Source organism: Demequina lignilytica, assembly GCF_030418375.1.
Taxonomy (GTDB): Bacteria; Actinomycetota; Actinomycetes; order Actinomycetales; family Demequinaceae; genus Demequina; species Demequina lignilytica.
The window spans coordinates 110,604-217,065 of record NZ_JAUHPZ010000004.1 but is presented as its reverse complement, the minus strand read 5'-3'; the positions used below and the strand labels follow the sequence as shown (position 1 = coordinate 217,065).

Genomic DNA, 106,462 nt, shown 5'->3' with positions numbered 1-106,462 from the left:
GGGAGCCGCGCAGGGCCCGCGGGGGCCCGCGCCGCGGGCCCGGACGGCACGGAGGCCCGGCCACCTCGCGGTGACCGGGCCTCCGGATGCTCAGGGAGCGATCAGACCGTCACGGGCTCGACGCCGGTGCCGGGCTCGCCGGCCTCGACGGGCGCGCCCTCGGCGGCAAGGTTAGCCCGCAGCTTCGCACCCAGGTCGGCGTCGACGTTGGTCCAGTACTGGATCGCGCGCTCGCGGATCTCGTCCGACTTCACCGCACCGACGTGGCCGGTGATCTGCTCGAGGATGTGGGCCTTGCCCGCGTCGTCGAACACCTCGCGGTACATGGTGCCGGCCTGACCGAAGTCGTCGTCCTCGGCGTGCAGGGTGGCGGCGGCGCGGACCAGCTCGCCGTCCGACTCCCAGTTCCCCGCGTCACCCGCACGCTCGGCGTCGGCGTGCGCGCCGCCCACCGAGTTGGGGGCGTAGACCGGGGTCGAGGCCGAGGCGAACGAGTAGCGCATCGCGCCGTCCTTCGCGTACGAGTGACCGTTGGCGTCCGCGGCGTGCGGCGAGTTCACGGGCAGGTCGGCGTGGTTGGTGCCCACGCGGTAGCGGTGCGCGTCGGCGTAGGAGAAGATGCGCGCCATCAGCATCTTGTCGGGCGAGGCGCCGATGCCGGGGACGAAGTTCGACGGGGCGAACGTCGCCTGCTCGATCTGCGCGAAGTAGTTCTCGGGGTTCTTGTTGAGCTCCATCACGCCCACCGGGATCAGCGGGTAGTCGCCGTGCGGCCACACCTTGGTGAGGTCGAACGGGTTGAAGCGGTAGGTCTTCGCGTCCTCGTAGGGCATGATCTGCACGAACAGGTCCCAGCGCGGGAAGTCGCCGGCCTCGATGTGCTCGTAGAGGTCGCGGATGTGGTGGTCGCCGTCCGAGCCCGCGAGCTGGCCGGCCTCCTCGATGGTGAGGCCGTGCACGCCCTGCTGGCTCTTGAAGTGGTACTTCACCCAGAAGCGCTCGCCCTCGGCGTTGATCCACTGGTAGGTGTGCGAGCCGTAGCCCTGCATCTCGCGCCACGAGCGGGGCAGGCCGCGCTCGCCCATGAGCCAGGTCACCTGGTGCGCCGACTCGGGCTGGAGCGTCCAGAAGTCCCACTGCATGTCGTTGTCGCGCATGTGCGAGCCCGGCAGGCGCTTCTGCGAGCGGATGAAGTCGGGGAACTTGATGCCGTCGCGGATGAAGAACACGGGGGTGTTGTTGCCCACGAGGTCGTAGTTGCCCTCGGTCGTGTAGAACTTCAGCGCGAAGCCGCGGGGGTCGCGCCAGGTGTCGGGCGATCCGTGCTCGCCGGCCACCGAGGAGAAGCGTGCGAGCATCTCGGTCTGCACGCCGTCCTGGAACAGCGCCGCGCGGGTGTACTTCGCGATCTCCGGGTTGGTGGTGGTGAACGTGCCGAAGGCGCCGCCGCCCTTGGCGTGGACCACGCGCTCCGGGACGCGCTCACGGTTGAACTGCGCGAGCTTCTCGACCAGATAGTGGTCGGTCAGCGCGGTGACGCCGTTGTTGCCGACGGTCAGCGAGTGCTGGTCCGAGGCGACCGGTGCCCCGGAGTTGGTGGTGGTGAACTTCTCCGACATGGGAGCGCTCCTTAGCTTGCGGTAGGTGGCGGGGGACGTTCAGATGGCGGGCGACGGCTCGGGGGTGGCCTCACGTGCACGGGTGCACGCCTGGCACAGGCCCCAGAAGACGACCTCCGCCTCGACCACGGCGAAGCCGTGATCGACGCTGGGGGTGAGGCAGGGCGCGTGACCGACGACGCAGTCGACGTCGGCGATCACGCCGCAGCCGCGGCACACCACGTGGTGGTGGTTGTCGCCCACGCGCAGCTCGTAGCGCGCGGGGTGGTCGCCGGGCTCGATGCGGCGGGCGAGGCCGTGGTCCGCGAGGTCGTGGAGCACGTTGTAGACGGCCTGCTTCGAGGTGGTGGGCAGGACCCGCGCGACGGCGGAGTAGAGCTCGTCGGCCGAGCCGTGCGGGTGGCCCTCGAGCGCCTCGACCACGGCGACGCGGGGCTCGGTGACGCGCAGGGACGCCTCCCTGAGGAGGGCGCGCGCGTCGGTGGAGGACATGGGTGGAAGCCTAGCCCCTTCTTTTGATTGATTCAAATGATGGCGTCCGGTCGCGGGACGATGCCCGGCGCACCAGGATGGAAGGCGAGGCGCCGGGCACCCGCCCGCCGCCGCATCGTCCCTGCAGATCGGTACCTGTCCAACGAACGGCGATAGCGGGTTGAACGTGACCTTGGACCCGCGCCGGGAGATACCCCGGGGGATATCGTCGTGCTCAGATCCCATACCCCAGGAGGCATCATGAAGCTGGTCGTCGTCGGCGGTGTCGCCGCCGGAGCATCCACCGCGGCACGGGCGCGTCGTCTCGACGAGTCCGCCGAGATCGTCGTCTTCGAGCGCGGCCACCACGTGTCGTTCGCGAACTGCGGCCTGCCGTACCACGTGGGAGAGGTCATCTCGGAGCGGTCGCGCCTGCTGCTGCAGACGCCCGAGAGCCTGCGCGAGTCGCTCAACATCGACGTGCGCATCGCCACCGAGGTGGTCGCGATCGACCGCAAGAAGAAGACGGTGACCGTCCGCGAGGTCGACTCCGGCAAGGAGTACACCGAGACCTACGACAAGCTCGCGCTGTGCATGGGCGCGGAGGCCGTCCGCCCGCCGCTGCCCGGCATCGACCACCCCGCGGTCGAGGTGCTGCGCCGGATCGGCGACATGGACCGCATCAAGCACCGCCTCGACACCGCGGTCGCCGCCCAGAAGAACGGCAAGCGCGGCACCGTGACCGCGGTCGTGGTGGGCGCCGGCTACATCGGCCTCGAGATGGCGGAGAACCTCCACCACCGCGGCGTGCGCGTCGAGGTGGTCGAGCTCTCCGACCAGATCCTGCCGCCCGTCGACCACGAGATCGCGACCCCCGTCGAGCAGCACCTGCGCATGCGGGGCATCGGACTGCACCTCTCGACCGCAGCGGCGGCCTTCCAGCCGCTGTCGGACAAGGACGGCGACGAGCGGGTCAGCGTCGAGCTCAACTCCGGCACCGTCCTCAAGGCCGACCTGGTGATCCTCGCCGCGGGCGTGAAGCCCGCCGTGGAGCTGGTCAAGGCGGCCGGCCTGGAGCTGGGCGACCGCGGCGGTATCAAGGTCGACCTGCACATGCAGACCTCCGACCCCGACATCTACGCCGCGGGCGACGCCGTCGAGACCCCCCACCCGGTGCTCCCCGGCGCGTACCTCGCGCCGCTCGCCGGCCCGGCCAACCGTCAGGCCCGCGTCGCCGCCGAGAACATCTGCGGCCGCGAGACCGAGTACAAGAGCACCCAGGGCACCAGCATCGTCAAGGTGTTCGACATGGTCGCCGGCGGCACCGGCGCGACCAAGCGCCAGCTGGACGCCGCGGGCGTCGAGCACCGCGTGGTCCACGTGCACCCCTCGGGCCACGCCGGCTACTACCCCGGCACCGCGATGATGCACATCAAGGTGCTGTTCTCCCCGACCGACGGCACCATCTACGGCGCCCAGGCCTGCGGCTTCGACGGCGTCGACAAGCGCCTCGACCTGTTCGCCATGGCGATCCGCGCCGGCATGACCGTGTTCGACCTCGAGGAGCAGGAGCTCGCCTACGCGCCGCCGTTCGGCTCCGCGAAGGACCCGGTCAACATGGCCGGCTTCGTGGCCTCGAACACCATCCGCGGCGACTTCACCCTCTGGTACCCGGAGGAGTGGCCGCTCGCCGACGGCGCCCGCCTGGTCGACGTCCGCACCCCCGAGGAGTACGGCATCCACCACCTCCCCGGCGCGGAGAACGTCCCGCTGGCCACGTTCCGCGAGGCGGTGAAGGGCTGGGAGGACAAGGACCAGCCGATCCGCCTGTACTGCGCCGTGGGCTTCCGCTCCTACCTCGCCCACCGGATCCTGGTGCAGAACGGGTTCACCGACGTCGCGACGCTGTCGGGCGGCTCGACCACGTTCGGCCACGTCCACGACAACCCGGCCGACCAGTACACCGCGCAGCCCCCGATGGAGAACTACGCGGAGAAGGTCTCGGTCGCCTCGGCGGTCGCGGCGGCCACCGGCCAGGTCCAGGACCTCGACTGCACCGGCCTGGCGTGCCCCGGCCCGATCATGCGCCTCGCGAACGCGATGAAGGAGGCGAACGCGGGCGACGAGATCCGCGTGACCGTCTCCGACCCGGGCTTCGCGCTCGACGGTCCCGCCTGGGCCTCGAAGAACGGCCACACCCTGGTGGCGCTCGAGCCGAAGGGCCCGGGCTTCGTCGGAACCTTCCGCAAGGGCGGCGTCGAGCCGGTCCGCACCGGCGCGACGTCCTCGGGAGCGAACAAGACCTCGATGGTCGTCTTCAGCGGCGACCTCGACAAGGTGCTCGCGGCGTTCATCATCGCCAACGGCGCGGTCGCGATGGGCGACGAGGTCTCGATGTTCTTCACCTTCTGGGGCCTCAACGCGCTGCGCAAGACGGACCCGCCCAAGCGCGAGAAGAAGATGATGGACAAGATGTTCGGCGCCATGATGCCGCGCGGCGCCGAGAAGCTGACCCTGTCGCAGATGCACATGGCCGGCGCGGGCACCGCGATGATCAAGAACGTCATGAAGCAGAACGACGTCCCGTCGCTGCCCGAGCTGATCAAGTCGGCCCAGGACGGGGGCGCCCGCCTGCTCGGCTGCACCATGACCATGGATCTGCTGGGGATGTCGCAGTCCGACCTGCTCGACGGCGTCGAGCTCGCGGGCGTCGCGACCTTCCTGGGCGAGGCGAACGAGAGCGGCACGACGCTGTTCATCTGACGCCGCACGGATCTCGAACCGTCACGCCGCATCGTCCCTCCCCGGGACGGTGCGGCGTCGGCGCGTCGCCCGCAGATCCGTGCGGAGCAGTTCGGGGGTGGCGAGCGGGTCAGGCGTCGACGCGCGCGCCCTTGTCCGCCGGGGTGCGCACGAACATCAGCAGCACCATGCCCGCCGCGACCACCGCGATCACGCCGAGCGTTCCCCAGATGGTGCCGCCGAGCAGCGCGATGGTGCCGGCCCACATCGCGGGCGCCATGAACGATGCGGCGCGGCCGGTGGTGGCGTAGAGGCCGAAGACCTCGGCCTCGCGGCCGGACGGGGCCACGCGCGCGAGCAGCGAGCGCGACGCCGCCTGCGCGGGGCCGACGCAGGCGCTGAGGAGGAGCCCGAAGAGCCAGAACACCCACGCGCCGGTCGTGTGGAGGATCACGATGACGATGCCGGAGACCACGATGGTGCCGAGCGCGGCGAGGATGACGATGCGGGGGCCGAGGCGGTCGTCGAAGCGCCCGGCGACGATGGTGGACAGGCCGGCGATCAGGTTGGCCGCGATGCCGAAGATGATCACCTCCTGGTCCGAGAAGTCGAACGCGACGGCCGCGATGACCGCGCCGAAGGTGAAGACGCCCGCGAGGCCGTCCCGGTACACCGCGCTCGAGAGCAGGAACCACAGCGTCCCGCGCGCGTCGCGCCACAGCTCGCGCAGGTCGGACCACAGCACCGCGTAGCCCTGGATCAGGCCCACCCGGGGACGCTCCGACGCCTTCGCCTCCGGGACGTGCACGAACAGCGGCCACGCGAACGCGACCGTCCACACCGCGCACCCGACCGCGATCAGGCGGTAGGCCATCCCGTTCGAGGTGTCCATGCCGAACCAGTCGAACAGGTCGAGCACCACCACGATCACGAGCGCGACGATCCCGCCCATGTATCCGAGGCCCCAGCCCAGGCCGGAGACGCGGCCCATGGTGGACGGCGTGGAGACCTCGACGATCATCGCGTTGTAGTTCACGCCGGCGACCTCGCCGACGATCGCTCCGAACGCGATGAGGCCTACGCCGAGCCAGAAGAAGTCGGGCGACGCCTCGACGAAGTAGAGGCCGAGCATCGCGCCGACGAGCAGCAGGGTCATCCACCCCAGCCACGCCTTGCGGCGACCCGTCGCGTCGGCGCGCTGGCCGAGCACCGGCGCCAGCACCGCGATGAGGATGCCGCCCGCGGTGAGGCCCCATCCCAGGCCGGAGGTGAGCTGGTCGATCGCGGCGTCGTACTCGGGAGCGCCCTTGCCCAGGGCCGCGATCTCCGGGTCGATGAAGCTGTCCTTGGTCAGGTACAGCGCCGTGAACACGAACGTGATGATGACGGTGTTGAACGGCTGGGTGGCCCAGTCCCACAGCGCCCAGGCCCACACCCGCTTCCGCGGGATGGGCGCGACGCCCTCGGCATCGGCGATCGACGGCAGTGTCGGCTGGTCGCTCATGGGGTCAGTGTGGCGCACCCGGGTGAACGGCGGGTGTCGAATCGCTGGGGCACGAATCTCTTCATGGGGCGGCTGAGCGACCCTACATCGACACGAATCGCTTCATGAGCGCGCCGAACCCGGGGCGAATGCCGACGCCGCACCGTCCCGGGAGGGACGATGCGGCGTCGGGTTCGAGACGTTGCGACGGCTACTCGCCGGCCTGGGCCTCCGGCTCCGGCCCCGCCTCGCCCTCGAGGGGCTCGTCGCCGTCGAGGTTGCGCTCGACGTTGCGCGCGATGCCGATGATGCGGTCGCCCTTGCCGGGCTTGGCGAAGATCACGCCCATGGTGTCGCGGCCCTTGGCCGGCACCTCACCCACGGACGAGCGCATGACCTTGCCGCCCTCCATGATCACGAGCACCTCGTCGTTGTCCTCGACCAGCAGCGCGCCGACCAGGTCGCCGCGCTCCTCCGCGAGCTTCGCGACCTTGATGCCCAGGCCGCCGCGGCCCTGGACCCGGTACTCGTCGACGGCGGTGCGCTTGGCGTACCCGCCCTCGGTGACCACGAACGAGTAGGAGCCCTCGGTGACCACGTCGAGCGCGAGCAGCTCGTCGTCGTCGCGGAAGCTCATGCCCTTGACGCCGGAGGTCGCGCGGCCCATGGGGCGTAGCGCATCGTCCGACGCCTCGAAGGTGAGCGACTGGCCCTTGCGCGAGACCAGCATGAGCCGGTCCTCGGGTGCGACCAGGCGCGCCGAGACCAGCTCGTCGGGCCGGGCCTCGCCGTCCTCGCCCTCGACCTCGCGCAGGTTGATCGCGATGAGGCCGCCGGAGCGGTTGGAGTCGTAGGAGCTCAGCTCCGTCTTCTTCACCAGGCCGCGCTTGGTCGCGAGCACCAGGTAGGGCTTGTCGTCGTAGGTGCGCAGGTCGAGGACCTGGGCGATCTCCTCGCCCGGCTGGAACGCGAGCAGGTTCGCGACGTGCTGGCCCTTGGAGTCGCGGCCGCCCTCGGGCAGCTCGTACGCCTTCGCGCGGTAGACGCGACCCAGGTTGGTGAAGAACAGCAGCCAGTGGTGGGTGGTGGTGACGAAGAAGTGCTCGACCGCGTCGTCGCTGCGCAGGGTCGCGCCGCGCACGCCCTTGCCGCCGCGCTTCTGGGCGCGGTATTGGTCCGAGCGGGTGCGCTTGACGTAGCCGCCGCGGGTGATGGTGACCACCACCTCCTCCTCGGCGATGAGGTCCTCCATCGAGACATCGCCCTCGAAGGGGCTGATCTCCGTGCGGCGGTCGTCGCCGTACCGGCGGACGATCTCGGCGAGCTCGTCGGAGATGATCGTGCGCTGGCGCGCATCCTTGGCGAGGATGTCCTTGAGGTCCGCGATCTCCGTCATGAGCGCGTTGTAGTCGTCGGTGATCTTCTGGCGCTCCAGGGCCGCGAGCCGGCGCAGCTGGAGGTTCAGGATCGCGGTCGCCTGGACCTCGTCGACGTCGAGCAGCTCCATCAGTCCCGCGCGGGCCTCGTCCACGGTGGGCGAGCGGCGGATCAGGGCGATGACCTCGTCGAGCGCGTCGAGCGCCTTGAGGTAGCCCTGCAGGATGTGCGCCTCGCGCTCGGCCTCGCGCAGGCGGTACGCGGTGCGCCGCTGGATGACCTCGAGCTGGTGCGCGGTCCAGTAGCGGATGAAGCCGTCGAGCGACAGGGTGCGCGGCACGCCGTCGACGATCGCGAGCATGTTCGCCCCGAACGTCTCCTGCAGCTGCGTGTGTTTGTAGAGGTTGTTCAGCACCACCTTCGCGACGGCGTCGCGCTTGAGCACCACCTCGAGGCGCTGGCCGGTGCGGCCGGAGGTCTGGTCGCGGATGTCGGCGATGCCGGAGACCTTGCCGTCCTTGACCAGGTCGGCGATCTTGATCGCGAGGTTGTCCGGGTTGACCTGGTACGGCAGCTCGGTGATCACCAGGCACATGCGGCCCTGGATCTCCTCGATGTTCACCACCGCGCGCATGGTGATGAGGCCGCGACCGGTGCGGTAGGCGTCCTCGATGCCCTTGCGGCCCAGGATGGTCGCGCCCGTGGGGAAGTCCGGACCCGGGATGCGCTCGATGAGCGCCTCGAGCAGCTCCTCGCGGCTCGCGTCCGGGTGGTCGAGGTGCCACTGGACACCCTCGGCGACCTCGCGCAGGTTGTGCGGAGGGATGTTGGTCGCCATGCCGACCGCGATCCCCGCGGAGCCGTTGACCAGCAGGTTCGGGAAGCGCGACGGCAGGATCGTGGGCTCCTGCTCGCGGCCGTCGTAGTTGTCCTCGAAGTCGACGGTGTCCTTGTCGATGTCCCGCACCATCTCCATGGCGAGCGGGGCCATCTTGCACTCGGTGTACCGCGAGGCCGCGGCGCCGTCGTTGCCGGCGGAGCCGAAGTTCCCCTGGCCGGTGATCAGCGGGTAGCGCAGCGACCACGGCTGCACCATGCGGACGATCGTGTCGTAGATCGCGCTGTCGCCGTGCGGGTGGTACTTGCCCATGACGTCGCCGACGACGCGCGAGCACTTCGAGAAGGCGCGGTCCGGGCGGTAGCCGCCGTCGAACATCGCGTACAGGACGCGACGATGCACGGGCTTGAGGCCGTCGCGGACCTCCGGCAGGGCACGGCCGACGATGACCGACATCGCGTAGTCCAGGTAGGACCGCTGCATCTCGGTGTTGAGGTCGACCGCCTCGATCCGACCGTGCTCCACGGTGTCGCCAGTCTCAGATGTCAAGGAACCTCACGTCCTTCGCGTTGCGCTGGATGAAGCTGCGGCGGGACTCGACGTCCTCGCCCATCAGCACGGAGAAGATCTCGTCGGCCTGGGCCGCGTCGTCCATGGAGACCTGGAGAAGGGTGCGCGTCGCCGGGTCCATCGTGGTGACGCGGAGCTCCTCGTGGTCCATCTCGCCCAGACCCTTGTAGCGCTGGACGCCGTTCTCCTTGGGGATCTTCTTGCCGTTCGCGAGCCCGTCCGCCATCAGGGCGTCGCGCTCACGGTCCGTGTACACGTACTCGTGCGGGGAGTTCGACCACTTGATCTTGTACAGCGGCGGCTGCGCGAGGTACACGTAGCCGGCCTCGATCAGCGGGCGCATGTAGCGGAACAGCAGGGTGAGCAGCAGCGTGCGGATGTGCTGGCCGTCGACGTCGGCATCGGCCATCAGCACGATCTTGTGATAGCGCGCCTTCGAGATGTCGAAGTCCTCGCCCATGCCCGCGCCGAACGCGGTGATGAGGCCCTGGACCTCCTGGTTCGACAGGGCACGGTCGAGCCGCACGCGCTCGACGTTCAGGATCTTGCCGCGGATGGGCATGATCGCCTGGTTGTACGGCTCGCGACCCTGCTTCGCGGAGCCTCCGGCGGAGTCTCCCTCGACGATGAAGATCTCGCACTCGGAGGGGTTGCGGCTCTGGCAGTCGCTCAGCTTGCCGGGCATGCCGCCCGACTCGAGCAGGCCCTTGCGTCGGGTGGCCTCGCGCGCCTTGCGGGCGGCGATGCGGGCCTGCGAGGCCTGGATCGCCTTGCGGATGATCTCCTTCGCCTCGTTCGGGTGCGCGTCGAACCAGTCGGTGAGCTGCTCCGAGACCACGCGCTGCACGAAGGTCTTGGCCTCGGTGTTGCCCAGCTTGGTCTTGGTCTGGCCCTCGAACTGCGGCTCGCCCAGCTTGACCGAGATCACGGCGGTCAGGCCCTCGCGGACGTCGTCGCCGGTGAGGTTGTCGTCCTTGTCCTTGAGGATCGACTTCTCGCGCGCGTACTTGTTCACCAGCGTGGTGAGCGCCGCACGGAAGCCCTCCTCGTGGGTGCCGCCCTCGGTCGTGGAGATGGTGTTCGCGTAGGTGAACACGGACTCCGAGTAGGCGTTCGTCCACTGCATGGCCATCTCGAGCGAGATCTTCTTCTCGGTGTCCTCGGACTCGAGGGAGATGACCTCGGCGTGGACCAGCTCCGCCTTCTTGGCCGAGTTGAGGTGGCCCACGTAGTCGACCAGGCCGCCGTCGTACCGGTAGGTCACGGTCCGCGACGTGGGGTGGTCCCCATCGTCCGCCGCATCGTCCTCGGGCGCGATGTGCTCAGGACGCTCGTCGGTGAGCGTGATTGAGAGGCCCTTGTTGAGGAACGCCATCTGCTGGAAGCGGGCGCGCAGCGTCTCGTAGTCGTAGTCGGTGGTCTCGAAGATCAGCGGGTCGGCCCAGAAGGTCTGCTGCGTCCCGGTCTCCTCGGTCGCCTCGCCCTTGACCAGCGTGCCCTGCGGCTTGCCGCCCTCAGCGAAGGCCTGGCGCCACACGTGGCCCTGGCGCTTGACCTCGGTCTCGACCTTGTAGGACAGCGCGTTGACCACCGAGATGCCCACGCCGTGAAGACCGCCGGAGACGGCGTAGCCGCCGCCTCCGAACTTGCCTCCCGCGTGGAGGATGGTCATGACCACCTCGACCGTCGGCTTGCCCTCGGTCGGGTGCATGTCGACGGGGATGCCGCGGCCGTTGTCCGTGACCTTGACGCCGCCGTCCTCCTGGAGCGTGACGGTGATCGTGTCGCAGTACCCGGCGAGGGCCTCGTCGACGGAGTTGTCGACAACCTCGTAGACCAGGTGGTGGAGACCGCGCTCACCCGTCGACCCGATGTACATGCCGGGGCGCTTGCGGACGGCCTCGAGGCCCTCCAGGACGGTGATGTTCTCGGCGCCGTAGGCGGGCTCGTTCGCCCGCTCCTCGCTATTCGCCACAGATTCGCCTTTCAAGCCGCTGACGCGCCCCGAGAGGGGTCGCGTCCTGTCTCAGGCCATTCTAGTGGCTCTGAGGGCCGATTCGCGGCGTTGCACAGGCATTTCTGCCCGCAGGGGACCACCCAGGCGCAAACGCTCTCAGCGAAGGCGCCGAGGAGCGGGCTCCCGCGACGCTCTCAGAGCGCGGTGAAGGCGAGCTCGGCGCCGTCGCCGGTCGACAGCTCGACCACCCAGGCGCCGGCCCCGCGTGCGTCGTCGGGGATGGCGAACAGCACGTTGCCTGTCGCGGTCTCGCCCGGCGCCAGCTCCGCGATCTCGTCGAGGTCGGCCGGGACCACCTGCCGCTCCGGGCTGAACGTGCGGCCGTCCTCGGCGCGGTAGGTCACGGACACGACCGCCCGCGGCACCACCGCGTCCCCGTCCCCGTTGCTCACGGTCACGGGCACCATCACGTAGCTCGTGCCGGCCGGCGCGGCCGAGTTGAACATGTTCTCCTGCGCGACCGCGTCGTCCGCCGCCCAGTCGGCCTGCCCCACCTCCACGGCGACGCCCGGCGCACCGCCGGCGAGGCTCAGCATCGCGGCGCCGATCCCGGTCGCGATCTGCCGGCGTCGGCGTCCGCCGTCGGGGGACGATGCGGTGGCCGGCTCGTTCCACGAGAGTCCGGCGACAAGGGTGTGCAGCTCGCTCATGGCGCTCTCCTCTCGACGCGTCGGTGCGCTGGTGAGACAACGATCGGGCACTGGGAGCGTTCCCGACGGCGATCGTGCACGATCTGTCGATCTGAGCTGACGAGCTGTCGCAACGCGACGGAGCCGTGACACCCTGAGGGATGTCACGGCTCCGTTGAGTGGACTCGCGCGCGGTCGGCTCGACTAGAGCCCCGTCACCAGGTAGACGGCGTCCGAACCGAAGAACGTCTCGACCGTCACAATCTCCGGCACCACGCCGGCGGGAAGCCCGACTGTGGTGTACCAGTTCATAGTCGTGCCGGCGGTCGCCTCGAGGTCCACGGTGGAGCGAAAGTCCGCACCGAGGAAGTCCGTGTCGGCGAAATCGTAGGTGTCGTCCACCGCTGCACCATCAGCCATCAGTCCGATCATGGGGAACGTCGCCCAGTTCGAGGTGGGGCCGTCCGAGATCGCGGTCGGGGTGGCCGTTCCGCTGATCACGGCGACCTTCTGGCCGTCGTCACCGGTGATCGCGTCGACGATGTCGATGCTGTCGAACGTGATCTCCCAGGAGTCCTCACCCTGCGCGACAGTCCACACGGTCGCGTCACCGAGCACGCCAGGGTTGTCCCAAGTGCCCACCGCGTCTGCAGCGGGCTCCTCGTCCACGTTCGACGTCGCCTCATCACCAGACGCGTCGTCCGTCTCACTGTCGACCACCCCGATGGTGCTCTGGTCGTCGAGCTCGTCCAGAGCATCATCAACGGCTGCGACGGTCGCAGCGTTCACGACGATCGCGATCACGATCGAAAGCGCCGAGAGGCTCGTGCCAACGATCGCCATGACCTTGCCAGCAGCCTTTCCCTTCACCGCCTGCACTATCGCGATGACGCCCAGGACCACGCCAACGAGCGCGATGACGATCGAGCCGATGTTCAGGATCGGGATCCATGCGCCGACGATGGCGACGATGCCGAGCACAAGCGCGGCAACCGCCAGCCCCTTCTTGGGCGGCAAGGTGGCTCCAGGTGCGGCGGGCGCGGGCGCGGTAGGTACGGGTGTCTGCTCTGACATGGTCTGCTCCTCAGCTGCCGCGCCCTCAGGAGCGACGTTTGTTCGTGTGATGCGCACGGAGGTAGGCGTGCGACAACGAACGGCGCGGATGCAGGCCCCCCATGCATTCCCCGTTGGCCCCGACACTTGGTCGCGATGCCTCAGGAGTCTTCTCGAGCCTATCGACGTCAGGTGGATAGAGGCGCCTCCGCCAACGTGCGATTCGTCACATCACCCCTGTTATATGGTCGTTATTGGCGAATCGTCACCCGTAGGTGTCGCGGGGTCCGCGCCCCTTCACCGACCGCGGGCCCTTGGTCCACGACCGCGCGGTCGGACCCAGCACCCGCAGCTCCGTCACGATCTCGCGGCCGAACTCCTCATTGATGCGGTGGCGGATCTGCCCGTTCATCAGCTGGAGCTGGGTCGCCCACGCCGTGGAGCTCGCCTTCACGGTGAGCACGCCGTCGTCGAAGCCGAGCGGCTCGCAGTGATCGGCGATGCGGTCGCCGATCACCTCGCGCCACCGGGCCGTCACGGAGGTCACCTCGATCTGCTCCGTCCAGCCCATGCGTCGCAGCAGGGACTCGACCGCGCCGCTCATCGGCTGGGGATCGCGGCCCGAGCCGTAGGGCTCCGTCGCCTCGCGCTTGGCGTGCTTGTCGCGTCGGGCCCGTCCCGCGCCCCGACGGGTCGCACCGCGCGCCCGGGCGGAGGCTCGGGCCCGCTCCATGGCGTCGCGCGCGAGCGTGGACGGGTCGGACGATGCGTCGGGTGCCTCGGGCGGATCGGCGTCGGGCTGGTCGTCGGTCATGCGTCGGCCCCGTCGAGGTGAGCGGGCTCCTCGCCCACGTGTCCCTTGGTCACCGGGATCACCGCGCCGGCGAGCGCCGCCGGCACGTCGTCGGCGACGGCCGCCGTGATGAGCACCTGGCTCGCCCGCTCGAGACGGGACGCGAGCGCGGAGCGCCGCGTCGAGTCGAGCTCGGCGAACACGTCGTCGAGGATCAGCACGGGCTCGCCGTCGTCCTCGGAGTCGGGACCCGTCTCCGACGTGAGCAGGTCGTACGTGCCGATGCGCAGGGCGAGCGCGCACGACCACGACTCGCCGTGGCTCGCATAGCCCTTCGCGGGCATCTCGCCCAGGCGGATCTCCAGGTCGTCGCGATGGGGACCCGCCAGGTTCACGCCGCGCTCGAGCTCCTTGGGACGCAGCTCTCTCAGCTGGTCGAGCAGCGCGCCGGCGAGCGCCGCGGAGTCGGGCTCGAGATCCGTGCCCAGGGACGTCGCGTAGGAGATGCGGCAGTCACCGCCGTCAGGGGCCACGTCGAGGTAAGCCGCCCACACGTGCGGCGCGAGCGCGGCGACCGCCCGGAGGCGCGCGGCGACGATCCGACCTCCGAGGTCGGCGAGCTTCTCGTCCCAGATGTCGAGCATGGTGAGATCGCCGCGCGCGTTCCTCGAGGTCTTCAGCATCGACCCGCGCTGACGCAGCACCCGGTCGTAGTCGGCGAGGTCGCCCGCAAGCGTGGGCTGCATTGCGACGCAGAGCTCGTCCATGAACTGGCGTCGGCCTCCGGGATCGCCCTTGACCAGGGAGAGATCCTCGGGAGCGAACAGCACGGTCCTCAGGATGCCGATGAGCTCGCGTGGCCTGACCTGCGCGCGTCCCAGCCGGGCCTGGTTCGCCCTGCCGCCCACGAGCGTGACCTCGAGCGCGAGGGAGCGCCCCGACTTCTCGACCTTGGCGCGCACCACCGCGCGCTCGGCGCCGAACCGGATCAGGGGTGCGTCCGACGCGACCCGGTGCGAGCCGAGCACCGACAGGTACCGGAGCGCCTCCACCAGGTTGGTCTTGCCCTGGCCGTTGCGACCGACGAACGTGGTGACGCCCGCGCCCAGCTCGACCTCGGCCTCGGCGTAGGAGCGGAAGTCGGCGAGCTGGAGGTGGGTGACGCGCACTACGAGGCGATACGGATGGGCACCAGCAGGTAGCGGAACTCGGCCGCCACGTCGCCGCCCGGCTCCGAGAGCCCGACGAACTCGACCGGCTTGGTCTCCTGCGTGAAGCCCAGCTGCACGTACTCGCTGCCGAGAGCGCTCAGCCCGTCGAGCAGGTACTGCGGGTTGAAGGCGACGGTGATGGGGTCGCCGTCGAGGGTGGCGGTGAGCGCCTCCGACGCCTGGGCGTCGTCGCTCTGACCCGCGTCCAGCGTCACCTCGCCCTCGGCGAAGGCGAGGCGGACCGACGAGTTGCGCTCGGCCACCAGGGCGACGCGACGCGTCGCCTCGATGAGCTCGGAGGTCTTGACCACGGCCTTGATGGGGCTCGAGTCCGGGAACAGGCGCCGCACCGCGGGGTAGTCGCCGTCCATCAGCAGGGAGGTGGTGACCAGGCCGCCGGCCTCGAACCCGATGAGGTCCATGCCCTGGCCGGAGCTCAGCGCGACGGTCACGTCGCCGGCGCCGAGCGCCTTCGCGGTGTCGGCCAGGGTCTTCGCACGGACGAGCGCGACGGTGCTGATGTCGGACTTCGACGGCTTCCACTCGAGCTCGCGGAGGGCGAGACGGTAGCGGTCGGTCGCGAGCAGCGAGATGTGCGAGCCCTCGATCTCGACGCGGACGCCCGTGAGGATCGGCAGCGTCTCATCGCGCGACGCCGCCGCGGTCACCTGGGCGACGGCCTGCTGGAGCGCGGTGCCGTCGATGGTGCCGGAGTGCTCGGGGAGCTCGGGGAGCGTGGGGTACTGGTCCACCGGCATGGTCGCGAGCGTGAAGCGCGAGGCGCCGCAGGTCACGGACACCTTGGTGCCCTCGAGCGACAGCTCGACCGGCTTGTGCGGAAGCGCGTTGGAGATCTCGCGCAGGAGGCGCCCCGAGACGAGCACCTCGCCGGCCGTCTCGACGGACGCGGGGAACTCTCCGCGGGCGGAGACCTCGTAGTCGAAGCTCGCAAGCCGCACCAGCCCGTCCTCCGTCGCGGTGATGTGCACGCCGGCCAGCACGGGGACGGGCGGGCGCGCCGGAACGGCGCGCGAGATCCACGCGACGGCGTCAGCCAGGACGTCGCGCTCGACGGAAAACTTCATGGGTCTCTCCTCGGGTCTGAGCACAGACTATGCCACGCCTCCGACGCTGAGTGGAGGCGGGCCGGGCCGGCCGGGAGCGGCGCAGATGAAGGTCCATGGGGAAAACAGGTAGAGAGAAGATGAGTAGTCGTTGTAGGCATCGTGGAATCTGTGGAATTCCATCGTCTGCGCTGGAAATGACAAGAATCGGGATGTGCGCGACCTGCGGATGAGACCGGTGGATGGACCCGGGTGGCCGGTGGAGGCGCGGATCACGACCACAGGATTCCTGTCATTCTTCACAACGCCTCCCAAGGGCGCTCAGCACGTCATCCACGGGCGTCCACAGACTTATCCACAATTGTGAGAAGCACGACTCAGTCGGAATCCGACACCGGGACGCCGGGGGAGCACCCGTTCCGGGCGCTCGAGGGGGCTGTCAGGCCCGCGACTGCTTGATGCGCGCGTGGATCTCGTTGACCTGGTTGTACATCTGGCGCCGCTGCGCGATCTGGTCCTCGACCTTCTTGACCGCATACATGACGGTGGTGTGGTCCTTGCCGCCGAAGTGCTCGCCGATCTTGGGCAGCGACAGGTCGGTCAGCTGCCGGCACAGGTACATGGCGATCTGTCGCGCCGTGACGTAGACGCGCGAGCGCGACGTCCCCGTCAGCTCCTCCAGCGTGATCCCGAAGTACTCGGCGGTCTTGCCGATGATCATCGACGCGGTGATCTCCGAGTCGTCGTCGGAGATGAGGTCCTTGAGGACCACCTGGGCCAGGCTGAGGTCGACCGGCTGCCGGTTCAGCGCGGCGAACGCCGTGACCCGGATGAGCGCGCCCTCGAGCTCGCGGATGTTGCTGGTGATGTTGGACGCGATGTACTCCAGGACGTCCGACGGCGCCTGCACCGCGTCCGCGGCCGCCTTCTTCCTCAGGATCGCGATGCGGGTCTCGAGGTCGGGCGGCTGGACGTCCGTCATGAGGCCCCACTCGAACCGGGTGCGCATGCGCTCCTCGATGCCGTCCAGGTTGCGGGGGCTGACGTCGGACGTGATGACGACGTGCTTGCCGGCGTTGTGCAGCGCGTTGAACGTGTGGAAGAACTCCTCGAGCGTCTGCTCCTTGCCCTGCAGGAACTGGATGTCGTCGATCAGCAGCACGTCGACCTCGCGGTACTGGCGCTTGAAGCTGAGCGAGCGGTCGTCACGGATCGAGTTGATGAAGTCGTTGGTGAACTCCTCCGAGTTCACGTACCTCACTCGGGTCTGGGGCTTGAGGTGCCTCGTGTAGTGGCCGATCGCGTGGAGCAGATGGGTCTTGCCCAGGCCCGAGCCGCCGTAGATGAACAGCGGGTTGTAGGTCTTGCCCGGCGACTCGGCCACGGCGAGCGCGGCCGCGTGGGCGAAGCGGTTGGACGAGCCGATGACGAAGGTGTCGAACGTGTAGCGCGGGTTGAGGTGCGGGTCCTCGATGACGGTCGAGGGCACGGGCTCCGGCCGTCGCATCTGGGGCGGCGGCGCATCGTCCGTCTCGGGAGAGGACGATGCGGATGGACGCACGGAGGCGTCGACGGTGACCGCGATCCGGATGTCCCGGCCGATGACCTCGCTCAGCGCCTCCGTCACGGGTCCGCGGAGCGTGGTCTCGACGTAGTTCTTGGTGTAGTCCTCCGCGACGGCCAGGAAGACGTTGTCCTCCACCACCGCGAGGGGCTTGACCAGGCGCAGGAAGCTCATCCCCTGCTGGCCGACCGTACGGTCCTCGGCGACGGCGTCGACCGCGCGCCTCCAGATCCCGTCGATCGACTCCGACGCAGGCTCCACCGCCACTCGCCTTCACCCCCAGGCAGACTCTCCACAGACTTCTTCACAACCGGTGCATGGCTCGTCATGTGCTCGTTACCCGACTATGGGCGTGTCGTTCACATGATGCCGACCCGTGATGGTGGAGCCTATCCTGTTCGGGTAGGACGCCCAAGGTCAGACCTGTGATTTGACCACCTGGGTTCCAGCGCGTAACGTTAGTGCGCTGATTTGACCATCCCCTGAAACGTCGTGGAGTTACCCGTGAGCAAGCGGACTTTCCAGCCGAACAACCGCAAGCGTGCCAAGACGCACGGCTTCCGTCTGCGTATGCGGACCCGTGCCGGCCGCTCGATCCTGGCTGCCCGCCGCCGCAAGGGCCGCGGCGCCCTGTCGGCCTAAGGCTTGCTGCCCGCCCGATCCCGGTTGCGCGCATCCGCGGACTTCCAGTCCGCCATGCGCCGCGGGACGCGGGCAGGCCGCCGCACCCTCGTGGTGCACATCGCGCTGACCGGCGATGCGGAACGCATGGCCGGTTTCGCTGTATCTAAGGCCGTAGGAGGTGCCGTGGTTCGCAACCGTGTGAAGCGGCGCCTTCGCGCGCTCATGGCGGACCGCATCGACCACCTGCCTGCGGGCTCCCGCGTCGTGGTGCGGGCCCTGCCGGACGCCGCGGACGCCGAGTTCTCGACGCTGGCGCGCGAGCTCGACGATGCGCTGGGCTCCGCGGTGCGCAAGGCGTCGCGATGAACGTGGCGCAGCGTGCGATCAGCGGCCTCATCCGCGTCTACCAGCTGACCGTCTCGCCGCTCACGGGCCCGACGTGCAAGTTCCACCCCACCTGCTCGCACTACGGCATGGAGGCCGTACGCGTGCACGGTGCCGTCCTCGGCTCGCTGATGGCGGGCTGGCGTGTGCTGCGCTGCAACCCCTGGAGCCACGGTGGCGTCGACGATGTCCCGGCTCGCGGCGAGCGCCTATTTCGCCTCACGAGGAATAATGCCGCGATGGCGGCCGACCAGACCTCCGCTCACCCGATTTAAGGATCCGCGTCTTCATGATCGACACCATCCTGTACCCGCTCGAGTGGGTCGTCGCCAACGTCATGGTGATCTGGCACAAGTTCTTCTCGCTGGTGGGTCTCGACCCGGATGCGGGCATCACCTGGGCCCTCGCCATCGTCGGCCTCGTGGTCACCATCCGCGCGGCTCTGATCCCGCTGTTCGTCAAGCAGATCAAGGCGTCCCGCGCGATGCAGATGATCGCGCCCGACCTGCGCAAGATCCAGGACAAGTACAAGGGCAAGAAGGATCAGGCGTCTCGCGAGGCCATGAGCCGCGAGACCATGGAGCTCTACTCCAAGCACAAGACGAACCCCTTCTCGTCGTGCCTCCCGATGCTGGTCCAGGCGCCGATCTTCTTCGCCCTCTTCCGCGTGCTCAACGGGCTCGAGGGGTCCGGCAGCATCAGCGCGGCGTCGGGTGAGATCGGCCTGCTGGACGATGCGCTCCGGGAGTCGGCTCAGCAGGCGACGCTGTTCGGTGCGTCGCTGTCCGACACGTTCTTCCGCTCCGAGGGCGCCTCGGCGAAGATCCTCTCCGTGGTGCTGATCGTCGCCATGGTGGCGACCACCTTCACCACGCAGCGTCAGCTGACGATGAAGAACATGCCGGCGAGCGCGCTCGAGGGCCCGATGGCCCAGCAGCAGAAGATCCTCATGTACGCGCTGCCGTTCATCTTCGTCATCACCGGACCCAACTTCCCGATCGGTGTCCTCATCTACTGGACCACCACGAACCTCTGGACCATGGGCCAGCAGTTCTACGTCATCCGGAACAACCCGACGCCGGGCTCCGAGGCCGCCAAGCAGCTCGAGGCCCGCAAGGAGGCGAAGCGCCGGAAGAAGGCGATCGGACGCGGCGAGGACCCGGATGTCGTGGTCATCGACCAGGACGCCCTGCCGGAGATCGAGGAGAAGAAGTCGGGGCAGCGTCAGCAGCCCAAGCGCAAGAATCGGGGTGGCAGCAAGCCCACCGTGGTGGAGCACGGCGCCACCCCCGCGGACGATCCCGACGACTCTGAGGACAAGGACAAGTCATGAGCGACAACATCAAGAAGCTCGAGGCCGAGGGCGACGTCGCCGCGGACTTCCTCGAGGAGCTGCTGGATATCCTGGACATGGACGGCGACATCGACATCTCGGTCGAGGCGGGTCGCGCGAAGGTCGCGGTCGTGTCGGAAGGGCCGAGCCAGGACCTGAAGAGGCTCGTGGGTCCCGAGGGCGAGGTGCTCGAGGCGCTCCAGGACCTCACGCGTCTGGCGGTGCAGGCCGACACCGGCGAGGTCAGCCGTCTCATGCTCGACATCGCGGACTTCCGCGCGGGTCGCCGTGAGCGTCTCGCAGAGCTCGCTCGCGAGGCGATCGCTCAGGTGCGCGAGAGCGGCGACCGCGTGGCCCTGTCGCCGATGAACGCCTTCGAGCGCAAGGTCGTGCACGACGTGGTCCTCGAGGCCGGGCTCCAGTCGGAGTCGGAGGGTGAGGACCCGCAGCGTCACGTCGTCGTGCTCCCCGCCTGACGTTTCACGTGAAACAGCGATGACCGAGCAGCAGGCGACCCTCGCCGATGACCCGCTCCACGGGTCATCGGCGGTGCGCGAGTTCCTCGGTGACACCTATCCCCGGGTGCTCGCCTTCGCCGAGCTGCTCGCGGAGCAGGGTCCGGAGAAGGGGCTCATCGGACCCCGGGAGCCGGCGCGGCTCTGGGAACGGCACATCCTCAACTCCGCCGCGGTGATGCCCTTCCTGCCCGATGGGGTGGTCGCCGACGTGGGTTCCGGTGCGGGCTTGCCGGGCATGGTCCTGGCTGCGATGGACCCCTCGCGGGACTACGTCCTCATCGAACCCATGGAACGTCGGGTGCAGTGGTTGTTCGAGTCCTCGCGGCACTGCGGGATCGACAACGTGCGCATCCTGCGGGGCAGGGCGGAGGAGGTCGCGGAGTCGGTCGAGGCCGACGCCATCACCGCGCGTGCGGTGGCGGCCGTCGACAAGCTGGTGAAGTGGTGCAGCCCGCTGCTGTCGCCCACGGGTTCGATGGTGCTCCTCAAGGGTCGCAGCGCCCAGGACGAGATCGACCGTGCGAAGTACACGCTGCGCAAGCATCGGCTCGTGGGGGAGGTCCACGAGGCGGGAACCATCGAGGGCGTGGAGCCGACCACCGTCGTGACCCTCACACGCGTCTGAGCTTCTCCCCAACGCTCTCCACAGCGCTCCGTGCGTGAAATCGCGCCGGAGGTCGACGTTGTCCACAGGAGCGCGGTGTCCGGATGGCCCACGCCGATGCGGGCTGAGGTAGAGTCGTGGACCTGCGTGGGCGCCTCCGGACGCGGTGGCGCGCGGGCCGTTTCACGTGAAACAACGCGATGCCCCCGAGGGCGCGCGTTCGACTGGGAAGGGACGTGAGTGGAACTCCACGAACAAGATTCGAGTCAGGGGCAGACACCGCTCGATGCACCCGGATACGGTGTTTCACGTGAAACAGGAGACGCTTTCGCCAACCTCGAGCTCGAGGGCAGCCCGCTGGCCGCGCAGATGATCGCGACGGAGCGCCAGCGCCAGGAGCTGGAGGCGAGCCCCTTCCCCCGTCCCCGTCAGACCCGGGTCTTCGCCGTGTCCAACCAGAAGGGCGGCGTGGGCAAGACCACCACGTCCGTCAACGTCGCCGCCGCCCTGGCGAAGCGCGGCGCGAACGTGCTCGTCATCGACACCGACCCCCAGGGCAATGCGTCGACCGCGCTCGGGGTCGAGCACCGTTCGGGCACGCCGTCGATCTATGACGTGCTGCTCGACGAGGTGCCGCTGCACTCCGTCGCGCAGAAGTGTCCTGACCTCGACTCACTGTGGTGCGTCCCCGCCACCATCGACCTGGCCGGCGCGGACATCGAGCTCGTCTCGGTGGTCCGACGTGAGTTCCGTCTCCATGACGCCCTCAGGGAGCTGCTCGATGGCCCCGGCAAGGGCCTCGACTACATCTTCATCGACTGCCCGCCCAGCCTCGGTCTCCTGACGCTGAACGCCATGGTGGTCGCCACCGAGGTGCTCATCCCGATCCAGTGCGAGTACTACGCGCTGGAGGGGCTGACGCAGCTCATGAAGACCGTCGAGATGGTCAAGAAGCACCTCAATCCGGTTCTGGACGTGTCGACGATCGTGCTGACCATGTACGACGGCCGCACGAACCTGGCTCGCGAGGTCGCCGACGAGGTCCGGAGCCACTTCCCGACGCAGACCCTGGAGCAGACCGTGCCCCGATCCGTGAGGGTCTCGGAGGCACCCGGGTTCGGTCAGACCGTCATCACCCACGATCCCCACTCGTCAGGCGCCGTCGCCTACATGGCGATCGCACGAGACATCGCGGTGCGCGGCGCCGCGGGAGCGGAGAGCACCCAGTGAGCAAGCCCAAGCGCGGCCTCGGACGTGGCCTCGGTGCCCTGATCCCCACAGAGCCGAGCGAGGGTGCCGCCGAGCGTCCTCACGACATGTTCTTCTCCGACACCACCACGCAGGCGCTGCCCACCATCACGGAGATCAGCGAGGACGGCGAGCTGGTCCCCGTTCCTGGCGCCCGCTTCGCGCACATCGATCCGCACGCGGTGGTGCCGAACCCCCGCCAGCCGCGCACGGTGTTCGACGAGGACGCCCTGGCCGAGCTGGTCGGATCGATCAAGGAGATCGGCGTCCTCCAGCCGATCGTGGTCCGACCGAACCCCGCGGGGGAGGGCTACGAGCTCATCATGGGCGAGCGTCGCCTGCGCGCGTCCAAGGAGGCCGGCCTCGCCGAGATCCCCGCGATCGTGCGCGACACGGAAGACACGGACCTGCTGCGCGACGCGCTGGTCGAGAATCTCCACCGCAGCCAGCTCAACCCGCTCGAGGAGGCCGCCGCCTACCAGCAGCTGCTCGACGACTTCGGGATCACCCACGAGGAGCTGGCGACCCGGATCTCCCGCTCGCGCCCCCAGATCTCGAACACGCTCCGTCTTCTCCGCCTTCCGGCACCCGTCCAGCGTCGCGTCGCGGCGGGGGTCCTCAGCGCCGGCCACGCGCGTGCGCTGCTCGGTCTGGATTCGCCGGAGGCCATGGAGCATCTCGCCACCAGGATCGTCGCCGAGGGCCTGTCGGTGCGCGCGACGGAGGAGGCGGTCGCGCTCGGCGTGGACGCCCCGAAGCAGCGTCGGGCGGCGGTCCGCCAGGGGGGCAGGACGGAGGCGCTCGACCAGCTCGGGACCCGCCTGGGCGACCGCTTCGACACACGGGTCAAGGTGCGGCTCGGGCGCTCGAAGGGATCGCTGACCATCGAGTTCGGCTCGGTCGAGGACCTCAACCGCATCGTGTCGATGATCGATCCCGCCGACCCGGGCGTCCTCAAGGGCTAGCGGGCAGCGACCTTAACCATCATCTACCAGGGGTGATAGTCAGGTTGCAGTGACGGGACCCCTCGCGGCGGCGGTCTCCACCAGCTCCCGGTAGACGGTGGGCAGATCCAGGCCCGCCGCCTCGGCCGCCTGGGGCAGCAGCGACGTCTCGGTCATCCCCGGCGCGACGTTGATGTCGATGACCTGAGCGCGGCCCTCGGAGTCGAGGATCATGTCGACCCGCGACACGTCCCGCAGGTCCATGGTCCGATGCACCAGCAGGGCGGTCTCGGAGGCGATCCTGGACTGCTCGTCGGTGAGGCGGGCCGGCGCGAAGTACTCGCAGCGACCGGGGTTGTAGCGGGCGTCGTAGTCGTACTCGCCGTCGACCACCACCTCGACGCCGGGGAGCGCCCGCGCATCGTCCCCCGTCCCCAGCACGCTCATCGCGACCTCGATGCCCTCGACGGCCCGCTCGACCAGCGCCGTGTCGCCATAGGCGAAGCAGTGCACCATCGCGCGCGCCAGGTCCTCGCGCTTGTGCACGACGGAGATGCCCAGCGCCGAGCCGCCGCGCGCCGGCTTGACCACCACGGGGAGCTCGAAGCGGGCGACGATCAGGTCGAGCACGTGCTCGGCCCCCACCTCACGGAACAGGGACTGCGGAAGCGTGACGTAGTCGGGGGTGGAGATGCCGGAGCGCCCCAGCACCGCCTTCGCCACAGCCTTGTTCCAGGCGACACGTGCGGACTTCGAGGTGGTCCCCACGTAGGGGACGCCCACGAGCTCGAGCAGCGCCTGCAACGACCCGTCCTCGCCGGATGCGCCGTGGAGCAGGGGCCACACCACGTCGACGCCGCCGAACCGAAGCGAGGGGATGAGCTCGGTGTCGACGTCCTGGAGCGAGACCCGGTCGAGGGAGCCTCGCAGGGCATCGTGCACCCGGCGCCCCGAGCGGATGGAGACATCGCGCTCATGGGAGAGACCGCCGGCCAGGATCATCGCGTGCATGGGTTCCCCTTCCGTGGGAGCGGGTCAGAAGATGTCGGGTGCGGGGAAGTCGACGGTGCCCTCACGGGCGCCTCCGGGGTTGCCGAAGATGCGGACCGTCTCGAGCTCGGAGTCGACCACGGTCGCGAGCCGGCGTACCCCTTCGCGGATCCTGTCGGGGGTGGGGAAGCAGTAGGACAGGCGCATGTGATCCGTGCCGGAGCCGTCGATGTAGAACGCGCTGCCGGCGACGTAGGCGACCCGCGCGGTCACGGCGCGCGGCAGCATCGACTTCGCGTCCAGGCCCTCGGGCAGCTTCACCCACACGTAGAACCCGCCGTCGGGAACGTTCCAGGACGCCTCGGGGATGTGCTCACCGAGCGAGGAGATCATGGCGTCCCGGCGCTCGCGGTACTGCACCTGGAACTTCTTGATCTGGCCCTGCCAGTCGAAATGCTCCAGGTAGGTCGCGATCGCCATCTGCGAGGCGTTCGACGGCGACAGGATCGCGGCCTCGGACGCGAGCACCAGCTTCTCGCGCACCGCGTGCGGCGCGACCGCCCAGCCCACCCGATAGCCCGGAGCGAAGGTCTTGGAGAATGACCCCAGGTAGATGACGCCTTCGGGGCTCATCGACCGCATCGCGGGAAGGGGATCCCGGTCGAAGCCGAGCAGTCCGTAGGGGTTGTCCTCGAGCACGAGCACCCCGTAGGAGGCGCAGATCTCGAGGATCCGCGGGCGACGCTCGAGCGTCAGGGTCACGCCGCCGGGATTGTGGAAGTTCGGCACCGTGTACAGGAACTTCACCCGCTTGCCCGCGGCCTTCAAGCGCGCGAGCGTCTGCTCGAGCGCCTCGGGGATGAGCCCCTCCGCGTCCATGGGGACGTGGACCACGTCGGCCTCGTGAGCGCGGAACACCCCGAGCGCGCCCACGTACGAGGGAGCCTCGGCGACGATGACGTCACCGGGGTCGATGAAGACGGTCGTCACCAGGTCGAGCGCCTGCTGCGAGCCCGTGGTGACCACCACATCGTCCGGGTGCGCCTGGATGCCCTCGAGCGCCATGACGTCGAGGATCTTCTCCCGCAACGACTCGTCGCCCTGACCGGAGCCGTACTGGAGGGCCACCTCGCCCTGCTCGACGATGATCCTGCGGGTCATCTCGCCGAGCTCCTCGAGCGGGAGCCCCCCGATGAACGGCATGCCGCCTGCCAGCGACACCACCTCGGGCCGGCTGGCGACGGCGAACAGCGCACGGATCTCCGAGGCGCGCATCTGGTGCGCGCGCTGGGCGTAGGACCCGTACCAGGGGTCCAGGCGCGTGCCCTCGCGGGGAGTCGGCGTCGGTTCCGTCATGGCGCAAGTCTCGCATGACGGAAGGGGTCCGGTCGCAAGGCGACCGGACCCCTTCCGTGGCCGCGCGGTCCGCGGCGGGACGATGCGTCGGCTAGGACAGGACCTCGTCGAAGAGCTGGGTGAGGGCCGGCTTCGGACGCGCGCCCACGACGGACTTCACCACCTCGCCGCCCTTGAAGAAGTTCATGGTCGGGATCGAGGTGACGCCGTAGGCCATCGCGAGCTGCGGGTTCTCGTCGGTGTCGACCTTCACGACCTTGAGGCGGCCCTGGTACTCCTCGGCCAGCTCGTCGAGGATCGGCGCGACCGCACGGCACGGGCCGCACCAGGTGGCCCAGAAGTCCACGACGACGGGCACGTCGGAGCCGAGCACCTCGTTCTGGAAGGTGTCGACGGTGGCGGCGACGGGGGTCGAGGGCAGCTCCGCGGCGGCAGCCGGGGCGGGGGCGGACTCCTCGACGACCTCGGCCGGGGCCGCGTCCGCGAGACCGTCCAGGTAGTGCTGGGCGTCGAGGGCGGCGGCGCAGCCCGAGCCCGCGGCGGTGATGGCCTGGCGGTAGCGGGAGTCGACCAGGTCGCCGCACGCGAACACGCCGTCGACGTTGGTCGCGGTGGTCCGACCGATGACCTGGACGTAGTTCGCGTCGTCGGTGTCGATGACGCCCTTGACCAGCTCCGAGCGGGGCTCGTGACCGATCGCGACGAACAGACCCGTCGCGGCCAGCACCGACTCCTCGCCCGTGACGCGGTTGCGGACCTGGACGCCGGACAGCTTGACGTCGCCGTCCAGGCCGATGACCTCGGAGTTCCACACGAACTCGATCTTCGGGTCGGCCTTGGCACGGTCGGCCATGATCTTCGACGCCCGCAGCTCGTCACGACGGTGCACCAGGTACACCTTGGACGCGAACCGCGTCAGGAACGTGGCCTCCTCCACGGCGGAGTCCCCGCCGCCGACCACCACGACCGTCTGGTCACGGAAGAAGAACCCGTCGCAGGTGGCGCACCAGGACACGCCCTTGCCCGACAGGCGCTTCTCGTCCTCCAGGCCCAGCTCCCGGTACGCCGACCCGGTGGCGAGGATGACCGCCTTCGCGGTGAACTCCTTGCCCATCCCCGTGGTGACCTTCTTCACGGGCCCCGTCAGGTCCAGCGCCGTCACGTCGTCGAACAGCACCTCGGCGCCGAAGCGCTCGGCCTGGGCCTGCAGGGTCTCCATCAGCTCCGGACCCTGGATGCCCTCCACGAATCCGGGGAAGTTCTCCACCTCGGTGGTGTTCATCAGCGCACCACCGGCGGTGATCGAGCCCGCCACCACGAGCGGGGCGAACCCCGCACGCGCGGCATAGATGGCAGCCGTGTACCCGGCAGGACCGGATCCGACGATGATGAGGTTGCGGGTGTCGCTCACGTTCGTTCCTTGCGATTGGCTTGTGCGCACCTGTCCGCTCGAGCGCGGACGGGCTGACGTATGAACAGATGGTACGGGGCGTGTGTTCCCGCGGGAGAACCGGCCCTGTCAGGTGGGGATTCGTGCTCGGTCACCCGGCGGATGGGCTGGGGCTCGGGGATGCGGTGCCGACATCCCCGGCGGGGGTGAACGTCGGGTCGATCTCGATGCGGATGCTCGGGTCGAGCGGGGAGTCGAGCAGCGACCAGGCCACCATCACGGCTGCGACGACTCCGATCACGGCGAGCAGCATCACGATCTTGGAGCCGTCCAGGGGGCCACCTGAGTTCGCCCGCTCCTGGGCACGCTCGAGGCTCCGCGCGAGCGACCGGGACTGGGGCCAGCGCGTGGAGAGGCGCTCGAGCACGAGCTCCCACGTCGACTGGTCGCGCGTGACGTTCTGCGCCGCGACCATGATCTCGAGGGTGTCGAAGCCGGCCTCGTACTTGTCCGCCGCCCCGTCCGGTTGGACGTGGGCGCCGGGCGGCAGAGCGTCCTCCACCGGAGGCTCGGGCGCGACCTCCGGCTGCTCGCCGGTCTCGACGCGGTGCTCCTCGATCTGGCGCACCGTCTCCTGAAGCTCGGGGGAGGCGTGCTCGACCGCGACGGCGGCGACGGCGGCGGCCTCGGCGGCCGGCAGGGTGTCCTCGTCGAGCATCTCGCGGGTGGCGGCGAGCCGCTCCTGCCGTGCCGCCTCGGCGGCCGTGGCCGCACGCTCCTCGGACTCGAGCCGCTCGCGCTCCTTCTCGGGCGTCAGGTCGAGCACGGGCCACACGGAGCTGAAGCCGACCAGGGCACGCGAGTCGAAGGGCGACAGCGAGACGATCACCTGGTCCAGCGACCGCGGTCCGTCGCCCGCGAGGATCTGCGCCGCGAGCCGACGCGGCCGCGCGGCGAGCGCGTCGGGCAGGTCCGCCTCCGTCGCGGTGGCGACGTCGACCCCGGTGAGCGCGCGGATGAGGATCTCGCCGAGGACGCGCGCGTCGCCATGCTCGCTCGGGTCGGTGGGCAGGCCCGCGCGGGCCGCTGCGGCGGCCTCGATGCCCACGCCGGCGACGACGACGCGGCCGCGCTCGGTGACCGTGATGCAGCGCGGCCTCAGGATCCCGTGGTGCAGATCCTCCGCGCGGGCGGCGGCGAGGGCGCGGGCGGCGCCGCCGACGACGGCGACGGCGCGGCGGGGATCCAGCACCCGCTCCGCGAGCACGGTGTCGAGCCGCGAGCCCGGCACGTGCTCCGAGGCGATGTACGTCACCGAGGCACCGTCGAGCTCCTCCGCGCCGGTCGCGACCACGCGGGCCAGGCGCGGGTCCCGCAGGCGCGACGCGCGGGTCGCGACGTTGCGGACCGCCGCCGCCTCGGGGGAGTCGATCAGGTCGACGACCGTCGCGCGGTCGAGCCGCTCGTCATGCGCCAGGAACCTCTGGATACCAGGAATGTCGTGATCGAGCTCCTCCCGGAGCACGAAGCGTGCCCCGAGGACCTTCCCTACCAGCACCTGACCTGCACCCCCGGATCCTGACGACTGCGCCTATCGTATCCGGCGCCTCAGACGTCGGGTGAGCGGGGCGACCAACTGCGCGGCGTCCGGCACGCGCAGCAGCCGCAGCAGCGCCAGGTAGACGAGCCCCATGATCGGCACGATCACCACGAGCGCGCCGAACGCGATCAGCAGGCTCCGGCCGATGTCCAGGGGGTCGGGGGCGGGGATGAACCGGAGCAGGGACCAGCCCAGCCAGCCCGTCAGGCCCGCCGCCACCAGCGAGCGCGCCGCCATCCACAGGTAGGTCGGCATGTCCAGGCCGCCGAGCCTGACCCGCACGCCGTTGGCCCGCAGCGCCACCCCGATGACGTTCGACAGGCTCAGCGCGACCGCGACGCCCGCGGTCCACCAGCGGTTCGGGAGCGTGTTGTGGACCAGGAAGATGCCGCCGAGCCACGCGATGGTCACCGGGATCTGGATCAGGAACACCGCCCGCCCGTCCTCGAGCGCGAAGAACACCCGCTTGAAGACGAGCAGGAGCCCGAGGGGGACCGCCCCGAGGGCGAGGCCCATGAGGACCTGGGCGACGGCCCAGACCTCGTCCGCGCTCTGCACCGGCAACGCGATCCTCACGATCGCGGGGGCGAGCCCGATCAGCACGGCCGTCGACCACAGCGAGAAGACCGTGACGATGCGCATGCCGCGCACCGTGGTCTGGCGCAGCGCGACGGTGTCGCCGGCGGCCGCGTGCCTGGCCATGGGCGTCGCGAGCGCGGTGACCAGCGAGACCACTACCAGGGAGTGCGGCAGGAGGTAGAGCATCATCGCGTTGAAGTAGGCGGCGTTGCCCGCGATCGAGGATCCCGGGTCCTCGAGAGGCGCGGCGCCGGCGACGCGCGTCGCGTAGAGCACGCCGACCTGGTCGAGGAGCACGGCGCCAAGCGCCCAACCGGCGACCGAGGTGACCCCGCGGAGCTCTCCCTTGGGCCCGCCCCAGACGGGCGTCCAGCGGTAGCCGCCGCGCCTGAGGGGCCAGATCAGGATCAGCGCCTGCGCGGCGATGCCGAGGGTCGCCGTGCCGGCGAGCAGCGCGATGCGCGCCGGATCCCAGCCGGTGTCGGGGAGCTCGCCGATCGACAGGTCAGGGTCCACCGCGAGCCGGCCGTACCAGGCGAGATACGCCACCAGGCCCGCGATCGAGACGACGTTGTTGAGGACGGGAGCCCACATGTAGGGGCCGAACTGCTCGCGGGCGTTCAGGACCTGGCCGAGGATCGTGTAGAGGCTGTAGAAGAACAGCTGCGGGATGCACCAGAAGGCGAAGGCGACGGCGAGCTCGCGCTGCTCGGCTCCCCACCCATGGGTGTACATCAGCACGAGCACGGGCGCGGCCAGCGTCAGCAGCACCGTCAGCCCGAGCGAGCCGAACACGCCGAGCGTGACGATCCGGTCGACGGTGCGCTTGCCGTCCGGGCGGCGGAACGCGCGCACGATCTGCGGCACGAGCACCGCGTTGAGCACGCCCGCCGCGACCACCGCGTACAGCGCGTTGGGGATCTTGTTCGCGACGTCGTACGCGTCGGCCGCCATCCCGGTGACGCCGATCGCGGCGGCGAGCATCGCGTTGCGGACGAACCCGAGGACCCGGGACACCATGGTCCCCGACGCCATGATCGCCGTGTTCCTCCCGAGCGACCGTCGCCGCGGCTGCGGCGGCTCCTCGTCGCCCGGGGGGACGGGCTCGTTCTCGCTCATGTCACGCATCGTCCCCCGAGGTCGAGGTCCCGGCAGGCGCGGACGCGTCGCCGGCCTCGGGCTGCGGGCCGGTCCGGGTGTCCTTGCGCCCGCGGCGGATGGTGCGGATCACGCCCATGATGAGCAGCAGCACCAGGCCCGCGGTGAACACCGCCGTGACGGCGTTGCCCCAGTCCGCGCGCACCCTCACGCTCAGCGCGGTGCTGGGGCCCAGCGCGGTCCCGTCCGCGTTGCGCAGCACGATCGCGGCGTTCACGTCGGCCGTCGACACGGCCTCCACCTCGACCAGGACGGTCATCGAGGACGAGGCGGGCACGGTCACGGTCGGCGCGTCGCGGACCTGCAGGTTGGGAGAGAAGGACGTGACGTCGACGGTCACCTCCGCGGGCACCGTCAGCTCGTTGCGCACGTTCACCGGCACGGAGCCCTTGGCCGCGATCAGGTTGATGTCGGAGCCGGCGGGAACCGAGAGCGAGTCGAGCAGGTCCTCCGCGCGGGCCGTCGCGCCGGCGAGGGCGGCCTCCCGCCGCTCCGGCTCGTCGCGCAGCGACGTCGCCAGCGGCTCGAGCAGCGTGGTGCCGAGCGGGCCCAGCACGCTCTCGGGGTCCTCCACGGTGACCGCGAGGGCGTTGCCGCGCTCGAGCCGATGGACCTGTCCGACCACGGCGGACGTGGACACGTCCGCGTCGGTGAGCTGGTCGTCCGCAGGCACGGTCAGCGCGGGGGCCGCGGCGTCGGCGAGCAGCGAGGTGACGTCCACGGTGGTCACGAACGGCGCCTCCGCGATCGCCGTCAGGGCCGCGGGGTCCGCGCCCAGGGCGAGCCAGCCGGGATCCGGCGCGATCAGCACGGGCCCGCTCGCGTCGGCGGCGATCAGCGCGGCCGTGGCGACCGCGGTCGCGGGGGTCTCGAGCGCGGCCTCGGCGGCGACCACGGCCGACAGCGTCGGCTCGGGCGACAGGACGGCGAGCCCCGTCTCCGCCTCGCGCTCGATCGCTGCCTCACCCGCCGTCGCCGACCCATCCATCAGCAGCGCTGCGCTCGCGCCCCCGGAGGAGAGCAGCGCGACCGTCGCCGCATCGAGTCCGACCACCGGCGAGATCCAGGCGGAGTCGTGGGTGGCGGAGGTCGAGGTCCCGCGCGCACGCTCGACCGCGAACGCGAGGAGCGAGTCGTCGCCCGCGTGCGCGAGGGAGAGGACGTCGGGGACGTACGCGGGCATCCGCAGCACCGTGCGGCCCGACAGGGCGACGCCACCCGCATCGAGCCCGATCAGCTGGGTCCCGTCCGTGGCGATCGCGACGTCCTGCAGCCCGGGCGCGTCCGTCACCGTCGACATCGCCGCACCGGGGCCTGCGGCGGTGACGAGCATCGCCGCCTCCAGCTCGGGGATCCCGTCGCCGGCCCACGTGATGACGCCGGTGGAGATCGTGGTGCGCACGCCGCCCGCCACGAGGGTGACGGAGAGGCCGTAGACCCCCCACGCATCGTCCGGCAGGCCCAGATCCTCGCCCGCCGCGGCGACGGCGGCGAGGGTGCTGCCGCCCGCGGCGAGACGATGCACGGTGGCGGGCTCCGCGTCGGGGTCGGCGTCCGGGTCCGGGGCCGTGGGCACGGCGGCGCCGACGGGCGTCGTGCCGACCGTGGCGAGGCCCGACGGGGCCGACAGGAAGCGGTCGACCGCGGTGGTCGAGGTCAGCGGTGCGGTGGTCAGCGCGAGCTCGAGCACCGCATCGTCCAGCGCCTCCGACGTGCCGTTGGTGATGCGCGCGAGGGCGCGGATCGACCCGCCGGGCTCCGCGACGCTCGCCGGGTACATCACGAGCTCGGCCGTCAGCGTGCCGACGGGGACCGCCGGTTCCGCGGTCGGGGCGCTCGACGCGCTCGGCGCGGGCGTGTCCGACGCGTCCGGGGTGGGCGTCGCGGTCGCGGGAGCGGCGGCGCCGAGGGCGACGCCCGCGCCCAGCGCGAGCGCGGACGCGAGGGCGAGCAGGCGCGCGAACGGGCGCGGCACGGTCATGGCGCCGGTTCCGGTCACGGCGTGATGGCGAGCAGCCGGGCCGCGGCGGTCGCCATCTTGCGCTCGTTCGGATACGCCAGCTCCTGGGCGAGCGTGGAGACGGGGATCCACCGGGCGACCTCCGCCTCGTGGTCCGGGTCGTTCTCCGTGGTGATGATCCCGCCCTTGGCCTCGAGCAGGTAGTGGTGCACCACCTTGTGCACGCGGCGGTCGTCGCCCGTGAACCAGTAGTCGATGATGCCGAGCGGCTGGATGATCTCAGCGTCGATGCCCGTCTCCTCGGCCACCTCGCGCACCGCGGCGATCTCGGGCGTCTCGCCCTCCTCGATGTGGCCCTTCGGCAGGCACCACTCGAGTCGCCCGGCACGGTTGCGGCGTCCGATGCACGCCGCGTAGGCGACGCCGTCCTCGACGCGGACGGCGATCCCGCCCGCGGAGGTCTCGTTGCTCACCGGGAGGTGAGGGGCGCGATGCGCGACCGAGTCGCGGCGCTGCCGGAGCGACGCCCCCGCCGGCGGCAACGGCACGGAGCCGGGGCGCGGCGCGGACGGGACTGGCATGGCCCCACTCTAACGACGCTCGGTGAGGGCGAGTGGAGGCGGGACCGCCGCTGTGACCATCTGGGACACTGGTGCGCGTGACCTCCCGCGCCCCCTCTGTGCCCTCGCTCGACGTCCTCCGCCAGCGCGCGGCCGGACTGTGGGGGGCCCTTCCCGCGGACGTGGCCGAGCTGGCCGACCTGTTCGCCGGCGCCGGCCATGAGCTCGCTCTGGTCGGGGGTCCGGTGCGCGACGCGTTCCTGGGCCGTTCCTCCGCCGATCTGGACTTCGCGACCTCCGCGCTCCCGGACCAGACGGAACGGCTGCTGAAGCGATGGACGCGCGCCACCTGGGACATGGGACGCGAGTTCGGGACGATCGGCGGCCGTCGCGGGTCGGTCGTGGTGGAGGTCACCACCTACCGCGCCGACGAGTACGACGGAGCGACGCGCAAGCCCGTGGTGGCGTTCGGTTCCTCGCTGTCTGGCGACCTCGCCCGGCGGGACTTCACGGTGAACGCCATGGCCGTGCGGCTGCCGTCGCTCGAGTTCGTCGACCCGTTCGGCGGCCTGGAGGACCTCGCCGGGGGCCTGCTGCGCACCCCGATCGACCCCGAGGTGTCGTTCGGGGACGACCCGCTGCGCATGATGCGGGCGGCGCGGTTCGCGTCCCAGCTGGGGTTCGAGATCGAGCCCGGCACGTTCGCGGCGATGGCGGCGATGGCGGACCGCCTCGCGATCGTGTCCGCGGAGCGGGTGCGGGACGAGCTGGTCAAGCTCATGCTCGGCGCCGACGTCCGCGCCGGGCTCGGGGCGCTGGTGGACGCCGGTCTCGCCGCGCATGTCCTGCCCGAGCTTCCCGCGCTGAAGCTCGAGGTGGACGAGCACCATCACCACAAGGATGTGTACGAGCACACGCTGACCGTGGTCGAGCAGGCCATCGACCTGGAGACCGACGCGTCGGGTCCGGTGCCCGGTCCCGACCTGGTGCTGCGGCTCGCGGCGCTGCTGCATGACATCGGCAAGCCGCCGACGCGCCGCCTCGAGCCCGGCGGCGGGGTCTCGTTCCATCACCACGAGGTGGTCGGCGCGAAGATGACCGCCAAGCGGCTCAAGGAGCTGCGCTTCGACAAGGACACCATCAAGGCGGTCCAGCACCTGGTCTTCCTCCATCTGCGGTTCCACGGCTACGCGGACGCCCGCTGGTCCGACTCGGCCGTGCGCCGGTACGTGGCGGACGCGGGAGCGGAGCTGGAGCGCCTGCATCGTCTGACCCGGGCGGACGTCACCACGCGCAACCGTCGCAAGGCCGACCGGCTGTCCTTCGCGTACGACGACCTGGAGGCGCGCATCGCCGAGCTGCGCGAGCAGGAGGAGATCGACGCGATCCGCCCCGACCTCGACGGCACGCAGATCATGGCGCTGCTGGGCATCGCCCCGGGGCGCGAGGTGGGTGCCGCGTACAAGCATCTGCTGGAGCTGCGGATGGAGCACGGGCCGCTGGGCGAGGAGCGCGCGGAGGCCGAGCTGCGGGCATGGTGGGAGTCGCGAGGCGCCTGACCGGCGCCCGCCCGCCATCACCGTCCCACTCGCCCCGCCCCTCCGCCCGCCCCCGCCCCACTCCGCCCCCATTTGCCGGGACATGGAGTACTGGTTCTCATGCATCCGAGCCCGCCACGGGACGCTGAGTACTGATCAGCGTCTGGGCCTAAGGGCAGCGGGATCCGCGGTACCGATCACGCCCGATGCCCCCAGGCCCGCGCGTGGACCGGGGAGCTCCACCGGCTCGCGCGCGACCGCCCCGCGGGCGTGGATGGCCACGATGCTCGCGCCATGGGGATCAGAGAGCTCGAATCCACGCTCGCCCGGAGTCTTACGCCCATGTCCTTCGCGGACCTCACGGCGTTCGCCAGCCGTGACGGATTGGCGAGAGCGATCGCCGACCGCCGAATCGTGCGCCTCCTGCCTGACCAGTACACGTCCCCGCTGCACGCGGCCGGATGGCGGCCCAGGTCGCTCGCGGCGCTTCGGTGGGCCGGTTCGAGCAGCGGCCTTGCCGGCGTGTCGGCCTTGTCTGCGTGGGGAGCGGTCGATTCGCCGGGGACGGTGAGCCTGGTCGCGCCGTGGGACAGCAGGCCTCGCGGGCCCGCGTGGCTTCGCGTGCGGCGCAAGGTATCGATGCCCGGCCTCCTCGACGTGGCGGGACTTCGCGTGGTCGATCCTGCGACAGCCGTGCTTCAGGCGCACGCAGAGCTGCCAGCGGGGTCGCGGGCTGAAGCGCTGTACGCGCCGATGCGCCTGGGCCTCGTCTCGCCCCAGGACATCTGGGACGCCCTGGCGCGCACGCCGCGCCTGACGGCTCGACGTGAGCTGGTGGCACGGCTTGCCGACGCCGAGAGCGGAGCGGAGAGCTATCTGGAGGAACGCGGCGGCCGATCGGTGCTCAGGGGACCGGATTTCGCGGGCCTGGAGCGGCAGCACCGGATCGAGGTCGACGGCCAACGTTTTCGGATCGACTCCTTCGACGCGACGACGTTGACCGCGATCGAGTTCGACGGTGAACGCGGCCATTCGAGCCCGGCGGAGAGGCGCAAGGATGCGATACGAGATGCCCTGCTCGCGTCCGTGGGCGTCCTGACCCTGCGCTTCACCTATCCGGATGTGATGGGGCGGCCGGCGTGGTGCAGGGAGGTGGCGCTGCGGACCCTGCGGGCACGGAGCGCCACCCCTGCGTCAGTACTGGCGGTCCCGGAGCGAGCACGCCTGGCTGAGAACCAGTACTGAGTGTCCCGACCGGGGAGGGGCGGGAGGGTCAGACCGCCGCGGGGAGCTGCGGGAAGACCGACGCCACCGGGCCGTGGACGATGCTGCCGCCCACCGTCGCGATGCCGCGCGCCAGGGCGGGGTCCTTGGCCGTGGCGACCTCCCAGCCGTCGTTCGCCAGGCGCACGGCGTAGGGCAGGGTCACGTTGGTGAGGGCGAGGGTCGAGGTGTTGCCCACCGCGCCCGGCATGTTGGCGACGCAGTAGAAGGTCGACCCCTCGACGCTGAACGTCGGCTCGGCGTGGGTCGTGGCCCGCGAGTCCTCGAAGCATCCGCCCTGGTCGATTGCGATGTCGACCAGCACCGAGCCCGGCTTCATGCGCGACACCAGCTCGCGCGACACCAGCTTGGGGGCCTTGGCGCCGGCCACCAGCACGGCGCCGATCACCAGGTCGGCCTCGAGGCACGCCTGCTCGACCTCGTAGGCCGAGGAGACCACGGTCTTGACGCGACCCGCGTACAGCGCGTCGAGGTGGCGCAGGCGCGGCACGGACAGGTCGAGCACGGTCACGTCGGCGCCCATGCCGACCGCCTGGGCGATCGCGTTCTGGCCGGACATGCCGGCGCCGAGCACCGTGACCTTCGCCGGTCGCACCCCGGGGACCCCGCCGAGCAGCACGCCGCGGCCGCCCTGGCTGGACTGCAGCGAGAACGCGCCGACCATGGTGGCCATGCGACCGGCGACCTCGGACATCGGCGCGAGCAGCGGGAGCGAGCCGTCGGCCAGCTCGACGGTCTCGTAGGCGATCGCCGTGGTGCCGGCCTCGACCAGGGCACGGGTGAGGGCCTCGTCGGCGGCGAGGTGGAGGTAGGTGAAGAGCAGCAGGTCCTCGCGCAGGTAGCCGTACTCCGCGGCGATCGGCTCCTTGACCTTGAGCACCATCTCGGCACCCCAGGCCTCGTCGACCGAGACCATGGAGGCACCCGCGGCGACGTACTCGGCGTCCGTGAACGCGCTGCCGAGGCCCGCGCCGGCCTGGACCAGCACCTCGTGGCCGGCCGCGACAAGCTCACGCACACCGGCAGGCGTGATGGCGACGCGGTTCTCGTTGTTCTTGATCTCCTGGGGAACGCCGATGCGCATGGTCTCTCCTCGATGGGACGCGGGCCGTCCCGCATCGTCTTCATGTGACTCGCCAATTCTTGGAGGATCTGCGGCACAATCAAGACTGAGCGAACAAATTGCCCAAGAAGCCGGAGAAGAGGGAAGAATCCGTGGAGAACCAGCCCGCCAGGCCGTCCGCACCGACGAATCTTCGGCCACCCGACCTCGACCAGCTCGACGAGCGCATCCTCTGGGAGCTCATGCGCGACGCGCAGATCACCAACGCGGCGCTCGCGGCCCGGCTCCACGTCTCGCCGTCGACCACGCACGCCCGCGTCCGTGCGCTCAAGGAGGCGGGCGTCATCCGGTCGTCGCACGTGAGCGTGGACTACGCGGCGCTGGGGCTCGACGTCCAAGGCATCGTCTACGTGCGCCTGCGCGCGCAGGCCCGCCCCCAGATCAAGGCCTACGCCCGCAAGGTGATCCGCCTGCCCAACGTGCTGTCGGTGACGTTCATGGGAGGCGAGGTCGACTTCCTGATCCATGTGGCGTGCACGGGCACCGCGCAGCTGCGGGACTTCGTCGCCGAGGAGCTGAGCATGGACCCGGCGGTCGCCTCGACCCACACCAACATCGTGTTCGAGCACCTCACCGGGCTCGAGCACCTGGGTGGCGGCGGGTTCGCGGCGATGCGAGGCGAGGCCTAGGAGGGGGACGATGCGCGGCTCACCAGTACTGACCGTCCCGCAGGGGCCGAACGGCTTCGAGAATCAGTACTTGCTGTCCCGGCCGGAAGGGGGGGTCGGGACCGGGCGGGGCACCCGCGGCGCCTGCGCGTAGAGCGCCGCCACCGCGAGGTACGCGACCGCGACCCCGGCCATGACGAACGCCGAGTAGCCCGACGGCGGCAGCACCAGCGCCCCGATCACCGCCGAGAGGATGAACGCGACGTTGTACGCCATGTCGTAGAGCACGAACGCGCGCCCGCGCACGTGGTCCGCGGTGTCGCGCTGGACGATCGTGTCGACCGCGATCTTCCCGCCCTGCACCGCGAAGCTGACGATCACCGCGGCGGCGAGCAGCGTCCACGGCGCCGCGGACACGGCGAGCAGGGCCTGGCCCAGCGCGCCCACGCCGAGGCAGCCGAGGATCCACCGCTGCCTCTCCACGCGGGGTCCGAGCCACGGCGTGAGGATCGCGGCGAGCCCGAATCCGACCGCCGCGAAGCCCAGCACGATCGAGAACGCACCGAGCGACTGCTCCGGCCGGTCGGGATCGCCGAGCACGTGGCGGGAGATCAGGATCGCGGCCACGAACATCAGCCCGTACAGGAGGCGCTGCGCGCTCATCACCCCGAGCGCGTGGAAGGGCGTCCCGCGACGGTGGAGGTAGCGGACGCCGTCGGCCAGCTCTCCCACCAGAGCCCGCAGCTGCTCGATCGGGTGCAGCGCCTTCAGCGGGTGCTCGGGACCCAGCTCGGTCCGCCTGAGCAGCGTCGACGCCCACGACGCCAGGCCGAACGCGACCCCCGCGCCGGCCAGCGCCGTGAACGCGAGCGAACTGTCCGAGGCCGCGGGAGAGAGGAACGTCACCACCCCGCCGACCGCGGCCCCGGCGGCCGCGGCGATGGTGCCCAGCGTGGGCATGATCGCGTTGGCGGCGAGCAGCTCGTCGGTCGGGACCACGCGCGCGATGCCGGCCGACATCGCCGCCAGCAGGAAGCGGTTGACGGACAGGGTCAGCAGCGCGAGCGCGTACAGCGACCAGAGCGGGCCGTCGAGCAGCAGCACGGCGACGATCACCCCGGCGAGCGCGAGCCGCACCAGGTTGCCCACCAGCAGGATGCGCTGACGCTGCCACCGGTCGATCAGCGGCCCGACGAACGGTCCGACCAGGGTGAACGGCGTCAGCAGCACCGCGAATCCGATCGCTATCTCCGGGGGCGACGCCGCCTGCGTCGGGTCGAAGAAGAAGGCGGTGGCGATGCCCACCTGGAACATGCCGTCGCCGCCCTGGGACAGCAGCCGGGAGTACGTGAGCCGCCGGAACCCGCGCGCGTGCCACAGGCGGCCGAGGTCGCGGGCGAGGGTCACGCGCCCACCCTAGGGGGCGTCGATAGCATCGGACCATGGGGGAAGGCGCGGTCTCCGCCGCCGTGGACGCGACACCGGACACTCGTGACCGGTTCGTCGACCTGATCCGCGTCGGATCGCTGATCGGCGTGGTGCTCGGGCACTTCGCGATGGCGGCGGTGGTCCTCGATCACGCCGACGGCACGGTGGTGGTCGCCAACGTCCTGGAGACGGCGACCTGGACACGCCCGCTGACGCTGCTGTTCCAGGTCATGCCGCTGTTCTTCGTGGTCGGCGGGTTCGCGCATGCGACCTCGTGGCGGAGCCTCCGGGCGCGGGGAGGGGGATACGCCGACTTCGTGCACGCCCGCATCGGCCGGCTGCTGATGCCCACGGCCGTGTTCGTCGCCGTGTGGATGGTGCTGGGCGCGGCGATCGAGCTCGCCTGGCCGGACTCGCCCGCCACCGGTCCGCTGCTGCAGATCTCGGGCCAGCTGCTGTGGTTCATCGGCATCTACCTGATCGCCGCGGCCTTCGCCCCGGCGCTGCTCGCCGCGCACGAGCGCGCCCCGCGCCTCACCCTCGGCGCCCTGGCGAGCGCCGCCGTCGCGGTCGACGTGCTGCGGCTCGCCGTCGGCATCGACGGCGTCAAGTGGCTGAACTTCGCGTTCGTGTGGCTCGCGATCCACCAGCTCGGGTTCCACTACGCCGACGGCGTCGCCGACCGGGTGGGCCCGCGCCGCCTGGGAGGGACGATGCTGGGCGTCGGGGCCGTCGCCCTGCTCGGCCTGGTCACGTGGGGCCCGTACGGGTGGTCCATGGTCTCGTACGCGGGTGAGCCGCTGTCGAACCTCGCACCGCCCACGACGGCGCTGCTCGTGTTCGCGTGCGCGCAGGCCGGCCTGGCCCTGCTGCTGCGCGGACCCGCGAGGCGGCTCCTGGCCCGGCGCCGGGCGTGGACCGTCGTGGTCGCGGGCGGCGCCGTCGCGATGACCGCCTTCCTGTGGCACTTCTCCGCCCTGGTCGCGCTGCACGCCGTCCTGTGGGCGGCGGGCGTCGACCTCGCGGGCGATCCCACCACCGCATCGTTCTGGTGGGGCAAGCTCGCGATGGCGCCGGCGTTCCTGCTCCTGGTCGGCCTGCTGGTCCTGGCCTGGCGGCGCTTCGACCGGCCGCCGGCGCGCGCGGCCCTGGCGGGGCCGGGCGCGGGCCGCGCGACGGTCGCCGCCGTCTCGGTCGCCTGCGCGATCGTCGCCATGCTGGGCTTCGCGGTCGTGGGCTTCCGCGGGGTCGTCTCGGGCTACGTGGGCCACGTGGCGGTGCTGCCGATGACGGTCTGGTCGGCCGCGGTGCTCACCGCGCTGGCGATCGCCCTGGCACGGGTCGCGGTGGTGCGGCGTCCGCGCCGGTCGTAGAGTGACCCGCGGGGGGCAGAGGGGAGCATCCATGGGGTTCATGGAGGCCGTGCGCGGGTGCCTGCGCCGCTACGCGACGTTCCGCGGGCGCGCGCGCCGCAGCGAGATGTGGTGGTTCGTGCTCTACGGCGTGCTGCTCGCGATCCCCGCGAACATCGCCTTCCTGCTGCTGTGGAGCGCCGCCTTCGAGGGCTCGATCACCGGACCCGCGGAGGACCCCGCGATCAATCCGACCGCGGTGAGCTGGGGCGCGTTCACCGCCGCGATCGGCGTGCTGCTGGCCTACGCGCTCCTCTACACGGTGCCGGCGCTCGCGGTGCAGTCGCGCCGCCTGCACGACATGGGCCAGCCCGCGTGGTGGCTGCTGCTCCACCTGATCGGGCTCGGCATCGTGGTCCTGATCATGTGCGCGATGCGCGGCCAGACCGGCTCCAACCGCCACGGACCCGATCCGCGCCTGGTGCCCGTCCCGTCGCGGGCGACGGCGTGATCGCGCCGCACACCCTGCTCGCCTTCTCCGCGCTCGCGGTCGTCGTGATCGTGATCCCGGGGCCGTCGGTGCTGTTCGTGGTGGGCCGCGCGCTGCACCTGGGTCGCGGTCCCGCGCTGGTCTCGGTGGTCGGCAACGCGGCGGGGCCGCTGGTCCACGCGGCGCTGGTCGCGGTCGGCGTCGGCGCGCTGGTCGCGGCGTCGGAGGCGGCGTTCGTGGTGCTCAAGGTGATCGGCGGGCTCTATCTGATCTGGCTGGGGATCCAGGCGATCCGCCACCGTGGCGAGGGGCTCGAGGCGGAGGACGATGGGACGGCGGCCCCGTCGGTGCGACGGCTGCTCGCCGAGTCGTTCACCGTCGGGGTGACGAACCCGAAGACGCTGGTCTTCGTGGCGGCCGTGCTGCCGCAGTTCGCCGACCCCGACCGCGGACCCGTCGCGGCGCAGATCCTGCTGCTCGGGGCGATCTTCGCGGCGCTCGCGGTCGTCTCCGACGGCGTCTACGTTCTGATCGCCTCGGGCGCGCGCGACTGGTTCGCGCGCTCGCCCGGTCGGCTCGCGCGCGTGCGCGCCGCCGGCGGCGGGATGATCGCGGCCCTCGGCGTGGTGGTGCTGCTGTCGCGGCGGGTCGCCTGACGGGTTCGTCGGCGCGCACCCGGCCCGCGCGTGGCGCCCGGAAACACCGTGATGCCTGGCTAGGGTGAGGACACCCCGGCAGCACCCGGACCCACCAGGAGGAGATCTGATGAACGGCTTCACCACCGCGATGTCGAAGTACGCGCAGTTCAGCGGCCGGTCGCGCCGGAGCGAGTTCTGGGGCTACCACCTGACCATCACCGCGATCGTGATCGTGCTGTCGATCGTCTACGGGATCAGCGCCGCGATGGTCGCGAACAGCGGTGAGGGCAACCCGCTCGCCGCCATCTCGCTCGGCATCTTGATCGTGCTCGGCCTGGCGTTCATCGTCCCGACCCTCGCGGTGAACTGGCGTCGATGCCAGGACGTCGGCATGCCCGGCGCGGTCGCGATCATCGGCCTGGTGATCCCGCTCGTGATGTGGATCATCGGCTTCATCCCTGGCACCGAGGGCCCGAACGCCTACGGCGACGACCCGAAGTCCTGAACGCGGGCATCGTCCCGACCCCCGACATGACATCCGGCGCGAACGGGGCCAAGGTGGAGGTATGGCCCACTCCATCGAGCGCGTCGCCATCGTCGGCGGCGCCGGCAAGATCGCCCGCAAGCTGATCCCGCTGCTGCTGCACGAGGGAGTCGAGGTCGTGGCCCTCGCCCGGCATGACGACCAGCTGTCCGAGCTCGGCACCATGGGCGCGATCCCGCGCAGGCTCGACATCGAGGCGGCCCAGCCGGCGGCGTTCGCCGCCGCGTTCGGCGGCTGCGACGCGATCGTCTTCAGCGCGGGCGGCGGACCGGACGGCAACGCCGAGCGTAAGCAGACGGTCGACCTCGAGGGATCGCTCAAGTCGCAGGAGGCGGCGATGCTCCGCGGCGTCCACCGGTTCGTGCAGGTCTCCGCGATCGGCGTCGACAACCCGCCGGACCCCGGGCTCGGCGAGGTGTGGACGGCCTATGTCGAGGCCAAGCGCCGCGCCGACGAGGCGCTGCGGCGGTCGAGCTTCGCGTGGACCATCATCCGCCCGGGCACGCTCACCGATGCGGTCGGCACCGGCTGCGTGAACCTCGGACCCGAGGTTCCGCACCACACGATCCCTCGCATCGACGTCGCCAAGGTGATCGCGGGCTGTCTCGCACGTCCGGCGACGGCGGGCCACCAGTGGGAGGTCGTCACCGGCCCGGTGCCGGTGGGCGAGGCGCTCGATCGGGCCGCCGCCCGCCTCTGACGGCGTCATGCCTGACAGGGCCCCGCGTGGCGCTTCCCCGCGACACCGTCCCTCCGTAGGCTGAGCGTGGCCCGGCGCCGCGTCGGGTGCGAACCTAGGAGAGAACAATGTTCAGCAGCTACAAGGACGTGCTCGGCAAGTACGCCCAGTTCAGCGGCCGCTCGCGCCGGCTCGAGTACTGGGGCTTCGTCGTGATCAACGCGATCATCGTCACCATCCTCGCAATCCTTCTCGCGACCGTCGGCATGGATGCCGACGCCGGCACCTACACGGCGATCGGCTGGGTGCTCGTCGCCGTGATCGTCGTCTACGGCCTGTTCGTGCTGATCCCGTCGCTGGCGCTGCAGTGGCGCCGCTACCAGGACATCGGCTGGGCGGGCGCCGTGTCGATCGTCGGCTGGTTCGTCCCGCTGCTGACCCTGATCGTCTCGTTCATCCCCGGCAACGTCGGCGAGAACCAGTACGGCGCCGACCCCAAGGCCTGACCGGCGCCTCGAACACGGGAGCTCACGATGTTCCACAGCTACGCGGACGTGATCCGCAAGTACGCACAGTTCACCGGTCGCTCACGCCGCAAGGAGTTCTGGGGCTTCGCCCTGGTCAACATCCTGATCTCGGTGGTGTTCAGCATCCTGATCGGCGCGGTCGGCATCGACCGCGACACCAACGAGTACACGCTGATCGGCTGGGTGCTGGTCGCCCTGATCGTCCTGTACGGGCTCTTCATCCTGGTGCCGAACATCGCGCTGCAGTGGCGCCGGTATCAGGACATCGGCTGGGCAGGGCCGGTGTCGATCGTCGGCTGGTTCGTCCCGCTGCTGACCCTGATCGTCGCCTTCATCCCCGGCAACGTCGGCGGCAACGACTACGGACCCGATCCGAAGGCCTGAGCCACCGCATCGTCGCGACGGCCGGATCCCGACGGGGGTCCGGCCGTCGTCGTGTCGGTGCCGCCGCCGGCCCGGGGCGGGCCGCTACCGTGACGCCATGACCTTCGGAGAGTCCATCCGGTACGTGTTCCGCCACCTCACGAGCCTCCAGGGACGCGCGCGCCGCGCCGAGTTCTGGTGGTTCTACCTTTTCCTGCAGCTGGTGAGCATCCCGGTCGGGATCATCGTCGCGGTGCTGCTGGTCGCGGCCTTGGCCCCCGCGCTCGCCTCGATCGACTCGACCACCGGCGAGATCTCCGACTCCGCGGTCGCCGACGTCGCCGGCCCCGTCCTCGCGGTGTACGGCTTCGCGCTGCTGCTCGGCCTCGCCTCCTTCGGGCTCAGCCTCGCGGTCTGGGTGCGACGTCTCCACGACGTCGGGCAGACCGGGCACTGGCTCTGGCTGAACCTGGTGGGCCTCGGGATCGTGCCGCTGATCATGGCGATCATGGACGGCGAGGCCGGTCCGAACCGCTACGGGCCCGACCCGAAGGCCGCCGAGCGGATGCCCGTGGCCGGGTGGCCCCAGCAGCCGGGCTACCCGCCCGTGCCGCCGGTCCAGTAGCGCGGCCACCCCGGCTCAGCCCACCCGGTTCGCGCGCCCACCGTTCCCCCCAATGGAGGATCGGTGCACGCAACCCGGCCGTTTCGGGCTCCGATCCTCCATTTCGCGGGGGGGCGGGGAGAGACCACCGTCCGGGCCGGTGAACGCGAAGACCCCGGGTCCCCCCACAGCGGGGACCCGGGGTCTCGTTCGCCTCAGCTCAGCGGCCGAGCGATGCGCTGATCAGCGCTCGCGCGTGCCGGCGATGAACTCCTCGAGGTGCTGGCGGCCGAGGGTGTCCTCGGTCTGCACCGGCGGGGACTTCATGAAGTAGGTCGCGGCGGACAGGATCGGGCCGCCGATGCCGCGGTCCTTGGCGATCTTCGCGGCGCGCATGGCGTCGATGATGATGCCGGCCGAGTTCGGGGAGTCCCACACCTCGAGCTTGTACTCGAGGTTCAGGGGCACCTCGCCGAAAGCGGAGCCCTCGAGGCGCACGTACGCCCACTTGCGGTCGTCGAGCCACGCGACGTAGTCCGACGGGCCGATGTGCACGTTGCGGTCGTCCTTGACGCCGGCCAGCGGGCCGTTGTCGATGTTGGACGTGACGGCCTGGGTCTTCGAGATCTTCTTGGACTCGAGGCGGTCGCGCTCGAGCATGTTCTTGAAGTCCATGTTGCCGCCGACGTTCAGCTGGTACGTGCGGTCGAGGCGCACCCCGCGGTCCTCGAACAGCTTCGCCATCACGCGGTGCGTGATGGTCGCGCCCACCTGCGACTTGATGTCGTCGCCGACGATCGGCACGCCGGCCTCCTGGAACTTCGCGGCCCACTCCGGGTCGGACGCGATGAACACGGGCAGCGCGTTGACGAAGGCCACGCCCGCGTCGATCGCGCACTGCGCGTAGAACTTGGCGGCCTCCTCGGAGCCCACGGGGAGGTAGCAGACGAGCACGTCGGCCTCGGTGTCCTTGAGCACCTGGACCACGTCGACCGGGGTCTCGTCGGACTCGACGATGGTCTGGCGGTAGTACTTGCCCAGGCCGTCGAGGGTGACGCCGCGCTGGACCTGGATGTCCGTCTTCGGCACATCGCAGATCTTGATGGTGTTGTTCTCGGAGGACTGGGTCGCCTCGACGAGCTCCTTGCCCACCTTCAGCGAGTCCACGTCGAACGCCGCCACGAACTCGATGTCCGAGATGTGGTAGTCGCCGAACTGCACGTGCATGAGGCCCGGGACGGTCTCGTTGGCGTCGGCGTTCTTGTAGAACTCCACGCCCTGGATCAGCGACGTGGCGCAGTTGCCCACGCCGACGATCGCGGCACGAAGCTTGGCCATGTGATGTCTCCTTGGATCAGCGGCCCGCCGAGGCGGAGCCGGGGTTGTCACCGCCGGGGGCGGATCGTTCATTCTCGATGAGCCGGTCGAGCCACTCGACCTCGCGCTCGACCTGCTCGAGGCCGTGGCGCTGCAGCTCGGCGGTGTAGGCGTCGTGGCGCTCATGCATGCGCTTGAGACCGTCCGACACCTCCTCCAGGCGCTCGGAGAGACGGCTGCGCCGTCCCTCCAGGATCCGCAGCCGGGTCGCGGAGTCCGTGTGCGCGAACATGGAGAAGCGCACATCGAACGTGTCGTCGTCCCAGGACGACGCGCCGGAGGAGGCGAGCTCCTCCGCCAGCCGGGCGCGTCCCGCCTCGGTGAGGCTGTACGCGATCCGGGCACGCCGGGACGATGCGGGGGCGGACGAGGCGGGCTCCTCACCGGTGACGGTGATGAGCTCCGCGTCGACCATGCGCCTGAGGCACGGGTACAGGGACCCGTAGCTCAGCGCGCGGAAGGGTCCCAGCTGGGCGCCGAGACGCTTGCGGATCTGATAGCCGTGGAGGGGCTGCTCGCGCAGCATCCCGAGGATGGCGAGCGTGAGCACATCGGTCTTGGCCATGGTCGCCTTCCTCTCCGCCGTGGTGGATCCTCGGCGCGCGGGATTGCGCGTCGATCGAACGGCTAGTTATATCGAACTGATACATCGGAGAAGATACATCACGGAATCGTGACACGCGAATCCGCCCCGCTGGGTCACGAATGCGGGGAGGTGAACGTTATGACACCGATGCGGAGCCCGCACCCCGGCTCCGGCCTGCCCGACGCCTCGATCTCTAAGGTGGACCTGTGACCGATAGCGCCCAGCCGCCCCGACGGCCCACGACCCGCACCGCCGCCGGCGGCACCGCCCCGCGCTCGTCGAGCGCTCCCCAGCGGCGCTCGACCCGGCCCACCACCGGCGCGGCGGCGAGCAAGCCGACCAGCGGCTGGGTGCAGACGGGCGTGACGGCGACCGGGGCATCGTCCGGCGGCAAGGGCGGCGGCGCCGGCGGGAGCGGCGGCGGCAAGCGGCCCACGAAGCAGCCGGAGGGCCCGCGCTGGAAGCGCGTCCTCAAGCGCGTCGGGATCGGCGCGCTCATCGCCGGGCTCGTCGCGATCGCGGTCGGCTCGATCACGCTCATGGTCGTCTACTCGCGGCTCGAGGTCCCCGAGGCGTCCGACGTGGCGCTCGCACAGGCGTCCACCGTGTACTGGGCGGACGGCGAGACGGAGATGGGTCGGATCGGCGAGGTCGACCGCAACATCATCGACTGCGCGGCGCTCCCCGACCACGTGCCGCACGCGATCGTCGCGGCGGAGGACCGCAGCTTCTACACGAACCCGGGCATCGACTTCTTCGGCACCGCCCGCGCGCTGTTCAACACGGTCGTGCTGGGCAAGAAGCAGGGCGGATCGACCATCACCCAGCAGTACGTCGAGCGCTACTACTTCGGGGAGACGACCACCGACATCCCCGGCAAGATCAAGGAGGCGCTGCTCGCGCTCAAGGTGGACTCGGAGCAGACCAAGGACGAGGTCCTCTGCAACTACATGAACACCATCTACTTCGGGCGCGGCGCCTACGGCATCGACGCCGCGGCGCAGGCGTACTTCGCCAAGCCCGCGTCCGAGCTGAGCGTCTCGGAGGCGGCGATGCTGGCCGGGATCATCCCCGCGCCCAGCGCCTGGGACCCGCGCCTCAGCCCCGAGAAGGCGGAGCAGCGGTGGAACTACGTGTTCGACGGCATGGTCGAGGGCGAGTTCATCACCCAGGACGAGCGTGATGCGCAGACCTTCCCCGAGACCGTCGAGTACGTCGCCGCGGACACGTTCGCCGGGCCCACCGGGTACCTGCTGCGGACCGCGATCAACGAGGCGATGAGCGTGCTCGACGTGGACCAGGAGGAGATCGAGCTCGGCGGCTACCGGATCGTCACCACGTTCCAGCCGGACCACCAGCAGGCGGTCGAGGACGCCGTCGCGGCGATGCCCGAGGATCACGCGGACAACCTTCACGTCGCGGCGAGCACGGTGGACGCCACCACCGGCGCCATCACGGCGATGTACGGCGGCGCGGACTACCTGGCCGTCCAGCGCAACGCGGTGACGCAGGACATCGCGCAGGCCGGTTCGACGTTCAAGCCCTTCGCGATGATCGCGGCGCTGTCCACCGGCTGGTCGCTCAACACGACCTACACCTCGGACAACCTGATGACCGTCGAGGGCTTCGACAACCAGGTCCGCAACTTCGGCGGCACCAATTACGGGCGCATCAACATGATCACCGCGACCGAGAAGTCCGTGAACACCTACTACGCGCAGCTCGGCGTCGACGTCGGCAACGACAAGGTCCGGGACGTCGCGATCGCGGCGGGCCTCCCCGAGGACACCGTGGGTCTCGACGCGAACCCGGCCAACGTGCTGGGCACGGCGTCGCCGACCCAGCTGGCCATGGTGCACGCGTACACGACCATCGCGGACACGGGCCTGGAGAAGGATCCGTACAGCGTGCAGACGGTCGTCGACACGGACGGCACCACGGTGTTCGAGCACGAGGTGGACGCGCAGCGCGTGTTCGACGAGGACGTGATCGCTGACGCGACCTACGCGATGCAGCAGGTGGTCAACAGCGGCACCGCGCGCAAGGCGGCGGCGCTGGGCCGTCCCCTCGGCGGCAAGACCGGAACGTCGAACGACAACCGCTCGGCGTGGTTCATCGGCTTCAGCCCGCAAATCGTCGGCGCGGTGTCGCTCTACCAGGTGGGCGAGGACGGCTCGGTCGAGCAGATCACCCCCTTCGGCGGCTACAGCTCGATCACCGGAGGCTCGGTGCCCGCCGACATCTGGGTCGAGATGATGGGCCCGATCCTCGAGGACTACGAGGTCGCCTCGTTCGCGCCCCGGGCGGACGTCGGCGAGGACCGAGGCGTGATCTCGACACCCACGCCGACCCCGTCGAGCACCCCCAGCCCGACGCCGACGGAGACCTCCGAGCCGATCGTCACGCCGAGCCCGACCGAGACCGCCGAGCCCACCCCGACCCCGGAGCCCAGCGCGACTCCCGAGCCGTCGGTGACCGCCGGCGCGTCGGGCGACGGCAACGGGAACGGCAACGGGAACGGCAACGGCACGGGGACGGCCGTCGACGGAGCGCTCGGAGGCTGAGGGCCAGGGTCCGTCCGTCAGCGGATCGCGCGCTTGAGGCGGAGCGCCGTCGTGAGCGCGCGGTAGCGCACTGTCTTGAGCGGCACGTCCCACGCGCCGTCGCACTCGACGATCTCGCCGAACTGCTGCTTGAACTCCCGCACGCCCATGAGCTGCGGGGCGCGCTCGGAGCCGACGCCGAACAGGTCGTACTCGCGGACGCCCTCCGCCTTGAGCGTGGTGAGGATCTCCCACTTGAGGCGGAGGGCCGCGTTCGTGTCGCGCGCCTCGAGGTTGTTCGCCGCGTAGTAGTCGGTGCCGCCGTCCTCGTGCACCACCGCGATGACCCAGGCCACGGCACGGCCGGGGGCCAGGTCGCCGTCCGGCCCCGCGTCGTGACGGCGGGCCACCCAGATCCGCGCGTGCGGGCTGAGCGTGTCGAGCATCGTCAGGTACATCTCCGCCGGAAAGATGCCGAAGCCCGCCCCTGCCGCGGTCTCGCGGTAGATCTCGTAGAGCTCCTCGAACTGCTCGCCCGTCAGGCCGGTCTCCTCGGCGACCGTCATCGCCTCGTCCTTGAGCGTGCGCCGGATCTTGTACCGTCCGCGCTTCGAGAACGACGCCATGATCTGGTCCTCGGGCGCGGTGAGGTCGACGTACACCGTGTGGTCGAAGGTGACGGTCTGGAGCAGCTCGTGCAGGTCGCCCGCCGCGTGGCGCGCGTGCAGGCGGGCGAACACGGCCCACGGGTAGCGCTCGCGCAGCGCGGCCACCAGCGCGTCCCGGATCGCCTTCTCGTTCTCGGGGGTCTGCTCGACCAGGACGATCGGACCGTGCTTCGCCCACACGTAGGGGAAGCCGCGCACCTCGTAACGCGACAGGGACACGACGGCGACCGGCGCATCGTCCGCCCCGATCACCGCGAGGCGGGCGAGGTGCTCGCGGCCCCAGACGGCCGCGTCGTACGCGTCCCACGCGGGCGCCTGCTCGATCGGGACCGGGTGGGGGCCTCGGCGGGCGAGCTCGAGGAACCGGTCGTCGGACACGTCCTCGACGCGCAGCGGCGTGGGCAGGCTCATGGGCTCGAGACTATCCGCGTCAGAAGCCGGACTCGGTGGGCCGCGGGTAGTGCTGGAGGTACTTGCTGACCAGGCGCAGGTCCACCGACCGCACCCACAGGCGCCGCTTGAGGCTCGCGTCGCCCCGGTACCGCAGCGGGTGATGGACGCCGTGGCGGCGCTTCGCGGTGCGGACGCGCGCCCGCAGGCCCGGGTCCAGCAGGTAGCGCAGCAGGAAGCGGTACGGCACCACGCTGTAGAGCACGTCCCGCTCGGGGCTGAGCGGCGCCGGGGCGCCGTCCACATGCGCCGGGAGCAGGTCGCGGGCGAGCACCTCGGCGACGTTGACGCCCGAGGCCGTCACGTAGAAGTTGTTGCGGCCGATGCGCGGGTTGGCCTCGAAGAAGACCTTCTCGCCCGTGCGGCTCGAGACCTTGTAGTCGAAGTTCGCGAAGCCCTCGTAGGCGATGTGGTCGAGCAGGCGGGCCGCCTGGTCGAAGGCCTCGCGGTCGACGCCCGTGAGGATCGCGGCGGGGATCCCGAGCGTGCCCGGAGTGTGCTCCTCGAGCAGCACCTGGCCGCCCGCGACGAGCGTCACCTGGCCCGCGCGGTCGCGGTAGGCGGTGAGCGAGCGCATGTGGGTCTCGTCGCCCGGCACGAACTCCTGGACCAGGAACTCCGACGGGTAGCCGCGCTCCTCGAGGTGGGCCAGCACGTCCACCAGCTCGGCCTCGGACTCGAAGTGATGGATCTTCTGCTTGCCCGGGAACTCGATCGCGAACCAGTCCGCGCTGTTGGAGGGCTTGCCGATCAGCGGGTAGGCGAGGTCGCGCTCGCGCAGCTGCGCGACGGCGTCTGCGGGACCGACCGCGGCCGCGTCGCCGAACGACACGGCCACCGTGAAGGGTGTGCGGATGCCGACCTGGTCGCACGCCTGGGCGAAGGCGACCTTGGAGGAGACGAGGTCGAAGGCCGCGAGCGAGGGGAACGGGACGATCCACCGCGGGTCGAGCCGCTCGCGGTGCTCCGCGAGCACGCGGACGTGCCAGTCGAGGTTGGTGAACAGGAGCAGGTCGTGGTCGGGATGCTCCGCCGCGATCGCGTCGAGCCGCGCGAGCAGCGTCTCCGGGGTGAAGATGTCCGGCTCGATGATCCACCGCGCGAGCGTCGAGTGGCGACCGAAGGTGGTGACGCGCGGCCCGACCACCAGCGACGGCCAGCCGAACCGCTCATGCGCGGCGCGCTGGAACGCGTAGGTCCCGATGTCCCCGCCGAGCCCGACGACCAGTACCTGCCTCACCCGCACCTCCCGATTCGACTCGTCAGTCTAGACGGAGGCGCGCGCCGCTCCCGGGGCGACCGGCGCATCGTCCCTGCGTCCCCTCCACAGGCATGTGGCGCCTCGGGACCTGGTGCCGGTACCATTGCTCGGTGGCCTCGGCCACAGACGCAACCCTCCTGCTGCGGAAAGACCGCAGCCGACCAGACCAGAGGAGGTGGGTATCAATGCGCCAGTACGAAATGATGGTCATCCTTGACCCCGAGATCGACGAGCGGACCGTCGCTCCGTCGCTCGACAAGTACCTGACCGTGATCAGCAACGACAAGGGCACCGTCGACAAGGTCGACATCTGGGGCCGTCGCCGTCTCGCTTATCCGATCAAGAAGAAGGCTGACGGCATCTACGCGGTGATCAACTTCACCTCGGAGTCCGCCACCGCCAAGGAGCTCGAGCGCCAGCTCGGCATCAACGAGGCGATCCTTCGCACCAAGCTGCTCCGCCCGGACGCTCACTAGTCCAGGCCCGCATCCCGACTCTCACCAGCGAATACACGAAACCGAGGGAACACACATGGCAGGCGACACTCAGATCACGGTGGTGGGCAACCTCACCGGTGACCCCGAGCTTCGATTCATCTCCTCCGGCGCCGCGGTCGTGAACTTCACCGTCGCGTCGACCCCCCGCACGTTCGACCGTCAGTCGAACGAGTGGAAGGACGGGGAGACCCTGTTCATGCGGTGCTCCCTCTGGCGTGAGGCCGCCGAGAACGTCGCAGAGTCCCTCACCAAGGGCATGCGCGTGATCGTCACCGGCCGTCTCGTGGCCCGCTCGTGGGAGGCGAACGGCGAGAAGCGCACGGTCACCGAGATGCAGGTCGACGAGGTCGGCCCGTCCCTGAGGTACGCCACGGCCAAGGTCACGCGCACGCAGCGCGGTGGCGGCGGCGGAGGCGGCTTCTCCGGGGGCGGCGGCAACCAGTCGGGCGGCTTCGGTGGTGGCTACGGCGGCGGCTCGCCCGCCGGAGGCTCGAGCAACGACCCGTGGGCGACCGCCCCGGCGTCGGATGAGCCCCCGTTCTAACAGGTACTTTTCATCAGGAGTCTTCACATGGCTAAGCACGACATCCGCAAGCCGCGCAAGAAGGTCAACCCGCTCAAGGCCGCCAAGGTCGACAAGGTTGACTACAAGGACACCGCGCTGCTTCGCAAGTTCATCTCCGACCGCGGCAAGATCCGTTCGCGCCGCGTCACCGGTGTCACCGTCCAGGAGCAGCGCGACATCGCGCGGGCGATCAAGGTCGCTCGTGAGATGGCGCTCCTCCCCTACGCCGGCTCCGGCCGCTGATCGGGGGTCTGTCTCATGGCTAAGGTCATCCTGACCCACGAGGTCTCCGGCCTCGGCATCGCCGGCGACGTCGTCGACGTCAAGGACGGTTACGCCCGCAACTACCTCGTCCCCCGCAAGCTGGCCACCCCGTGGTCGGCGGGTGCCGAGAAGCAGATCGAGGGCCTCCGCAAGGCGCAGCGCGCCAAGGAGATCGCGTCCATCGAGGGTGCTCAGGCCGCGCGCGACGCGCTCCAGGCCTCGCCCGTGGTGGTCTCGGTCAAGGCCGGCGAGTCGGGCCGCCTCTTCGGCGCCGTGTCGCCCGCCGACATCGCGGACGCCATCGGCGACCGCGCCAAGGTCGACAAGCGTCGCATCCACGTGGCGCAGCCGATCAAGGCGCTGGGCGAGTACGAGGTCAAGGTCTCGCTGCACAGCGACGTCGCGGCCAAGGTCACCGTCCAGGTGGTCGCCGCGAAGTAGTCCTCGCGACACACGCGTTCGAGGCCCGGCGCGCCGTCCCCTAGCGGGGGCGGGGCGCCGGGCCTCGATGCATGTCGGGGCGGGTGTCGGGCGTCGGGCGCGAGCCGCGGCTCCGTTGACGCCTCCACCTCCCACCTCCCACCGCCCGCGGCCGCCTTCCGCCGCCTGACCCGCTTCCCGCCCGCTCCGCCTCCCGCCGCTTGATCCGCTTCCCGCCGCTTGATCCGCTTCCCGCCGCCGCGTCCCGCCGCCGCGTCCCGAAATGGAGCTCTGGTGCCCGAAACGGCCGCGTTGCGTGCACTCAACGTCCATTTCGGCTCAGCGGGCGCCTGGCGGCCGGCGGCTCGGCGGGCTCACCAGGTCTCCGGTGCGAGGACCGATGTCGACAGGCCCCCGCGCGTTCCCGCCCGTGCCCGCCGCCGGTCGACCGACGCCGCGCCCGCCGATGCCGGCCCACGATCTGGCCATGGGGACTCACAGGGCGCTCGTGGCACGTCTGACCGACGAGGTCGATCGGATGCGGCGCGGCAGGATCGCGGCGCCCCGAGGTGCGCTGCTTCGCGTGCTCGGGCGGCGGTTGCTGGAGCGGGCCGTCGAGAGCGGCGTGCTGGTGCGACTGCTGCCCGGCGTCTACGCGCCCGCCGACCTGGCGACGGATCACCGCGTGCTCTGCCATGCGGTGACGCTGGCCTCGCGAGGGCGCGCCACCATCGCAGGCCGCTCTGCTCTGCACCTGGTGAACGACGCGTACCCGGCGCCCCGCGTGGTCCAGGTGATCGTCGACCCGAGCAGCCACGCTCCCCGCGCCCCATGGATCCAGGCACGTCGCATCCCCGCTCCAGGGCCCGCGTGGACGCTTCGCCGTTGCCGCGTGCTGACGCCGCCGGATGCGGTGGTCGACGCCTGGGCGCGCGCCCCGGTCGAGCGGCGGCGCGCGGTCCTGTACGACGCGCTGTGGCTGCGATGCGCGGCACCTGCGGCGATCGCGGAGGCCTCGTCCGGGCGCGGCAAGGTCCCCCAGCGTGCCGAGCTCCTGGCGATTCTCGGCGAGTTCATCGACGGGGCGCAGTCGCCCGGTGAGGTGATGGCACGGCGCGAGGTCTTCCGCCATCCACGGTACGACGAGTTCGAACGGCAGGTCCCGGTCGTCGGTGACGGGCGCGGGCGGCCTGTCGACATGCTCCATCGTCGGGCCCGCCTGGCGGTCGAGATCGACTCCGACTCGTATCACGGCGCCCCGGAGGACGTGGCTCGGGACCACCGGCGCGATGTCGAGCTCAGCGCGCTCGGCTACCAGACGGTCCGCTACCGGTACCGAGACCTGAGAGACCGGCCCGAGTGGTGCCGCCGGACCCTCGACCGGATCGTCGCGGTCCGGCTGCGAGATCTCGCCTGAGCGCTGGGGCCGGTTCAAGGAGGTGTAGTGGCCGATCGGCGTCCGAAAGAGGGCGGTCTCGGGCACGGATCCTCCATTTCGGCGGAGGGCCGGGTTGGAGGAGTGCGGGGCAGGTCGGGCGCGCGGGGTCGTCCCGGGGCGTGTGAACGTTCGCATGGCGCGCGTCCGGGAGGGCGCCCGCGGCGGCGGGACGATGCGGATTGCGGCACCGCGCGCCGACACGCCGAAGCGCGACACGCCGAGGACTTTGTCCCCCGCGGTTTCCACAGCGGTGCGTCCAGCGAAATCCCTGGCAGGCACAGGGTTAAACGTCACGTTGACGGTTCATCCACATTTTCCTCCACACCCTCCCCAGGGAGTTGTCCACGGTTCCTCCACTGTGGATAACGAGTTCTCCACGGTCCGTCCACGGTCGGGGCGCTCGCGGATTTGAGCCGCCGCGCCGGGCGCTCTACATTCGCGTGTCTGACCCCCGCGCGACACTGATGGCGTCCGGGGCTCACCCGTACAGGAGAGGGAGCACGATGTCGGTCGACGAGCTCGAGGCCGCGTACGCCGGAGGCGGCGAGCGCGCCACGTTCGATCGCGTGCCGCCGCAGAACCTGGAGGCCGAGCAGTCGGTCCTCGGCTCGATGATGTTGTCCAAGGACGCGATGGCCGACGTCATCGAGGCCGTGCGCGGCGACGACTTCTACAAGCCCGCGCACGAGACGATCTTCGAGGTCGCGGTCAAGCTGTACAACACCGGAGACCCCGTCGACGCGCTCACGGTGTCCGCCGAGCTGCAGCGCCGGGGCGAGTTGGCGCGGGTCGGCGGAGCGGAGTACCTCCACACCCTCATCGCCTCGGTCCCGTCGGCGGCGTCCGCAGGCTACTACGCCCGGATCGTGCGCGAGCAGGCGATCCTGCGGAAGCTGGTCGAGGCAGGCACGCGGATCGCGAACCTCGGGTACGCCGGCGAGGGTTCGGAGGTCGACCAGATCGTCGACGCCGCCTCGTCTGAGATCTTCGCCGTGACCGAGCGCCGCAACTCCGAGGACTACCTCCCTATCGGCGAGATCATGGAGCGCACTCTCGAGGAGGTCGACGCGGCGTCCTCGCGCGACGGCAAGATGCTCGGCGTCCCGACGGGCTTCCGCGACCTCGACGACCTCACGGGTGGCCTCCAGGCCGGTCAGATGGTGGTCATCGCGGCCCGACCCGCGGTCGGAAAGTCGACGCTCGGTCTCGACATCGCGCGCTCGTGCGCGATCCACCACAACAAGGCCGCCGTCATCTTCTCCCTCGAGATGAGCCGCGAGGAGATCACCAAGCGCATGCTCTCCGCCGAGGCGAGCGTCAAGCTGTCGAGCCTGACCAAGGGCCCGATGGGGCCGAGCGACTGGGAGCGGCTCGCCCAGACCGCCGCGAAGGTCGCGAAGGCGCCGCTGTTCATCGACGACAGCCCCAACATGTCGCTCATGGAGATCCGCGCCAAGTGCCGCCGCCTCAAGCAGCAGCACGACCTCAAGCTGATCGTGGTCGACTACCTGCAGCTCATGACCTCGGGTCGCAAGGTCGAGTCCCGTCAGCAGGAGGTCTCGGAGTTCTCCCGTGCGCTCAAGCTGCTCGCGAAGGAGGTCGAGGCGCCGGTGATCGCGATCTCGCAGCTGAACCGAGGCTCGGAGCAGCGCGGCGACAAGAAGCCCATGCTGTCGGACATGCGTGAGTCGGGTGCGATCGAGCAGGACGCGGACATCGTGATCCTCCTGCACCGCGAGGACGTCTACGACCGCGAGAACCGCCCCGGGGAGGCCGACTTCATCGTCGCCAAGCACCGCGCCGGACCCACCGACACCATCGAGGTGGCGTTCCGCAAGGACTACGCGCACTTCACCGACATGGCGCGGGACCTCTGAGGTCGCACCCATCCGGTCCACCGGGGTCTCCGAAGACCTCGCAGGACGATCCTGGGGAGGGACGATGCGACGAGGCGGGGCCGCGGTTGCGGCGACGATAACGACCATGGCGGGGCTGCTGGTGCTCGCCGGATGCGCGAGCGGCGGCACGGCGGAGGACGCGGCCGCGCCCGGCGCTGCAGCGACCTCCGAGGATGCTGTGATGACGCCCGAGGCGTCCACCGAGCCCACCGATGACGACGCCATGATGACCGGCACCGACGGCGATGCCGCGATGGCGGCCATCATCGACGGAGCCGACTTCGACCCCGCATCGTTGGCCGGCACCGACACGGTCCTGTGGTTCTGGGCGCCGTGGTGCCCGACGTGCCAGCGCCAGGCGGGACTCGTCAACGAGGCGCTGCCGCAGCTCCCCGACGGCGTCGAGTTCATCGGGGTGGCCGGGTTGACCGACTCCGAGGATCAGGTCGACCAGTTCATCGACGAGTACGGCGTCCAGGACATGACGCACGTGGTCGACCTCGAGGGCGACACCTGGCGGTACTTCGAGGTCGCGTCCCAGTCGACGTTCGTGTTCCTCGACGACTCGGGCATGGTCACGGTGACCGGCGCGGGCACGACCGTCGAGGAGATCGTCACCCGCGCGGAGGAGCTCGCCGCGAGCTGACGAGTCCGGCTCGACCCCCAGAGTCAGGCGGCGCGGACCGGCTGGCGCAGCAGGGTCCGCAGCCTCGCAGGCGTGGTGCGCCTCAGGTCGGACAGGTAGATCTCGTGGTGGTGACCGGCCTCGACCAGCCCGGCCGCGGGCAGCACCTCGGCGTGCAGCTGCGCGAGCACGGGCCCCTCGGCGTCGAACGGCCCCACGTGCAGCGTCTGGAGGCACCGGCCCTCGGCGAGCGTGAGGACGCGCACATCGTCGAGCCGCGCCGGCGCGCCCTTGGCGCGCGTGACCGCGACCGCATCGGCGACCGCCGCATCGTCGAGCCAGGGCGGCACCATGAGCATGGCGGTCCAGCTCCACGCCCCCTTGTCGCGGGAGGTGAAGGTGGTCATGTCCTCCGCCCACCACAGCCCCTCGAGCGGCGGCAACACGTAGTCGCGCCCCGCGGTCCTGGATGCGAACTTGAGCGCGTAGGCGACCGGGTAGAGCGCGGCGAGGGCCTCGGCGAAGGCGGGGCCGTTCGGATCACCCGTGCCGTCGACGGCGACGAGGCGGCGCTCGGGCACGTCGAGCTCCGACCAGGCTCCCGCGCGGGCGCGGAAGCCGGGGTCGGATCGCTTGAAGTCGACCTTGTCGCTCACCGCGCCTCCGCTCGTCGCGCCGCCACCTCCACCGTAACGGCCGCTCCCACGGCGAGCACGACCAGCCCCACCAGCACCGGGGTGCCCCAGTCCTGGACCGCGAACGTCACCGCGGACTGCCAGCGCGTGGTGACCGCGATCACGGGGTCGAGCGCGTCGATGCCGAACCGGGGCAGCACCTCCGCGAGCCCGAAGAGCGTGACGTAGACGCCCGCCAGCACCATCAGCACCCCGCCGATCCGCATGAGCAGCGGCGTGCGGCGGCGCAGCGCCGCGGCGACACCGGTGCCGGCGAGGGCGGCCACGAGCGACACCAGCACCACGGCCGTCCCCATCCCGAGCCCGTACGCGACGAACGGCGTGATGGTCGCGACCGGTCCCCCGGCGCCGAGCGCCTGCGTGACCACGACCAGGAAGAGCCCGATGGTGCAGCTGAGCGACGCGACGGCGAACGATGCGCCGTACGCGGCCTGGGAGAGCCACGTGCGGCCGGGCGCGCGGGAGCCGCGCGCCAGCGCGCCCAGCCCGGGACCCGAGAGCTCGCCGCGCCAGGCCATGCGGACGCCGAGGATCGCGACCAGCACGCCGAGCACGATCGTCACGTAGGAAACCGCCGGGAGCACCGACGCCTGCAGGCCGAGCGACACCCCCGCGAAGAGCAGCCCGAACGCGAGGAACACCGCGACGAACCCGACGGTCATCGCCAGCGCGAAGCCCAGCGCGCGCCGCAGCGCGATCGCGCGCGGAACCCCCGCATCGTCTCCCCCGACCGCGCCGGCGGAGCCGGTCACGATCAGCGTGAGGTAGGCCGGCAGGAGCGCGAAGCCGCACGGGTTGAACGCCGCGACGGCGCCCAGCAGCAGGGCGTACGCGGTGTCGGCGTCGAGCATGGGGCCTCCTTCGTGGGTACACGCTCCCACGGTTCGGCGCCGGGGAGGCGGTGGATGGGCGGGGTCTGCGTGTCGCGTGGACCGCGCCGCGAAATGGAGGATCCGTGCACGGAACGTCGCGGTTTCGGGCACGGATCTGCCATTTCGCCGGGCGGACGATGCGCGGGCCGCAGCGCGGACGATTCGCGGCTCCCCTTGCGCTCGCGGCCCGCCCGAGCGACAATAGCGATACATCGTTAAGTGTCGTCGACGATCGTTCGGAGGTCATCATGAACAGCACCTGGAAGAGCGGGGGCAACCCCGCCGACGCCATGTGGGACGCCATGGAGCAGCTCAAGAGCCAGTTCGACAAGCGCGTCGGGACCCGCATGGGCCGCGGCGACGTCCGCAACGCCGTGCTCGCGCTGCTGGTCGAGGGCCCCATGCACGGCTACCAGATCATCCGCGAGATCGAGGAGCGCACCGGCGGCAGGTGGAAGCCCAGCGCCGGCAGCGTGTACCCGACCCTGCAGCTCCTGGCCGACGAGGGCCTGATCACCCAGTCGATGCAGAACGACCGCAAGGTCTACACCCTCACCGAGGAGGGCCGTCCCGTCGCCGAGGCGGCCGCGGACGACGCGCCGTGGGACATCCCCTCGTTCAAGGAGAGCCTGAACATGGGCCCGGTGCCCAAGGCCGGCGTCGACCTGGCGCAGGCGGTCGCGCAGGTGGCTCGCTCGGGTAGCGAGGCCCAGCAGGCGCAGGCCGCCGAGGTGCTCGCCGACGCCCGACGTAAGATCTACTCGATCCTCGCGCAGGACTGACGCATCGCCGGACAGCCCGGCCACGCGGGCCGGCGGGATCCGGGAGGCGCAGTGACCGACGGCCCGCGGGACGCCACGTTCGACCGCGCCCGCTACCGCCGGATCCTGCGCTTCGCCTCCTGGCAGCTCGCGATCGCGTGGTGGTTCGAGATCCTGCTGCCGCAGATCGGCCTCGCCGGCCTGGCGGCACGCAGCCGCGATCGTCGGATGCGTCGCTTCGCGGTCCGCTTCCGTGCGCTCGCGGTCGAGCTCGGCGGGCTCATGATCAAGCTGGGCCAGTTCCTGTCCTCCCGGCTCGACGTGCTGCCGCCGGAGCTCACCAAGGAGCTCGAGGACCTGCAGGACGAGGTCCCAGCCGTGCCGTTCGACCGGATCCGGGCGCTCGCGGAGGCCGAGCTCGGCCTGCCGCTCAGCCAGGTGTTCGCCGCGATCGACGAGGTCCCGGTCGCCGCGGCGTCGCTCGGCCAGGCGTACCGCGCCCGCCTCAGCCCGGACGATGCGCGGGAGGCCGGGTTCGCCGACGTCGTCGTCAAGGTGCAGCGGCCGGGCATCGCGGGCATCGTCGCGGTCGACCTGGCGGCCCTGCGGCGCGTCGGGCGCTGGATGGCGCGCGTGCGGCTGGTCTCCGACCGCACGGACATGCCCACGCTGGTCGAGGAGTTCGCCGCGGTCAGCCTCGAGGAGATCGACTACCTCCACGAGGCCTCCAACGCGGAGCGCTTCGCCGCCGACTTCCGCGACGACGCGCGGGTCCGGGCACCCCGGATCGCCTGGGAGCGCACGTCCCGCCAGGTGCTCACGCTCGAGGACGTGACCGCGATCAAGATCACCGATCACGACGCGCTGCGCGCCGCGGGGATCGACCCCGCGCAGGTCGCGACGGTGTTCGCGGACGTGATGTTCGACCAGCTCTTCCTCCACGGCTTCTTCCACGCCGACCCGCACCCGGGCAACCTCTTCGTCACGCCGGGGCCGCGCGACGCGAAGGGCCGCGCCGCATCGTTCGCCCTGACGTTCGTCGACTTCGGGATGATGGGCGAGGTCCCCGACCGCCTCAGCGGGGCGCTGCGCGCCCTGATCATCGCGGCGGCGTCGCGCGACGGCCACGCCATGGTCGCGGCGATGCACGACGCGGGGGTGCTGCTGCCGAGCGCCGACTCGGTCGAGCTCGAGAAGGTCATGGAGCAGGTGTTCGCCCGGTTCGGCGGCATGGGGTTCGCGCAGCTGCGCGAGGTGGACCCGCGCGAGTTCCGCGACTTCGCCCTCGAGTTCTCCGACCTCATGCTGACGCTGCCGTTCCAGCTGCCGGAGAACTTCCTGCTGATCATCCGTGCCGTGTCGCTGACCTCGGGCGTGTGCAGCGCGCTGAACCCCGCCTACAACGTGTGGGACTCGGTCGAGCCGTACGCAGGCCAGCTGATCCGCGATCAGGGCCGTGACATCGTGGGGGACGTCGCGCGTGAGGTCGGCGACGTCGCGCGGATCGCGTACCGGCTGCCCAAGCGGGTCGACGCCGCGCTGAGCCGGATCGAGGACGGCTCGCTCGCGGTGACCATGCCCAAGCTGGAGAAGACCCTCGACAGGGCGGAGCGGAGCATCCGCCGGCTGATCTCGGCGCTGGTGTTCGCCGCGCTCCTGATCGCCGGTGCCCGCCTGCACGCCGACAACGCCGGGATGGGCACGTTCCTCATGATCGGGTCGGCGGTGCCGTTGCTTCACACCGTGTTCGCGGGACGGCGCGGCAGGTAGCCCTCGCGCCTCCCCGGGCCGTGCCGCGGTCCCGGTCGCGACGCGATATGTTCGCGGCATGGACTTCATCTCGGGCGACCAGATCACCCTGACCTCCGGCGAGCAGACCGCCACCATCGCGACCGTCGGCGCCGCGCTGCGCGAGTACGTCGTGGGCGGCCGTGAGGTGGTCATCCCCTTCCCCGCGGACGAGCTGCCGGCGGCCTTCCACGGCATGGTGCTCGCACCGTGGCCCAACCGCCTGCGCGACGGGAAGTACACGTTCGACGGCGAGGAGCTGCAGGTGCCCGTGTCCGAGCCGGGCCGCGGCACCGCGCTCCACGGCCTGGTCAGCTGGGCGAACTGGAGCGTCGACAGCGTCTCGGAGACGGCCGTCACCCTCGCCTACGAGCTGCCCGCCAGCCCCGGCTACCCGTTCCAGCTGGCGCTCGCGATCACGTATGCGCTCGGCGAGGACGGTCTGACGATCACGACGGTCGCCCGCAACGTCGGCGCCCGCGCCCTGCCCTACGGGCTCGGCTTCCACCCCTGGTTCGCGCCCGGTGGCACGCCCGTGGACCGGTGCACGCTGCAGCTCGACGCATCCTCGAGGGTGACCGTCGACGACCGCCTCCTCCCCACCGGCAGCGTTCCCGTCGACGGCGACTTCGACCTGCGAGCGGCATGGTCGCTCGACGGCGTCGCGTTCGACGATGCGTGGGTGGACGTGATCCCCGACGGCCAGGGCCGCTCGTGGGCGCGCCTGGGCTGGGCGGACGGCTCCACCGTCGAGATCTGGGCCGGCCCCGAGGCGAAGGCGTGGCAGGTGTGCACCGGCGACGTGGTCGAGGGCGTGCACCGTGCGGGCGTCGCGATCGAGCCGATGACCTGCATCGCGGACGCGTTCCGCACCGGCGACGACCTCATCACCCTCGAGCCTGGCGCCGAGCACACCTTCGTGTGGGGCATGCGCCTGGTCTGAACGGCGGACCGGCGCCGGCCGGTCAGAGCGTGCCGTCGAACAGCTGCACCCACGCCCGGCCGCTGTCGCGTCGGGCGAACATGAACGCGACCTCGGTCCCCGCATCGTCGTGGACCGCCCAGCCTCCTTCGTGAAGCCAGCGCCCGGCCTCGGCGGGCGTGGCCTCGAGCAGGTCGGCGAGCGCGTCCCGCTGCAGCCCGCGCAGGTGCTCGACCACCGCGTCTAGCGGCATCAGCCGCAGGCAGGCGTCCAGGATCTCGACGATCGGCGCCTCGTCCTCATGCATGTCGTGTCCCGCGACCAGCGAGTCGACCACCGCGTCGGCCAGCGCCGGGCGCTCCGGGTGCTCCGCGAGGACGGCGGCGTGCACCAGGTCGGCGACCGTGGGGTCCTCGGCGTAGATCTCGCGGAACTCCTCCGTCTCGAGCTCGAGCGGGTCCTCGTCCGGATCGATGACGGCCATGAGGCCACCGTAGAGGGTCGATGAGTCCGGAATATGACAGAACGTCACCTGGCCAGCAGGCGCCGCAGCCCCTCGCGCAGCGCCTCCCGCTCGGCGGGGGCGAGCGCGCCGGTGAGCTCCGCGTCGGCGGCCGCCACGAGCGGCCGCAGCCGCTCCCGCTCCGCCCTGCCCAGGGCGGTCAGGGACACGGTGTTGCGCCGCGCATCGTCGGGGTCCCGTCGCCGTTCGATGAGACCGCGACGTTCCATGCGCCGCACCAGATCCGCGATGGTGGACCGGTCGAGGTCGACCGCGTCGCACAGGTCGCGCTGGCTCGCCTCCCCGCGCTGGTCGAGGATCACGAGCACGGAATACTGGACGCTCGAGATCTCCGTGGAGACCATCCGAGTCCACGTCGCGACGTGCGCCTGCTGCGCGCGCCGGATCAGATAGCCCGTGTGGCGCTGCGGCTCCTGGTCGGGGTCGTTCACCGGTCGATCATCGCACCGCCGCCGCCCGCTGCTCGACGAGGACGCCCCGGAAGAAGGCGGTCAGCTCCTCGCGGGCGGTGAGCGGGAGCACGTGCGCGACGTACTGGTCGGGCCGGACGACGACGAGCGCCCCGGCGTCGCCGATGCCGCGGGCGGCGAAGATGTCGTCGGCGGGATCGATCGCCCATACCTTCTCCCAGTCCTGGAGGCCGAGCGGACCCGAGCGTGGGAGCAGGATCTCGGGCAGGCCGGTGACGTCGAGGTCGTGGTGCCCGGCGCGGAGGACGCCGTGGACGTCCAGGACCGCATCGAGGGCGTCGCCGGGAGCGCGGAAGAGGTGGGTCGGGGCGTCGGGCGAGTCCGTGAGCCACTCCGCGAGCGCGCGCAGCTCGACACCTCCGCGGTCGCCGAAGCCGTAGACGCGCCACCGGCCATCCGCGACGTGGGCGTGGCCGAGATGCATGGGGCGGGCGTCCGCGACGCGGATCGCTCTGGCCGAGTGGAAGCGGGCGCCGATCTCGAAGCCGGTCGCCAGGCCCTGGTGCGTGCTCTCGCCCGTCAGCGTCGAGGGCCGGTAGCGCGTCGCGAGGCCGGCGGTGTAGCGGCCCTGCCGGGCGAACTCCTCGCGCATCTGCTCGGACGTGACGCCGCCGCGCTCGGGGTGGTCGGGGTCGACGGTGGGCTGGGCGATGAAGGCGGACCAGAAGCGGTCGAACTCGATGAGGTCCTTCGCGACCGTCTGCCGCTCCTCCGAGTAGGTCGCGAGAAGGTCCGGCGTCGCGCGTCCGGTGAGGACGGCGACGAGCTTCCAGCCCAGGTTGAACGCGTCCTGCATCGACACGTTCATGCCCTGGCCGGCCTTCGCGGAGTGCGTGTGGCACGCGTCGCCCGCGATGAAGACACGGGGGTCGCGCAGCCCGACCTGGTCGGCCGGTACGTCGTCGAAGCGGTCGGTGACGCGCTGGCCCACCTCGTAGACCGAGGACCAGGCGACGGAGCGCACGTCGATCGAATAGGGATGGAGGATCGCGTTGGCGACGTCGGTGAGCTGCGCGGCGGTGGTCTTCCTGATCTCCGAGTCGCCCGCGGGAACCTCGCCCAGGTCGACGTAGCAGCGGACCATGGAGCCGCCCTCGCGGGGGATCATCAGCAGGCTGCCCTTGCCCGCGGACTGGATCACGTTCTTGGTCCGCCAGTCCGGGAAGTCGGTGGTGGCCAGCACGTCCATGACTCCCCACGCGTGGTTGGCGGCGTCGCCGACCAACTCGCGCCCGATCGCGCGGCGGACGTTGCTGCGGGCGCCGTCGCAGCCGACGACGTAGAGCGCCCGCATCGTCACCTCCTCGCCGGTGCGCTCCCCCACCGTGCGGCGCATCGTCGCCGTGACCGGGTCGCCGTCGTCGCCCAGGTGCAGGTCGACCAGCTCGAGCCCGTAGTCAACAGTCAGTCGACTCGCTTGCTTTGCGGCGTGGTCGAGCAGGTACTGCTGCATGCGGGCCTGGTTCACGATCACGTGGGGGAACTCGCTGAGCCCCGCGGGCGTGTCCTCGACCCAGCCGGTGCGGACGATCCGGTCGCGGTCCGTCTCCGACGGGCCCCAGAAGCGCACCTCGTTGACCCAGTACGCCTCGCGGACCAGCGCATCCGCGAGACCGAAGGCCTGGAACATCTCGACGGTGCGGCAGGCGACGCCGTCGGCGTGGCCGACCTCGAGCGGGGCGTCGCGCCGCTCGATGATCCCGGTGCGGATGCCGGGGAACGCGGCGAGCTGCGCGGCGAGCACCGTGCCGGCGGGCCCGGTGCCGACGATCAGCACGTCGACCTCCTCGGGGAGGCTGTCGGGGCGGGCGAGAGCCTCGGGGCTCGGGGGCTGGACGTCAGGGTCGCCGGGGCGGTAGCCGTCTCGGTAGAACTGCATGGCCGATCTCCTTTGATCGATGCCTGCGGGGGACTCCCCGATCATATAGTCAGTACCCCAACGATGTCGAGGGGTGGGGCGGGCCGACCTGCGATGCTGAGCCCATGAGCCTGAGCGCAGAGCCCGCCGACTGGACGCGTGACGTCGGGCGGGGGCGCGCCGCGCGGACAGCGACGCTCCTGGTCTTCGGCGTGAACGGCTTCGCCTTCGCCACCTGGATGGCACGGGTGCCCGACGTGAAGGACCTGCTGGACCTCACGCCGGGCCAGCTGTCGCTGCTCCTGCTGGCGATCTCCGTGGGGTCGCTGTGCGGACTCCCTGTCGCGGGCCGCATCGCGCACCGCATCGGCGCCGCGAACACGGTGCTGCTGGGGATGGGGGTGAGCCTGCCCGGGCTCATCGGCGCCGGCATCGCCGTCGAGGCGCATGCCCCGATCCCCGTCCTCATGGTGCCCCTGTTCCTGGTCGGGCTGGGCATCGGCGGCTGGGACGTGGCGCAGAACCTCGAGGGGTCGATCGTCGAGCAGGCGCTCGGCCGCTCCGTCATGCCGTGGTTCCACGCCGGCTTCTCGGGTGGAACCGTGGTGGGCGCGCTGGTCGGGGCGCTGCTCACCTGGCTCGCGGTGCCGGTGGGGGTGCACATCGGAGTCGCGGCGGCGGCCGGCATGGTGGCGGTGGTACCGCTCACCAGGCGGTTCCTGCCGGCGTACGACGAGGGCGCGACGGAGGCGGTGCCGACGGGGGGCAAGGCGCGGTCGCCGTGGCTCGAGCCCCGCACCCTGCTGATCGGGCTGATGGTGCTGGCGGCGGCGTTCACCGAGGGCGTCGCCAACGACTGGATGGCCGTCGCGTTCGTCGACGGTCACGAGACGTCCAACGCGCTTGGCGTGGTCGCGCTCGCGGTGTTCCTGTCCTTCATGACCGCGGGACGCATCGTCGGCACGGGACTGCTCGACCGCTTCGGGCGCATCGCGGTGCTACGGGTGATGTTCGCCACCGCCATCGTGGGCTGCGCGCTCGTGGTGTTCGGGCCGCCGTGGCTCGCCTTCATCGGGGTGGCGGTGTGGGGCGTGGGCGCGAGCCTGGGCTTCCCGGTGGGGATGTCGGCCGCGGCGGACGACCCGGCGCGCGCGGCGGTGCGCCTCAGCGTCGTGTCCACGATCGGGTACGGCGCGTTCCTGATCGGTCCGCCGCTGATCGGCTTCCTCGGCGACCGGGTGGGCGTGCTCGACGCCCTGCTGGCCGTCGGGGTGGTCTCGCTCGTGGCGATCCTGGTGGTGCCGGCCGCACGACCGCTCGAGGCGGAGCGGGCGGAGGCGTAGGACGGGCTCGGCGCGAGGCCTGCCTACTGTCGGGTAGGGGCCTAGGTTGGCAGGTTGCCACGATGTGCGCCCGTGTTCAGACTGAGCTCCCGGCGGTTGGGCGGGAGAGCGCCATATCCTGGCAATTCCTTCACGGAGCGCTCTACCTGGGGATTTTGCCGCCGGCGTCGAGGGTCGCGACTACCTTGGAGGCTGTAGGAGACAACCCAGAGCGGCCGGCCGTGCCCGCGAAGGGCTCGTGAGTGGCGGTTCGCGGCGCTAGTGTCCCCGGTGGCACGAGTCAGGCATCACGCCCAAGGCGGACCCGCTAGCAGGCGGCACGTGCCTGTCGCGTGCTTCCGCGTCGGGTCCGCCTCCTCGCGCGACGCCCGTCCGTTGAGTCAGGCCCGAGCGGTAGTGAGCACTGGCAAGTAGGTAGGGTCTGCCCCAGCATCGGGCGACCGGAGTCGATCGATGCTGCAGCAGATGCCGCCTATCCGTTCACCACGCCCGAACCGCTTGATGTTGGTGTGCGCTGCCAAGAGGGCCGCTTGGCGGGGACGCGTTGGCGGCGGCTCGTGTCGTCCGAGCCATCTTCCTTGACGTCCTCGTTGAGTGTCTCGACGTGGTTGCGCTGGCCCCACATCTTGGACCACTTCGGTGAACGATGGATGTAGTGCCGACAGACCCGGTTCCGGACGAGGGCCGGGAGGGCCGGGGACTAGGGAGTGCTGAGCGATGCGTGGGCCGTCGACTCGCGGGCGACGATTCTGCCAGCGACGCGAGTGCTGCCCTGCGGGAAGCCATCTGGGTCGAGCACGGCGCGCGCCGCGACCCGGCCGAGCTCGTCCAGGTTCATGTCGACCGAGCTCTGCGGCAGGCGAGCGGTTTGGGCTACGGGCGCCCAGTTGTCGAACCCGATGACGGCGACGTCGGTGGGCACCCGCATACCCCTGGCGGCGAGACAGTCGATCGCGCCGCGGGCGATCTGGTCATTCGCGCAGACGAGTCCGTCGAATTCGACGTCGCGGGCGAGAAGCTGCTCGACCGCCTCCCACCCCCAGGCTTCCGTCCAGTCGCCGAAGAGCGGGCGGTTGAGGACCGGGTCCATGCCGCGCGCGGCCAGGCCGTCCAAGGTGCCGCGGGCGCGGAGCCGGGCGGCCATGTAGCCGATCGTGGCCGGGTCGTCGGGGCCGCCGATGTGCGCGATGGCGCGGCATCCGACGTCGATGAGGTGGTCCACCGCGAGACGGCCACAGCCGCGGTGATCCGCCACGATCGACACGTCATCCGCGTCGGTCGATGGGCCGTAGGCATAGACGACAGGCACCTTGATGCTGTCCGGCAGCGGCAAGACGGGCTCGGTGCCCCTGGCGACGTAGATGATGCCGTCGACGCGACGGCTGAGCAGCGCGTGGACGTGGCGGTCGACCATCTCCGCGCTGCCGCTGGCATTCGCCATGATCGCGACGGCCTCTCCGTCGCGCAGCGCGCTCTCGACGCCGGCGAGGATCGGCAGGGAGAATCGGCCTTCGAGGTCGGTGGTGAGCAGCCCGATCGATCCGCTGCGACCGAACATCAGGCTGCGCGCCTGCTGATTCGGGTAGAAGCCCAGGTCCTGAGCCGCTTGTTCGACCCGGGCGCGCGTCGACGGATTGACACCCCGCTTGCCGTTGAGGGCTTTCGATGCCGTAGCCATGGAGACACCCGCGGCCGCCGCCACGTCCGAGAGCGTGGTCGCGCGCGCAGCCTTGCTGGGGGAATCGCTCGTCACGCCTGTCTCCATCGTCGCAGTGTAGTGCCCGCTACCGCGCGTCGGGGTGGCCGCTCCTGGTTGACATCGTTCCCGGGAAGACCGTACCTTCGACTCAGCGAAAGGCCTTTCGCAACTATAGACCTTCAGCGTGCAACGGTGCCTGATGAGGAAGGTGTGACTGTGACCACCATGACGACAATTTCGACGCTCCAGCCGCTCGCCCTGCGCGACGCGGTCATCGCCGACGGGTTCTGGGCGCCCCGGCGCGAGACGGTGCGCGCACATACGATCCCGCAGCAGGAGCACCAGCTACGGACGGGCGGTCAGTTCGAAGCCCTCAGGCTCGCATGGCGACCCGGCGACCCCGGCGAGCCCCACATCTTCTGGGAGAGCGACATCGGCAAGTGGATCGAGGCCGCCAGCTACACGCTCGCGACGCACCCCGATCCCGACCTCGAGGCATCGGTCGACGAGGCCATCGATCTGCTCCGCGGGGCGCAACAGCCTGACGGCTATCTCAATACCTACTTCACCGTGGTGAAGCCCGGTGAGCGCTTCACCGACCTGCGCGACGCCCACGAGCTCTACTGCCTCGGCCATCTCATCGAGGGCGCGGTCGCGCACTTCGACGCGACCGGTAGCACCAGCTTCCTCGACATCGTCCGTCGCTACGCGGACCTGGTGGTTCGGGAGTTCGGACCGGGCGGCTCCTGCGAGGGCGGCTACGACGGCCACCAGGAGATCGAGCTCGCGCTCGTGAAGTTGTCGCGCGCCACCGGGGATGCGAGGTATGTGGAACTCGCCAAGCGCATGATCGACGCTCGTGGGACGCAGCCGTACTACTTCGAGGCGGAGCTGGAGCGCCGCGGTACACCCGGCTACTTCAGCCGGGAGTTCCGCAACCGTGAGCAGCAGGCCGAGCGCTTCCGGGAGTACAACCAGTCCCACCTGCCCGTGCGCGAGCAGTCCGAGATCGTCGGACACTCGGTGCGGGCCATGTACATGCTCATCGCGATGGCCGACCTGGCCGTCGACACGGACGACCCGGGCCTCCTGAGCGCCTGCGAGCGACTTTGGGAGTCGATGGTGGGCGGGAAGATGTACGTCACCGGCGGGCTCGGGTCGGACCCGTCCATCGAGGGCTTCTCCGCTCCCTTCGACCTGCCGAACTACACCGGCTATGGCGAGACCTGCGCGGCGATCGGCCTCGTCATGTGGGCGCAGCGCATGGCGAACATCACCCGCGACGGTCGCTATGCCGACGTGCTCGAGCGCGCCCTGTACAACGGCGTTCTCGCCGGTGCCTCGTCCGACGGCGTCTGCTACTTCTACGGCAACCCGCTCGCCAGCGCCGGCGACGTGCATCGTCACGAGTGGTTCGGAGTCGCGTGCTGCCCGCCGAACCTCGCCCGGCTGCTGGCGTCCCTCCAGACCTATGCGTATGCCCAGGGCGACGACGAGCTCGCCGTGCACCTCTACATCGGGGGCAGTGTGACGACCACGGCCGGGGGCGGCGCGACGGTCGACGTCGCGACCGCCCTGCCTGCGGACGGCCGTGTCGCGCTCACCTTCCGAGACGTGCAGGCGGACGCCGCGTGGACGCTTGCGTTGCGTGTCCCCGCGTGGTCGGCTACGACATCTGTCCGAGTGAACGGTGAGGAGATCGCGCTGGCCGAGGTGGTCCGGGACGGCTATGCGCGCCTGACACGCGAGTGGGCCGAGGGCGACGTGGTGGAGCTGTCGTTCGACGATGCACCCTTCCGGGTCCGCGCCGATCCTCGCGTCGCTGCGGACGCCGGGCGCGTCGCCCTGCAGCGCGGCCCTCTGGTCCACTGCTTGGAGGGCGTCGACCTCGACGGCGTCCCCGCCCACAGCATCGTGCTCCCGCGCGAGGCCGCGCTCGTGGTCGAGGAGGGCCCTGTCGCGGGTGTGCACGCCATCGCCGCCGACGCTAGGCGCGTGGAGCCGCTCGCCGACGGGCAGCTGTACTCGACCGAGGATCCGCGCCTGCAGCCGCAGTGGATCCGTGCCATCCCGTACTTCGCGTGGGCTAACCGCGGGCAGTCGACCATGGCGGTCTGGCTCCCGGAGCGGTAGCCGGGAACGCCCGCGCGACGAGAGGGTCGAGGGCCCCGAGACTGCGAGGTCTCGGGGCCCTCGACGTCACCTCGCCGTCGCGACCGAGCGCAGCGAGACAGTCGCCCCCGCCCCCGTCGGCAGGGCGACGGTGACGCGGTTCCAGCCGGGGCGCATCGTCGCGTCGCCGTCGAGGCGCCGGCCGTCGATCTCGACGGCGTAGGACCCGGCGCTCGGCGCGCGGACCTCGAGCGCAAGCTCGTGGGCATCCGCGGTGATGTTCTCGAGCTCGAGCACGCAACCGTCATCTGCGATGCGCACCTCCACGATGGCGTCACGCTCGAGGACCACCGCCCACCCGCGAGCGACGTCGAAGAAGCGTGCGCGCAGGCCGTCGTGCGGGACCACGGTAACGCCATGCCCGGTTGCCGTCACCGTGCAGCCGAGGCCCGCGTCGCGGCCCTCCTCGGCGTACACGATCGAGGCGGCGCAACGCAGCGCCCCGAACCACCCCAGCGCGCTCTCGCCGGAGAGGGCCACCACGCCGTGCAGGAGGTCCTCGCCGCCTGCGCGACCCGAGAGGTCGCCGTGATGGCCCACCACGATCCAGCCGCTTGCCCCACGGTTCTCGGGGGCCTCGCTCAGGCAGCCGCCGGAGTTGAAGATCGAGAAGCCTGCCAGGTAGGACGCGTAGGCGGCCTTCAGAAGCTCCGGGTCCGCGTGCTGCTGCTCCAGCGCCCAGTCGAACAGCGCGTACGCGCCCAGCTGCGTCATGTAGCTCGCGTTCCACTGGCTGTCGCCGTGGGCGCGCAGGTCGGTCATGTAGAGGTGCCACACGGGCTGGCGGCCGCGGTTGGCCAGCGACGCCCGCGCGGACTTCTCCATCACGGCCTGGTCGCCCACGGCCTTGCCGTAGGCGTAGACCGCCTCGAATGCGGTCGAGTCGTACGCCATCTCCGAGCCGAAGGGGTACTCCTTGCCGGCGAAGTGCATCGCCTTCTTGGTGACGAGCGCCTCGAGATGGGCGGCCTCCTGGTCGAGCCCCTCCCGCCGGAGCGCGGCCGGCAGGTCGAGCGCGATGCCGAGCTCGCCCATGTTGCCGAAGCGGTCGGCGCCGACGCCGTCGGGGAACATCCAGTACGCGAACATCGCGCGGGCGTAGAAGTAAGCCTTCCGAAGCCACTCGACGGGCGCGTCGAGCCAGTCGTAGCGGTACAGCGTCGCGATCCGGTACATGTTCACGTAGGTGTTCGCCACGTGGACGTAGTTGAACGCACGCCATACGTCGTCGGCGCCGTTGCCGGCCCACGGCTCGAACATCGAGAACCACGGCACGGCGCGATGGACGCGCCAGCCCGGCTGCTCGGTGAGCCGGTCCTCGATGAAGTCCTTGCAGTAGGCCTGCAGGGTCCGGATCTGGTCCTCGTCGGGCCGGTGCACGTTCCACTCGGATAGGAAGAGGCCGCTGACCAGGCCGATCTCGTCGCTGCCCCCCGCCATCCACTCCGGCACGTCCGTGGTCGAGGCCGCGTTCACGCGCTGGCGCCCGGCCAGGTCCCACATCAGCAGCCCGTGGAACGCCGGATCGGCGGGGTCGGTCTCGAACTGCCGCTCGGCGATGAACGCCGCCTGCTGCGAGTAGATGGCCTCGGGATCCTCGATGCCCCAGAAGACGATGCGGGACTCATGGCTGCCGACGGACACCCGCAGGGTGCGCCGCCCGTGGCCGCGCAGCGTGAGCGGGAGCCGCCAGGTGCCGTCGCAGAGGCTCTCGAGCGTTCCGAGCGCCATGTCGGCGGGGTCCGTGGTGACGTCCGGGCGTGCGTCGGCGTAGACCGTCGCCGCCGCCTCGAGCCCGACCGGGAGCACCATCCCCGGGGTCGTCTCCAGGTAGACGCCCCCGTTGGCCGCGAGCCAGCGGTGCGTGGCCTCGTGGTCCGCCTGCATCGACACCAGCAGCGAGAGGGTGACCTCTGCGCCGGGGTCGAGCGTCCGACCGTCCCCGTCGACGCCGAACGCGGGGTTCTCCGAGTCGATGGGGTACGCCGTGTAGAGCCCCTCGAACGACTCCGAGAAGGTGCTCCGGGGCCCCCACCGCGGATCGTCGTGCGCGACGTCGAAGCTGTCGATCGTCGTGTCGCCCATCGTCTTGAGCACCAGCAGGGGCATGTCGCCGCTCGACTTCGCCCAGGTGAACCACGAGTTCGCATGGCAGATCGCCGCGTGCCTCAGCACGCACTGCTCGTACTTGTACGTGTCGTCCCCGCGGAAGTACTGGTTCATGAGCAGCGGGACCCCGACGCGGGCGAGCTTGACGGCGGCGTCGCCGTCGTTGCGGATCAGGGTGTCCCATCGAAGGCCCTGAGCGGTGCGCCGGTACTCCTGCGTCACGGAGAGGTGGGACGTCGACTCCGACGGCGAGAAGGACACCTGAATGCGGTCCCTCGCGACGGAGACCGTGCGCTGCGCGGCGAGCTCCGAGGTGAGGAACGCGGCCGGGGGTCCCGCGGGCGACGCGACCTCGATCCCCACGGTGCCCAGCCAGCGCGAGCCCGGACCGTCGTACTCCTCGAAATCGTCCACCGGAAGCAGGAACTCCGTGCCGTGGCGATCGCTCGCCGAACGCATCGACGTCCATGCCGCGCGCACGGGGTCGAACCCCGCGCGCAGGTCGCCGATCTCCCACACCACCGCATCGTCCTCAGGCGCCACTGTCGACCCTTCCTCGTTGAAGCGTAGAGGCCGCGCGCCCCGGTCGTCGGGGTGCACGGCCAGGCCAGGATGAAAGGCCTTTCGTCCAACGGTACCCGCAGCGACCCACCCGAGCAACAGGGATGATGGGTGGCGATTCGGCGACGACGGCACCGCGCTGTTGACATCGGCGAATCGGCGAGAGTATCGTCGCCGTCATCGTCGAAAGGCCTTTCAATGGGGAAGCCGATCGGGGAGACTGGAGCTCGACGAAGGAGCTCGGTCAGGTGTTCTGCTCAGCCACTCAAGGACGAGGCCGGCCGGATGCCGCACCACACACTGAAAGGAATGTCATGGGACAGCGCAGTTTCCGTTGGCGTCGCACCGGCGCCGGCGCCATGCTCGCCGGCATGGGGGCCGTCGCCCTCACCCTCTCCGCCTGCTCGTCGAGCGACGGTGGCGACGGTGGCAGCTCGGGCGAGCCCGGCCAGCCCGCCGGCGACCAGAACCTCACGATCATGTTCTGGGGTGACGAGCGTGCACCCGAGCAGTGGAAGACGCTCGGCGACGCCTTCATTGCCGACGGCCACGAGAACGTGAAGATCGAGTACATCCACCAGCCCGCGGAGTACGACACGAAGATCCAGACCCTCGTCGCGGCCAACCAGACCCCGGACGTGTTCTTCATGAACTCTGCGGGCATGGGCCGCTTCATCGACGCAGGCACGCTGCTCGACCTCGCACCTGTGTACGACGAGCTCGGCATCGACCTCGACAGCGAGTACCTCGAACCCGCGATCTGGCGCGAGGACGAGTCGGTCTGGGGACTCTCGCCGCTGATCCACCTCATGGTGATGTTCTACGACAAGGCCGCGTTCGACGCCGCCGGTATCGATACGCCCCCGACCGACCCGGCTGAGGCCTGGTCGTGGGATGACTTCGTGGCCGCCGCCACGGCCCTGTCGGACCCCTCGTCCGAGGGGGACGGCTGGGGATCGATGATCCTCACCGACCCGCTGGTGACGGCGCCGCTGCTGGCGTCGAACGGCGCGTACTGGTTCGACGAGGAGGCGATGGAGTTCACGCTCAATGACCCGAGCGCGGTGGAGGTCTACGAGAACATCAAGGCCCTCGCGGACACTGGGGTGTCCATCCCGCCGGCGAACCTGAGCTCGATGGGTCTCGACGTGGTCTTGCAGTCGCGCCAGGCCCCGCTGTACCCGGGCGGCACCTGGAACCTCCAGGCCGTCACCGAGGCGTGGGGTGAGGATGCCGGCATGGCGCTCTACCCGTCCTACGGCGACCCGAAGTCGATGGCGGTCACCGACCAGCTCGTGGTTTCGGCCAAGACACAGAATCCCGAGCTCGCGGCGGAGTTCGTGCACTTCGCGACCCAGGCAGAGAACAACCCGGCCGCCTACGACGGCGTTCCCGCGACCCGGGCCGCCACGGAGGGCAACGGCCGCGAGACCTGGCTCACCACGGGCAACCGTCCGCTCGGCTTCGAGGAGACGATCGACAACTCGCTCGACATCGTCATGGACGACCCGTCCCGCAAGGTCCGGGACCTGATCAACGTCTGGAACACCGTGCAGTGGACTGACGATGGCATCAACGGGTACTTCACCGACCTGGTGCCCGACCTCGGCGCCGCGCTCGACGGGTTCAAGCCCACCGTCGACCAGATGCTCCAGGCGCAGTGATGAACGCGACGACTCGAAAGCCAACCGGCTCGGCTCGCACCGGCACTCGTGCCGACGCCAGCCGCGGGAAGGGCACGCGTCGTCGCCACGAGGCAGCGGCGGGGGTGGCGATGGCCACCCCCGCCATCCTCGGCCTTGTGGTGTTCTTCGTCCTCCCGCTCGGGGCCGCCGTGGTGATCAGTTTCACCGACTGGGGCCTCCTGAGCTCTCCCGAGTTCATCGGACTGGACAACTACCGGGCCATCTTCTCCGACCCGCTGGTCGGCAAGTCCCTCGGGGTCACTTTCTACTTCGCGCTGCTCTCGGTGCCCACCGGCATCATCGGAGCCCTGCTGATGGCCCTGCTCCTCAACCAGAAGACCCGGTTCAACCGGCTCTTCGTCGTACTCTTCTACCTGCCGTCGATCCTCCCGGTCGTCGCAGTCATCGTTGTGTGGTTATGGCTGCTGGACCCGTCGTACGGCCTGGTCAACCAGGGCCTCGAGAAGGTGGGCCTGCCGACGTTGGACTGGTTCTCGGACCCGAATCTGGTGATCCCCTCGTTCGTGCTGATGAACCTGTGGGGCGTCGGAGGCTCGGCGCTGATCTTCCTCGCCGCGCGGCGCGGCATCTCGCCCACGCTCTACGAGGCGGCATCCCTGGATGGCGCGGGCCCATGGCAGCAGTTCAAGGCCGTGACGCTGCCGATGCTCTCGCCGGTCATCCTCTTCACCCTGGTGATCGGCATCATCGCCGCCATGCAGACCTTCGCGCAGGGCTTCCTTATCGGCAGCGGGTCCGGGCAGTCGGCGCTGTTCTTCAACCTCTACCTCTATCAGAGGGCCTTCCAGGGCGGTCAGATGGGCTACGCGTCGGCGCTGGCGATGCTGCTGTTCTTCATCACGCTCATCCTTACCGCGATCACCTTCCGATCCTCGAGCCTCTGGGTCTTCTACGAGAGCAGGCAGAAGTGACCACTCCCGAACTCACGCAAGGCGTCCACGAGGTCGCCGGACTCCCGCCGCAGCGGCCCACGCGAAAGGCACGTCGATCGACGGGCGACCTGGTGCGCCACATCCTCGGTCGGGCCACGATTTATGCGCTTCTGATCATCGGATCCCTCGCGGCGCTGCTGCCGCTCTTCTGGATGGTCTCCACCTCATTCAAAGCCAACTCCGAGGTCTTCAAGATCCCGGCCACCTGGATCCCGGAGCAGTTCACCTTCGAGTACTACGCGGAGGCGCTGCTCGGCACCAGCCCGAACTTCATCCGGTTCTTCTTCAACACGATGATCCTCGAGCTCCTGATCATCGTCGGGACCCTCCTGACCAGCCTCCTCGCGGCCTACGCGTTCAGCCGGGTCCAGTGGCGCGGCCGCGACCTGGTCTTCGGTGCGACGCTCGCGACCATGATGGTGCCGTTCGCCGTCACGCTGGTGCCGCTGTTCATCGGCTGGTCCAAGGTGGGCGCGATCGACACGTTCTGGCCGCTCGCCCTGCCCGCATGGTTCGGCGGGGGCGCGTTCAACATCTTCCTGCTGCGCCAGTTCATGATGCAGATCCCTAAGGACTTCGACGAGGCCGCGCAGATGGACGGTGCGAGCCACTGGTACATCCTGCGGTACATCATCATGCCGATGGTGAAGCCCGCGCTCCTGGTGGTGGCGATCTTCACCTTCATCGGGGTGTGGAACGACTTCCTAGGACCGCTGATCTACCTGACGAGCAACGACAACTACACGATCGCGCTCGGCCTGACGTCCTTCAAGCAGACGTACGGTACGCAGTGGAACCTCTTGATGGCGGCGTCCGTCGCGACCATCCTGCCGATCGTGATCGTCCTGTTCACCTTCCAGAAGCCGATCATCGAGGGCGCGAACCTCAACCCAGGCCTCAAAGGCTGACGCGGGGCGCCGCGGCCCGGCGAACCGCCGGCCGCGACGCCCACCCTCGGCGGGCGACCTTGCGTTCGCCAGATCCCCGCCGCGGCACCCGCGCCGCCCGCCGGTCCACCCGGCCGACGAAAGGTTCACACGCCCATGCGCAGACCTGTCCGGATCGGGCTGACCGTCGCGGCCGCGATCGTGACCGCCGGCGCATCGTCCATGCTCATCCGAGCCCTCGTCACGAATGGAGACGCCCCCGTGCCCGTATCGCCCGAGCAGATGGCCACCCTGAGCTCCGACACCTTCCGCGTGGGGATCGACGGCGCGAGCGGAGGAGTCTTCGAGCTCTCGCATCCCGCGGATTCCTACGGCACCACATTCGTCGCCAATCCCGACATCCACCCGGACTGGGACATCGACGACTCGCGCTGGGTAGGCGACCTCGTGATGCGGGTCGACGGCGCGGAGCGGCTGACGAGCGCGTCGGACGACATCCGCACGGTCGCGTCCTCGGGCGACCGCGTGGTGGTCGCGTACGACGGCGAGGCCGCGCGGGAGGACGGCATCCGGGGCTTCGGCCTGACGGAGACCTACGCGCTCACCGGCGAGGACCGCGACGTCTTCGACTGGTCGATCACCCTGACCAACCCTTCATCGGAGCCGCTCACCATCGAGGACCTCGGCGTACCCATGCTGATGAACGCATGGTGGAACGCCGGCGACCAGACCGCGATCTACGAGCAGAACGTGGTGCGTCACTCGTACGTCGCGGGGGACGGCTCCTACGCGTACTGGCAGCGTCCGAACGGCGAAGGACCCTTCCTGGTGATGGTGCCGAAGCCCGGCACGTCGCTGGAGTTCCGCGACAAGAGCCGGACGGGACAGACCATCTTCGGCGAGCTGGATCCCGCGTGGGAGGGATTGGTGACGTTCGCGATCCACTCCGCCGTGTTGCAGCCCGAGCGCGAGGGCAAGATCGGCGGTTACCTTCCGGCGACGTCCGGCACCGTGCCGGCCGGGGGCTCGGCGTCCTACGGCTTCACCTTCCGGTGGGCCGCGGACTACACGGACCTGCGCGACGTGCTGTTCGACGCGGGCGTGGTTGACGTGGTCTCGCTCCCGGGGATGGTGGTGCCGACCGACACGGACGTCACCCTCGCCGTGCGCGCCACGGGCGGGATCGAGGGGGTCGCAGGTGAGGACGGCCGGTCCGTCTCCGTCACCTCGGTGGGGACCCGGAACGGGTACGAGCTCTACCGGCTCACGATGCCCCGTCTCGGGCCGAACAAGGTCACTGTGACGTTCGACGGCGGCCGCACGTCGGTACTTCAGTACTACGCCATCGCGCCGGTCGAGACGCTGATCGACTCCCACGCCCGTTTCCTCGTGGATCACCAGCAGGCGCGCACGGAGCACGACTACGACGGAGCCTTTCTCCAGTGGAGCATGGCGACCGGCAAGCCCGTGTCCTGGCACGACTACCCGGGCGGCGGCTGGAAGGAGTGGATGGCGGGAGGCTCCGACGACTCGGGGCTCGCGCCCGCCCTGTACCTGGCCCGCAAGAACCTCACCAGCCCCGACCAGGCGGAGATCGACGCCCTCGACCGGTATATCGACAGCTTCCTTCTGGGCTACCTTCAGGCGGCAACCGAGGACGGGGAGCGCACCTGGCAGGTCTACCGCTGGTACGACGGCTGCGACGGGACTCCCTGCGACCAGGGCGTGTGGCGGGCGTACAACTACACGCACATCGCCAACACCTACGTCGCGATGTACGAGGTCGCGACCACGTACCCGAACCTCGAGACTGCCCGCCCCGCCCGCGAGTACCTCGACCTGGCCTTCCGGACCCTCGAGGCGATGTTCACCAAGATCCCGCTGCCGACGCCAATTGGCGACGCGGCGCACGACCTGGGCCTCATGGGCGAGGGGACCTATCCCGAGATCCTCGCGGCGCTGGACGGCGAGGGCATGATCGCCCAGGCGGCGGCCCTGCGCTCGCTGCTGGACGCCAAGAGCGAGACGCTTTTCGCGCAGAAGTACCCGTTCGCCTCGGAGGCGAGCATCGACACCACGGGCTTTGAAGCGTCATACGTGTTCGCGAAGATGTACGACGATGAGGCGCTCAAGGACCGTGTCCAGAGGTCGTCGCTGGCCGCGCGCGGGATGCAGCCGCTCTGGTACTACTACGGCTCGGACAACCGTCACATGGGCGAGTCGTGGTGGAACCTGGGCTACGAGACGCAGCTCGGCGCATGGCAGCAGCAGGACTACCTGCGCGAGGAGATGGCGGCGGGAGACAGGGACTTCGACGAGTCGATGCGCTCGACCTACGGCGCCCTCCTCGCCGGCTGGGCCAACATCAACGCCGGGCAGATCAGCGCTGACCCGGCGAACATCGGCGCGGCGTCCTGGCAGTACCAGAGCCAGCTGGGCGTCCCCGAGCCGAACTGGGCGTTCATGCCCCAGATCGACGGCTGGTGGGCGTGGTCGGGCGAGGCCGACCTGGGATTCTGGGGAGGCCTCCGCGCTTCCGAGGTGGCGGTGGTGGAAGACCGAATCGTGGGCTTGTATGCCTACGGCGGCGACCTCTCAGCATCGGCCAGCGGCCTCTCCATCGTCCCCAGAGACGGCGTGCGGCAGCGGGCCACGTTCTACCAGCACGGCGGCTTCCGCTTCGAGCTCACCGGCGCGCGGTACGCGCGTGCCACGGTCGACAATGCGCTCACGGAGATCACCCTGGCCGTCGAGCACGGGGCGGCCGGAGGGGGCGCCTTCACGATGCGGCTGAGCCGTGCGGTCGACGGCACGTACGCGGTCGAGGTCGACGGCGAGGCCGCCGGCAGCCTCGCTGTGGAAGGTGGAGCGGGGACGGCGACCGTCGACCTGCCCGGCGGTTCCGGCGAGGTGCGGCTGACTCGCGAGCTGGCTCCGGCTAGCCGCTAGAAGAACCCCAGCCTCTCGTGTCGGTTGAGTGAACTGGCCTGAGTTTCGTTCCGTCTGATCGACAAGGATGGAACCCATGACTCGATACACGCCGGAGATGCGTGAGCGCGCCTTGCGAATGCTCGCGGAGGCGCTTCCGGATCACCCGAACCTGACCTCGGCGACGCGGCACGTGGCGGGGATGCTCGGGATGAGTTCCGAGACGCTTCGCCTGTGGCAGCGCCAGATGGAGGCCAACGCGGGCGGCAAGGTCGCGAACGTCGCCGACGCGGCGGCGGAGATCAAGCGTCTCAAGCGCGAGAACGCCGAGCTTCGCAAGGCCAACGAGATCCTCAAGGCTGCGAGCGTGTTTTTCGCCAAGGAGCTCGACCGCCCCTGACCGAGATGATCCGCTTCACTGATGAACATCGGGATCAGTTCGGGGTCGAGCCCATCTGCCGTGTCTTGCGCCCGGCAGTCCAGGGATTCCTCACCGCGCGCGGCTAGCGCGCCGCGAAGACCAGAACACCGTCCGCACGGCAGCTGCGTGACGAGCTGCTCATCCCCGAGGTCGCCCGTCTGCACGCGGAGAACTACGGCGTCTACGGACGGCGCAAGATGCATGCGCTCATGCGCCGTCAGGGCTGGGACATCGGGCGGGACCAGACCGAGCGGCTCATGAGGCTCGCAGGCGTGCGGGGCGTGAAGAAGTCCAAACGCGTCTTCACCACGAAGTCCGACCCGGCCGCGGCTCTGCCGAAGGATCTCGTGAAGCGCCACTTCAGGGCCGACGCTCCTCGCCGTCTGTGGGTGGCCGACATCACGTATGTCGCCACCTGGTCGGGCTTCGCCTACGTCGCGTTCGTCACCGACGTCTTCTCACGCAGGATCGTGGGCTGGAACGTCGCCTCGACGCTGAAGGCCGAGATCCTGCCCTTGCAGGCCCTCGACATGGCCGCATGGGACGCCGGAGGCGACCTCACCGGGCTCACGCACCACTCGGACCACGGCTCGAACTATCAGTCGATGGTCTACACCGACCGCGTCGTCGAACTCGGCGCGAAACCCTCGACGGGAACCGTCGGCGACTCGTATGACAACGCTCTGGCCGAGGCGATCAACAACCTCTACAAGACCGAGCTGATCCGCCAGAGAGGCCCCTGGCGGACCGTCGAGCAGGTCGAGCTCGCCACCCTCGAATACGTCTGGTGGTGGAACCACCAGCGCCTCCACGGCGAACTCGGCATGCGCACCCCCGAGGAGGTTGAAGCCGAGTACTACGCTGACCTCGCAGCCGCCCAAGTAGCGTCTGTCGGACAAAGAAACTGAGCGGAACGAAACTCAGGCCAATTCAGATCTGGTGATGCGACCCACATGAAGCGTGACGGCACGAGTGCGAAGCGCGCGTTTGGGCGGCCGCCGTTCGGCACTACGGTGTGGCGGGCGTGGCGCACAGACGGCCGAGTGGACCTGCTGCACAAGTCGGCAATTGCCAGACTCGCACGGCAACTTTGCCGAACTAGCGCCGTTTGCCTAGATAGACCGGCAACCGACACTGCCTACAGCTCGCCCTTGCCCTCCAGGTACTTCATGGCGACGTAGCCCAGGGGGATCCGCAGCCAGTAGCTGAGGAGTCGATAGATCAGCACGGCGGACAGCGCGAGGGCGTAGGGCATGCCCGAGCCGGTGAGGCCGGTGGTGAGCGCGAGCTCGACGGCACCGAGACCACCGGGCGTCGGCACCGCGGCGCCCACCGCGTTGCCGACGAAGAACAGCACCGCGAGGTCGATGATCGCCATGTCCTGGCCGAAGGCCATCAGCGAGGCGTGGAACGCGCCCACGAAGCCCACGGTGAGGAGCAGGTTGCCCAGCAGTCCGAGCCCGAGCCGCCACGGCTGACCGAGCACCTGCGACAGGCGCGGCCACGTCTGCCGCACGGTCGGCATGATCCGCTTCGCCGCCCACGCGCGCACCCGCGGCACGGTCAATGCGAGCCCGATCGCGGCGGCGACCACGCCCAGCCCGATGAGGATCGAGGTCGAGGGCAGCGCCGCCAGCGCGCCGTTGCCCCCGGAGACCACGGTGAGGATCACCAGGCCGACCACGGTCACCACCACGGAGCTCACCTGCACCAGCGCCACGGTCGCGACGGCGAGCGGCGTCGCGACCTTCCGGCGTGTCAGCAGCCGCAGGTTCAACGCGGCGGGCCCCACGCCAGCCGGCACCGCGAGAGCGACGTAGGCCGCCGCGACCTGGGTGAGCAGCACCCGTGAGAACGGCAGCCTGACGGGGCTGAACGCGACCATCGCGAGCGCCGCACCGACGAACGTGAGCAGCGCCCACGCGAAGCCGACCACCAGCCACCAGGGGTTCGCCTGCTGCACGGCGTCGAGGAAGTCCTCGGTGTTGAACTGCACCGCGATGACCGCGACGGCGACCAGCGCCAGCGCGATGGTGGCGACGGTGCGCCACCCGAACCGCACGATGTTCTCCGACCCCACCTCCGCGTCGGGCGACCGCTCGAGGATCTCCTGGCGGACCGCCTCGAGCACCTTGCCGTGGGGGTTGCCCCGGAGCGACCTCCGCGTGGTCGCCGGCAGGACGATGCTCTGGAGCAGGGGGGCGGCCTGCTCGACGGTCTCGGCGCCCAGGACGCGGAAGGCGGAGTCGACCGCGCGCTCCGGACCCACCTTCGCGGCGGTGAGCGCCAGCACCTGGGCGGCGTCGATGCGCTTGGCGAGAACCGACGTCGCGACCTCGCCCAGCTCCCAGGCGGTCAGCCACACGGTCGGCAGCGTGCCGGGCACCTCGTCGCCCACCAGCACGGTGTCGGCGTCGAGGCGGCGGTGCGACAGTCCGGCGCCGTGCGCGCGATCCACCTCGGTCCAGATGGCGTCCAGCAGCGCATCGTCGACCTCGTCCTCCGGGACGTCCGCGAACGGCCGGACCGCGGGCGGGCGCTGGTAGACCAGCAGCATCGTGTCGCGGATCTGGCTCATGCCGAGCACGCGGCCCGTGCGCACCCCGGCGACGCGGGCTGCATGCGACACGAGGGCCGTGGACTCCGCGCTGGACCGCAGCGACACGTCGGCGCGCGTGTCGACGCCACGCAGCCGCAGCGATCCCCACAGCTTGGACAGGAAGCCTGCGGCCTGCTGGTCTCCGTCGAGGGCGACCACGAGCAGGTGGTGGTGCTCGACCGTGGTCATCGCGTAGACGCGACCCTGACGGGTGCGCGCGAGCGCGTCGGTGACGGCGTCCAGCTCGGGGTGCTCGTGGACATGCTCCATGTCCGCTCGCACCATCGTGCGCGGGTGGAAGCCCGCGCGTCGCACGCCCTCGACCAGCGCATCGCCGTACGCGCGGTCCGCGGTGGAGCCGAGCCAGTAGCGCAGGCCGAGTCCCGCCGCGCGCCCCAGGAGCACCGTCAGCAGGGCCGACGGGATGGTGACCACGCTGAAGATGATGCCGATCGCGAGCCCGAGCCACAGCAGGTTCCACGAGATCGACAGCGTGCGCCGGGTGTTGCGGCGGCCGGCCGCCGTCAGCATCGCGGAGATCGCGGCCACGAAGCTCGGGAGCTGCAGCGACTCCGCCCCCCGGGGCGTCAGGCTGAGGCCCAGCTCGGGCGTGCCCCACAGCACCAGGCCGGCGGCGAGCAGCAGCGTGAGGATGAACGCGCCTACCGCGGCCGCGAACACCTCAATGAGGCGGCGAGGCTCCCGGCGCACGATCAGGTCGATGACCAGGGTGGCCGGGATGATCACCGCGACGATGCCGTTGAAGAGGTTCACCGGCGCCACGAGCAGGCGCTGGAGCAGGGGCGACACCCCCGCGATGTCCTGCGCGATGCCCTGGGTGGTGCTCAGCGCGTACTCCGCGAGGAAGAGCACCAGGACCACGCCCAGCGCCGTGCCGACCAGCGCCAGCAGGTCGGTGAAGCGCCGGATGCGGGCCTGCGGCTCGTCGACGATGCGCACGGCCGGGGTGTCCGAGGACACGGCGGCGGAAGCGGTGTCGTCGGCCATGTGCGCGAGTCTACGGCCGCCGGTACCGGGACCCGGGGCGGACGCACCCGCTCGCCGCGCTCAGGCGACGCCCAGCTGCACCAACCACTCGTGCGGCACCAGCTCGGGTCCGATGAACGCGACCGCGTCGAGCGTCCAGTGCGCGAGCACCAGCGGCGCCAGCCGTCCGCGCCGGACGTAGACCCAGCCGAACACCAGGCCCATCACCACGTTCCCGAGCGCCATCGGCCAGCCCTGGTACAGGTGGTAGGCACCGCGGAGCAGGGCCGCGAGGATGATCGCGGTCCAGGGGCTCCGGCCCAGGTCGCGGAGCCGCGTCAGCACGAACCCGACCACCACGAACTCCTCGAGCACGCCCGCCGCCGCGGCAGACAGCAGCAGGATGGTCGCCGCCCACCAGGCGTCCGGGAGGCCGGACGTGTCGACCGTCACGGTCTGGCCGAATGCGCGAGAGATCGCGTACAGCGCGAGGCCGGGCAGGCCGATCATCGCCGCGAGGATCGCTCCCCAGCCCAGGTCCTTCCACCAGGCGCGCGCGGGGCCGACCAGGCCCAACCGCCGGCGGGCCGACGCGCCGTGCTGGCTCAGCAGGTACAGCGCCAGCGCGACCGGCACCAGCGCGAAGCCGATGGTCAGCAGCTGACGGATCAGGTCGATGACGTCGATGCTCGACCGGCTGGGGTTCAGCGTGGTGGTCTGGCCCGAGATGGGTGTGGAGTCCAGGTACCGCTCGATGAGCCGCACCGCCGCGTACACCGCGGTCTGACCCAGCGACAGGCCCATGACGATCCAGACCTCGGCGCGCATGCGTCGCTTCGAGGGCAGCGTCACGCCCGCGGCGGGAGGTGAGGGAGGGGTCTCGACCGGGGCGGCTGCGGTGTCCATCGTCACGCCACTCTAACGAGCGGGGGTTCCCGGCCTACGCTGGCGCCATGCGCATCGTCTCCCTCCACCGCTTCCCCGTGAAGGCGATGGGCGGCGAGGACATCGACGCGGTGCGCGTGGACGGCCGCGGGCTCGCGCACGACCGGGCGTTCGCGGTGGTCGATGCGGACGGGATGTTCGCGGCGGGCAAGCGCGGGTCGCGGTGGCGTCCGCACGAGGCGATCTTCGGCTTCGCTGCCACGGCGCGGGACGATGCGGTGGTGGTCCTCCGCGGCGACGCCGCGTGGGAGGCGGGGTCGCCCGGGCTCGATGCCGAGCTCTCCGCGGCGACGGGGGAGCCGATGCGCGTGGTGGCCGAGACCCCGGGCGAGACGGACTTCTTCGACGCGAAGCCGGTGTCGATCGTGGGCACGGCCACCCTGGACTGGTGCCGGGCGGAGCTCGGCGCGGACGCCGATCCGCGCCGCCTGCGCGTCAACGTCGTGGTCGAGACCGACGAGCCGTTCGTCGAGGAGAGCTGGATCGGGTCGCGGATCGGGCTGGGCGACGTCGCGCTCGACGTGGTGAAGCGCAACACACGCTGTCGGGTCATCGACCAGGCGCAGAACGGGGCGACCGAGCGGACGCGGTGGCTCAAGCCGCTGGGCGACCGTCGGGACGGGTGCGTGGCGGTCTACGCGACGGTGGCGACCCCGGGCATCGTCCGCGTGGGCGACCCGGTCGCGCCCCTCACCGCCTGACTTCTGCAGCCCCCACCCCCGGACACTCCGCACGGAGGTGAAGTCGACACGCCGGGCCGGACCCCGCATCGTCCCCTCGCGCGCGGCGTGTCGCCGCGAGCTCCGTGCGCACGGTCCGGCAGGGAGGAGGACCGTCAGGCCAGGAAGCGGTCGACCAGCGTCTCGGCGAGGCCCACGTAGCCGCCCGGCGTGAGCGCGGCGAGACGGTCCTTGGTCTCGGCGGGCAGCTCGAGGCCGCCCACGAAGGCCTGGATCGCGGCGGCGTCGATCTGCTGACCGCGCGTGAGCTCCTTGAGGCGCTCGTAGGGGTTCTCCATGCCGGGCACGCCCGCGATCGCGGCGGCGCGCATGGCCGACTGGATCGGCTCGGCGAGCACCTCCCAGGAGGCGTCGAGGTCGGCGGCCAGCGCCGCCTCGTTCACGCTCAGCGTGCCCAGGCCGCGGCGCACGTTGTCGATCGCGAGCAGCGAGTGCCCGAACGCGGGGCCGATGTTGCGCTGCGAGCTCGAGTCGGTGAGGTCGCGCTGGAGCCGCGAGGTCACCAGCGTGGCACCGAGCGTGTCGAGCAGCGCCGCCGAGATCTCGAGGTTGGCCTCCGCGTTCTCGAAGCGGATCGGGTTGATCTTGTGCGGCATCGCGCTCGACCCGATGGAGCCCTTGGTGGTCGCCTGCGCGAAGTAGCCGAGCGACACGTAGGTCCACACGTCGGTCGCGAGGTTGTGGAGAATGCGGCCGAACCGGGCGACGTCGGCGTAGAGCTCGGCCTGCCAGTCGTGGCTCTCGATCTGGGTGGTCAGCGGGTTCCACGTGAGCCCGAGGCCCTCGACGAACGTCCGCGACACCTCGATCCAGTCGGTGCCCGGCACGGCGGCGGTGTGGGCGCCGAAGGTGCCGGTCGCGCCGTTGATCTTGCCCAGGTACTCCTGGGAGGAGACGCGGTGCAGCTGGCGGCCCAGGCGGTGCGCGAGCACCGCGAACTCCTTGCCCAGCGTGGTGGGGGTGGCGGTCTGGCCGTGGGTGCGCGACAGCATCGGCACGGCCTTGGCGGCGCGCGCCAGGTCGGCGACCTGCCCGACCAGGGACGTCGCCGCGGGCAGCCACACGTCCTCGACCGCGCCCTTGACCATGAGCGCGTAGGAGAGGTTGTTGATGTCCTCCGAGGTGCAGGCGAAGTGGACCAGCTCGCTGAGCGGCGCGAGCGACGTGCCCTCGATCCGGCGCTTGATGTAGTACTCGACGGCCTTGACGTCGTGGACCGTGACCTTCTCGATCTCGGCGTGCTCGGCGATGCCGTCGGCGCCGAAGTCCGCGGGGATCGCGCGCAGGAGCGCCTTCTCGTCGTCGGTCAGAGGGCGGACGCCCGGGACCGCGTCCTGCTCGCACAGGTGGATGAACCACTCGACCTCGACGTGGAGGCGCATGCGGTTGAGCGCGGGCTCGGAGAGGTGGTCGACCAGCCCGGCGACGGCGCCGCGGTAGCGGCCGTCGAGGGGGCCGAGGGCGATGGGGGGCTCGATGGCTGCGAGGGAGGTCCAGGTCACGCGCACATTGTTCCATGCAGGCGCGGGCGGCGCGTCGGGCGGCTCCAGCCGCCGAAATGGCGACTCGGTGCACGAAAGTCGCTGCTTTCGTGCACCGGATCGCCATCTCGCGAGTAGGGGGGTGCGCTGGGGGCGGGGACGGTGCGTGGGCGGGGACGGTGCGTGGCCGGGGACGATGCGTGGGGCGCGGACGATGCGCGGGCGGCGTCCCCAACCGCGCGCCGCGCATCGTCGCTCCCCAGCGACCGAGGACCCGCGCCCCGGCAGGACGTCCGCCGCCTAGCGTCCACCGCATGGACGACTCGCTCCGCTTCCTCGCCCGGGCCCGCGACCAGCTCGCGCACGCCGAGCGGCTGCTGGCCGCCGCGGACGACGCGGCCTGGGCGGGCCCGAGCGCCTGGTCGTACCGGGAGCGCCTGGACGAGCGCCGGGCGGCCTGCGCGACGCTGCTCGCGGAGGTCGACGCGGCCTACGCCCAGGCGCTCGCGGCGCTCCGGGCCGCCGCGTGAGCGACGAGCCGCTCTGGTCGTACGGCGGTGCCGCAGGGCTCGCGGTCCGCCTCGAGGACCTGGAGCGGGCGCAGGCGGTGCTCGCGCTCGCGGGCGGCGAGCTCGAGGACGCCGTCTGGACCCTCGCGTCCGCGGCTCGAGCCGGCGGCCCCGCGACGGGGGCCGGCCCGGCGGGTCTCGCCGCCCGCGCCTCCGGGATCGCGCTGAGCTGCCGGGCGCTCTCCGCCGCGCTGGCGATCGCCGTGGAGCGCTACGCCGAGGCCGAGCGCGAGGCCGCCTCCGGTCTGTCCCTCGCCGTCCGCCTGGGCGAGGTGGGTGCCGACGCCGCGGGCTCCGTCGGCTGGGGGCTGCGGTGGGGCGCGGTGCTCGCGACGGCCCTCGCGAGCCCGATCGGCGCGGCGTCGCTGCTGTGGGACGACGGTCCGCGCCGGCTCGCGCCCGGAGGCCTGCCGCCGCACACCTCCTGGCTGAACGGCGAGCTCGCGCACGCCACGGTCGCCGCCCGGGTCGAGGACTACGACCGCGCGGTCGCGGCGCTCGCCGGCGCGCTCGCGGCCGCCGAGGCGCTCGAGCCCGACTACCGCGGGGTGGTCCCCGAGCCGGGCCCGCGCCCGGTGGCGCTCCGGGACGCCGGCGTCGCGGGGACGATGCGGCGCCTGGACTGGACCGAGCAGCTCGGCGGCGGCGCGGTCGCCATCGAGACGGTCGCCGCGTCCGACGGGTCGCGACGTCACGTCGTGTACATCCCCGGCACCCAGGACTGGGGCGTGACGGACCCCAACCCCGCCGATGCTCACGCCAACCTGGTCGCGGTCACCGGCGGGGTCCCCGACGCGGGCCGTGCGGTCCGCGACGCCCTCGACGCGCATGGCGTCGCCCCCGACGAGCCCGTGATGCTCGCCGGCCACAGCCAGGGCGGGCTCGTCGCGGCGGTGGGTGCGAGCGCGCTCGCCGACCGCTACCGGATCACCCACGTCCTCACGGCCGGCTCCCCCACGGGCAGGATCGCGACGCCGTCCGGGGTCGCGGTCCTGCACCTCGAGAACACGCGCGACGTGGTGCCCGGCCTCGACGGGCGCGCGAACCCCGACACGCGCGACCGCGTCACGGTGGTGCACGACAGGCGCCGGTCCGGGCAGGCCGAGGCCCCGGACGGCTCGCGGACCGTGGCCGAGGCCCACGCGCTCGAGGGCTACGCCGCCACCGGCGCGCTGGTCGACCGCGGCGCGGGTCCCTCGGTGCGCGCCTGGACGGACTCGGCCGGCGCCTACCTGACGGGGGGCCGCTCGGAGATCAGCGTGTACCGGCCCGCGTCATGAGGGGCCACGTGCACCTCGGTCGCGCCCCGGTCGCCGCAGCCATGCGCCCCCGGTGCGAAATGGCGGATCGGTGCACGAGAACCGCGGCTTTCGTGCACTGATCCTCCATCGTGGAGGGCCGGTCGCGGAGCGTCAGTCCCGGCGGGCGCCGGGCACGATCGCGCTCAGGATCGCGGTGATGATCGAGATCACCAGCGCGGCGAGCACGGTCTCCCAGAAGCCGCCGATGGTCAGCTCGGCCCAGGGCACCAGGGTGCTGAGCCACGAGGTGAGCCACAGCATGAACCAGGCCACCACCAGGGAGAACAGGCCGAGTGTGAGGATCTTGACCGGCAGCGTGAGGACGTCGACGATCGGCTTGATGAGCAGGTTCGCGGCGGTCATCACGGCGCCCACGAGCAGGAACACCCCGATCCGGGCCCACGTGCCGGTCTCGCCCCCGTCGACCACCACGCCCAGGGGCAGGAAGGTCACGAGCCAGACGGCGAGGGCGGTGATCGCTGACAGGAGCACGAAACGCATGGCGGTCATTCTTCCACGGGGGTGACATGCTTCTGGGTATGCCCGACACGCGCGAGACCGCCCTGCCCACGCCTCTGCCCGCCATCGCCGCGCTTCCCGCCTACGTGCCCGGCGCGCGTGGCAGCTCCGCGGTGCCGCCGGTGAAGCTGTCCTCGAACGAGAGCCCGGACGGTCCCGTGGTCGGCGTGGTCGACGCCGCCGCCGCGGCGAGCGAGGCGATCCACCGCTACCCGGACATGGCCGCGACCGAGATCACGGCCGCGATCGCCGCGTCCCTCGACCGCGACCCGGCGGAGGTCGTCGTGGGCGCGGGCTCGGTGGCGGTGCTCGCGCACCTCCTGCAGGCGTACGCGGGCCCGGGCGACGAGGTGATCTTCGCGTGGCGCAGCTTCGAGGCGTACCCGATCCTCACCGCGGTGGCCGGCGCGACGGCGGTCAAGGTCCCGCTGACCGCCGAGGCCCGCCACGACCTCCCGGCGATGGCCGCGGCGGTGACCGACGCCACGCGCGTGGTGATGCTGTGCTCGCCGAATAACCCCACCGGTCCGACCATCTCGACGGCCGAGCTCGAGGAGTTCATGGCGGCCGTGCCGACCCGCGTGCTCGTGGTCCTCGACGAGGCGTACGTCGAGTACGTCCGCGCGCAGGACGCGGTCTCCGGTCCCGCCGTGCTCGACCGGCACCCCAACCTGCTGCTGCTGCGCACCTTCTCGAAGGCGTACGCGCTCGCGGGGCTCCGCGTGGGCTACGCGGTTGGACCGGCCGGGCTGATCGCGCCGATCCGCGCCTGCGTGACCCCGTTCTCGGTGTCCGGACCGGCCCAGGCGGGCGCGCTCGCGGCGCTCGCCGCGCGTGAGACCTACCTCGAGCGGGCGGCCGCCGTGGTCGCCGAGCGCGAGCGCGTCGCCGCCGCGCTCCGCGCCGACGGCTGGACCGTCCCGGACGCGCAGGGCAACTTCGTCTGGCTGCCGGTGGGCCCCGCGACCCTCGACCTGGTCAAGCACCTGGGCGCCTCCGAGCCGGCGATCCTCGTGAGGCCGTTCGCCGGCGAGGGCGTCCGTGTCACCATCGGCGCGCCGGCGGAGAACGATGCGCTGCTCGCGCGGCTGGGCTCCTGGCAGGGTCCCCGGGCGGCGACGTGACCCGAGTCGTCGCGGTCGTCGTCGCCTTCAACCGCGCGGAGCTGCTGGTCGAGGTGCTCGACGGCCTGCGTGCTCAGACGGAGCCGCTCGCCGGGATCGTCGTGGTGGACAACGCGTCGACCGACGGCACGCGCGACGTGGCGGCCGCCACGGACGTCGACCTGGTCGCCCTCGACCGCAACACCGGCGGCGCGGGCGGGTTCGCCGCCGGCATCGCGCGAGCGCTGGTCCACCACGAGCCGGACTGGATCTGGATCATGGACGACGACTCCGTGCCGACCCCGACCGCGGCAGCGGAGCTGCGCGTGGCCGCCGAGGTGTCGGGCGCGGTGCTCGCCGCGTCCCGCGTGGTCTGGCACGACGGCCGCGACCACCCCATGAACACGCCGCGGCAGCGGCCCTTCGCATCGTCCCGCCGCCGGGCGGCGGCCGCCCGGGCGGGGGGCATCCCGGTGCGCTCCGCCTCCTTCGTGTCGATCCTGGTGCGCGCGGATGCCGCGCGGGAGCAGGGACTGCCGGTCGCGGACTACTTCATCTGGAACGACGACTTCGAGTACTCGACGCGCCTGCTGCGCGGCCGCGACGGCATCTACGCGCCCGCGTCGGTGGTGATCCACAAGACCAAGGCGTTCGGCAGCACCGACGTCGACCCCGGGCCGCGCTTCTACTACGAGGTGCGGAACAAGCTCTGGATGCTGCGGCGCTCCGCGTCCCTCAACCCGGCGGAGAAGGCGCTGTACGGCGGCGCCACGGTGCTGCGGTGGGCCCGGACGTGGCGCGGCTCGACCGACCGTGCCACGCTCCGCGACGCCTTCCGGCGCGGCTGGCGGGACGGCTGGCGCACCGTGCCGCGCCCCAACGCCACCGCGCTCGCCGATGTCGGTACAGTGGCGGCGGACATCGCCGCAGTGGAGGCAGGGAGAGCGCGTGGCTGAATCGCCCTTCTCGCTGCTGCTGCCCGTGTACCGCGGCGACAGCGCGCGCGACTTCCTCACCGCCTACCGGTCGAGCACCGACGAGCAGTCGCGACGCCCCGATCAGGTGGTGATCGTCCGGGACGGACCGGTGGGCGACGAGCTCGCCGACGTGCTGGCGTCGGTGAGGCGCGAGGATCCCACCATCACGCTGGTGCCCCTCGACACCAACATCGGCCTCTACGGCGCGCTCGAGCGCGGCCTGGAGGCCAGCGCGCACGACATCGTCGCGCGGATGGACGCCGACGACATCTCGCTGCCCGGTCGCTTCGCCCGGCAGCTGTCCGCGATGGACGCCGGCCTCGACCTGGTGGGCACCGGCCTGTACGAGTTCGAGACGGACATGGACCACGTGGTCGGGCGGCGGACCCCGCCGGTCGGCGACAGGATCCGGGCGACGGCCCGCTTCCACCAGCCCTTCAACCACCCCACGGTGGTCTACCGGCGCTCGGTGGTGGCGGCCGCGGGCGGGTACCAGCCCATGGGCCGCATGGAGGACTACTGGCTGTTCGCGCGGATGCTGATGCAGGGCGCGAAGGCGGACAACATCCCGGAGCCTCTGCTCGGGTACCGCGTCGACGCCGGCGCCTACCGGCGTCGCGGGGGATGGGACCAGTTCAAGTCCGAGATCGAGCTGCAGCGCGCGTTCCGGAGGATCGGCTTCACCACGCGCACCCAGGAGCTGCGGAACCTGGCGGTGAGGGGCGCGTACCGCCTGATGCCGACCGCCGTGAGGCGGGTCGTCTACCGCGGCGCCTTCGGGCACTGAGCCGCAGGCGGGCGCGCGTGCACGCAGGTCCGTGCGCGTTACCCTTTCCTACGTGAAGCTCATCGTCCAAGTGCCCTGCCTCAACGAGGAAGCCACCCTCGCCACCGTGCTCGGAGGGATCCCGACGGAGATCGAGGGCATCGACGAGATCGAGCTCCTGGTGATCGACGACGGCTCGTCGGACCGCACCGGCGAGATCGCGCGCGAGTTCGGCGCGCACGTGCTGCGCCACACGCGCCCGATGGGTCTCGCGCAGTCGTTCCGCGACGGCATCGACTACGCGCTCGCCCACGGTGCCGACATCGTGGTCAACACCGACGGCGACAACCAGTACCCGCAGGAGCGCATCCCGGATCTGGTCCGTCCGGTCCTCGACGGGGTCGCCGACATCGCGATCGGCGACCGCCAGACCCACACCATCGAGCACTTCTCGCCGTTCAAGAAGACGATGCAGCGGTTCGGCTCGTGGGTGGTGAACCGGGCGGCGGGCACCGACCTGCCCGACGCCGCCTCCGGCTTCCGCGCCTACTCGCGCTGGTCGCTCTACCGCCTCAACGTGGTCACGCAGTTCTCGTACTGCATGGAGACCATCATCCAGGCGGGCAACAAGCGGCTGTCCATCGCCTCCGTGCCCATCGACACGAACCCGAAGACCCGCGAGTCGCGGCTGTTCTCGAACATGTTCGAGCACATGCTGAAGTCGGGCCAGGCGATCCTGCGCTCGTACATCATGTTCAAGCCGTGGAGCATCTTCGCGGCGCTGGCGTGGGTCTTCGGGCTGATCGGCCTCTACCCGTTCGTGCGCTACGCCGTGCTGCTCGCCACCGGCGACCACGGCAACCACTTCCAGTCGCTCATGCTCGGCACGCTGCTCCTGATCGGCGCGCTGCTGTCCATCGCGCTCGGAGTGCTCTCCGACCTGTCCAAGACCAACCGCATCCTCCAGGAGCAGGCGCTCGAACGCCTCAAGGAGCAGCAGTACGGCCCCGTCACCCCGCGGGTCGGAATCAAGGAGATCCCGTGATCGGCAAGCTCAAGAGCATCGCCAAGACCGCGCTGGCGAACCCCGCCATCCGCAAGACCTACAACGCCGCCAACCGCGGCGTCCTCGAGGTCGCCGCCTCCACGCGGGTGGGCGCCACGGCGTACTCGCTGCTGGGCTTCGCCACGCACAACCGCGAGCAGTGGGCGGTCCTGTCGGGCCGGCGCGCGTACTACCGGAACCTCACCACGCACCGCGCGAACCACGTGGAGCTCCGTCGCAACGTCCACCGGCTCGAGAAGGGCATCCTGATGCAGCCGCGCCGCGCGGTCTTCGCGCGCGACTACATCGAGGAGACGGTCGAGTTCTACGCGCACGCGCTGGAGCGGCCGCACACGGTGTCGAACATCGATGCGGGCGAGATGCAGTGGGCCTACGACGTCCTCTCCGAGTACTTCTCGATCGTCACGGACGACGACCCGGGCGTCGCGCGCTCGCGCGTCCGCTTCGAGTCGCTGCCCGCCTACTCGTCGTCCGCGGACGTGCGCCCCTATCCGCAGGGCACGCTCGCACGCACCGACATCACGTTCGACCAGATGCTGCAGCTCGCCGAGTCGCGTCGCTCCATCCGCTGGTTCCAGGACAAGCCCGTCCCGCGTGAGCTGGTCGACCAGGCGCTGCTGGTCGCACGCCAGTCGCCCTCCGCCTGCAACCGCCTGCCGTACGAGTTCCTGGTGTTCGACGAGCCGGAGCAGGTCAAGGTCGTGTCGGGGATCCCGTTCGGCGCCGCCGGGTACGGCCATCAGATCCCCACGATCGTCGTGGTCAAGGGCGACCTGTCGAACTACTTCTCGCCGCGGGACCGCCACGTGCCGTACATCGACTCGTCGCTCGCCACCATGGGCTTCATCTACGCCCTCGAGACGCTCGGCCTCAGCTCCTCGATCATCAACTGGCCCGACTTCGAGCCGCTCGAGGCGAAGATGGCGAAGACCCTCGGCCTCGCGCCGCACGAGCGGGTGATCATGCTCATCGCCGTCGGCTACGCCGATCCCGACGCCCTGGTCGCGTACTCCAAGAAGAAGGAGATCGACAACATCAGGACGTACAACTCCCTTGGCTGACAGCCCGGCGGGAGCCGACGACCTCGACGCGTCGGACGGCTCGCCGACCCCGGCGCGCCGCGCCCCCTGGTGGCGTGGCAGGGCGATGCGGACCGCGGTCGCGGTCGCGGTCATCGGCGTGGTCGCGTACTTCTTCGGCCGGTCCCTGGCGAGCAACTGGGACAATCTCCGCGAGGAGGACCTCTCGCTGGGCTGGTGGGCGGTCGCCGCGACCGTCGCGTTCGTGCTCGCCGTGGCCGTCTCCGGCACCCTGTGGGGACGGATCGTCCGCCGGCTCGACCCGACCCCGGTCTCGGGCGTCGAGGCGGTCCGCGTCCACTTCTCCTCGTGGCTCCTGAAGTACGTGCCCGGGCAGGTCGGGTTCGTCCTCAACAAGGTGGTGTGGGGGCAGCGGCGCGGCGTCTCGCGGCTGGTGATCCTCATCTCGGTCGTCTACGAGAACGCCTTCCTGCTGCTCGGCTCGACCATCCCCATGGTCGCCATCCTCGCCCTCGCCCGCGGCGGCTCTCTCGAGGTCTCGGGGACGGTGTGGCTCGCCCTCGCGGCCATGGTGCCGCTCGCGGCCGCCACCCACCCCGCGGTGTTCCACCGCGTGGTGTCGGTGCTGGGACGACGCACGCTCAAGCGTGACGTCCCCCGCGACCTGTTCCTCCCGTTCGGGGTGACGATGCGCTTCCAGGCCGCGTTCCTCCTGCCCCGGGTGATCAACGGCGTGGGCATCGCGTTCATCGCAGCGGCGCTCGCGGGCGCCGGCCCCGAGTCGTGGCTCCCGTTGACCGCGGCCTATGCTGTTGCGGGCGCGGTCGGCATCCTGGCGGTGTTCGTGCCCAGCGGACTCGGCGTGCGGGAGGCCGTGTTCGTCCTCTTCGCGGCGCCGTACCTCGGCACCGAGAAGGCGATCGTGGTCTCGCTCGTGGCACGCGTGCTCGCGACCGTCGCCGACGCCCTGATCGCGGGCGTCTACGGCATCCTCACCCTCCAGACCCGAAAGACGAGGCAGCAGTCATGAAGGTGGCCATCATCGGTTCGGCCTTCTCCGGCAACCGCGGCGCCGCCGCGATGCTCGAGAGCTCCATCGCGCATCTCACCGCGCAGGGCGACGACGTCGAGATCACGCACCTCAGCATGTACCCGCGCTCGGACGCGGACCTCAACGTGCACGACAACGTGGAGGTCATGGATGCGTCGCCCCTGCGGCTGGGCGTGCTCATCAACGGCGGCGCGCTGCTGTGGCGCCTGCTGCCCCCGGCGCGCGACGCGATCCGCAAGGCGGTGCCCGAGGTCGGCGCGATCGCCGATGCCGACGTGCTCCTCGACGAGGGTGGCATCACCTTCGTGGACGGCCGCGAGAAGTACCTGATCTACAACGTCGCGTCCATCCTCCCCGCGCTCAACACCGGGACGCCGGTGGTGAAGTGCGCGCAGGCGCTCGGGCCGTTCGAGAACCCGGTGAACCGCGCGCTCGCCGGCATCTACCTTCCGAAGATGGCGGCGATCATCTCGCGCGGCGCCATCACGCACGAGCACCTCATGGGCCTGGGCCTCACCAACGTCACCGCCGGCGCGGACATGGCGTTCACGCTCGACATCACGCCGGAGGACCGCGAGATCGCGGAGGCCTCGGTGCCCGCCTCGTTCTTCGCGGGCGGCGATGTGGTGGGCTACTCGCCCTCCCAGGTGCTGCGCGAGTCCGCCGCGAAGCGCGGCGAGGACTACGTGGCCGAGGTGGTCCGCCACATCGACCACCTCACCGAGGTCATGGGCCGTCCGGTCCTGCTCATCGCGCACTCCACGCGCCCCAACCCCGACAAGCTCCACAACAACGACGGCCCCGTGTGCCGCGAGATCCTCGCGAACGTCGCGTCGCCGGAGAACGTGCGCTTCGCCGAGGGCGAGCTCACGCCGGGTGCCCTGCGCGTGCTCATCGGGCAGTGCGACCTGTTCGTCGCCTCCCGTTTCCACGCCATGGTCTCTTCGCTGGCGCAGGGCGTGCCGACCCTGGTGCTCGGTTGGTCGCACAAGTACCGCGAGGTGCTCGACCAGGTGGGTCAGGCCGAGTGGGCGATGGCGGCCAGCGACGCGACCGTCGAGGCCTTCGAGGAGCGCATGACCGACCTCGACCGGGCCAAGCAGGAGATCCGCGCACAGCTCACCACGGCCGTCCCCGCCGTGCGCGAGACCGCGATGGAGCAGTTCGGCATCATCCGTCGCGTGGCCCGCGAGGGGCGGATCGGCCGCGCCGCGAAGGCCGCGATCAAGGGCTACCTCAGCACGCCCGCGCCGTCCGAGCGCTAGTTCCTGGGAGTCGCGGCGACGCGCGGCGAGGCTGCCTCGAGGGCTCCGTCGACGGACGTAGCATGAGCCGACCATGCTGAGGATCTCGACCCCGCGCGCTCGCCGCACCCTGATCGCCGCCGCATCCGCCGCGGCGCTCGGTGCGGTGCTGTCGGGCTGCACCTCGACGGACGGGACCGAGGCCTCGGCGAGCCCCACCGCGGAGGCCTCGGGCACCGGGACGGCAGCGCCGTCCGAGCCGAGCGTGAGCCCGACCCCCGCATCGTCCACGCCCACGCCGAGCGCGACGTCGCCGACGGACGCCGTCGCGAGCGACCCCCCGGCCACCACGCCGACGCCCGCACCGGGCGAGAATCGGGCGCAGGTTGCCGTGACGGTGACCAGCTGGGGCGTGTCCAACGGCCTGTTCTCCGCCGGCGCGGTGGTCGAGGGCGTCGTCGAGGACGGGGCCCTCTGCTTCATGACCATGACCGACGGTGACCGCACCGTGACGGCCAACGGCGAGTCTGCGCGCTCCGCCGCGTCGAGCAGCTGCGGCGACGGGTTGATCGTCGACGTGGACGACCTGTCGAGCGGGACCTGGTCGCTCACGATCGCCTTCCGGTCGGACACCGCCGAGGGGACCTCAGCCCCCCAGGAGGTGGACATCCCATGACCGTCGTCGTCCGCTCGAGGCTCACCGCGCTCGTCCTGGGCCTCGCGACCCTGGTCGCCGTGCTGGCGCCCGCGCAGCCCGCCGCGGCCCTCGTCACCGACGGGTTCGACCGGTCGATGATCATCTCGGACGCGCTGTTCTACGACTCCGACGCGATGACGGCGAAGGAGATCCAGGCCTTCCTCGACGAGAAGGTCCCGGAGTGCGAGCCCGAGCGGGACGCGGATCCGGACGACATCGTGTGCCTCAAGGACTACGTGACGGAGTTCGCGGCTCGGGACGCCGCGGTGCTCGCCGACGGCACCGTGCTGTGCAAGGCGATCAGCGCGCGCACCGGGGTGACCGCCGCGAAGGTGATCGATATCGTCGCCCGCGCCTGCGGGGTGAGCCAGAAGGTGATCCTGGTCACCCTGCAGAAGGAGCAGGGCCTGGTCACGAACACCTACCCGAGCTCCTGGCGCTACCGGTCGGCGATGGGCTACGGGTGCCCGGACAGCGGCACGTGCGCGGAGCTCTACTACGGGTTCTTCAACCAGGTCTACAACGCGGCGAAGCAGTTCAAGCGCTACCAGGCGAACCCGACGAGCTACGGCCATGTCGCCGGACGCACCACGAACCTGAAGATCCACCCGGCGAACACCACGGCGACCGCCTCGTGCACGGCGACCATCGAGGTGGTCATCAAGAACCAGGCCACGGCCGGCCTGTACAACTACACGCCCTACACGCCGAACGCGGCGGCGCTGGCGGCCGGCTGGGGCACCGGCGACACCTGCTCGTCGTACGGCAACCGCAACTTCTACAACTACTACACGACCTGGTTCGGCCCGACCACGGGCTACCCGGTGGCGGCCCGCTTCGCCTCGACGTACGAGTCCCATGGCGGCGCTGACGTCCTGGGCGCAGCGCTGACGGCCGGCGTGCGCGTCGACGCGAACGGCGGAGGCTGGTACCAGCGGTTCTCCAACGGCACGCTGTACCAGACGGCCGACGGGATCTTCACGTACGTGCCCAACGGCTCGATCGCGACGGCGTACAAGGCGGCCGGCGGGCCCGGGGGTGCCTGGGGCTGGCCCATCGCGGACCGCGTCAAGGAGGACGGCGTCAACGTCATCGAGTTCCGCGAGGTGCGCGCGGCGTACGTGGGCGGCACGGTCGTCGTGGGCTACCCGTTCGCCGACGTGTCCGCGAACGCCGCGTCGAACGACTACAGCGAGCACGCGGAGGCCATCTTCTGGATGGCGTCGTCGGGCCTGTCGACCGGCTGGGACACCACCGAGGGCGTCGTCTACCGCCCCCTCTCGAGGATCACCCGCGACGCGATGGCCGCGTTCCTCTACCGGTACACGGCGCCCGACTACAGCCCGCCGGGCTCGTCGAGCTTCATCGACGTGAAGACCACCTCCTCGTTCTTCGCCGAGATCGAGTGGCTCGCCTCGACGGGGGTGTCGACGGGCTGGAGCACCTCGGCCGGGGCCGAGTACCGCCCGCTGTCGAACATCACCCGCGACGCGATGGCCGCGTTCCTCTACCGGCTCGCGGCCCCCGAGGACTACGTCGCTCCGACCAGCTCGCCGTTCGTCGACGTCACGCCGTCCCACCCGTTCTACACGGAGATCTGCTGGCTCGCGGAGACCGGCATCTCGACCGGCTGGAACACCTCGGCGGGCGCGGAGTACCGGCCGGGCTCGACCATCGGTCGCGACGCCATGGCGGCGTTCCTGTACAGGTTCGACCAGCTCGACGGCTGAGCCCGCGGGCCCGGGGCGGTCAGGGACGAGCGAGCACGCCCGCGTCCACGAGGTTGTCCTGGAGCCCGCCGGCGGGCACCCACACGCTGTAGCCGTAGTTGCTCGAGTCGGGCACGTTGAGCGCGCCGAGGTCGGCCGCGAGATCCCAGTCGTCGCACGCGATCACCACGTCCGCGGCGAAGGCCTCCTCGTCACCGACCAGGTCCACCTGTCGGGGCGAGAGCCAGTAGCCCACCCAGTTGGCGGTCGTGTCGCGGCCGGCGATGCTGGCGCCGCAGTCGATGTCCACGTCGATCGCGACGAGTCCGTCGCTGACCGTCTCGACACGGTCGATCCCGGACTCGATCCGGTCGGGCAGCTCACGTGCGAGCGACGGGTCGGACAGGTGCGCGTACCAGGCGGCACCGACCACGAGGGCGCCCGCGAGGACGCGGGGCCAGCGCGACAGCACGACCGTGACCGCCTGTGCCGCGAGCACCACGAGGGAGGCGATCACCCAGAACCGGTTGGGCCCGGTGAGCGTCGGGGTCAGCGGGATCGCGTGCGGCTCGGTCGGCCACATGCCCTCCCAGGCGCGCAGCGCCGCCACGTTGCCCGGGCCGTAGGTGGAGCCCCACGTCGGGATCGAGTCGGCGAACACCGTCAGCATGCCCGCGACGACCACGACCGTCGACCCGACGGCGATGCCGATCATCGCCAGCGACATGCGCCGCAGCAGGGCCGCGATGCCCGCCAGGATCACCACCAGCACGAACGGCGCGATGTAGCGGGTGTAGAGCCACGAGTCCAGGCGCGGCTCGGCGTTGTAGAAGTGAGCCCCGAGGTTGGACCAGTTGAGGATCGACACCAGGCACCCGGCGAGGGACAGCCCGAGGATGAAGACGCCGGGACCGAAGCGGCGCTCCGTGAGCACCTCGCGACCGGCCCACACCGCGACCACCACGGCACCGAAGGCCACCAGGCCCAGCGTGCCGACGAGCTGCGCCCAGGTCTGCGAGAAGGCGATCTTCATGATCAGCACCGGATCGAGATCCGACAGGGACCGCTGCAGCGCGCCGCCCTGGCTGAAGTCTCCCCACAGCACGAGCTCGGCGAGCGCCTTGGCGGCGCGGTTGACCAGCAGGGATGCCGGGACGAGCACCGCCAGGGTGACCCCTGCGGTGAGCCGGTGCGTGCGGGAGACCAGGAGGCCGGCGAGCCAGATCGCGGCCACGCCGATCCCGACGATCATCCGCGGATGCGTGAAGACCCCCGCGAGCAGGGCGAGCGCGAGGAGGCCCGCTCTCCCGAAGGTCGGGCGCTCCCAGTAGCGGTAGGCGAGGTAGGCGGCCAGCACCAGCAGGAAGCCGACGAACTGCTCGGCCAGGACGTAGTCGGCCAGTCCCGTGTACGCGGGGAGGGTCAGCGTGACCGCAGAGGCGAGGATCGCCTGCGGCGTCGAGAGGCCCATGCGCCTGGCCAGGCCGATCAGCGGCAGGATGGTCGCGAAGCCCACCACGTTGGAGACCAGGTTGGCCCACGCGTAGACCGTCGCCGCGTCGGACGTGAACCACCAGATGGGCGCGATCACGATCGAGGCCAGCGGGTAGTACCCGCGGGTGATCATCAGCGGCACATCGTCCTGGCCGGCGAAGACGCGCGCGAGCTCGAGGACGCCGTTCTCGTCCCACGGCGTCCGCGGCGCGATCGCGGAGCGCGACACGACGTACATCGCGAGGAGGAGCATGGCGACGGAGGCCGCGGCGAGCACCCACCACCACCGCGAGTCCCGCAGACGGCTGGGCAGCGGCGAGGACCCGAGGGTCGTGGGCATCACCGAGGTGGCGGCCTGCATCCGTCACGTCCTTTCGTCGGGTCTGCGCACGCCGGCCGCGCCCGGCGGGCCTCCGCGGCGACGACGGGCACGCGCGTCCTGCTCGTACGTGAGGATACCTGCCGTGCCCGCCCGGCACGGTGGCGGACGATGCGGCGGTGCCGCGTGCCAGAATGGGCAGCCGTGAGCGCAGTCGAGACGCGAGCGCGGGAGCGCCGGACCTGGCGGCTCGGCCTCGCCTCCGTGACCCTGCTGGTCCTGCTGGTGGGAGCGGCATGGTCCCTCATGGCCGAGCCGTTCACCAAGGTCGACGAGCCGCGCCACTTCAACTCGGTGGTGCGCCTCATGGAGGGCGGCGGGTGGCCCGCACCGCGGGAGGCGCCGCTGCTCGACGCGGTGCGCGTCGCCGCGTCCGAGGCCGGGCATCCCTTCGCGGGCGACGAGGCCTCCCCCGCGCTCCCGGGCGAGCGCTCTGCGCTCGACGAGCACGAGGGGTCCACGCGCGGGATCGCCGACGATCCGGACTGGATGACGCAGCACCCTCCCGGCTACTACGGGCTCACTGCCGGACTGATCTCCGCCGTCGGCGGGCACGGCTGGAGCTGGGACCACGCGCTGCTCGCGATGCGGCTGCTCAGCGACCTGTGGGTCGCGCTCGCCACGATCCCTGTCGCGCTCGCGGCACGACGCCTGTCGGGATCCCCACGGGGCGCGCTCGTGGGAGCGGCGGCGGTGCTGGCGATCCCGCAGTACTTCCACGTGGGCGCGCTGGTGTCGAACGACGCGCTCTCGGTGCTCCTGGCCTCGCTGGTGCTGCACCAGTGCGTGGTCGCCATGGACTCGGAGCGTGGCTCGTGGCGGCGGGCGGCGGTGCTCGGCCTGACCCTGGGCGCGGGGCTGTTCGTCAAGGGGCTGTTCCTCACGCTGATCCCGGTGGTCGCGATCGCGCTCGCGGTGCCGGCGGTCCGCCGGCACGGCTGGCGGTGGCGTGCCCTGATCGCGCCCGCGATCGCCATGGCGGTCGCGTTCGCGACCGGCGGCTGGTGGTACCTGCGCAACCTCCTGGTCTACGGTGCGATCCAGCCGAGCAACTTCGGATCCGGCCGGGAGGACGTCGCGGCCGAGGGCTACGACCTCCTCGAGTTCGTCACCACGGCGCTGCTGCGACTCAACTCGACCTTCTGGGGCTCCCTCAACCCCGCGCTCGCGCTCCCCGGCTGGTACCTGGCCGGCGCCCTCGTCGTCACGCTCCTCGTGGTGGTGGTGGGTGCCATCCGCTCCCGGCATCGTCTGATCCTGCTGGTGCTCGCGGCGTACCCGGTGGCGCTGCTCGCCATCACGCTCAACCACGCGTGGGAGATCTACTGGAACTACGGACTGTTCCGTGGGATCCAGGGGAGATACCTGTTCCCCGCGATCCTGATCCTCGGCGTCCTCGTGGCGATCAGCTGGTCCGTGGTCGAGCGGCGGCTGCGCGCGCCGCTGCCCGCGATCGGGGGAGCGGTCGCCGTGCTGGGCCTGGGCGCGGTGGCGTGCGCGGGCTGGATGGTCGCGCTGCACGGGTTCTGGCCGGAGGCCGGCTCCGTCGGCGAGGGCCTCGCGGTCATGTCCGCGGCGCTCGGGGTGCCGGGTGTGGTCGCGAACGTCCTGGTCGTCGCCGCCTTCGCCGCGCTCGCGCTCACGGCGGCCGCCGTCGCCGTCCAGCGCGGCACCGACGACGATGCGCGAACCGTCCCGGTCGCCCCCGCCCTCGCCCCGTCCTGAGGGCCCGCCAGGACCGCCCGTTTTGCTGGCCTCTCATGGCCGCAGGTAGCCTTGACGCGACTGTGCGCCCGTCCAGGAGCGCACGACGACCATGGGAGTTTTCGCATGACTGATGTCGTGGTGGTGGGTTCCGGCTTCTTCGGCCTCACGGTCGCGGAGCGGCTCGCCGAGCAGCACGGCGCCAACGTGCTCCTGATCGACCGGAGGGCCCACATCGGGGGCAACGCGTACAGCGCACCCGAGCCGGAGACCGGGATCGAGGTCCACCAGTACGGGACCCACCTGTTCCACACGTCGAACGAGCGCGTGTGGGAGTACGTCAACCGCTTCACCGCGTTCACGGGTTACGTGCACAAGGTCTACACGACCCACCGCGGCGAGGTCTTCCCGATGCCGATCAACCTCGGCACCATCAACCAGTTCTTCCGCAGCGCCTACGGGCCCGAGGAGGCGAAGGCCGCGATCCGCGAGCAGGCCGCGGAGCTCGGAGGCAAGGAGCCCTCCAACCTCGACGAGCAGGGCGTGAACCTCATCGGCCGTCCCCTCTACGAGGCCTTCATCCGCAACTACACCGCGAAGCAGTGGCAGACGGACCCGACGGAGCTGCCGGCGTCCGTGATCTCGCGCCTGCCGGTCCGGTACACCTACGACAACCGCTACTTCAACGACACCTACGAGGGCCTGCCGGTCGACGGCTACACCGCGTGGCTCGAGCGCATGGCGGACCACAAGCGCATCGAGGTCCGCCTCGACACCGACTTCTTCGACGCATCCCAGGACGCGAGCAAGGCGGCCGTGGTCGGCCAGGTGCCCGTGGTCTACACCGGTCCCGTCGACCGCTACTTCGACTTCACCGAGGGCGACCTGTCGTGGCGCACGATCGACTTCGAGCAGGAGGTGCTGAACGTGGGCGACTTCCAGGGCACCCCCGTGATGAACTACGCCGACCTGGACGTGCCCTACACCCGGATCCTCGAGTTCCGGCACCTGCACCCCGAGCGTGACTGGTACCCGAAGGACCGGACGGTCGTGGTGAAGGAGTACTCGCGCTTCGCGGAGCGAGGCGACGAGCCGTACTATCCGGTCAACACCCCTGCCGATCGCGACCGGCTGGGGCGCTACCGCGACCTCATGACCGGCGAGAAGGACGTGTTCTTCGGCGGCCGGCTGGGCACCTACCAGTACCTCGACATGCACATGGCGATCGGTTCGGCTCTGTCCATGGTGGACAACAAGCTCGAGCCGATCTTCGGCGGGAAGGCGGCCTGATGACCGCGACGGCGACCACCGCGGGCAGCACCGCGCACGCGGCGGCCGACCGCCGCATCGTCCACCGGGTGGTGCTCCCGACCGACTCGGACCCGGACACCCTCCCGCTGTACGTCGACTTCACGCAGGCGCGCGCGCAGGTGCTGACGGAGCAGGCGCAGCGCAAGCGCGAGGCGGCCGGGGTGTTCGACGACCCGGTGCTCGCGATCAGTCCGCACGATGCGGGCGCCACCCTCGTCAGCAGGCGCGCGCTCGCGCTCGAGGACGGCTCGCACGTGTCCTTCGCGACGTACTTCAACGCGTTCCCGGCCTCCTACTGGCGCCGCTGGACCGACGTCGACACGGTCCGTCTGGTGGTCGAGCTGTCGGGACCCGCGACGCTGGTCGTCTACAAGTCGAACGCGCGCGGGCACGCGCAGCGCGTCGAGATGGTCGCGTCCGACGGCGGCGCGTCCGAGTTCGACCTGCCGCTCGCGCCGTTCGGCGACGGCGGGTGGTACTGGTTCGACCTGCTCGCCTCGGACGGCCCCGTGCGGCTGGTTCGCGCCGAGTGGACCGTGTCCGCCGCGCACGAGCGGGTCACCGGGACCGCCTCGGTCGGGATCACCACGTTCAACCGCCCCGACTACTGCGTCGACCAGCTCCTCACCATGGGCGCGGACCGGTCGCTCGACGGGGTCATCGACCGGATCTACGTGGTCGACCAGGGCAACCAGCGGGTCAAGGACGAGCCGCGCTTCGCGCAGGCCGCCGAGGCGCTGGGGGACCGCCTGGCATACCTGCGCCAGGGCAACCTGGGCGGCTCGGGCGGTTTCTCCCGTGCGATGGCGGAGACCCTCGCCGCCAGCGAGTCGGACTACGTGCTGCTGCTCGACGACGACGTGGTGTCCGAGCCCGAGGGCATCCTTCGCGCGGTCGCCTTCGCGAACTTCTGCCGGATCCCGACGATCGTGGGCGGGCACATGTTCTCGATGCACGAGAAGTCGGTGCTGCACGCCTATGCCGAGCGCGTGAACCGCTACTCGTTCTGGTGGGGTCCCGCCGCGGGCACCAAGGAGGGCCACGACTTCGGGTCCTACCCCCTGCGCGCGACCACCTGGCTCCACCGCCGTCACGACGGCGACTACAACGGCTGGTGGATGTGCCTCATCCCCACCCACGCGCTGCGCGAGGTGGGGCTGTCGCTGCCGGTGTTCATCAAGTGGGACGACTCCGAGTACGCGCTTCGCGCCGGCGCCCACGGGATCCCGACCGTGTCCCTGCCGGGTGCGGCCGTCTGGCACGTGCCGTGGACGGACAAGGACGACTCGATCGACTGGCAGGCGTACTACCACCAGCGCAACCGCTGGCTCGCGGCGCTGCTGCACTCGCCCTACAAGCGGGGAGGGGTGCTCCCGCGCGCCAGCTTCACCTCCGACGTGAAGCACCTGCTGTCGCTGCAGTACTCGGCCGTCGAGCTGCGGCTCAAGGCGCTCGAGGAGCTGCTCGAGGGCCCCGATCACCTGCACCGCACCATCGGGACCACGCTCGGCGAGGTGCGGTCGATGCGCGTGAAGCACACCGACGCGGTGGTCACCAAGGACCCGGCCGCCTACCCCATCACGCGCCGGCATCGTCCGCCGTCGAAGGGGCGGGACCCGGAGCGGCCCACCAACCCCGTCTCGTTCGTGATCGGCGCGGCGGTCGGCGCCTTGCGCCAGCTGCGTCCCGTCCGTGACGAGGCCCTCGCGATCCCCGAGGAGCGCGTCGCCTCGATGGCCGCGAAGTGGTGGAGGCTGTCGCAGATCGACTCGGCGGTGGTGACCTCGGCCGACGGCACCGGGGTGTCGCTCTACGTCCGCGATCGCGAGCTGTTCAGCGCCTATCTCCGCCGCAGCCTGAACCTGCACCGCAAGGCGATCGCGCGGTGGGACGACCTTCAGGCCGAGTACCGCGGCGCGCTGGACTCCTTCACCTCTCCCGACCAGTGGAAGGCGACGTTCGCGGCGAACGGCGTGGACGAGGATGACTGAGGTCTCCCCGAGGCCGCTCCCCGAAGGGATGGAGCGGCCGGGGGTCGCTCGCGGCCTCCTCACCCTGGTCTCCCATCGCTACCTGCTGACCCTGCTGGTGCGCAAGGAGCTGCGCGTCCGGTACCAGGCATCCGTGCTCGGACTCGCGTGGAGCTATGTGAAGCCGGGCGCGCAGTTCGCGGTGTTCTTCTTCGTGATGGGGCAGTTCCTCCAGCTGTCCCGTTCGATCCCTCCCTACGCGATCTTCCTGTTCTCCGGCATCGTCGTCGTCAACCTGTTCTCGGAGATCCTGGGCAACGCGACCCGCTCCGTCGTCGGCAACGCCCCGCTGGTGCGCAAGATCTTCCTGCCACGCCAGCTGTTCCCCCTGTCGACGGTGCTCGTCGCGCTCGTGCACTTCCTGCCGCAGCTGGTCATCCTGGTGATCGGCGCGCTCGTCTCGGGGTGGCGACCCGACCCCGCCGCGCTCGGTGCGGCCCTCCTGGGCGCCGTGCTCGTGATCGTCTTCGCGCTCGCGCTCGGCCTCCTGTTCGGCGCGGTCAACGTCGCCTTCCGCGACACCGAGAACACCGTCGACCTGATCCTCATGGTCGCGGTGTGGTTCTCGCCCGTGCTGTACAACATCGGGCTCGTGCGCGACCACTTCGGTGCCGACAGCTGGCTCACGCGCCTGTACGAGGCGAACCCGCTCACCATCGCCGTCGAGCTGTTCCACCGGGCCTTCTGGTACCCGGCGGCCGAGCCCGGCGTCCGGGACGGCGCCCTGATCGACCACGTCATGTGGCGCGGGGTCATCGCGCTCGTCGTGTGCATGGGCCTGCTGTGGGTAGGCGACCGCGTGTTCACCCGCCTGTCCCGCAACTTCGCGCAGGAGCTGTGATGGCAACCGACCCGTCCATCGAGACGCCCGAGGCGATCGTCGTCGACGGCCTGGTCAAGCGCTTCCGCTTCCGGCACGTCCACTCGCTCAAGGAGACCGTGGCCCGGTGGGTGCGCCGCGCCACGGTGGAGACCGACGAGTTCACCGCGCTCAAGGACGTGAACCTCACCATCCGCCAGGGCGAGACCGTCGCGCTGCTGGGATTCAACGGATCGGGCAAGTCGACCCTGCTGAAGTGCATCTCCGGGGTGCTCACGCCCGACGAGGGCCAGATCGGCGTCCGCGGTCGCATCGCCGGCCTGATCGAGGTGGGGGCCGGCTTCCACCCGGACCTCACGGGGCGGGAGAACGTCTACCTGAACGGCGCGATCCTCGGGATGAGCGAGGCCGAGATCGAGGCGCGCTTCGAGCAGATCGTCGCCTTCTCCGAGATCGAGGAGTTCATCGACCAGGAGGTCAAGTTCTACTCGTCGGGCATGTTCCTTCGCCTGGCCTTCTCCGTCGCGGTGCACACTGATCCTGACGTGTTCCTGGTCGACGAGATCCTGGCGGTGGGAGATGAGCCCTTCCAGCGCAAGTGCCTGGACCGGATCCGCGAGCTGCGCGCCTCGGGCAAGACGCTCGTGATCGTGAGCCACGACCTCAACATGGTCGCCGACCTGTGCGACCGTGGGATCCTCCTCGAGCACGGCGTGGTCGTGATGGACGACGAGCCGCACGCGGTGGTGCGCCGCATGCGGGGCGAGGGCTAAGGGGGCGGCGCGTTGGCTGACATCGACTACCGGGCCGTCGCGATCGAGGCGGGGCTGCCCC

91 protein-coding genes and 1 pseudogene (1 of these 92 running past the window's edge) are annotated in these 106,462 nt (G+C 70.7%); 56 read left to right on the top strand and 36 right to left on the bottom strand.

What is annotated here, in order from left to right; translation table 11 throughout:
- Nucleotides 1-101: 101 nt before the first annotated feature.
- Complete coding sequence (locus QQX13_RS08710; protein WP_301119041.1) at nucleotides 102-1,619, bottom strand: catalase; 1,518 nt, start codon at nucleotides 1,617-1,619, stop codon at nucleotides 102-104.
- Nucleotides 1,620-1,658: 39 nt separating this feature from the next.
- A complete protein-coding gene (locus QQX13_RS08705; protein ID WP_301119042.1) occupies nucleotides 1,659-2,111 on the bottom strand; it encodes a Fur family transcriptional regulator in 453 nt (150 codons plus the stop codon).
- A 240-nt stretch (nucleotides 2,112-2,351) separates the two neighbouring features.
- Here QQX13_RS08705 and QQX13_RS08700 point away from each other — a divergent pair, with 240 nt between their 5' ends.
- A complete protein-coding gene (locus QQX13_RS08700; protein ID WP_301153116.1) occupies nucleotides 2,352-4,853 on the top strand; it encodes an FAD-dependent oxidoreductase in 2,502 nt (833 codons plus the stop codon).
- A 109-nt stretch (nucleotides 4,854-4,962) separates the two neighbouring features.
- Here QQX13_RS08700 and QQX13_RS08695 read toward each other — a convergent pair whose 3' ends face one another.
- The 9 genes from QQX13_RS08695 to dnaA form a co-directional block, all read right to left on the bottom strand.
- The gene (locus QQX13_RS08695; RefSeq protein ID WP_301153114.1) at nucleotides 4,963-6,336 is read right to left on the bottom strand and encodes an MFS transporter; all 1,374 of its coding nucleotides are present in this window, start codon (nucleotides 6,334-6,336) and stop codon (nucleotides 4,963-4,965) included.
- Nucleotides 6,337-6,526: 190 nt separating this feature from the next.
- Entirely contained in the window at nucleotides 6,527-9,079 is a 2,553-nt protein-coding gene (gyrA, locus tag QQX13_RS08690) for a DNA gyrase subunit A (protein ID WP_301153112.1), read from the bottom strand.
- Nucleotides 9,069-11,075, bottom strand: a complete 2,007-nt coding sequence (gene gyrB / locus QQX13_RS08685) for a DNA topoisomerase (ATP-hydrolyzing) subunit B (RefSeq protein ID WP_301119046.1) — start codon at nucleotides 11,073-11,075, stop codon at nucleotides 9,069-9,071. The genes gyrA and gyrB overlap by 11 nt, the downstream gene beginning before the upstream one ends.
- A gap of 176 nt (nucleotides 11,076-11,251) precedes the next feature.
- The gene (locus QQX13_RS08680) at nucleotides 11,252-11,767 is read right to left on the bottom strand and encodes a DUF4352 domain-containing protein (protein WP_301119047.1); all 516 of its coding nucleotides are present in this window, start codon (nucleotides 11,765-11,767) and stop codon (nucleotides 11,252-11,254) included.
- A 183-nt stretch (nucleotides 11,768-11,950) separates the two neighbouring features.
- Nucleotides 11,951-12,820, bottom strand: a complete 870-nt coding sequence (locus tag QQX13_RS08675) for a DUF4190 domain-containing protein (RefSeq protein ID WP_301119048.1) — start codon at nucleotides 12,818-12,820, stop codon at nucleotides 11,951-11,953.
- Between the two features lie 244 nt (nucleotides 12,821-13,064).
- Nucleotides 13,065-13,613, bottom strand: coding sequence for a DciA family protein (locus QQX13_RS08670; protein WP_301119049.1), 549 nt, complete (start codon nucleotides 13,611-13,613; stop codon nucleotides 13,065-13,067).
- Entirely contained in the window at nucleotides 13,610-14,761 is a 1,152-nt protein-coding gene (recF, locus tag QQX13_RS08665; protein ID WP_301119050.1) for a DNA replication/repair protein RecF, read from the bottom strand. The genes QQX13_RS08670 and recF overlap by 4 nt, the downstream gene beginning before the upstream one ends.
- Nucleotides 14,761-15,888, bottom strand: coding sequence for a DNA polymerase III subunit beta (dnaN, locus tag QQX13_RS08660; protein WP_301119051.1), 1,128 nt, complete (start codon nucleotides 15,886-15,888; stop codon nucleotides 14,761-14,763). Before dnaN ends, recF begins: the two co-directional genes overlap by 1 nt.
- Nucleotides 15,889-16,306: 418 nt before the next feature.
- A complete protein-coding gene (gene dnaA, locus QQX13_RS08655; RefSeq protein WP_436968572.1) occupies nucleotides 16,307-17,692 on the bottom strand; it encodes a chromosomal replication initiator protein DnaA in 1,386 nt (461 codons plus the stop codon).
- 243 nt (nucleotides 17,693-17,935) lie between these two features.
- Here dnaA and rpmH point away from each other — a divergent pair, with 243 nt between their 5' ends.
- The 8 genes from rpmH to QQX13_RS08615 all read left to right on the top strand — a co-directional run bounded on the left by rpmH (nucleotide 17,936) and on the right by QQX13_RS08615 (nucleotide 23,107).
- On the top strand, nucleotides 17,936-18,073 hold the full coding sequence (rpmH, locus tag QQX13_RS08650; RefSeq protein ID WP_301119052.1) for a 50S ribosomal protein L34: 138 nt from the start codon (nucleotides 17,936-17,938) through the stop codon (nucleotides 18,071-18,073).
- A gap of 3 nt (nucleotides 18,074-18,076) precedes the next feature.
- Entirely contained in the window at nucleotides 18,077-18,421 is a 345-nt protein-coding gene (gene rnpA, locus QQX13_RS08645) for a ribonuclease P protein component (RefSeq protein WP_301119053.1), read from the top strand.
- A complete protein-coding gene (gene yidD, locus QQX13_RS08640; protein ID WP_301119054.1) occupies nucleotides 18,418-18,714 on the top strand; it encodes a membrane protein insertion efficiency factor YidD in 297 nt (98 codons plus the stop codon). The genes rnpA and yidD overlap by 4 nt, the downstream gene beginning before the upstream one ends.
- Nucleotides 18,715-18,728: 14 nt before the next feature.
- Nucleotides 18,729-19,772, top strand: a complete 1,044-nt coding sequence (gene yidC / locus QQX13_RS08635; RefSeq protein ID WP_301119055.1) for a membrane protein insertase YidC — start codon at nucleotides 18,729-18,731, stop codon at nucleotides 19,770-19,772.
- The gene (locus tag QQX13_RS08630) at nucleotides 19,769-20,248 is read left to right on the top strand and encodes a Jag family protein (protein WP_301119056.1); all 480 of its coding nucleotides are present in this window, start codon (nucleotides 19,769-19,771) and stop codon (nucleotides 20,246-20,248) included. The genes yidC and QQX13_RS08630 overlap by 4 nt, the downstream gene beginning before the upstream one ends.
- A 19-nt stretch (nucleotides 20,249-20,267) precedes the next feature.
- Nucleotides 20,268-20,915 (top strand): 16S rRNA (guanine(527)-N(7))-methyltransferase RsmG, encoded by a 648-nt coding sequence (gene rsmG, locus QQX13_RS08625; protein WP_301119057.1) that lies wholly within the window; start codon nucleotides 20,268-20,270, stop codon nucleotides 20,913-20,915.
- A 348-nt stretch (nucleotides 20,916-21,263) separates the two neighbouring features.
- Complete coding sequence (locus QQX13_RS08620; RefSeq protein ID WP_301119058.1) at nucleotides 21,264-22,124, top strand: ParA family protein; 861 nt, start codon at nucleotides 21,264-21,266, stop codon at nucleotides 22,122-22,124.
- Nucleotides 22,121-23,107, top strand: coding sequence for a ParB/RepB/Spo0J family partition protein (locus QQX13_RS08615; RefSeq protein WP_301119059.1), 987 nt, complete (start codon nucleotides 22,121-22,123; stop codon nucleotides 23,105-23,107). The genes QQX13_RS08620 and QQX13_RS08615 overlap by 4 nt, the downstream gene beginning before the upstream one ends.
- 39 nt (nucleotides 23,108-23,146) lie before the next feature.
- Here QQX13_RS08615 and QQX13_RS08610 read toward each other — a convergent pair whose 3' ends face one another.
- The 7 genes from QQX13_RS08610 to QQX13_RS08575 all read right to left on the bottom strand — a co-directional run bounded on the left by QQX13_RS08610 (nucleotide 23,147) and on the right by QQX13_RS08575 (nucleotide 32,700).
- The gene (locus tag QQX13_RS08610; protein ID WP_301119060.1) at nucleotides 23,147-24,097 is read right to left on the bottom strand and encodes a D-alanine--D-alanine ligase family protein; all 951 of its coding nucleotides are present in this window, start codon (nucleotides 24,095-24,097) and stop codon (nucleotides 23,147-23,149) included.
- A gap of 24 nt (nucleotides 24,098-24,121) precedes the next feature.
- On the bottom strand, nucleotides 24,122-25,432 hold the full coding sequence (locus tag QQX13_RS08605) for an aminotransferase-like domain-containing protein (RefSeq protein WP_301119061.1): 1,311 nt from the start codon (nucleotides 25,430-25,432) through the stop codon (nucleotides 24,122-24,124).
- Between the two features lie 91 nt (nucleotides 25,433-25,523).
- On the bottom strand, nucleotides 25,524-26,843 hold the full coding sequence (gene trxB, locus QQX13_RS08595; RefSeq protein WP_436968571.1) for a thioredoxin-disulfide reductase: 1,320 nt from the start codon (nucleotides 26,841-26,843) through the stop codon (nucleotides 25,524-25,526).
- Between the two features lie 130 nt (nucleotides 26,844-26,973).
- Nucleotides 26,974-28,380: a protein kinase family protein gene (locus QQX13_RS08590; RefSeq protein WP_301119062.1), complete on the bottom strand. Its 1,407-nt coding sequence runs from the start codon at nucleotides 28,378-28,380 to the stop codon at nucleotides 26,974-26,976.
- A gap of 33 nt (nucleotides 28,381-28,413) precedes the next feature.
- Complete coding sequence (murJ, locus tag QQX13_RS08585) at nucleotides 28,414-30,120, bottom strand: murein biosynthesis integral membrane protein MurJ (protein ID WP_301119063.1); 1,707 nt, start codon at nucleotides 30,118-30,120, stop codon at nucleotides 28,414-28,416.
- 1 nt (nucleotide 30,121) lies between these two features.
- Entirely contained in the window at nucleotides 30,122-32,158 is a 2,037-nt protein-coding gene (locus QQX13_RS08580; RefSeq protein ID WP_301119065.1) for a DUF6049 family protein, read from the bottom strand.
- The gene (locus QQX13_RS08575) at nucleotides 32,155-32,700 is read right to left on the bottom strand and encodes an NUDIX hydrolase (protein ID WP_301119066.1); all 546 of its coding nucleotides are present in this window, start codon (nucleotides 32,698-32,700) and stop codon (nucleotides 32,155-32,157) included. Before QQX13_RS08575 ends, QQX13_RS08580 begins: the two co-directional genes overlap by 4 nt.
- A gap of 77 nt (nucleotides 32,701-32,777) precedes the next feature.
- On the opposite strand from QQX13_RS08575, the gene QQX13_RS08570 reads away from it, so the two are divergent.
- Together QQX13_RS08570 and QQX13_RS08565 are read left to right on the top strand one after the other, a co-directional pair.
- Nucleotides 32,778-34,238 (top strand): CCA tRNA nucleotidyltransferase, encoded by a 1,461-nt coding sequence (locus QQX13_RS08570; RefSeq protein WP_301119067.1) that lies wholly within the window; start codon nucleotides 32,778-32,780, stop codon nucleotides 34,236-34,238.
- Nucleotides 34,239-34,559: 321 nt separating this feature from the next.
- A complete protein-coding gene (locus QQX13_RS08565) occupies nucleotides 34,560-35,462 on the top strand; it encodes an endonuclease domain-containing protein (RefSeq protein WP_301119068.1) in 903 nt (300 codons plus the stop codon).
- Nucleotides 35,463-35,490: 28 nt separating this feature from the next.
- Here the strand turns inward: QQX13_RS08565 and ald are convergent, their stop codons facing one another.
- On the bottom strand, nucleotides 35,491-36,585 hold the full coding sequence (ald, locus tag QQX13_RS08560; RefSeq protein ID WP_301153110.1) for an alanine dehydrogenase: 1,095 nt from the start codon (nucleotides 36,583-36,585) through the stop codon (nucleotides 35,491-35,493).
- 131 nt (nucleotides 36,586-36,716) lie between these two features.
- Between ald and QQX13_RS08555 the strand changes: the two genes are divergently transcribed.
- Nucleotides 36,717-37,253: an Lrp/AsnC family transcriptional regulator gene (locus tag QQX13_RS08555; RefSeq protein ID WP_301153108.1), complete on the top strand. Its 537-nt coding sequence runs from the start codon at nucleotides 36,717-36,719 to the stop codon at nucleotides 37,251-37,253.
- Nucleotides 37,254-37,316: 63 nt separating this feature from the next.
- On the opposite strand, the gene QQX13_RS08550 is transcribed toward QQX13_RS08555, so the two are convergent.
- Nucleotides 37,317-38,639, bottom strand: coding sequence for an MFS transporter (locus tag QQX13_RS08550; protein WP_301153106.1), 1,323 nt, complete (start codon nucleotides 38,637-38,639; stop codon nucleotides 37,317-37,319).
- Between the two features lie 35 nt (nucleotides 38,640-38,674).
- On the opposite strand from QQX13_RS08550, the gene QQX13_RS08545 reads away from it, so the two are divergent.
- The 8 genes from QQX13_RS08545 to QQX13_RS08510 all read left to right on the top strand — a co-directional run bounded on the left by QQX13_RS08545 (nucleotide 38,675) and on the right by QQX13_RS08510 (nucleotide 43,878).
- The gene (locus QQX13_RS08545; protein WP_301153104.1) at nucleotides 38,675-40,033 is read left to right on the top strand and encodes an acyltransferase family protein; all 1,359 of its coding nucleotides are present in this window, start codon (nucleotides 38,675-38,677) and stop codon (nucleotides 40,031-40,033) included.
- Between the two features lie 31 nt (nucleotides 40,034-40,064).
- Nucleotides 40,065-40,523 (top strand): DUF805 domain-containing protein, encoded by a 459-nt coding sequence (locus tag QQX13_RS08540; RefSeq protein ID WP_301119073.1) that lies wholly within the window; start codon nucleotides 40,065-40,067, stop codon nucleotides 40,521-40,523.
- On the top strand, nucleotides 40,520-41,158 hold the full coding sequence (locus tag QQX13_RS08535; RefSeq protein WP_301119074.1) for a LysE family translocator: 639 nt from the start codon (nucleotides 40,520-40,522) through the stop codon (nucleotides 41,156-41,158). The genes QQX13_RS08540 and QQX13_RS08535 overlap by 4 nt, the downstream gene beginning before the upstream one ends.
- A 109-nt stretch (nucleotides 41,159-41,267) precedes the next feature.
- Nucleotides 41,268-41,645: a DUF805 domain-containing protein gene (locus QQX13_RS08530; protein WP_301153103.1), complete on the top strand. Its 378-nt coding sequence runs from the start codon at nucleotides 41,268-41,270 to the stop codon at nucleotides 41,643-41,645.
- A 61-nt stretch (nucleotides 41,646-41,706) separates the two neighbouring features.
- Nucleotides 41,707-42,384 carry an SDR family oxidoreductase gene (locus QQX13_RS08525; protein WP_301153102.1) on the top strand — a complete coding sequence of 226 codons (678 nt, stop codon included), beginning with the start codon at nucleotides 41,707-41,709 and terminating at the stop codon, nucleotides 42,382-42,384.
- A 107-nt stretch (nucleotides 42,385-42,491) separates the two neighbouring features.
- A complete protein-coding gene (locus QQX13_RS08520) occupies nucleotides 42,492-42,869 on the top strand; it encodes a DUF805 domain-containing protein (protein ID WP_301119077.1) in 378 nt (125 codons plus the stop codon).
- A 27-nt stretch (nucleotides 42,870-42,896) separates the two neighbouring features.
- On the top strand, nucleotides 42,897-43,274 hold the full coding sequence (locus QQX13_RS08515) for a DUF805 domain-containing protein (protein ID WP_301119078.1): 378 nt from the start codon (nucleotides 42,897-42,899) through the stop codon (nucleotides 43,272-43,274).
- A gap of 97 nt (nucleotides 43,275-43,371) precedes the next feature.
- Nucleotides 43,372-43,878, top strand: coding sequence for a DUF805 domain-containing protein (locus QQX13_RS08510; RefSeq protein WP_301153101.1), 507 nt, complete (start codon nucleotides 43,372-43,374; stop codon nucleotides 43,876-43,878).
- A gap of 222 nt (nucleotides 43,879-44,100) precedes the next feature.
- Here QQX13_RS08510 and QQX13_RS08505 read toward each other — a convergent pair whose 3' ends face one another.
- Both QQX13_RS08505 and QQX13_RS08500 read right to left on the bottom strand, forming a co-directional pair.
- Nucleotides 44,101-45,195 (bottom strand): inositol-3-phosphate synthase, encoded by a 1,095-nt coding sequence (locus tag QQX13_RS08505; RefSeq protein ID WP_301153100.1) that lies wholly within the window; start codon nucleotides 45,193-45,195, stop codon nucleotides 44,101-44,103.
- Between the two features lie 16 nt (nucleotides 45,196-45,211).
- Nucleotides 45,212-45,799, bottom strand: coding sequence for a PadR family transcriptional regulator (locus QQX13_RS08500; protein WP_301119081.1), 588 nt, complete (start codon nucleotides 45,797-45,799; stop codon nucleotides 45,212-45,214).
- Between the two features lie 227 nt (nucleotides 45,800-46,026).
- Here QQX13_RS08500 and QQX13_RS08495 point away from each other — a divergent pair, with 227 nt between their 5' ends.
- On the top strand, nucleotides 46,027-48,384 hold the full coding sequence (locus tag QQX13_RS08495) for a transglycosylase domain-containing protein (RefSeq protein ID WP_301153099.1): 2,358 nt from the start codon (nucleotides 46,027-46,029) through the stop codon (nucleotides 48,382-48,384).
- 17 nt (nucleotides 48,385-48,401) lie between these two features.
- On the opposite strand, the gene QQX13_RS08490 is transcribed toward QQX13_RS08495, so the two are convergent.
- Nucleotides 48,402-49,442, bottom strand: coding sequence for a lipid II:glycine glycyltransferase FemX (locus tag QQX13_RS08490; protein ID WP_301119083.1), 1,041 nt, complete (start codon nucleotides 49,440-49,442; stop codon nucleotides 48,402-48,404).
- 19 nt (nucleotides 49,443-49,461) lie between these two features.
- The gene (locus tag QQX13_RS08485; RefSeq protein ID WP_301119084.1) at nucleotides 49,462-50,721 is read right to left on the bottom strand and encodes a carboxylate--amine ligase; all 1,260 of its coding nucleotides are present in this window, start codon (nucleotides 50,719-50,721) and stop codon (nucleotides 49,462-49,464) included.
- A gap of 206 nt (nucleotides 50,722-50,927) precedes the next feature.
- Here QQX13_RS08485 and rpsF point away from each other — a divergent pair, with 206 nt between their 5' ends.
- The 7 genes from rpsF to QQX13_RS08450 all read left to right on the top strand — a co-directional run bounded on the left by rpsF (nucleotide 50,928) and on the right by QQX13_RS08450 (nucleotide 56,470).
- Nucleotides 50,928-51,218, top strand: a complete 291-nt coding sequence (rpsF, locus tag QQX13_RS08480) for a 30S ribosomal protein S6 (protein WP_301119085.1) — start codon at nucleotides 50,928-50,930, stop codon at nucleotides 51,216-51,218.
- A gap of 55 nt (nucleotides 51,219-51,273) precedes the next feature.
- Complete coding sequence (locus QQX13_RS08475; protein ID WP_301119086.1) at nucleotides 51,274-51,783, top strand: single-stranded DNA-binding protein; 510 nt, start codon at nucleotides 51,274-51,276, stop codon at nucleotides 51,781-51,783.
- 27 nt (nucleotides 51,784-51,810) lie between these two features.
- The gene (rpsR, locus tag QQX13_RS08470) at nucleotides 51,811-52,047 is read left to right on the top strand and encodes a 30S ribosomal protein S18 (protein ID WP_301119087.1); all 237 of its coding nucleotides are present in this window, start codon (nucleotides 51,811-51,813) and stop codon (nucleotides 52,045-52,047) included.
- 15 nt (nucleotides 52,048-52,062) lie between these two features.
- Nucleotides 52,063-52,509 carry a 50S ribosomal protein L9 gene (gene rplI, locus QQX13_RS08465; protein WP_301119088.1) on the top strand — a complete coding sequence of 149 codons (447 nt, stop codon included), beginning with the start codon at nucleotides 52,063-52,065 and terminating at the stop codon, nucleotides 52,507-52,509.
- Nucleotides 52,510-52,975: 466 nt separating this feature from the next.
- Entirely contained in the window at nucleotides 52,976-53,905 is a 930-nt protein-coding gene (locus QQX13_RS08460) for a DUF559 domain-containing protein (protein ID WP_301119089.1), read from the top strand.
- A gap of 524 nt (nucleotides 53,906-54,429) precedes the next feature.
- Nucleotides 54,430-55,803 carry a replicative DNA helicase gene (dnaB, locus tag QQX13_RS08455; protein ID WP_301119090.1) on the top strand — a complete coding sequence of 458 codons (1,374 nt, stop codon included), beginning with the start codon at nucleotides 54,430-54,432 and terminating at the stop codon, nucleotides 55,801-55,803.
- 106 nt (nucleotides 55,804-55,909) lie between these two features.
- The gene (locus QQX13_RS08450; RefSeq protein ID WP_301119091.1) at nucleotides 55,910-56,470 is read left to right on the top strand and encodes a redoxin family protein; all 561 of its coding nucleotides are present in this window, start codon (nucleotides 55,910-55,912) and stop codon (nucleotides 56,468-56,470) included.
- 23 nt (nucleotides 56,471-56,493) lie between these two features.
- Here QQX13_RS08450 and QQX13_RS08445 read toward each other — a convergent pair whose 3' ends face one another.
- Nucleotides 56,494-57,105, bottom strand: a complete 612-nt coding sequence (locus tag QQX13_RS08445; protein WP_301119092.1) for a GyrI-like domain-containing protein — start codon at nucleotides 57,103-57,105, stop codon at nucleotides 56,494-56,496.
- A complete protein-coding gene (locus QQX13_RS08440) occupies nucleotides 57,102-57,995 on the bottom strand; it encodes a cytochrome c biogenesis CcdA family protein (protein ID WP_301119093.1) in 894 nt (297 codons plus the stop codon). Before QQX13_RS08440 ends, QQX13_RS08445 begins: the two co-directional genes overlap by 4 nt.
- 269 nt (nucleotides 57,996-58,264) lie before the next feature.
- Here QQX13_RS08440 and QQX13_RS08435 point away from each other — a divergent pair, with 269 nt between their 5' ends.
- The 3 genes from QQX13_RS08435 to QQX13_RS08425 are packed head-to-tail and all read left to right on the top strand — an operon-like array spanning nucleotide 58,265 to nucleotide 61,508.
- Nucleotides 58,265-58,798 carry a PadR family transcriptional regulator gene (locus tag QQX13_RS08435; protein WP_301119094.1) on the top strand — a complete coding sequence of 178 codons (534 nt, stop codon included), beginning with the start codon at nucleotides 58,265-58,267 and terminating at the stop codon, nucleotides 58,796-58,798.
- Between the two features lie 51 nt (nucleotides 58,799-58,849).
- Nucleotides 58,850-60,547 (top strand): ABC1 kinase family protein, encoded by a 1,698-nt coding sequence (locus QQX13_RS08430; protein ID WP_301119095.1) that lies wholly within the window; start codon nucleotides 58,850-58,852, stop codon nucleotides 60,545-60,547.
- A 58-nt stretch (nucleotides 60,548-60,605) separates the two neighbouring features.
- Nucleotides 60,606-61,508, top strand: coding sequence for an aldose 1-epimerase family protein (locus tag QQX13_RS08425; RefSeq protein ID WP_301119096.1), 903 nt, complete (start codon nucleotides 60,606-60,608; stop codon nucleotides 61,506-61,508).
- Nucleotides 61,509-61,530: 22 nt separating this feature from the next.
- On the opposite strand, the gene QQX13_RS08420 is transcribed toward QQX13_RS08425, so the two are convergent.
- From QQX13_RS08420 to QQX13_RS08410, 3 genes are read right to left on the bottom strand one after another with little or no spacing between them, the layout of a single operon-like run.
- Nucleotides 61,531-61,971, bottom strand: a complete 441-nt coding sequence (locus QQX13_RS08420; protein ID WP_301119097.1) for a hypothetical protein — start codon at nucleotides 61,969-61,971, stop codon at nucleotides 61,531-61,533.
- Between the two features lie 44 nt (nucleotides 61,972-62,015).
- On the bottom strand, nucleotides 62,016-62,441 hold the full coding sequence (locus QQX13_RS08415) for a MarR family winged helix-turn-helix transcriptional regulator (RefSeq protein WP_301119098.1): 426 nt from the start codon (nucleotides 62,439-62,441) through the stop codon (nucleotides 62,016-62,018).
- 7 nt (nucleotides 62,442-62,448) lie between these two features.
- The gene (locus QQX13_RS08410; RefSeq protein ID WP_301119099.1) at nucleotides 62,449-64,359 is read right to left on the bottom strand and encodes an FAD-dependent monooxygenase; all 1,911 of its coding nucleotides are present in this window, start codon (nucleotides 64,357-64,359) and stop codon (nucleotides 62,449-62,451) included.
- A 104-nt stretch (nucleotides 64,360-64,463) separates the two neighbouring features.
- Between QQX13_RS08410 and QQX13_RS08405 the strand changes: the two genes are divergently transcribed.
- The gene (locus QQX13_RS08405) at nucleotides 64,464-65,681 is read left to right on the top strand and encodes an MFS transporter (protein ID WP_301119100.1); all 1,218 of its coding nucleotides are present in this window, start codon (nucleotides 64,464-64,466) and stop codon (nucleotides 65,679-65,681) included.
- 700 nt (nucleotides 65,682-66,381) lie between these two features.
- On the opposite strand, the gene QQX13_RS08400 is transcribed toward QQX13_RS08405, so the two are convergent.
- Complete coding sequence (locus QQX13_RS08400; RefSeq protein ID WP_301119101.1) at nucleotides 66,382-67,446, bottom strand: LacI family DNA-binding transcriptional regulator; 1,065 nt, start codon at nucleotides 67,444-67,446, stop codon at nucleotides 66,382-66,384.
- A 159-nt stretch (nucleotides 67,447-67,605) separates the two neighbouring features.
- Here QQX13_RS08400 and QQX13_RS08395 point away from each other — a divergent pair, with 159 nt between their 5' ends.
- Nucleotides 67,606-69,513: a glycoside hydrolase family 127 protein gene (locus QQX13_RS08395; RefSeq protein ID WP_301119366.1), complete on the top strand. Its 1,908-nt coding sequence runs from the start codon at nucleotides 67,606-67,608 to the stop codon at nucleotides 69,511-69,513.
- Between the two features lie 66 nt (nucleotides 69,514-69,579).
- On the opposite strand, the gene QQX13_RS08390 is transcribed toward QQX13_RS08395, so the two are convergent.
- Nucleotides 69,580-72,204: a DUF5695 domain-containing protein gene (locus QQX13_RS08390; RefSeq protein WP_301119102.1), complete on the bottom strand. Its 2,625-nt coding sequence runs from the start codon at nucleotides 72,202-72,204 to the stop codon at nucleotides 69,580-69,582.
- Nucleotides 72,205-72,536: 332 nt separating this feature from the next.
- Here QQX13_RS08390 and QQX13_RS08385 point away from each other — a divergent pair, with 332 nt between their 5' ends.
- The 5 genes and pseudogenes from QQX13_RS08385 (at nucleotide 72,537) to QQX13_RS08365 (ending at nucleotide 80,004) form a co-directional block, all read left to right on the top strand.
- Entirely contained in the window at nucleotides 72,537-73,886 is a 1,350-nt protein-coding gene (locus QQX13_RS08385) for an ABC transporter substrate-binding protein (RefSeq protein ID WP_301119103.1), read from the top strand.
- A 110-nt stretch (nucleotides 73,887-73,996) separates the two neighbouring features.
- On the top strand, nucleotides 73,997-74,839 hold the full coding sequence (locus tag QQX13_RS08380; RefSeq protein ID WP_301119104.1) for a carbohydrate ABC transporter permease: 843 nt from the start codon (nucleotides 73,997-73,999) through the stop codon (nucleotides 74,837-74,839).
- A complete protein-coding gene (locus QQX13_RS08375) occupies nucleotides 74,836-75,768 on the top strand; it encodes a carbohydrate ABC transporter permease (protein ID WP_301119105.1) in 933 nt (310 codons plus the stop codon). The genes QQX13_RS08380 and QQX13_RS08375 overlap by 4 nt, the downstream gene beginning before the upstream one ends.
- 135 nt (nucleotides 75,769-75,903) lie before the next feature.
- Nucleotides 75,904-78,696 (top strand): DUF5695 domain-containing protein, encoded by a 2,793-nt coding sequence (locus tag QQX13_RS08370; RefSeq protein ID WP_301119106.1) that lies wholly within the window; start codon nucleotides 75,904-75,906, stop codon nucleotides 78,694-78,696.
- 67 nt (nucleotides 78,697-78,763) lie between these two features.
- Nucleotides 78,764-80,004: pseudogene (locus QQX13_RS08365) on the top strand (IS3 family transposase).
- Between the two features lie 230 nt (nucleotides 80,005-80,234).
- Here the strand turns inward: QQX13_RS08365 and QQX13_RS08360 are convergent.
- The gene (locus tag QQX13_RS08360) at nucleotides 80,235-82,703 is read right to left on the bottom strand and encodes a lysylphosphatidylglycerol synthase transmembrane domain-containing protein (RefSeq protein ID WP_301119107.1); all 2,469 of its coding nucleotides are present in this window, start codon (nucleotides 82,701-82,703) and stop codon (nucleotides 80,235-80,237) included.
- Between the two features lie 60 nt (nucleotides 82,704-82,763).
- Nucleotides 82,764-83,588 (bottom strand): CPBP family intramembrane glutamic endopeptidase, encoded by an 825-nt coding sequence (locus tag QQX13_RS08355; RefSeq protein ID WP_301119108.1) that lies wholly within the window; start codon nucleotides 83,586-83,588, stop codon nucleotides 82,764-82,766.
- A 47-nt stretch (nucleotides 83,589-83,635) separates the two neighbouring features.
- Between QQX13_RS08355 and QQX13_RS08350 the strand changes: the two genes are divergently transcribed.
- A complete protein-coding gene (locus QQX13_RS08350; RefSeq protein ID WP_301119109.1) occupies nucleotides 83,636-84,328 on the top strand; it encodes an MOSC domain-containing protein in 693 nt (230 codons plus the stop codon).
- A 134-nt stretch (nucleotides 84,329-84,462) separates the two neighbouring features.
- On the opposite strand, the gene purB is transcribed toward QQX13_RS08350, so the two are convergent.
- On the bottom strand, nucleotides 84,463-85,869 hold the full coding sequence (purB, locus tag QQX13_RS08345; RefSeq protein WP_301119110.1) for an adenylosuccinate lyase: 1,407 nt from the start codon (nucleotides 85,867-85,869) through the stop codon (nucleotides 84,463-84,465).
- Nucleotides 85,870-86,162: 293 nt separating this feature from the next.
- Here purB and QQX13_RS08340 point away from each other — a divergent pair, with 293 nt between their 5' ends.
- Both QQX13_RS08340 and QQX13_RS08335 read left to right on the top strand, forming a co-directional pair.
- Nucleotides 86,163-86,378, top strand: coding sequence for a hypothetical protein (locus QQX13_RS08340; RefSeq protein WP_301119111.1), 216 nt, complete (start codon nucleotides 86,163-86,165; stop codon nucleotides 86,376-86,378).
- The gene (locus tag QQX13_RS08335; RefSeq protein ID WP_301119112.1) at nucleotides 86,375-87,697 is read left to right on the top strand and encodes an alpha/beta hydrolase family protein; all 1,323 of its coding nucleotides are present in this window, start codon (nucleotides 86,375-86,377) and stop codon (nucleotides 87,695-87,697) included. The genes QQX13_RS08340 and QQX13_RS08335 overlap by 4 nt, the downstream gene beginning before the upstream one ends.
- A 132-nt stretch (nucleotides 87,698-87,829) precedes the next feature.
- Here the strand turns inward: QQX13_RS08335 and QQX13_RS08330 are convergent, their stop codons facing one another.
- A complete protein-coding gene (locus QQX13_RS08330; RefSeq protein ID WP_301119113.1) occupies nucleotides 87,830-88,219 on the bottom strand; it encodes a phage holin family protein in 390 nt (129 codons plus the stop codon).
- A gap of 38 nt (nucleotides 88,220-88,257) precedes the next feature.
- Here QQX13_RS08330 and QQX13_RS08325 point away from each other — a divergent pair, with 38 nt between their 5' ends.
- The 9 genes from QQX13_RS08325 (at nucleotide 88,258) to QQX13_RS08285 (ending at nucleotide 97,911) form a co-directional block, all read left to right on the top strand.
- Complete coding sequence (locus tag QQX13_RS08325) at nucleotides 88,258-89,361, top strand: histidinol-phosphate transaminase (protein WP_301119114.1); 1,104 nt, start codon at nucleotides 88,258-88,260, stop codon at nucleotides 89,359-89,361.
- A complete protein-coding gene (locus QQX13_RS08320; protein WP_301144532.1) occupies nucleotides 89,358-90,296 on the top strand; it encodes a glycosyltransferase in 939 nt (312 codons plus the stop codon). The genes QQX13_RS08325 and QQX13_RS08320 overlap by 4 nt, the downstream gene beginning before the upstream one ends.
- Nucleotides 90,289-91,104 (top strand): glycosyltransferase, encoded by an 816-nt coding sequence (locus QQX13_RS08315; RefSeq protein ID WP_301119116.1) that lies wholly within the window; start codon nucleotides 90,289-90,291, stop codon nucleotides 91,102-91,104. The genes QQX13_RS08320 and QQX13_RS08315 overlap by 8 nt, the downstream gene beginning before the upstream one ends.
- Nucleotides 91,105-91,156: 52 nt before the next feature.
- Entirely contained in the window at nucleotides 91,157-92,128 is a 972-nt protein-coding gene (locus QQX13_RS08310) for a glycosyltransferase family 2 protein (RefSeq protein ID WP_301119117.1), read from the top strand.
- Nucleotides 92,125-93,210: a nitroreductase family protein gene (locus QQX13_RS08305; RefSeq protein WP_301119118.1), complete on the top strand. Its 1,086-nt coding sequence runs from the start codon at nucleotides 92,125-92,127 to the stop codon at nucleotides 93,208-93,210. The genes QQX13_RS08310 and QQX13_RS08305 overlap by 4 nt, the downstream gene beginning before the upstream one ends.
- Nucleotides 93,203-94,219 (top strand): lysylphosphatidylglycerol synthase domain-containing protein, encoded by a 1,017-nt coding sequence (locus QQX13_RS08300; RefSeq protein ID WP_301153097.1) that lies wholly within the window; start codon nucleotides 93,203-93,205, stop codon nucleotides 94,217-94,219. The genes QQX13_RS08305 and QQX13_RS08300 overlap by 8 nt, the downstream gene beginning before the upstream one ends.
- The gene (locus QQX13_RS08295; protein WP_301153096.1) at nucleotides 94,216-95,505 is read left to right on the top strand and encodes a polysaccharide pyruvyl transferase family protein; all 1,290 of its coding nucleotides are present in this window, start codon (nucleotides 94,216-94,218) and stop codon (nucleotides 95,503-95,505) included. The genes QQX13_RS08300 and QQX13_RS08295 overlap by 4 nt, the downstream gene beginning before the upstream one ends.
- Before the next feature lie 73 nt (nucleotides 95,506-95,578).
- Nucleotides 95,579-96,160 carry a hypothetical protein gene (locus QQX13_RS08290; RefSeq protein WP_301153095.1) on the top strand — a complete coding sequence of 194 codons (582 nt, stop codon included), beginning with the start codon at nucleotides 95,579-95,581 and terminating at the stop codon, nucleotides 96,158-96,160.
- On the top strand, nucleotides 96,157-97,911 hold the full coding sequence (locus tag QQX13_RS08285; RefSeq protein ID WP_301153094.1) for an S-layer homology domain-containing protein: 1,755 nt from the start codon (nucleotides 96,157-96,159) through the stop codon (nucleotides 97,909-97,911). Before QQX13_RS08290 ends, QQX13_RS08285 begins: the two co-directional genes overlap by 4 nt.
- Before the next feature lie 19 nt (nucleotides 97,912-97,930).
- On the opposite strand, the gene QQX13_RS08280 is transcribed toward QQX13_RS08285, so the two are convergent.
- The gene (locus QQX13_RS08280; protein WP_301153093.1) at nucleotides 97,931-99,745 is read right to left on the bottom strand and encodes a hypothetical protein; all 1,815 of its coding nucleotides are present in this window, start codon (nucleotides 99,743-99,745) and stop codon (nucleotides 97,931-97,933) included.
- 162 nt (nucleotides 99,746-99,907) lie between these two features.
- On the opposite strand from QQX13_RS08280, the gene QQX13_RS08275 reads away from it, so the two are divergent.
- From QQX13_RS08275 to QQX13_RS08250, 6 genes are all read left to right on the top strand, one after another.
- Nucleotides 99,908-101,488 (top strand): DUF2142 domain-containing protein, encoded by a 1,581-nt coding sequence (locus tag QQX13_RS08275; protein WP_301119124.1) that lies wholly within the window; start codon nucleotides 99,908-99,910, stop codon nucleotides 101,486-101,488.
- A 105-nt stretch (nucleotides 101,489-101,593) separates the two neighbouring features.
- The gene (gene glf, locus QQX13_RS08270; RefSeq protein WP_301119125.1) at nucleotides 101,594-102,757 is read left to right on the top strand and encodes a UDP-galactopyranose mutase; all 1,164 of its coding nucleotides are present in this window, start codon (nucleotides 101,594-101,596) and stop codon (nucleotides 102,755-102,757) included.
- Nucleotides 102,757-104,769, top strand: coding sequence for a glycosyltransferase (locus QQX13_RS08265; protein ID WP_301153092.1), 2,013 nt, complete (start codon nucleotides 102,757-102,759; stop codon nucleotides 104,767-104,769). The genes glf and QQX13_RS08265 overlap by 1 nt, the downstream gene beginning before the upstream one ends.
- The gene (locus QQX13_RS08260) at nucleotides 104,762-105,649 is read left to right on the top strand and encodes an ABC transporter permease (protein WP_301119128.1); all 888 of its coding nucleotides are present in this window, start codon (nucleotides 104,762-104,764) and stop codon (nucleotides 105,647-105,649) included. Before QQX13_RS08265 ends, QQX13_RS08260 begins: the two co-directional genes overlap by 8 nt.
- Nucleotides 105,649-106,401: an ABC transporter ATP-binding protein gene (locus tag QQX13_RS08255; protein WP_301119130.1), complete on the top strand. Its 753-nt coding sequence runs from the start codon at nucleotides 105,649-105,651 to the stop codon at nucleotides 106,399-106,401. The genes QQX13_RS08260 and QQX13_RS08255 overlap by 1 nt, the downstream gene beginning before the upstream one ends.
- A gap of 12 nt (nucleotides 106,402-106,413) precedes the next feature.
- Nucleotides 106,414-106,462 carry the 5' end (the start) of an ABC transporter permease gene (locus QQX13_RS08250; RefSeq protein WP_301119132.1) on the top strand. 818 nt of this gene lie beyond the right edge of the window, so only the first 49 of its 867 coding nucleotides appear in the window; it begins with the start codon at nucleotides 106,414-106,416; the stop codon falls past the right edge of the window.

Excerpts from the sequence above, each read along its gene's own strand:
- QQX13_RS08710 (WP_301119041.1), bottom strand. The coding sequence starts at position 1,619 with ATGTCGGAGAAGTTCACCACCACCAACTCCGGGGCACCGGTCGCCTCG.
- QQX13_RS08705 (WP_301119042.1), bottom strand. The coding sequence starts at position 2,111 with ATGTCCTCCACCGACGCGCGCGCCCTCCTCAGGGAGGCGTCCCTGCGC.
- QQX13_RS08700 (WP_301153116.1), top strand. The coding sequence starts at position 2,352 with ATGAAGCTGGTCGTCGTCGGCGGTGTCGCCGCCGGAGCATCCACCGCG.
- QQX13_RS08695 (WP_301153114.1), bottom strand. The coding sequence starts at position 6,336 with ATGAGCGACCAGCCGACACTGCCGTCGATCGCCGATGCCGAGGGCGTC.
- QQX13_RS08680 (WP_301119047.1), bottom strand. The coding sequence starts at position 11,767 with ATGAGCGAGCTGCACACCCTTGTCGCCGGACTCTCGTGGAACGAGCCG.
- QQX13_RS08675 (WP_301119048.1), bottom strand. The coding sequence starts at position 12,820 with ATGTCAGAGCAGACACCCGTACCTACCGCGCCCGCGCCCGCCGCACCT.
- QQX13_RS08670 (WP_301119049.1), bottom strand. The coding sequence starts at position 13,613 with ATGACCGACGACCAGCCCGACGCCGATCCGCCCGAGGCACCCGACGCA.
- dnaN (WP_301119051.1), bottom strand. The coding sequence starts at position 15,888 with ATGAAGTTTTCCGTCGAGCGCGACGTCCTGGCTGACGCCGTCGCGTGG.
- yidD (WP_301119054.1), top strand. The coding sequence starts at position 18,418 with ATGAACGTGGCGCAGCGTGCGATCAGCGGCCTCATCCGCGTCTACCAG.
- yidC (WP_301119055.1), top strand. The coding sequence starts at position 18,729 with ATGATCGACACCATCCTGTACCCGCTCGAGTGGGTCGTCGCCAACGTC.
- QQX13_RS08630 (WP_301119056.1), top strand. The coding sequence starts at position 19,769 with ATGAGCGACAACATCAAGAAGCTCGAGGCCGAGGGCGACGTCGCCGCG.
- rsmG (WP_301119057.1), top strand. The coding sequence starts at position 20,268 with ATGACCGAGCAGCAGGCGACCCTCGCCGATGACCCGCTCCACGGGTCA.
- QQX13_RS08620 (WP_301119058.1), top strand. The coding sequence starts at position 21,264 with ATGATCGCGACGGAGCGCCAGCGCCAGGAGCTGGAGGCGAGCCCCTTC.
- QQX13_RS08610 (WP_301119060.1), bottom strand. The coding sequence starts at position 24,097 with ATGCACGCGATGATCCTGGCCGGCGGTCTCTCCCATGAGCGCGATGTC.
- QQX13_RS08605 (WP_301119061.1), bottom strand. The coding sequence starts at position 25,432 with ATGACGGAACCGACGCCGACTCCCCGCGAGGGCACGCGCCTGGACCCC.
- murJ (WP_301119063.1), bottom strand. The coding sequence starts at position 30,120 with ATGAGCGAGAACGAGCCCGTCCCCCCGGGCGACGAGGAGCCGCCGCAG.
- QQX13_RS08575 (WP_301119066.1), bottom strand. The coding sequence starts at position 32,700 with ATGCCAGTCCCGTCCGCGCCGCGCCCCGGCTCCGTGCCGTTGCCGCCG.
- QQX13_RS08565 (WP_301119068.1), top strand. The coding sequence starts at position 34,560 with ATGTCCTTCGCGGACCTCACGGCGTTCGCCAGCCGTGACGGATTGGCG.
- ald (WP_301153110.1), bottom strand. The coding sequence starts at position 36,585 with ATGCGCATCGGCGTTCCCCAGGAGATCAAGAACAACGAGAACCGCGTC.
- QQX13_RS08545 (WP_301153104.1), top strand. The coding sequence starts at position 38,675 with ATGGGGGAAGGCGCGGTCTCCGCCGCCGTGGACGCGACACCGGACACT.
- QQX13_RS08540 (WP_301119073.1), top strand. The coding sequence starts at position 40,065 with ATGGGGTTCATGGAGGCCGTGCGCGGGTGCCTGCGCCGCTACGCGACG.
- QQX13_RS08530 (WP_301153103.1), top strand. The coding sequence starts at position 41,268 with ATGAACGGCTTCACCACCGCGATGTCGAAGTACGCGCAGTTCAGCGGC.
- QQX13_RS08525 (WP_301153102.1), top strand. The coding sequence starts at position 41,707 with ATGGCCCACTCCATCGAGCGCGTCGCCATCGTCGGCGGCGCCGGCAAG.
- QQX13_RS08520 (WP_301119077.1), top strand. The coding sequence starts at position 42,492 with ATGTTCAGCAGCTACAAGGACGTGCTCGGCAAGTACGCCCAGTTCAGC.
- QQX13_RS08515 (WP_301119078.1), top strand. The coding sequence starts at position 42,897 with ATGTTCCACAGCTACGCGGACGTGATCCGCAAGTACGCACAGTTCACC.
- QQX13_RS08510 (WP_301153101.1), top strand. The coding sequence starts at position 43,372 with ATGACCTTCGGAGAGTCCATCCGGTACGTGTTCCGCCACCTCACGAGC.
- QQX13_RS08505 (WP_301153100.1), bottom strand. The coding sequence starts at position 45,195 with ATGGCCAAGCTTCGTGCCGCGATCGTCGGCGTGGGCAACTGCGCCACG.
- QQX13_RS08500 (WP_301119081.1), bottom strand. The coding sequence starts at position 45,799 with ATGGCCAAGACCGATGTGCTCACGCTCGCCATCCTCGGGATGCTGCGC.
- QQX13_RS08490 (WP_301119083.1), bottom strand. The coding sequence starts at position 49,442 with ATGAGCCTGCCCACGCCGCTGCGCGTCGAGGACGTGTCCGACGACCGG.
- rpsF (WP_301119085.1), top strand. The coding sequence starts at position 50,928 with ATGCGCCAGTACGAAATGATGGTCATCCTTGACCCCGAGATCGACGAG.
- QQX13_RS08475 (WP_301119086.1), top strand. The coding sequence starts at position 51,274 with ATGGCAGGCGACACTCAGATCACGGTGGTGGGCAACCTCACCGGTGAC.
- rpsR (WP_301119087.1), top strand. The coding sequence starts at position 51,811 with ATGGCTAAGCACGACATCCGCAAGCCGCGCAAGAAGGTCAACCCGCTC.
- rplI (WP_301119088.1), top strand. The coding sequence starts at position 52,063 with ATGGCTAAGGTCATCCTGACCCACGAGGTCTCCGGCCTCGGCATCGCC.
- QQX13_RS08460 (WP_301119089.1), top strand. The coding sequence starts at position 52,976 with ATGGGGACTCACAGGGCGCTCGTGGCACGTCTGACCGACGAGGTCGAT.
- dnaB (WP_301119090.1), top strand. The coding sequence starts at position 54,430 with ATGTCGGTCGACGAGCTCGAGGCCGCGTACGCCGGAGGCGGCGAGCGC.
- QQX13_RS08450 (WP_301119091.1), top strand. The coding sequence starts at position 55,910 with ATGGCGGGGCTGCTGGTGCTCGCCGGATGCGCGAGCGGCGGCACGGCG.
- QQX13_RS08440 (WP_301119093.1), bottom strand. The coding sequence starts at position 57,995 with ATGCTCGACGCCGACACCGCGTACGCCCTGCTGCTGGGCGCCGTCGCG.
- QQX13_RS08435 (WP_301119094.1), top strand. The coding sequence starts at position 58,265 with ATGAACAGCACCTGGAAGAGCGGGGGCAACCCCGCCGACGCCATGTGG.
- QQX13_RS08425 (WP_301119096.1), top strand. The coding sequence starts at position 60,606 with ATGGACTTCATCTCGGGCGACCAGATCACCCTGACCTCCGGCGAGCAG.
- QQX13_RS08420 (WP_301119097.1), bottom strand. The coding sequence starts at position 61,971 with ATGGCCGTCATCGATCCGGACGAGGACCCGCTCGAGCTCGAGACGGAG.
- QQX13_RS08410 (WP_301119099.1), bottom strand. The coding sequence starts at position 64,359 with ATGCAGTTCTACCGAGACGGCTACCGCCCCGGCGACCCTGACGTCCAG.
- QQX13_RS08405 (WP_301119100.1), top strand. The coding sequence starts at position 64,464 with ATGAGCCTGAGCGCAGAGCCCGCCGACTGGACGCGTGACGTCGGGCGG.
- QQX13_RS08400 (WP_301119101.1), bottom strand. The coding sequence starts at position 67,446 with ATGGAGACAGGCGTGACGAGCGATTCCCCCAGCAAGGCTGCGCGCGCG.
- QQX13_RS08395 (WP_301119366.1), top strand. The coding sequence starts at position 67,606 with ATGACGACAATTTCGACGCTCCAGCCGCTCGCCCTGCGCGACGCGGTC.
- QQX13_RS08385 (WP_301119103.1), top strand. The coding sequence starts at position 72,537 with ATGGGACAGCGCAGTTTCCGTTGGCGTCGCACCGGCGCCGGCGCCATG.
- QQX13_RS08380 (WP_301119104.1), top strand. The coding sequence starts at position 73,997 with ATGGCCACCCCCGCCATCCTCGGCCTTGTGGTGTTCTTCGTCCTCCCG.
- QQX13_RS08370 (WP_301119106.1), top strand. The coding sequence starts at position 75,904 with ATGCGCAGACCTGTCCGGATCGGGCTGACCGTCGCGGCCGCGATCGTG.
- QQX13_RS08360 (WP_301119107.1), bottom strand. The coding sequence starts at position 82,703 with ATGGCCGACGACACCGCTTCCGCCGCCGTGTCCTCGGACACCCCGGCC.
- QQX13_RS08355 (WP_301119108.1), bottom strand. The coding sequence starts at position 83,588 with ATGGACACCGCAGCCGCCCCGGTCGAGACCCCTCCCTCACCTCCCGCC.
- QQX13_RS08350 (WP_301119109.1), top strand. The coding sequence starts at position 83,636 with ATGCGCATCGTCTCCCTCCACCGCTTCCCCGTGAAGGCGATGGGCGGC.
- QQX13_RS08340 (WP_301119111.1), top strand. The coding sequence starts at position 86,163 with ATGGACGACTCGCTCCGCTTCCTCGCCCGGGCCCGCGACCAGCTCGCG.
- QQX13_RS08330 (WP_301119113.1), bottom strand. The coding sequence starts at position 88,219 with ATGCGTTTCGTGCTCCTGTCAGCGATCACCGCCCTCGCCGTCTGGCTC.
- QQX13_RS08325 (WP_301119114.1), top strand. The coding sequence starts at position 88,258 with ATGCCCGACACGCGCGAGACCGCCCTGCCCACGCCTCTGCCCGCCATC.
- QQX13_RS08295 (WP_301153096.1), top strand. The coding sequence starts at position 94,216 with ATGAAGGTGGCCATCATCGGTTCGGCCTTCTCCGGCAACCGCGGCGCC.
- QQX13_RS08290 (WP_301153095.1), top strand. The coding sequence starts at position 95,579 with ATGCTGAGGATCTCGACCCCGCGCGCTCGCCGCACCCTGATCGCCGCC.
- QQX13_RS08285 (WP_301153094.1), top strand. The coding sequence starts at position 96,157 with ATGACCGTCGTCGTCCGCTCGAGGCTCACCGCGCTCGTCCTGGGCCTC.
- QQX13_RS08280 (WP_301153093.1), bottom strand. The coding sequence starts at position 99,745 with ATGCAGGCCGCCACCTCGGTGATGCCCACGACCCTCGGGTCCTCGCCG.
- glf (WP_301119125.1), top strand. The coding sequence starts at position 101,594 with ATGACTGATGTCGTGGTGGTGGGTTCCGGCTTCTTCGGCCTCACGGTC.
- QQX13_RS08265 (WP_301153092.1), top strand. The coding sequence starts at position 102,757 with ATGACCGCGACGGCGACCACCGCGGGCAGCACCGCGCACGCGGCGGCC.
- QQX13_RS08260 (WP_301119128.1), top strand. The coding sequence starts at position 104,762 with ATGACTGAGGTCTCCCCGAGGCCGCTCCCCGAAGGGATGGAGCGGCCG.
- QQX13_RS08255 (WP_301119130.1), top strand. The coding sequence starts at position 105,649 with ATGGCAACCGACCCGTCCATCGAGACGCCCGAGGCGATCGTCGTCGAC.